Source organism: Necropsobacter rosorum, assembly GCF_964241405.1.
GTDB classification, from domain to species: Bacteria; Pseudomonadota; Gammaproteobacteria; order Enterobacterales; family Pasteurellaceae; genus Necropsobacter; species Necropsobacter rosorum.
On record NZ_CAXSXF010000002.1, the window covers coordinates 57,672 to 173,014 of the forward strand.

The following is a 115,343-nucleotide window of genomic DNA, read 5'->3' on the forward strand; positions in this document are numbered from 1 at the left end:
TACGCAGGGCGAGATCAAATCCTTCGGAGACTAAATCGACCATGCGGTCGTTAAATTCAATTTCCATATGCAGATTCGGATGCGCTTTGATAAATGACGGCAGATTCGGGGCGATAAAACGCAAACCGAAATCGCGCGGGATGGAAATGGTCAGATTGCCCTGCAAAGTGGTGGCTAGATTGCTGATACTGGCTTCCGCATCTTCCAGCTCGGCCAAAATGGGCTGACAGCGTCGGTAATACATCAGGCCGGCTTCTGTCGGTACGATTTTGCGGGTCGTGCGTTGCAGTAAACGGGTTTTGAGCTGTTCTTCCAGTTGGGAAACCAGTTTGCTCGCCATGGCGACGGACATATTTTGTTGCGCCGCGGCCTGGGTAAAACTTTGCATTTCAATCACTTTGCAGAATACGGAAATTGCATTCAGTTTGTCCATTTATATGCCTTTTATATGTCTTTTTTTAAAAAATGGTTGACCTAACCACAGATAGTCAGCAATATATCGGCAATTTTACACAAAATAAAACAAATTAGGTAAATAAAAGATGAGTAAATCCTTGGTTATTGTGGAGTCGCCGGCAAAGGCGAAAACCATTAATAAATATTTAGGGAGTGATTATGTAGTGAAATCCAGCGTCGGGCATATCCGCGATTTACCCACCGTCGGCAGCAGCAACGGCGAAAAAGCCAAACCGGTTTCTACCAAAGGATTAAGCGCGCAGGAAAAACAGAAAATCAAGCAGGAAAAAGAACGTAATGCGCTGGTCAAACGGATGGGCATCGACCCTTATCATGACTGGGCGGCGAATTATCAGATTCTCCCGGGCAAGGAAAAGGTGGTGTCCGAGTTAAAATCGCTGGCCAAAAAAGCGGATCATATTTATCTGGCGACCGATTTGGATAGAGAAGGGGAGGCGATTGCCTGGCATTTGCGTGAGGTTATCGGCGGTGATGAGGCGCGCTTTAGCCGCGTGGTATTTAATGAAATCACTAAAAATGCCATTAAACAGGCGTTTGACAAACCGGAACACCTGAATCTGGATCGGGTGAATGCGCAGCAGACGCGGCGTTTTCTCGATCGGGTTGTGGGATTTATGGTATCGCCGTTATTATGGAAAAAAGTGGCGCGCGGATTATCCGCCGGTCGTGTACAGTCGGTGGCGGTGAAACTGCTGGTGGAGCGGGAGCGTGAAATCAAAGCGTTTAAACCGCAGGAATACTGGGAAGTGGATGTGTTGGCCGACACCGCGCAGCAGGCGACGATTCGCCTTGATGTGACGGAGTTTGAAGGGAAGAAATTCGAACCGAAAAATGCGCAACAGGCGAAAAGTGCGGTGGATTTTTTACAACAATCCGCTTACCGGGTCACGGATCTGGACACCAAACCTACCGGTTCCAAACCGCGTGCGCCTTTTATTACCTCTACGCTACAGCAAACGGCCAGCACCCGGCTGGGTTTCGGGGTGAAGAAAACCATGATGCTGGCACAGCGGTTATATGAAGCGGGCTATATCACTTATATGCGTACCGACAGCACCAATTTGAGTCAGGATGCGTTAGGCATGGCGCGCGATTATATCGGCAAACATTTCGGTCAGCCGTATTTACCGGCAAAACCGAATTTTTATTCCAGCAAAGATAATGCACAGGAAGCGCACGAAGCCATTCGCCCGTCCGATGTCAATATCAACGCGGACGATCTGAACGGCATGGATAAAGACGCGGTGCGTTTGTATGATTTGATCTGGCGTCAGTTCGTCGCCTGCCAAATGCCGGCGGCGCAATATGACAGTACCACTCTGACGGTTTCGGCGGGCGATTATGTGCTGAAAGCCAAAGGGCGGATTCTGCGTTTTGACGGCTGGACCAAAGTGCTGCCGCAAATGGGTAAAAGCGCGGAAGATCAGGTACTGCCGGATGTGCGCGTGGGGGATACGCTGGCGTTAAACGAAGTGATTGCGCAGCAAAACTTTACCAAACCGCCGGCGCGTTTTACTGAAGCGGCATTGGTTAAAGAGCTGGAAAAACGCGGTATCGGCCGGCCTTCCACTTATGCGTCCATTATTTCCACCATTCAGGAGCGCGGTTATGTGCGTACGGAAAACCGTCGTTTTTATGCGGAAAAAATGGGGGAAATTGTCACCGACCGTCTGGATCAATCCTTTGCCGAGCTGATGAATTATGATTTTACCGCGAATATGGAAGATGTGCTGGATCAGATCGCGAAAGGAAAAAAAGAATGGAAAGCGGAGCTGAACCATTTCTTCCGCGATTTTTCGCAACAACTGAGCAAAGCGGAGCTGGACGAACAGGCGGGCGGCATGAAACCGAACAGCTTAGTGCTGACGGATATCGATTGTCCGACCTGCGGACGTAAAATGGCGATTCGCACCGCCAGCACCGGGGTATTTTTAGGTTGCTCGGGTTATGCGCTGCCGCCGAAAGAACGCTGTAAAACCACCATTAACCTGATTCCTGAAGCGGAATTGCTGAATGTGTTGGATGACGCCTCGGAAACCAAAGCATTAATGGAACGGAAGCGTTGTCCGAAATGCGGTACGGCGATGGACAGCTATCTTATCGACGCCCACCGCAAACTGCATATTTGCGGCAATAACCCGAATTGTGACGGCTATGTGGTGGAGCAGGGCGAATACAAAATTAAAGGCTATGACGGCCCGATTGTGGAATGCGACAAATGCGGCGCGGACATGCACTTAAAGCTCGGCCGTTTCGGCAAATATATGGCTTGCACCCAGTGTGACAACACCCGTAAAATTCTGAAAAACGGCGATGTCGCCCCGCCGAAAGAAGAGCCGGTACATTTCCCGGAACTGAAATGTGAAAAATCCGATGCTTATTTTGTTTTGCGCGACGGTGCAAGCGGCGTCTTTATGTCGGCGCATAATTTCCCGAAATCACGCGAAACCCGTCCGGCAAAAGTCGCCGAGCTGGCATTATATCGTGACCGTTTGCCGGAAAAACTGCGTTATCTGGCGGATGCGCCGCAACAGGACAGCGAAGGAAACGCCGCGATTATTCGCTACAGCCGTAAAGAAAAACGGCAATATGTCACCTCGGAAAAAAACGGCAAGGCGACGAAATGGCTGGTGGATTATATCGACGGTCAATGGATTGAACGGGCGAAATAGCCTATAGTAAACAAAAAAAGTGCGGTCAAAAATTTTTATTTTTTTGACCGCACTTTGTCTGTTTATCGCAGCGAATTCATTCTTTTTCGCTCGGTTTAATCGCCAGTAAGTTACAATTCAGCTTGCTGATCACATGTTCTGCGGTGTTGCCTAAAAAAGCGGCGGACAGACCGGTTCGTCCGATAGTGCCCAGCACCACCATTTCCGCGCCGATTTCTTTCGCTACGGCAGGAATGACATCTTCCGGGAAGCCCTCACGGACATGCGTGTGATCTTCATCAATGCCGAATTGCTGGCGCAGTGCTTTCATGTTGATCAGATGCTGACCGCGGATACTGTTGTTATATTCGGCGGTGTTGAATTCCGGCAAATCAATGGCCATATTAATCGGTGTCGGCGGGTAGGCGGTGACCAGATGTACGTTGCCGCGTTCTAAAATATCGGCCAGATCAATGCCTAAAGCGACTAATTCGTCATTGAAAATGCTGTGGTAGTCTTCATCGTCGGATACGTTGACCGCAACCAGAATACGGCGCTGATGTTTCCAGTCGCCGTCTTTAACAATCATAATCGGCGCCGGACATTTGCGCAGCAACTGCCAGTCCATCGGGGTGAAAATCAGGGAGGTAATGCTTTCTTCTTCCTGTGTGTATTTCACCACTAAATCATAATGTTGCCGCTCCACTTCTGCCGTGATGGCTTCCGCTTCGTTGCTGTTCCATACCACGGTGGAATGGAATTCGATCTCCGGATCGGCATATTTTTCCAGATAAGGCTGCACCGCTTTATGCCGTTGTTCAATAACGCCGCGGTGCATGCTTTCACGCTCTTCAGCGGACAACAGCGCGGACATTTCATAAGAAAGATCGTAAACCGCCATAAAGGTCGTAATTTTTACCTTTGTTTCGCTTTTTTGCTCTTTAACCAAACGCACCGCGCGGGCGAGTGCATATTGTTTTTCATTTTCAGGATTCAGTACGACAAGAATATTTGTAAACTTCATAACAACCTCCATGCTATGCTCTAGTGGCTATAGAATAGAAAAGATTCGTTGAAATAACAAGAAGAGTTTTTGAAAAAAGTGAGCCGACGCAACAAATAATATTGCATCGGCGCGGAGGGGAATTTTTCCGAATTAACTGATCATCTGAATGCGCGATTTGGTGGCGCCGGCCAGCTCGGAAAGTTCCGCCATATTGTTGATGGTGATATATTTTCCCTGCACCGATAACATCCCGATTTTCTGGAAGCGCCCGAGCAGGCGGCTGATGGTTTCAACGGTGAGTCCAAGGTAATTGCCGATATCGCCGCGGGTCATGGTTAAGCGGAATTCTCGGGCGGAAAACCCCCGGGCGGAGTAGCGGCGGGATAAATTATAAATAAATGCGGCAAGGCGTTCTTCGGCATTCATTTTAGACAGCAGCAGAATCATTTCCTGATCGCTTTTAATTTCATTGCTCATCAGTCGCATGATTTGCTGGCGTAATTTCGGCATTTTGCCGGACAGATCGTCTAAAATATCAAAAGGGATTTCGCAGACCATCGCGGTTTCCAGCGCCTGCGCAAAGCTGGGATGCTGCATATTGATAATGGCGTCAAAACCGACCAGATCGCCTGGAAGATGGAAAGAGGTGATTTGTTCTTCGCCGGTTTCGCTGATAGTGTAGGATTTAATTGTGCCGGAACGGATAGCATACAGGGAGGTTAATTCGTCACCGGCCTGAAATAACACTTGCGCTTTTTGGATCGGTTTTTTACGCTCGATAATATTATCAAGCTGATCCAATTCATGTTCGTTTAAGGTAAAAGGAATACAAAGCTGGCTGATACTGCAATCTTGACAGTGAATCGCGCAACCGCCGGATTGAACCCGGCGCCCGATTTTAGGTTCGCTGGCTAAAATTTTCATCTAATCCTCAATAACGTGATAAAGCAAAAAGGAAATCGTGGTAAAATTGATCTAACTCAATAAATAATAGCATTAAATCGAAAAATTAAGAAGATTTAAATAGTTAAAAATATGTTAAGGATGTAAGAAATGGCGGCGGAAAAACTGACCAAAAAGCGTGTGATGCAAATTTTGCTGATGTTGTGTATTTTGCTGGCGGCGTTTATTTATAAAACCTGTCATTACGAAAAACCGCCGCAAAGTGCGGTGGAAAATCAGCAGGTTTCCGATAACTAAAACGCCGGTAATTATTCCGGCGTTTGGGGTTATACCAAGCTGATTTCAGCGCAATTAACCGGCGGTCGCTAAACCGGCCAGATCTTTGTCTACCAAGAACAGGCCTTTTCCGTCATCGCCGAGTAGATTCAGTTTATCCAGAATGGCGCTGAATAATTTTTCTTCTTCATGCTGTTCCGCCACATACCATTGCAGGAAATTAAAGGCGGAAAAATCTTTTTCTTCAAAGGTTTTGCCCACCAGTTCATTAATTTTGCCGGTGATTAATTTCTCATGCTGATATGTCAGTTCCATCACCTGTTTCAGCGATGAAAAATCATGCGGCGGCGCTTTAATTTCGCCGATTACCGGCAGCGCGCCGGTTTCGTTCAGGTAAGTGAACAATTTACGCATATGCTGCATTTCTTCCGCCGCGTGCGCGGATAAAAACTGCGCCGCACCTTTAAAGCCTTGTTTTTCGCACCATGCGCTCATTTGCAAATATAAATTGGAAGAATAAAATTCCAGATTCATTTGATCGTTTAATAAGTTAATTACATTTTCCGATAACATTGTTTTTCTCCTAATTATAAAGTGGCTAAATCACGGTCAATATAGTAAAGGGAGCGACCGTCTTCGCCGACCAGGTTGAATTTATCGAGGATGCTGCTGAATAATTTCTCTTCTTCGTGCTGTTCCGCCACATACCATTGCAGAAAGTTAAAGGTGGAGTAGTCGTTATGCGCGAACGTGACTTCCACCAGTTCATTAATTTTGGCGGTCACGAATTTTTCATGTTGCAGAATAATTTCAAACACTTCTCTCAGCGATTGGTAATCATTTTTCGGCGCCTCGATTTTGCCTAGCAGCGGTAAACCGCCGGTTTCGCTGATATAAGTAAATAATTTTTGCATATGCGCCATTTCTTCATCGGCATGGCGCAATAAAAATGCCGCCGCACCTTCATAACCGTGAGCATCGCACCAGGCACTCATTTGTAAATAAATATTGGACGAATAAAATTCCAGATTAATTTGTTCGTTCAGTTTTTCGGTAATCGCATGGTTTAACATCACATACTCCTTTTTTGCTAAATTGATCACAGCGGGTTAAGTGTAACCGCTTTTTTACATATTGCAAGCGATATTTTTTAATAAGTTATTCATTTTAAAGGATATTTTTAATAATAATTATTATTATTTAACAAATAAAGATACGAATAATTAACAACATGTATTACGCCGGAAACGCCATTAAAACCCACCGCACTTCAGTTTGTTACGCGGCTTGCAAAAGTGCGGTCGGTTTTTTCGGTGTTTCATTGTGCCATGTTTTCTACGGTTTTCAGAAAGCCCTGTGCGGTGGCATAAACATCGGTTTTGCCCTGCGCGCGTAAAATCAGATCCGACATTTCCCGAAAGGCGCCTTTGCCGCCGTGGCGTTCAAGCACATGATCGGCACAATCCCGCACATAATCCATGGCATCGCCGACGGCAAAAGCCAGTCCACACACGGCAAAGGCGGGCAGATCCACGCTGTCGTCACCGATATAGGCGGTGTGTTCCGCTGCAACGCCCGCCTGTTTCATCAGTTCAAAACAGGCGCTTTCTTTTTCCAGTTTGCCGAGCAGAAAAAGGCGAATGCCGAGATCATTGAGGCGTTTGCGTAAAATCGCCGAATCGCGCCCGGACAGCACGGCGACCTGTACACCGTTTTCCATTAACATACGGATACCCAAACCATCGCGCACATGAAAACTTTTTAATGCCTCGCCGTTGGCGTCATAATGCAGTAATCCGTCGGTCAATACGCCGTCCACATCGGTAATCACCAGTTTGATTTTCTGTAATTTTTCATTGTTAATCATATCGTTAGCTCGAGAATTCAATTAAACCGACAACCTGATTATCATCATCCACCGCAACCAGTGAATGAATCTTATGCGCTTTCATAAACTGTTCCGCTTCCGCCAGATAAGTATTGTAGTTAATGATCTTCGGATTGGAGGTCATCAGGTTCTGTGCCGTTTTGTTGAGGGTCTGTGCACCGTTGGCGGTCAGGGCGCGGCGAATATCGCCGTCGGTGATAATGCCTTTCAGCACGTTATTTTCCATGACCAGCGCCACACCCATACGGCCTTCATTCATAATCGTCAGGCAATCGGTAAAGCCGGTTGCCGGCTGAACGATGGGCAAACGGGTCTGCATTTGATCTTTCACCCGGCATAATAGGCGACGCCCCAGACTGCCGCCCGGATGGAACTTCGCAAAATCGGCGGGACGAAAGTTGCGCGCGGTGATTAATGATACCGCCAGCGCATCGCCCAAGGCGAGAGTAATCAATGCGGAGGTGGTCGGGGCAAGGTTATTCGGACAGACTTCGCGTTCTACCGTAATATCCAGCGCATAATCTGCGTGGGAGGCCAGCGTGGAATGCTTATTACTGGTTAATGCAATGATTTTATTGCCGAAATTTTTCAGGCTTGGGATCAGTTTATTGACATCGTCGGTTTCGCCGCTGTAAGAAATCAGCATCACGATATCAATCGGCTTCAGCATACCTAAATCGCCGTGAAAGGCTTCCGTCGGGTGTAAAAAGAAACTCGGCGTGCCGGTGGAAGCGAAAGTGGCGACCATTTTTTTGCCGATTAAGCCGGATTTGCCGATTCCGCCGACGACCAAACGTCCTTTACAGTGCAAAATAAGCTCCACCACCTCATTAAAACTGCTGTCCAGATTGCGGCTTAGTTGAGCCAGCGCATGCTCTTCAACACGCAGCGTATCGCGTGCGATTTGTAAGTAATCCATAGTCTGATCCTTAATGAAAAAAGTGCGCTCATTTTAACCCATGTTAAGATTTAACTCTATATTTTCTATCGGATTTACGTTATACTGCGCGCCGAGTCGGTCAGACAATCGCTGGTTTATTGAAGCCCTTAACCGTTTGAAGTGAATACGGATAACGACCTAGCGGGACAAGTAAACGAGAGGAAAGTCCGGGCTACATAGGGCAGAGTGCCGGATAACGTCCGGGAGGCGCGAGCCTACGACCAGTGCAGCAGAGAGCAGACCGCCGATGGCTCGCAAGAGATCAGGTAAGGGTGAAAGGGTGCGGTAAGAGCGCACCGCGTGAATGGTAACATATCACGGCAGGGTAAACTCCACTCGTAGCAAGACCAAATAGGAACTCAATGAGTGTGCCCGCTCAGAGTTCGGGTAGGTCGCTTGAGCGTTTGTGTAAATAAACGCCTAGAGGAATGATTGTCCGCGACAGAACCCGGCTTACCGACCGACTCGGTTTATTCCTGACAAAGCCTTTCGACTGCTGGTCGAAAGGCTTTTTTATCGGCGGTTATGCCCAGTATTTTCGCTTAGAGGTTTGACCGATGCCCGGATTAAAACTATTGGTCGGATCCAGCGTTTGATAAAACTTGCGCAGCTCAGGCTTGGCCTGATACAAATGCCCCACATTATGTTCCGCCGGATATTGTGCGCCGCGGCGGTCCAGCAGCGCCAGCATTTCATGTTCCACCGCCGTGCAGTCATAGCCTTTTTTCACGATATAATCCTGATGAAAAACATGGCACATAAAATGGCCGTAATAGAGCTTATGGCTGAGTTTATGTTCGATTTCCGGCGGCAGCGTTTCGAACCAGTCCTGATCGTTACGACGTAACGCAACATCGAGCGCAACGATGTCTTCAACGGTTTTTTCATGTACGGCGCGATAGCGTACGGCCGCCGAGGCGACGGCGAAACGGTGCAGCATCGCCGCTTGCGTTTCTTGCGCGTCGCATTGAAAATAAGCGCCCTTTTGAGGATCGGAAAAATAGTGCTGCAAATAAGTTTTCGCTTCCTGCACACCGCTGCCGCCCATTTTGATAATCAAATGATGTTCATATTGATGACGGTATTGCCGTAACCGCTGCGGTAAATGTTGCGGCAACAATTTGGACAGCCCCTGCATCAGTTTATCGCTGAAATCGCGGGGCAGAAAACGCAGCTTTTTGGCGATACGATCCGTTTTGGCTTTCAGCGCAAAGAGTTTCGGTAAGCGGTGGGTACCGAATTTCTTGATCACCCAAAAGGTGTCTTTGCCGTATTTTGCCGCCATATCAAACGCATCGCGGTGAATATATTCACCGGAAATCGGCAGTTGTTCGAAATGAGCCAGCATATGACGGCGAATATCATTTAATACCTCGGTGTGATTGGTGCCGAGATAAAAAACTGCGGTGTTATTTTCCAGCGGAAAGGTATCCAGACGTACGGCGAAAACCGCCAGCTTTCCCGCACAGCCGGACGCTTCATAGTGTCGCGCCGGATCCGCATTAAAGCGCGCGGGCGTATCTTCATCAACCTGACGGACATGCTGGCAGTAAGCATGGTCGTGGCCTTTACCGCAATTTTGCATAATATCGGTGGGCTGATAGCGCTGATTTTCCAGATTGCGTAATATCTCTTCCGGTTCGTCGCCGAGCTCAATGCCTAAATGATTATGCAATTCCAGTTCGCCCTTATCGTTGAGTTGGGCATACAGCGCCATTTCCGTATAAGCCGGGCCGCGCTGAACCAGTGCGCCGCCGGAATTATTACAAATGCCGCCGATTACGGAGGCGCCGATACAGGAAGAGCCGATCACCGAGTGCGGTTCTCGCCCGTGGGATTTCAGCTGAATTTCCAGCTCATTTAATGTGGAACCGGGCAGGCAAACCGCCTGTTCGGCACTATTGATCAATTGAATGCCGTCAATCCGCATGGCGTTAATAATCACGATATCCCGTTCATAATCATTACCGTTGGGCGTTGAACCGCCGGTCAGCCCGGTATTGGCGGCCTGTGTAATGATGATCGCATCGGCGGCGACACAGGCTTTTAAGGTTTGCCAGAATTCCACCAGCGTGGCAGGGCGGACGACGGCGACGGCATTGCCCGTTCCGAAACGGTAACCGCTGCGATAAGGCTCGGTTTTAGCGGGGTCGGTAATGATATGTCGGGAACCGACAATCCGGGTAAGCGTGGTGATCAGTGGTTGTGTTGTCATTATTGATAATCCTTAATTTACAAATTTTAACAATATTATAACAACACAAACCCAAAGAGGGCGAAAAAGCCGGTAAAACTGTGAAGCAGTTAACAAAATTTTTATTTATTTGAGTAAATCTTTCAATCCCGCTTTCATGGCGGACATCTGATTTTCATACAGTGCTTTGCTTTCCCGCTCATCAATCATATAAGTAATGGTCTCCGATAAGGTCATTTTCATTTTGCGCGAATATTTTGATAATCTCAGCCAGACCGAATATTCCAGATCAATGGATTTTTTTCTGGTAGATTGTTTTTCCGCGTTGAAAAAGCGTTTGCGTCTGGCGCGGATTGCCTGATCCAGTTTGACGGTTAAATCGGGTGACAAATGGTTTTTTATCCATTGCTCGATTTGTGCGGGGTAATTTTGCGCGGCGGACAGCTGTGTGACGATATCATCGCGTAAACTGCGTTCTTCATAGCGGGTAATATTTTCCCCTTCGCGCTGTTTTTTCATAAGATACAGCCATTTCCAATGCGCTTCCTGATTTTCTAATTTCTGATATTTCATAATTTTTTATCCGTCGAAGTGACATTGTAACCTTGCCATAATATACGCGTTTCCCCCCGCTTTTGCCAGTAAATTTTAAGTCTATTTAGTTGTGCGGAAATGTGCGATAATGCGCGTTCCGATAATAACAACCAGAGAATAGCTGTGACTTTGTCTTCTTTATCTAATCAGCGTTTAGCCTGGCAGGCGCTGCGTCCCGAACTGAGCGTTGACCATATTGGTGACCGACCCGTTGATTTTTTTGCCTTGCAACCGCGTGCCGCATCGGCAATTGACCAATTCTTACAAAATTCCGACCGCACTTTACTGGTGCTGAAAGCCGATGATCAAAGCCATTATGCGCCGTTGCTGGAAGAGTACATTCGCGCCCGGCAACCGGCCGAGCTGCCGCTTTCCGGCGTGCGTTATACGGTGGAGCAGGGAGACAGCTTTTCTTTCCCGACCGTGCATGTGGAAGCGGCACAAAGCTGTCACGATAATTTTGCCGCCCGGCAATCGGTGGCAAGCGCGTTATATTTTGATCAAACCCGCCTGTTCGGCGCGGTACGGGTACATCCTGGTTCGCAGGATATTCAGCTTACTCCCGGATTAGTACATCAGCTAAATAACGGCGTGCTGATTTTAAGTCTGTCCGCCTTATTGGCGCAATTTGATGTATGGGCGCGCCTGAAACGGATGTTAACGGCAAAAACCTTCGACTGGTATGCGCTGCATCCGTATAAGCCCCTGCCGTGCGAGATTCCGGGTTGCCCTTTAAACCTGAAAGTGATTTTGCTGGGCGATCGCAGCGAGCTGGCCGCTTTGGATGAGCTGGATGAAAGTTTATATTCTCTGGCCGATTATGCGGAAATCGACAGTTATTTTTCGCTGCAATCGGCCGAGCAGCAGCAACAGTGGGCGGATTATGTCGTGCATTATGCGCGGCAAAATCGTTTGGCGCCACCGACTCTTGACGGCTTGCAAGCACTTTACCGGCTTTTGGTGCGGGACAGCGAAGACCGCTATTTAATCAATATTTCACCTTTAAGGTTAAAAAATATCCTGACCGACACCGCCGTATTAACGCAAAAAAATGAATTAAGTGCGGTGGATTTCGCGCAATATTTCAAGCAAAAATCCGAGCAGCAAGGCTTTTTGCGTGAACAGACCTATGCCGATATTCTGCATGAGCAGGTTTATGTGGCGACGGAGGGCGAAATTGTCGGCCAGATTAACGGCTTATCGGTGATCGAATATCCCGGCACGCCGTTATCTTTCGGCGAGCCGTCCCGTATCAGCTGTATCGTGCAGTTCGGCGACGGGGAAGTGGTGGACGTGGAACGCAAAAACGAACTGGCGGGCAATATTCACGGCAAAGGCATTATGATTGCGGAAGTCTGTCTGGCCAATATTCTGGATTTTCCGTCTCAGCTGCCGTTTTCCGCCTCCATTGTGTTTGAACAATCCTACAGCGAAATCGACGGCGACAGCGCTTCGCTTGCCAGTTTCTGCGTGCTGGTCAGCGCGCTGGCGAATCTGCCGTTGCCGCAGTCTATCGCCATTACCGGCGCCATTGATCAGTTTGGTCTGGTGCATTCCGTCGGCGGCGTGAACGATAAAATCGAGGTTTTTTTTACTCTCTGCCAACGCCGCGGGCTGACCGGCGGTCAGGGCGTGATTATTCCGTCCACAGTAGTCAATCAGCTCAGTTTATCGGCGCCGGTAATCAGTGCGGTCAAAAACGGCCGGTTTTCGGTCTGGATTGTGGATGATGTGTTTCAGGCCTGCGAGATTTTGTTTCAGCGTCATTTATCCGAACAAGCGGATTATCTCTACACCGAAGAAAATCTGCCGTTATCCCGCCTGATCAGTCAGCGGATAGAGCAGCGTGCGGAACAACAGCAACGCGCCCGCCTGTGGGATATATTATTCCGTAAACGGTAATCCATTTACATGAACAAAACGGCCGATATTAACGGCCGTTTTTTGTTGCCAACGATAAACCACCTTATATGCCGGTGGTTTTTTTATTGGTGCTGCAAAACGGGGATAACTGATCCGATAAGTTAAGCGAACATGTGTTAGCTGTTTTAAAATTCGAATAATCCTGTTACAATGCAGAAGTTATAATTAATATAGCGTTATCCATAATCAGGAGAATTAAAAATAATGAACAGTTGTACACCAAATAAGAAAAGCAGTTACAGCTATGAAGATCTGTTAGCCTCAGGGCGCGGAGAATTATTTGGCGCGGAAGGCCCTCAATTACCGGCACCGACAATGCTGATGATGGATCGCGTGGTTGAAATGAATGAAGACGGCGGGGCTTTCCATAAAGGCTATATTGAAGCGGAACTGGATATTCGTCCCGATTTGCCGTTTTTCGGTTGTCATTTTATCGGCGATCCGGTGATGCCGGGCTGTTTGGGGCTGGATGCCATGTGGCAGCTGGTCGGTTTTTTCCTCGGCTGGGTCGGCGGTAAAGGCAAAGGCCGGGCGCTCGGCGTCGGCGAAGTAAAATTTACCGGACAGATTTTGCCGACGGCGAAAAAAGTCGTTTACCGCATTAATATGAAACGGGTGATTAACCGTAAATTAGTGATGGGCATGGCCGACGGCGAAGTGGAAGTGGACGGCCGCGTTATTTATACCGCGACAGATTTAAAAGTCGGCCTGTTTCAGGATACTTCGGCATTCTGATGCCATTTTATTAATGACATCAAGACAAATTTTTGGCTCAAGCTTCGTTTTCCCTTTGTTGCTTGAGCCCTTTTTCGTGCGCGGCTTTTCAGTCAACAATATCCGCAAAGCCGGCATTCAGCAGCGCAGCCAAATCCTGCGGCGCCAACTCCACGCTTAACCCGCGTTTCCCGCCCGAAACATAAATGCGTTCAAACTCAAGTGCGGTCTGTTCTATCACTGTTTTTAACCGTTTCTTCTGGCCCAACGGGCTGATACCGCCGACCAGATAACCGGTAGTTTTCTGGGCGAATTCTTTATCCGCCATTTCCACTTTTTTTACGCCGACGGCTTTTGCCGCTTTTTTCAGATTAAGCATATTGGCGGTCGGTAATACAAAACAGGCCAGCTTTTTCTGATCGCCGTTTTCCGCCACCAATAAGGTTTTAAAGGATTGTGCCGGCGCAATACCCAGTTTTTCCGCCGCTTCATCACCGAAATGCGTGTTATTCGGATCATGTTCGTAACTATGTAATATAAAAGGAATTTTATGTTTTTTTAATAAATCGATTGCCGGTGTCATTTTCTTTTCTCACGATTATTCTGTAAAATACGCCGGTTATTTTACGCCGATTATCAATAGGATGGGAGAACAAATGTTAAATATTGCCATTGCGGCCGAATTTGAATTAAGTGAAAAAATCGCGCAGGCATTAGAACAAAGCGCGTTGGCGATCAGCCGTTTGGCGGTGATTGAGGTTTATCCGTTCAGCGAAGAGCAGGGCATTCGTTTTAATAATAAGGCGGTGGCGCAAATTGCTCCGCAGGAAGCGGATTGGGCCGCATTTCATTATGTCTTTTTTGCCGCTCGGATCGAACAGGCGGCAATCTTGGCCGAGGCGGCGCAGGCAGGTTGTATCGTGATTGATTTACTGGGCGTTTGCGCCTCCCTACCGGATGTGCCGCTTATCGTGCCGACCCTTAACGAAGCGCAATTGGTGGAGTTGCGACAACGTAACATTGTCGCTCTGCCGGATCCACAGGTTACTCAGGCCTCGCTGGCATTGGCGCCGTTGATGCAAACGGTGCTGTTAAAGCAGGTGACGATCAGCTCATTATTACCGGCCTCTTACCGGGATGCGGAAACCGTAAGCAAACTGGCCGGGCAGACCGCGCAGTTACTGAACGGTATTCCTCTTGATGAAGGACAGCCGCGTCTGGCATTCGATACCTTTCCGCTTGCCACCGCCGATTTATCGGCTCAGATGCAGCGCCTGTTTCCGCAAGCGGATAATGTAATTTTCCATTCCGTTCAGGTGCCGGTGTTTTACGGAATTGGCCAATATATCACCGCACTTTCCGATTACGAATTTGACCGCGCGCAATACATTTCGGACTGGCAGCAGGCGGAATTGTTGCAATATCACCCGGAAAATATCGTCACGCCAGTCATCAACGGCGAACACGAAAGCGGCGAAGACAACGTGCAATTGCATATCAGCGCGGTTGATCAGCTGGAAAACGGCGTTCGATTCTGGACGGTTGCCGACGAACAACGCTTTAATTTAGCCCGAATGGCGGTAAAACTGGCAGAGGCCATTTATCGCGAAGGTTATTAACGTTCACCTCGCTGACAGCGGCGGCCGGAGAGGCTGCCGTTGGGCGGATTTAGCGCGTTTAACAAAAACAGATCGCAGATTCGGCTTTCTTTTGCTAAAATCAGCAGGAAAAACACCCTTCTTCTAAGAATTGTTTTTCATCTTTTTTCTCAATCAGTCTGGATTATGGATTAAAAAATGGAAAATCAATCTTTTCTACATTTTCTACATACATTATTTAAATTAAATCAGCACAACACGACGACAAAAACCGAGATTATCGCGGGTATTACCACCTTTTTTACCATGGTTTATATCGTTTTCGTCAATCCGTCGGTGTTAGGGGATGCGGGAATGGATAAACAGGTTGTGTTTGTTACCACCTGCCTGATTGCCGCATTCGGCACCATTGCCATGGGGCTTTTCAGTAATCTGCCGATTGCGCTGGCGCCGGCAATGGGATTAAACGCGTTTTTTGCTTATGTGGTGGTCGGCAAGTTAGGTTATTCCTGGCAGGTCGGCATGGGCGCCATTTTCTGGGGCTCCGTCGGTTTGCTGTTACTGACCGTTTTTCAAATCCGGTATTGGTTAATGGCATCCATTCCGCTCAGCCTGCGGGTGGGAATCGGCGCGGGAATCGGTTTTTTTATTTCCCTGATCGGGTTTAAAAATATGGGGTTAGTGGTGGCGAATCCGGCCACCTTGGTGGCGCTGGGCGAGCTGCATAATCCGCAGGTTTTAATGGGTATTTTGGGCTTTTTTATTATTGTGGTGCTGGCGGCGCGCAATATTTATTCTGGCGTGCTGATTTCAATTGCGCTGGTCACGGTATTGGCATTGCTCTTTGATGACAGCGTAGTATTCAACGGGATTATTTCTATGCCGCCGAGTCTGGAGCCGGTAGTCGGGAAAGTGGATATTGCCGGCGCGCTGGATACGGCGTTGCTGGGGATTATTTTTTCTTTTCTTTTGGTGAATCTGTTTGATTCTTCCGGCACCTTGCTGGGCGTAACCGACAAAGCCGGCATCAGCGATGCGAAAGGACGTTTTCCGAAAATGAAACAGGCGCTGTATGTGGACAGTATCAGCGCAGTGACCGGCTCTTATATCGGTACCTCGGCAATCAGTACTTATATTGAAAGCGGCGCGGGCGTTTCCGTCGGCGGACGTACCGGTATGACCGCCGTGGTGGTCGGTTTGTTATTCCTGCTGACGATTTTCTTCTCGCCGCTGGCAAGTTTAGTGCCGCCTTATGCGACCGCCGGCGCTTTGGTTTATGTCGGTATTTTGATGGCATCCAGTTTAATCCGCGTGCAATGGGACGATCTGACGGAGGCCACACCGGCCTTTATTACTGCGGCGATGATGCCGTTTACCTATTCCATTACCGAAGGCATTGCATTCGGCTTTATCAGCTATTGCGTGATGAAGGTGGGCACCGGCCGCTGGAAAGAGGTCAATGCGCCGGTCTGGGTCGTTGCGCTGCTGTTTATTGCAAAATTCGTATGGGTCGGTTAAATTAACACGGACGGGTATTACAGCCCGTCTTTCTCTTTAATCAATATATAACTAGGGTAGTTTATATGCAAAAAATCGTATTTATCGTTCATGCCGCGCCGTACGGCAATGAACGTTTTTTCAGTACACTGCGTCTGGCGCTACAGATCCAGGAGCAGCACAAAAGTGCGGTGGAAATTAAGCTATTTTTAATGTCGGATGCGGTAACCGGCGGGTTAGCCGGACAGCAGCCGGCCGAAGGGTATCATTTGCAGCAAATGCTTGAAATTCTGACCGCACAGGGCGCGGCGGTGAAATTATGTAAAACCTGTACCAATGCCCGCGGCATTACCGAACTGCCGTTAGCGGCGGGGGTGGAAATCGGCACCTTGGCGGAGCTGGCCGACTGGACGGTGGCGGCCGATAAAGTGCTGAATTTTTAACTGGCGGGACGGGCGAGCGTCCCGTCCGTGAGCGAAAAACTTAACCTCTTGATATTATTGGTGAGCAGAGGCACCGACCCATTCCAATAGTGATAAATTATGAATCAATCCGAACCGCTGAATCCTGTTACCGTTCCGCTTAACCGCGTTAGCCTGATTGAAGCCTCCGCCGGCACCGGAAAAACTCATACTATGGCCTCGTTGTATCTGCGTTTGCTGCTGCAAGCGGGGGAGAATAATTTTGCCCGCCCGCTGAGTGTCGAACAGATTCTGGTGGTAACCTTTACCGACATGGCGACAGAGGAGTTGCGCGAGCGTATCCGAGCGCGGATTCATCAGGCCAGACAGCAGTTTATACGCTATCGGGAAACACAGGATAAAGGCATTTTCGACGATGATTTTTTATCGGATCTGATCGATCATATTGACGATATTGAGGCGGCAATTCACCGTCTGACACTGGCGGAACAGAATATGGATTTGGCGGCGGTTTATACCATTCACGGTTTTTGCCGCCGCATTTTAATGCAGTACGCATTCAATTCGGGGATTCATTTTAATCTGGACTTGGTTACCGATGAAAGCGAGCTGCTGCAGCGTATGGTCAATACATTCTGGCGCGAACAATTTTATCCGCAGCCGGTGAATATCACCGAATTTATCCGACAGCAATTCGGTTCACCGGATAATTTAATCAAAAAGATCCGCACTTATATGACCGGGGATGCACTGACGGCGGAAATCAGTCGGCCGGATTTACTGCAAATACCGTTGGCGACATTTTTCGCCGAACATTTAGCTCCGCAGCTGGCCGGTATCGAACAGTTTAAACGGCAATGGCTGGCGCAGGAGGAGACCGTCCGTCATTTGCTGGAAGACAATAAAGCGCGTATTAAAGGGTATCGGGACGATTATCTGCGTTCACGTTTGCGCGATATTCGCCGCTGGGCGGAAAATCCGGCGGAAATCGATTTGCCGGAAAAACTGACTAAATATTTTACCCAAGCGGTGATTGACGCTGGGCTGAAAAACGGCGGAACATTATCTCATCCGCTGTTTCAGCAGGTACAGCAACTTGCCGAACAGGCTATGCCTTGCGCCGCGCTGAACAGTGCGATTATTTTATATCATTGCCTGCGCGATGTGCGGCAAAAACTGATCGATTATAAACTGCATCATAACCAGAAAGGTTTTGACGATTTACTGCGGTTGGTGCGCGATGCGCTCTGCGTTCCGCAGGGCGGGGAACTGGCGCAGCTTGTCCGTTATCAGTATCCTTTTGCGATGATCGACGAATTTCAGGATACGGATGCGCAGCAATATCAAATCTTCTCCCGCGTCTATATTCAGGATCAGCCGCCGCATACCGGCTTTATTATGATTGGCGATCCCAAACAGTCCATTTATAAATTCCGCGGCGCCGATATTTTCACTTATTTGGCCGCCGCCCGGCAGGCGAACAGCCGTTTTACGTTGGAATATAACTGGCGTTCGGGACAGAATCTGATCGATTGTGTCAACGGCATATTCGATTTTTCAGCGGCACCACCGTTTTTATTTGACAATATTCGTTTTTTACCGGTGAAAGCGGGCAGGGCAACGGCGCCTTTTCAGTTAAACGGCGCCGTCGAACCGGCGTTAAGAGTGTATGTTACCCAGCACGGTGATCATGCGGCGCTTGCCCGCGCCTGTGCGGTGTCGGTCTGGCACTGGCTGCAAAGTGCGGTGCAAAATCAAGCCGTTATTGAAGATCGCCCGTTGCTGGCGAAAAATATCGCGGTGCTGGTGAAAAACCGCTATGAAGCGGAGCTGGTGAAAAATGCGTTACAGCAATTGGGCGTGGCGTCGGTGTATTTGTCCGATAAAAGCAATGTTTTCGACAGCCCGACGGCGCGGGATATGGCGTTGATTCTGACGGCCTGTTTAAATCCGTTAAACGAACGGGCGGTGTTAAACGCCGTCGCCACCGGGCTGTTCGGTTTAACCAGTGCTGAAATTTATCACCTCAGACAAGATGAAACCCAGTGGGAAAATACTGTGGAGCAGTTTGTGGCTTACCGGCAGATATGGCATAAACAGGGCGTGTTGGTGATGCTGCATAAAATCCTGCTTGACCGCCGCTTCAGCGAACGCTTATTGGCCAGTGCGGGCGGCGAGCGGATTGTGACGGATTTTCTGCATTTGGCGGAATTATTGCAGCAGGCAAGCCGTTTGAACGAGACCGAAGCGGCGTTGCTGCGTTGGTTTGAGAAACAGATTCAGGGCACGGAACGCTTGCAGGAGATTATTCGTCTGGAAAGCGAGCGAGAGTTGGTGAAAATCGTTACCATTCATAAATCCAAAGGGCTGGCCTATGATTTGGTCTGGTTGCCTTTTGTCGCCATGCCGGCAAAAGAAAGCACCAAAAGAGCCGACCCACAGGCTATCCACACTTATTATTGTCCATCACGGCAGCAGGTATTATGGGATTTGGAAGGCCGACATCGGGATGCGGTGATTAAAGAAAATCTGGCGGAAGAAATGCGCCTGCTGTATGTGGCGCTGACCCGCGCCAAATATCAGGTGGTAATGGCGCTGCCGGCCGATTTTGAAGGCAAATGGAACAGTTTGCTGTATGCCCTGAGCGAAGGCAAAATCGGTCAGCACTTAACCTTTAAAACACCGCAGTATCAGGCACAGGCGCTTATCGAACGGTTGCAGCAGAAAGTCGGCGCGCACAACATTTTGCTACAGGATGCCACAACGCTGGTCGCCGGCGATCCATTAACGCAGCCGGCGGAAAGCGAAGCGTTGTCAGCCGCCGAGTTTAGCGGACACATCGAATATAACTGGCAGGTAACCAGCTTCAGTGATATGGCGCAGAAACACGATTATCTCAGCACGCGGCGCGAGCAGGATAATACGATGCAAAGTGCGGTGGAAATTTTGCCGGTTTTTGATTCGGCCAGAGATTATGATTTTACGCCGCTTGTGCCGGAAGATACGATGGAAACGCTGCAACGCGAAGATCCGCCGCATATCGCGGACGATTATCCGCCGGGCTATTCGCCTTTTACCTTTCCGCACGGCGCTCGGGTGGGAACGGAGTTGCACCGTTATCTGGAAAATGCGGAGTTCAGCCAGCCGCCCGGTGATGAGCAGCTGGCTAAATTGTGCCGCAATTTACAACTGGATGAACCTTGGCTTGCACCGTTGCGGCAGTGGCTGAGCGCAATTGTGCATACGCCGTTGCCAATAGAGGGGCAGGCGCTAAATCTGGCGAAAATTGACCGCCGCGAGCGTGTAAAAGAAATGCCGTTTTATCTGAAATTAACGCATGATTTTAATGTCGGCGCCTTTAACCGGGCATTAAAGCAATATCACCATTTGCCTTATCAGCCGTTAATTTTCAATCGCATTAAAGGCATGCTGCGCGGTTTTATTGATCTGGTGTTCCGGCATGACGGCAAATATTATTTGATGGATTATAAATCAAACTGGCTGGGCGCCGGCGCGCAGTATTACGGCGCGGAAAATTTACAGCAGGCAATGCTGACCCATCATTACGACTGGCAGTATCTGCTTTACAGCGTGGCGCTACACCGTTATCTCGGACAACGCAAGGCGGATTATGATTACACGCGGCATTTCGGCGGGGTAATTTATACTTTTCTGCGCGGAATGAACGGTAAAGACGCCACCGGCGTATATTTCGATAAACCGGATCGGCGTTTAATCGAGGAATTGGAGACATTATTTTAATGCTGGCGCTTCTACACCAATTAAAACAGAAAGCCTTAATTAGTGCGGGCGATTATTATTTCGCCCGGTTCATTGCCGATAAACAGCAACCCTTTGCGTATCCGCCGGCGCTACAGAATCTGGCCGTGTTGCTGGCGGCGTTATGCAATTTCAATTATCAGCAGGGGCATACCTGTTTGCTGCTGGACGACAGCCTTAACCACAATCTGTTTTCCCTGCCTTACGGCGAGCGCCATTTTCTCGGTCAGATACGACAAAAAATCGATCAGCTGCCCGTCAGCCGCTGGCAGAATGCGTTGGCGGAACATATCGCATTCAGCCATCATCCGACAGAAAAACACGCGCCGCTGGTGTTTCAATATAACGCCTTATATTTTTACCGTATCTGGCAGGATGAATACCGTGTTGCGCAATATCTGGCAAGTGCGGTGAAAAATCGCGCTGAAAGGCCCTTCGACAGTTCGGAAATGACACGCATTTTAGCCCGCTATTTCCCGCCGGAAAAAGACGACACACCGAACTGGCAGAAAATTGCGGTTGCCGTTGCGCTGCGCCAGCCGTTTTGCCTGATTACCGGTGGCCCCGGCACCGGAAAAACCACCACGGTTTCGCGGATATTGCTGGCCTTACAGGAACTGAACCACTACCGGCTGCGCATTAAACTGGCCGCTCCGACAGGCAAAGCCGCCGCCCGCCTGACCGAGAGTATCGGGCAATCGCTGCGGCAGCTACCTCAATTTGTCTCCGTGACGCCCGAACCGGCATTGCTGGCATCCATACCGCAGCAGGCGGAAACCATACACCGCTTACTGGGCGTGCGTCCGTTCAGCGAGAAACCGCGTTACCATAGCCAGCATCCGTTGCCGATTGATGTATTAGTGGTGGATGAAGCGTCCATGATCGATTTATCCTTAATGGCGAAACTGCTGCAAGCGTTGACACCGCAAACCAGATTGATTTTACTCGGCGATAAGGATCAGCTGGCCTCGGTGGAGGCGGGCGCCATTCTGGGCGAATTGGGTAAATTTATCGGGCAGGGATACAGCGCGGCGCTGACGCAATATTTAGCGCAAACTGCCGGACAACATCTTAGCGCCGCCGGCGCAGGAAACCCGATTCGCGATTGTCTGTGCAATCTGGTCGTCAGTCGTCGTTTCGGCACTAAACCTTATATCAGCTATTTGGCCGAGGCCGTAAACCAAGCGCAGGCGGCGCGCAGCTGGGCGTTATTTGCTGAATATTGTGATGTTGTCACAAATACAGCGCGGCAAATTGAACTGATTGATTTCGATGATTTGTTAACAGAGCGTTCGCCGCAACGTCCTCTTGCCGCGTATTACAAAACCTGCACGGCGGAAATCGTACAAAGTGCGGTGCAAAATTATGCCGAATATTTACGCGAAATTAGACAGATGGCCTTAGAGTGGCAAACGCTGAGCGCCGAACGTTTGGCTTACATTTTCCGGCTGTTTAATAAAGTGCGTTATCTGACCGCACTTCGGGTCGGCGAATTCGGCAGCGAAATGCTAAATCACTATATTGCCGAGGGGCTGCGGCAAAAAGGCTGGCTGAGTTTTAATCACAGCCGGGAATGGTATGTGGGCAAACCGATTCTGATCACGCAGAATGATGCCAATGTGGGGCTGTTTAACGGCGATATCGGGTTATATCTGGTGACGCTGGATAAAAACGGCGAAGCCAAAGGGCGCTTTTGGTTTGAAAACGGCCACAGCGAACTGCCAAGCCGTGTTCCGGCACATGAGCCGGCATTTGTGATGACGGTGCATAAATCGCAGGGGTCGGAATTTGAGCATACCTTGTTGGTTTTGCCGCCGGAACCGAATCCGGTATTGTCCAAAGAGCTGGTGTATACCGGCATTACCCGCGCAAAAGAGAAAATTACCGTCTTTGCCAACCGGCTGAGCTGGGACTATGCCGTAAGCACCCAGACCAAACGGCAAAGCGGGTTAGGGCATGTGTTAGAGGCTATGTTGGGGGAAAATAATGATGAAACAGAGTAAAATTGTTATTCTGACCGGCGCGGGAATTTCCGCCGAGTCGGGTATCCGAACGTTTCGTGCATCAGACGGATTGTGGGAACAACATCGGATTGAAGATGTTGCGACGCCGGAGGGATTCCGGCGCGATCCGCAATTGGTTCAGCGTTTTTATAACGCCCGTCGCCGCGCATTGTTCGATCCCGCCGTGCAACCGAATCCCGCCCATATCGCCTTGGCCAAACTGGAAGAACAACTGGGCGACAATCTGTTATTGGTTACACAAAATGTGGATAACCTGCACGAACGGGCCGGTTCGAAAAATATTATCCACATGCACGGTGAATTGTTGAAAGTGCGTTGTACCCGCTCGGGACGAATTTATGACCGGCATAACGCGGTGACCGAGCAGGACCGCTGTATGTGCTGTCAACCGCCGCAGCCGTTACGCCCGCATATCGTGTGGTTCGGTGAAATGCCGTTGGAAATGGACAGCATTTACACCGCACTTGAAAAGGCGGATTATTTTATCGCCATCGGCACATCGGGTAACGTTTATCCTGCGGCGGGATTTGTGGATGCGGTGCCGCATCAATGCCAAACCGTCGAACTGAATCTGGAACCCAGTCTGGTCGGTTCGAAATTCAAACAAACACAATACGGCAGAGCCAGTGAAGTCGTGCCGAAGTTCGTGCAAAAACTGACGGAACATTTATCCCGTTCGTCAGGTTAATCACCGCGTTTCAGCCGGTGCGAGGGCGGCTTGAACTGACAGGCGGTTTCAGCGGCTACATCATATTCAATATTTTCAGGAGACAGTCATGACAAAATGGGACGAACGCTATCAAACCGAAGAATATATTTTCGGCACCCAGCCGAATGAATTTATTGCCCGCATCCGCCCTTATCTGCCGGCTTGCGGGCGGGCGCTGGATCTGGCGACGGGGGAGGGGCGCAACGGCATATTTCTGGCTCGACACGGACTGGAAACCGAAGGCGTGGATATGTCCGAGGTCGGCTTGGCAAAGGCACGAAAACTGGCGCAGCAGTATCATGTGCCTTTTACCACAAGATTGGCGGACATTGCCCAAATGCCGATGCCCAAGCAGCATTATGCGGTGATAAGTTTGGTCTTTTGTCATTTTATGGAACCCGAGCGCACCCGCATTATGCAGCGCATCGTAAACGCATTGCAGCCGGGCGGTTTATTTGCCGGGGTGTTTTATCACCCGGAGCAGATCCGTTTCGGCACCGGCGGGCCGAGTAATGTCGAGATGCTGGGTACATTGCCGGCAATGCAGCAGGCGTTATCCGGTTTGGATTGGCTGATCGCCGAGCACTGTCAGCGCGAGATGAACGAAGGAAACCGTCATATCGGGCCAAGCTCGGTCATCTGTCTGCTGGGACGTAAACCCTGAGTCGGCTGTCGAAAATCAACAAGTGCGGTCGAAATTTGTCTTGTTTTATAGATAAATTATTGGCTTTCGGTGTAAATTTTTGTATAATCGCCCGACCCTGTGAATGTGGCGGATTCCCACCGCGCATTATTTTATCGAGATCGCACTCGAAGGGGTGAAGATTGAGATTCATGGTTGTGTCTTTTTGACACTGGGTATTAATATTTTTAATTGGTAATTAAATTAATGAAAACTTTTGTAGCAAAACCGGAAACGGTTAAACGCGACTGGTATGTAGTGGATGCGACAGGTAAAACGTTAGGTCGTTTAGCCACCGAATTAGCACGTCGTCTTCGTGGTAAACATAAAGCCGAATATACGCCGCATGTTGATACCGGTGATTACATCATCGTGATTAATGCGGACAAAGTTGCCGTCACCGGTAAAAAAGAAAGCGATAAAATTTACTACTGGCACACAGGCTATGTCGGCGGTATCAAACAAGCGACTTTCGCAGAAATGATCCAACGCCGTCCTGAAGCAGTGATTGAGATTGCGGTTAAAGGTATGTTGCCGAAAGGCCCATTAGGTCGTGCAATGTTCCGTAAATTGAAAGTGTATGCGGGGGCAGAACACCAACACGCAGCACAGCAACCACAAGTTTTAGATATTTAATCACGGGGTTAGGAAAATGGCAGAGAATCAAAACTACGGCACAGGTCGCCGCAAAAGCTCTTCAGCTCGTGTATTTATCAAACCGGGCAGTGGTAAAATCACTATCAACCAACGTGAATTAGATGTATATTTCGGCCGTGAAACTTCACGCATGATTGTACGTCAGCCGTTAGAATTGGTTGAATTGACAGATAAATTAGACCTCTACATCACTGTAAAAGGTGGCGGTATTTCAGGTCAAGCGGGTGCAATCCGCCACGGTATCACTCGTGCATTAATCGAATATGATGAAACGTTACGTCCGGCATTACGCGCAGCAGGTTTCGTGACCCGCGATGCTCGTCGTGTTGAACGTAAAAAAGTGGGTTTACACAAAGCGCGTCGTCGCCCGCAGTATTCCAAACGTTAATTTTTTCGTTTCTATTCGCAAGTTGCAAGTCCTTTTGGGGCTTGCAATTTTTTTTGCCGAAAGAAAATTTTTGGGGGATTTCTTGGAAATCCCTATTCGGTTTGTGGTAAAATGGACGCCCTTTTTATGAATTACCCAAGGTCGTCGGAGGAATAGATGACAAGCGCTGCAAATAAACGTTCAATAATGACTCTTTTTTCTGATAAAACAGATATTTACTGCCATCAGGTGCGTATCGTACTGGCAGAGAAAGGAGTTGCTTATGACACGGAAATTGTAGATCCGCAGGCATTATCGGAAGACTTAATGGAATTAAATCCTTATGGCACACTACCGACGTTGGTTGACCGTGATCTTGTTCTGTTTAATTCCCGTATTATTATGGAATATCTTGATGAGCGCTTTCCGCATCCGCCGTTAATGCCGGTATATCCCGTGGCGCGCGGTAAAAGCCGTTTGTTAATGATGCGTATCGAACAGGATTGGTATCCGGTATTAGTGAAAGCGGAAAACGGTTCCGATGCGGAACGTGCGACGGCATTAAAACAATTAAAAGAAGAAATTTTAGCCATTGCGCCGATTTTTAACCAAACCGCTTATTTTATGAGCGAGGAGTTCAGTCTGGTCGATTGCTATATTGCGCCGCTGTTATGGCGTATGCAGCAATTGGGCGTAGAATTCACCGGCGCCGGCAGCAAAGCGGTGAAAGCTTATATCGAACGGGTTTCTCAACGCGATTCGTTTTTGCAATCGGTCGGCGAATCCGCACCGAAAAATTTAATGGATGAGAAATAAAGACAGGTTAAGCAATGGAATATCAATCGTCGCCGAAACGTCCTTATTTATTGAGAGCCTATTATGACTGGCTGGTGGACAATGAATTTACGCCTTATTTGGTGGTGGATGCCACTTATTTCGGCGTCAAAGTGCCGGTCGAATATGTCAAAGACGGTCAAATCGTGTTGAATTTGTCGGCTAACGCCACCGGAAATTTACAGCTTACCAATGATTTTATTCAATTTAATGCGCGTTTTCGCGGCATTCCGCAGGATATTTATATTCCGATGGGCGCTGCGCTGGCCATTTATGCCCGTGAAAACGGTGACGGCGTCATGTTTGAGCCGGAAGCGGCTTATACTGAAGCGGATATTGCAGTGACGTCCGATCAACCTGCGGATTTTTCCGAAGCGGTGGATAAGCCCGATACCGCGGCAAAACCGAAAGCTGACAAGCAACGAGCCTCTCACCTGAGAATTGTTAAATAGAAATTCTTATTAAATTTGAACCGCACTTTGGCAGTGTCGTAAAGCGCGGATAACAGACAAAAAGCGGGCGGATATTTTCCGCCCGTGATATTTTTATCAGAAATTCGCGTTGCGCGGTGCGCGCGGGAATGGAATGACGTCACGGATATTCTGCAATCCGGTCACATAGACAATTAAGCGTTCGAAACCGAGACCAAAACCGGAATGCGGCACGGTGCCGTAACGGCGAAGATCGCGATACCACCAGTAATCTTGCGGATTGAGCCCCATTTCGGCCATACGTTTATCCAGCACGTCCAAACGCTCTTCACGTTGCGAACCGCCGATAATTTCGCCGATACCCGGCGCTAAAACGTCCATGGCGGCCACGGTTTTACCGTCATCATTTAAACGCATATAGAAGGCTTTAATATCTTTCGGATAATTTTTCACCACAACCGGCGATTTAAAATGTTCTTCCGCAAGATAGCGTTCATGTTCGGAGGAAAGATCAATGCCCCAAGCCACCGGAAATTCAAATTTTTTGCCCGATTTTAATAACACGTCAATGGCGTCGGTATAATCGATTTGTGCGAAATCGGCATGAATAAAGTTTTCCAAGCGGGAAATAACATTCTTATCCACATGTTTTTCGAAAAATTTCAGATCATCCTGACGTTCGTTCAGAACCGCGCGGAATACATATTTCAACATTGCTTCCGCTAATTTCGCATTATCATTCAAATCGGCAAATGCGACTTCCGGTTCAACCATCCAGAATTCCGCCAAATGGCGGGTAGTGTTTGAATTTTCTGCCCGGAAGGTCGGGCCGAAGGTATAGATTTTGCTTAATGCGCAGGCATAGGTTTCGCCATTAAGCTGTCCGGATACCGTCAGAAAGGATTCTTTACCGAAAAAATCTTGCGAAAAATCCACCGCACCTTGGGCATTACGCGGTAAATTTTCTAAATCCAGTGTGGAAACACGGAACATTTCGCCGGCGCCTTCCGTATCGGATGCGGTGATTAACGGCGTGGCGACCCAGTAAAAGCCCTGTTCGTGGAAAAAACGGTGGATAGCCTGCGCCAGACAATGACGAACGCGGGCTACGGCGCCAATGATATTGGTGCGCGGACGCAGATGCGCCACTTCGCGCAAATATTCAATACTGTGGCGTTTTGCCGCCATCGGATAGGTTTCCGGATCATCGACCCAGCCGCAGACTTCGACATGTTCGGCTTGCAGTTCAACCGCCTGTCCCTGTGCCGGTGATGCCGCAACGGTGCCGGTAACAATCACGGAGCAACCGGTGGTTAAGCGCAGAATTTCACTGTCGTAATTGGCAATATCCTTGTTGACGATAACCTGAATCGGATCAAAGCAAGAACCGTCATAAACAGCCAGAAAAGAAAGCCCGGCTTTGGAATCGCGCCGGGTACGCACCCAACCGCGCACCGTTACACTGTCGCCAATGGCGACTTTTCCCTGCAATACATCAACAATTGATGCAATTTTTGTCATATCAACCTCAGATTAAATAATTTCGAATAAAAACGCGCTTAGTTTACCGCAAGTTAGTCAATTTACCAAAATGAATTCATTTTTTGTTTTTGTGACTTGGTACACATAATTGGAGTAAAAATCTTGTTTTTAAAAGCCTAACTGGTATAAATGAAATAATTTTATTATATGAATTAAATCGAGCATCCTATGACCAAGGTAAGAAGAGAAGATAAATTACCGTTAAAATTAAAACAACTTGGCAAAATTTACCGTTTAATTGAACAGTTTGAAGAAATTTCACGCATTGATTTATCGAAATTATCCCGTTTAGCCCCGGCCACGATTACGGCATTAACCCGTAAGCTGATAGAAGAAAAGTTAATCATCGAAAGAGCGGTGCGAAATACCGAAAGTCGGGGACGTCCGGCGGTGGGATTATGCGTTTCGCCGTTTTACTGGCAATCCTTATGCGCCATTTTGTTTGAAGATCATTTCAATATTCTTTTATACGGATTAGACGGTTCGTTACTGCAGCAAACGGATTATCCCCTGACCGACGCGGATTTAACCCGGCTGGATCAGGTATTGGTTTGCTGTCTGCAACAGTTTACGCAGCAAATTAAACCGCAATTAAATCACCCGATCACCTTTTCTATTGCCGTGGTCGGTGAACTGGATCGAAGCACCAATAAATTACGCCGACTGGGACAAACCAAACTGGAACTGGATTTAAAAGCCTTATTTGAACCGCACTTTAATATTCCGGTTCTGGTGACTGAATATTTTCAGGACTGGCTGTTGGCGGAAGGAACATTAGGCAGCGTAATCGGCTGTGATAACGTCCTGTTTCTGCAATTAGACGATGTCATTAATCTTAATGTTCTGTCGCAGGGGCGGATTTTGTATGATAAGTCGCGCATGAATATCGACCGAATGATTGTGCCGCCGCTGAGTAAGCTGCAGGATGAATTAAATCCGGATTTACCGGCGCTTGCTCGCTATCAGGCCTGCAACCAAATTACGCATCGTGCGATTTATCAATTGGTGGATCGGTTTTACCCTGAAAACGGTTTGCCTGACAATGCGGAAAAAATTCACTTTTTATGCCAAAAGGCGCAGCAGGGCGAGCAGCCGGCACGCGATATTTTAGCTCATATCGCCGATGCGCTGGCTTATTTGCTGATGAATCTGGTTAATCTGTTCGCGTCTAAAAAAATTATGCTCAGCACCAGTTTATTGGCGGCCAAAGAGATTTTTCTACCGCGTCTGAACGCACGTTTGGCCGATTATCTCAAACCTTACCAGCGCAAATCCGAAGTGATCGTCAGTCAATACGACTGGAAAAGCCCAATTGTGATTACCGCCGCCGTTAAACAAGGTATTTATGACGGCAGTCTGCTGGCGCATTTAATTAAAGATCAGCGATAAAATGCATTAAATCTTGTGTTAGCTCAATATCTGTAATTGAAAATTACTTTAGAATCCCTCCGAATAACATAACAAGAGGAAGGATAATGAGTAGCTTTTTTGTCACCGGTACTGATACCAACGTCGGTAAAACCATTTCCAGCCGTGCGATTATTCAGGCATTACAGCAGGAGGGTATTCAGATTGTCGGTTACAAACCTGTTGCCTGCGGTCAGGATGATCCGGTATATACGGAAATACAAAGCGTATCCGAAAGTGATTATGGCTCAGAAAACAATCCCGATGTGCTGACGCTGATGTCATCCACCCGCCAAGAGGTCGGTTATCGGGATATAAACAGTTACAGTTTTGAACATACCATGCCGATGTTATCGGCAGAAAGCGAACGAATTGATATCGCTAAGATTAACGCGGACTTGGATCGTCTGACCGGCACTTATCAGTCCGTTCTGGTTGAAGGTGCGTTTGGCTGGATGACGCCGATAAATAAAGATTACACCTTTGCCGATTGGGCCAAAAGCCGAAAGATGCCGGTTGTTTTGGTGGTCGGAATAAAAGAAGGCTGTATTAATCATTCGCTATTAACCGTACAATCGATACAGCAGTCAGGGCTGCCTCTGGTCGGCTGGATTGCCAATCGGATTAATCCGGGTTTAGGGCATTATGCCGAAATTATCGATATGCTGACGGCAAAAATCGATGCGCCGTTATTAGGAAAGATTCCCTATGTGCATAAGCCGGAAACTCAGGCATTAGGGCAATATATTACCGATATCGAACGGCTGACTTATATGCAAACCGAGTGGGTAAAATAGCCCGTTAACGCCATTGGTTTAACGGGCTTTTGTCGTCTGATTCTCTTTGTTTAAGCTATATTTCGGTTAAAAATCGAACATGTTTTCGTGGCGGTAAAGATTTACATAGTCTAACATTTTATTTACAGAAAAATTTATTCTTAATAGATTCAGTCAGTTAATCTCTGATTTTGCATTACTTTGCTGATGATGCCAGAGATTTTCAGCCGGAAAATGCAAAATAAAAGTTCCCTTTCAAAAAAAATTGTTACACAATAGCAACCAGCGCAAACCGAGTTTGTGCATTATGATGATTTAATCAATTATAGGAGTAATGATGAAAAAATCACTATTAGCAGCATTAGTATTAGGTGCGACATTAACAGTAACCGGTTGTTTCGACAAGAAAGATGACGCTTCTCAGCAGGTTGAACAAGCGAAAGAAAGCGTATCCGAAGCTAAAGAAGCCGTTTCTCAGGCTGCGGCAGATGTTAAAGACGCGACTGTAGCGAAAGCGGAAGAAGCTAAAGATGCGGTGATGGACAAAGCTGCCGAAATGAAAGATGCAATGTCGGATAAAGCCTCTGAAGTTAAAGACGCAATGTCAGATAAAGCGGAAGAAGTGAAAGACAGCGCACAAGAAATGAAAGATGCCGCCGCAGAAAAAGCGGAAGAAGTTAAAGACGCAGCTGACGAAAAAGCAGCTGAAGTTAAAGATGCAGTGAAATCCGAATAATTTTTATCCTTAACTGTGAAATAGCAAGCCGGAATCCGTATTTCCGGCTTTTTTCTTGAATCACACATTATTTATTTTGTATTTCATTCGATTTTTGTTAGAATTAAGCCGATTTTGGGGCTGATTCTGGATTCGACGGGATTAGCGAAGCCCAAGGTGCACGTCGAGGTGCGGTAGGCCTCGTAAATAAACCGCAAAAAAATAGTCGCAAACGACGAACAATACGCTTTAGCAGCTTAATAACCTGCTCATCGCCTTCTCTCCCCAGCTTCCGCTCGTAAGACGGGGATCAAGAGGAGTCAAATTCAAACGAGATCGCGTGGAAGCCGCAGCTATAGGATCGAAGCGCTAAATTGAAGATAGCTAGTTTATTCTTCGCGTGTCTGTCCGCAGGGGATAAATGAAATCAAAGACCAGACTAAACGTGTAGGACTGAAGGTAGAGTAATTTCGGACGGGGGTTCAACTCCCCCCAGCTCCACCAAATTGAAAACCAAAGCAATCCAATAAGAACCAATAAAGCCTTGAAAACACTTACTTCAAGGCTTTTTTATTGTCCAATACGAGCCAATGAGATATTACTAAATCCTTGAGTTTTAGTTATACTGCTCACCAATTAACAAATCACGTATAATTAAAAAAACTCACGAAGGCTTGATATTTAAGGCTTTGTTGCTGGTTAGATTTTTTTATTAGTTATACGCAGAAAAGGCGGTTATTTTGGCACGTATAACTAAACCTCTTACAAATACAGAGATCGACAAATCCAAGCCTAAAGATAAAGATTACACCCTGTCTGATGGATTGGGGCTTTATTTATTGATTAAATCAACCGGTGCGAAACTATGGCGATTTAATTACTATAAGCCGTTCACCAAAAATCGCACAGAAATTAGTTTAGGTTCATTCCCGACTATTCAATTAGCCGAGGCGCGGGCAATTCGTGAAGAATATCGTGCATTGGTAGCATTGGTAGCCAAAGGCGTCGATCCTAAAGCCCACCGAGAACAGCAACAACAAATACTTAGCGAGTTTATTTACACGTTAAATCTCGCTCAAATTCACTTGCAGACACTCTATTTAATCTTATGGCAACTTCTCACCATGACACGTCCAAATGAGGCCGCAACAGCGCGCTATGAAGATATTGACGAATCAACAAGAATATGGACGATTTACATTCAAAAAGGAATCAAAGAGAACGATAAAGGACGCGTGCATAAATTACCTTATCTCGTCAAGCCTCTTAGCCTTACTGCGTGAAATTAAGAAATTGAGTGGCGGTAAAGAATATTTATTTCCAAGCTTTAGTAATCCCAAAACACATACAAATACGCAAACAGCTAATGCGGCTATTAAAAGGATGGGGTATCACGGTAAATTGGTTGCTCATGGTTTACGTAGCATTGCGAGTACTTATTTAAACGAGCAAGGCTATGACAAAGATCTGATTGAAGTTGCTCTCTCTCATATCAATCAAGATAGGGTTTGAATGGCGTATAACCGAGCGGATTACATCAAACAGCGATTTGTGACTTTACAGGCTTGGGCAGATTTTATTGATGAATGTTCTCAGGGGGCTGTTCCACAATATCACCTAAAAGTAGTGAATGGTTAGGGATTAAAACAGTATTATTTTAGCGATAATTTTATATCGATATTTTTTCAACACTGCTCACGTTACTTGCAACGTTTTTGGAGCAAAATTTTGTCTAAAATCTTAGCATTGTTTACCACGTTCTATACTATGGTTTACGATGAAAACGAAATATGATTTATGTGTGGTGATGATAACAAGTAAGGAAAATACTATGGCTCTTAATATAAAATGTCTTACGATGAATTTAAGACTTTTATGACGGGATTAGCTACGCTTTATTCTGATGTAGATAGTAACTACAATTTTATTTCACTTTATAGCGATTTGAAGTCTATCGCTAAGCGAATTGATCGTCTGCCTCTAGACTTGTTTACTATTTTTGGTGCATATAAAATTGCAGATAATCAAGTCGTGCGTGCTGTTTTTAAAGTAAATTTAGAATACAAAGATGACGATTCATCTCCGCATATTTCAAAAACAGAAGTGAGTTTTTGAAGATACTATATATTTACGTTGTCCATTTAGTGCTAGAGATTTACTCTCCCAACCCGACTATGTTGCTAAAGCTGAGGAAGTTTATCCGAAAATTATGGAAGAATTGCTAAAAGAAAAAGAGAATGAAAGAAGAAAATCTAAAGTTAAATGGACAAAAGAACAAATAGAGGCAATAAATAAAATGATAGAGGATGATAATATTCCATTCTGAGGAGTTACGCATAAATTAAAAATATAATACTTAAAGCCATAGAGAAACCGCTTGATAACAGGTATTATCAAGCGGTTCGGTTAAAAAAAGAATACGATTTTATATCAAGTGCATAGTCAGTTGTTTGTCAAAGTAACGCTCAGATCATTACGATACTTTATTAAACATATAACGAGCAACCTTCCAACTGCCATCGACTTTTTCCAGTACGAAAAGCTCACGATTTTGTTCGGGCACTTTGCTGTTATTTGCCTTATCCGCAAATTTGTTTGCATTTGTTGCCTGATGATAACGTGGTGAATTTAATGGAAAACGCGGTAGATTGCTATTCGTACCGTAGCATTGCCGCCCGACAGCCCGTTAATCGCTCGCCTTTTAACCGTTTGGCAACTCGGCATTTATGCCTCACCCGATTATTTGCAGCAAAACCCGATTAGTCAGCTAACGGATTTAGCACAAGCAAAATGGTTCAAATTCAGTGAAACCTCATTTAACACCGCCTTTGACAGCTTGGCATTAGGCGATTTTGCTGCTGAAAAAGTGATTCAATGCAGTTCAATTTCATCCGCCCGAACGCTGGCATTATCAGGTTGCGGTTTAACCTTTCAACTGTCAGGCGAAGTGGCAAAATATGTCCAAAAAGGCGAGCTAATTCAACTGTTTCCAAACCCTCCAATTCCCCAATATCAGATTTATGCCGTCACCTCTCATCGCACGCAATCGGCTAAAATCAATGCGGTTTTAGCATTGCTCAAAACGGCTTTGGGGGAATAGGGCTGTCTGAAAAGTAGGGTGCGAGTAAATGCACCATTCACGACTTACGATAAAACGGTACGTTTGCAAACGCATCCTACAAGCGGTGGGATTTCCTGAATTTTTTGCAATCGTAAAATCTCGTGAAAATCTGGCCGCACTTTTTATCACCTACCTCAACAATCCCCGATAAATCTCTAAATCTACATCTTTAAACACATTAAACACCACTTTCATTTGTGGATTATCGGATAAAAAGGCTTTGACAGTTCTCACCGCAATTTCTGCCGCCTCTCGATTAGGGAAACGAAATTCACCCGTACTAATGCAACAAAAGGCGACACACTCAATGCCGTGCTGCCGGGCGAGCTCAAGGCAAGAGCGGTAGCAGCTGGCGAGTAGTTCGCAATCTTTTGCCAATAACGCACCGCTAATAATCGGTCCGACTGTGTGTAAAACGTAGGCAGACGGTAAGTTAAACGCAGGGGTGATTTTTGCTTGCCCTGTGGGTTCTAAATGCCCTTGTTTCGCCATCATTTTGACCAAAGCAAAAAGCTGTTGATACAAGGGCAATGCAGACGGCTCAAAACGGTTCGCCCAAATATGCTCCGCCCAATATGCCTATTTTTCTTCTTCCGTTTCAAAGGGATAGAACGCCGCCGAATACATATCTCGCATACCGTAACGCTGGATAAATGGCTGAAAACGTTGGGTAAACCGCTCGCCGCTGTACGTTAAACCTGCCGCCGCCGAAAAACCTGCCCCTGCACCAATTAAAATAAAATCCGCATTTTCAATACGTTGTTTGGCTTGTTGTAACATCTTAAACCTCCTGATAAGTGATGTCGGCGACTTGTTGTTCAAATTCTGCAATGGTCATTGGCGTTTCACTTTTGATTAGTCGAACATTATCTAAACAACGCACTAATTTCAGCGTGCAATCTTCAAATCGGACGACAATCACACTAAAATCAAAAAAATCATATTTACTTTCAAGCATTTTTCCACGTTCTAATAATTGTGGTGCAATTTTGAAATAACCGTGAACAGCTTTTTTACGATTTTCAAACGCAACTTCTTCAATATAAAAACGTTGTTGGTTGTGGGTAATTGTTTTAGCAAAACGGAATGTACCGAAATGCAGTAAGCGTGGTTTTTGGCGAATAGCGAAAATAAAAATTAAACTAAAAATAAATAATAAGATAAACAGCATTTTGTTTTACTTCCTAAAAGTAAGTGTTTTGAAAGTAGTATAGATGTTTAACTTATTTTATGGAAGTACTTACAAGAATGTAAGATTTGAAATCTTTCCGTAACCTATTGAATTTAAATGAAAATAAAATTTAAAATTTTTTGTATAGGGAGGCTAAAAGGCATTTGGTATATCTTAGTGCTAAAAAAATGGACATTACTTCTAAATAATTATGCTAAAATGAGACTGGCATTTTATTAACTTATCAAGGTTTGTTTATCAACAAGGTAAACAACCTCTAACATTTAAAGGTACAAATTATGATGAAATTTTTTACAGGGATTACCCTGATATATGGAATATATTATGATATTTTTTACAGATTTAATTTTAAAGCGAAATATAAATACTTTACTTGAACACACTTCTGCAACTATCCACGCTGGTCAAAAAGTCGGGCTTGTCGGCAAAAACGGTTGTGGAAAATCCTCTCTTTTTTCCTTATTAAAAGGCGAATTGCAAGCTGAAGGCGGCGAAGTTTCGCTTCCTAAAAGTTGGGCAATTTCTTGGGTTGATCAAGAAACGCCAGCATTAGACATTTCGGCAATAGATTACGTTATTCAAGGTGATCGTGAATACTCAGCACTAATGGCACAGCTAGATAAAGCCAATGCTGAAAACAATGGTAATTTAATTGCGACAATTTATGCTCAATTAGACACGATCGATGCTTGGACTATTCGAGCAAGAGCAGCCACCCTACTAAATGGTTTAAGCTTTTCAACTGAGCAACTTAATTTACCAGTCAAGTCTTTTTCTGGCGGTTGGCGTATGCGGTTAAATTTGGCGCAAGCCTTAATTTGCCGTTCGGATTTATTGCTGTTGGACGAACCAACAAACCACTTGGATTTGGATGCGGTTATTTGGTTAGAACGATGGCTAACAAATTATCGTGGAACTTTATTGCTTATTTCGCACGATAGAGATTTTTTAGAGCCAATCATTGATAGGGTTATCCATATTGAAAATCAAAAACTGTTTGAATATACGGGTAACTACACTTCATTTGAAATTCAACGTTCAATAAAAATTTCGCAACAAAATGCGGCTTATCAGCAACAACAGCGAAAAATTGCCCATTTACAGCGTTTTATTGATCGATTTAGAGTAAAAGCGACCAAAGCGAAACAAGCGCAAAGCCGTATTAAAGCCCTTGAAAAAATGGAATTGATTGCCCCAGCTCACGTTGATTCACCTTTTGAATTCGAGTTTAAACCACCTTTGGCTTTACCTAGTCCATTATTGATGACAGAAAAAGTGGATACAGGCTATGGAGAAAAAACGGTTTTAAAATCAGTTACACTCAGCTTAATGCCGGGATCTCGTATTGGGTTGTTAGGGCGAAATGGTGCAGGTAAATCGACCTTAATTAAGTTGCTTGCTGGCAAGTTGGCTGCACAAAGTGGACATATCCAATTAGCAAAAGATATACAAGTAGGCTATTTTGCCCAGCATCAAGTAGATACATTGCGCTTTGACGAAAGTCCATTGTGGCATTTGGCAAAATTAGCCCCTGAAAAAACGGAGCAAGAATTGCGAAATTACTTAGGTGGCTTTAATTTCAAGGGCGATAAAGTCAAACAAGACGTTGGTTCATTTTCAGGTGGAGAAAAAGCACGTTTAGTATTAGCGTTAATTGTGTGGCAACGTCCAAATCTACTCTTATTGGACGAACCTACTAACCATTTAGATTTAGATATGCGTCAAGCTTTAACAGATGCTTTAACTTATTATGAAGGAGCATTAGTACTCGTTTCGCACGATAGACATTTATTGCGTAGTACGGTCAATGAATTTTATTTAGTGCATAATAATCAAGTTGAAGAATTCAAAGGCGATTTAGATGATTATCAAAAATGGTTAAATGAGCAACATAGCCTTGATCTTGCAAAATCTATCGAAAATTCAACCGCTTGCGTGGCAGAAAAGCAAGATACTGCTCCAAATTATAAAGAGCAAAAACGTTTAGCCGCAGAGCTTCGCCAACAAACCTTCCCTTTACGCCAAAAAATGACCCAATTGGAAAAGGATTTAGAGAAAGCCTCAAGCCAATTGGCAGAGCTTGAAACCTTATTGGCTTCAAGTGAAATTTATAATGCAGAAAATAAAGGTGAATTAACAGAAGCATTAGCAAAACAAACGGAAGCTAAGCTGAAAGTTGAACAAATTGAATTGGCGTGGTTAGAAGCTCGAGAACAACTAGAAGCTATGACAAGCAATCAAGCGTAATTTTCTACTTTTATTAATAACTACGTAAAAATGGTGATGGCGGATTTTAGATCCGCCATACAAAATTACCGCACTTTTACTGAATACAAAAATGCCGCCTGTATGTTTCAAGATACAGACGGCATTTTTAAATTTTAATCCCTATTTTCGTTATTTGCTTGCCACAGTAAAGCGTTTAAACAAATGTGCCTGTTTTTCCGCATCATCTGCAATAGCAATCGCTAAGTCTGCTATGCTGATGCCTGCTGGGGCTTCGCCGTTCATCAACAACTCTTCGCTGCCTAAACGGTATTCGCCTGTACGCTCTTCACTATAACCACCAGTTACGCCTAATAAAGCTGGTGGCGAAATAAACGCCCAGTTTACATCACGGCGATCACGCAAGTCGTTGAGCAAATTACGCGCCGCATTAGCCCCTGCAAAAATCTCTTTCGGGAAAGCGTCTGTGTCAATCAATTGCACATTTGGTGCAACATACAAGCTACCTGCACCACCCACAATCAATAAATACGGCACTTGTGCTGCTTTTGCTGCTTCGGTAATCGCATTCGCCCCACGGGTAAAATCTTCGGCGATATTTGGATTTGTCCAACCTGGGTTAAATGCACTCACTACCGCATCAAAACCTTTTAACTGCTCGGCAAAATTTGCAGAATTCACATCAAAACTGACCGCTTGCACGTTGTCCGCTTTTGCTACTTTGTCGGTGTTACGAGCAAATGCGGTGACTTGATGACCACGGCTCGCTAACTCCGCCACTACTGCACTACCGACATAACCTGTTGCACCAATTACTGCGATTTTTTTCATTTTGTTTTCCTCTGATTAAGTTGATTAAATTTGCCAAACTGGCTGATGTGGCGTATTATAGATTATAACTTATTTTTGAGAAGTACTTACAAAAATGTTAGTTTGAAAATATTTTTTAACTTATTGAAATACAAGGAAATAAAAATGACAAAATTTTCAGATTCAATAGAACGGGGTTATGTTTTATCCGCTCAATGCCCTTCCCGTGAGATTTTGCAACATCTCACTAACCGTTGGGGGGTGTTGGTGATGATTGTGTTGATGAAAGGCACAAAGCGGTTTAGCGAAATCCGCCGTGAGATTGACGGTGTGAGCGAGCGTATGCTGACCCAAACACTACAACAGCTAGAACAAGATGGTATGCTCAATCGTAAATCTTACAATACCGTACCGCCACACGTGGAATATTCGCTGACCGACTACGGCAAAGAAGCGGGAACAAAACTGGCGGATTTAGTCGATTGGTTGGAAGAGAACTTGGCGGAGATTTTACGGAGTAAGGCGTAAGACAAGCGGTGGGATTTGATACATGAAAAATATAGCTAAGCAAATCAACTGCTTTATTGCCCAATGTGTGCCAATGAGATATTACTAAATCCTTGAGTTCTAGTAGTACGTTTAGTAGGATCTTACTACCAAGGTAAAAAAGCCGTACTACTTTATAAAAAAATTTGCACCCTAAAGTGCGGTTGATTTTTCGATCGATTTTAGGGTGCAATTTTATTCACCGGCAATTAAGCCTGGCTTCTGCGGTTAAATTCTGCCAGCGCCTGATCAAATTTTTCGGCAACCTGCGTATTCACCGGCGCAAAAACAGAGGAAGTAATGGTGATAAACGAACAGACTAAAAAGCCCGGGATAATTTCATATAATTTGGCTAAATCGTCCCAACCCCAATATTGCATTAGTGGGCTCCAGATGACAACTGTCAGCGCACCGGAAAGCATACCCCAAAGCGCCGCTTTGGAACTGATGTTACGGTTGAATAGCGATAAAATCACTACCGGGCCGAATGCCGCGCCGAAGCCCGCCCAGGCGTAAGAAACCAGACTCATTACTTTAGAATTCGGATCCTGTGCGATGCACATCGCGATAACGGCAATCACCAATACCATAAGCCGGCCGACCCAGACCAGCTCCAGACTGGATGCCGTTTTACGGAAAAAGCCTTTATAAAAATCTTCCGTAATCGCCGCGGAGCACATCAGCAACTGCGCGGAAAGGGTACTCATAATCGCCGCCAGAATCGCGGATAACACGATGCCAACAATCCACGGATTAAACATCTGTTTCGACAACTCAATAAAGACGGATTCCGCATTATCCAGCGCAATATTACCGGCGGTAAAGTAGGCGAGACCGAAATAGCCGACCGCAACGGCGCCGCCCAGACATAAAAACATCCAGCCGATACCGATTCGACGGGCTTTCACTAAAGACTGTACGGAATCGGCCGCCATAAAGCGCGCCAGAATATGCGGCTGACCGAAATATCCTAATCCCCAGGCTAATGCGGAAACAACGCCGATACCGGAAACGTTATGCAGCCAGTTGGAATAGGGGATCTGAGTCAGGGCGGATTTATTTTCCAGCGCCTGGCTGATTTCTTCCCAGCTCAGATTAAGCAACACCATGACCGGCGCGAGCAATAACGCGAAGATCATTAATGTTGCCTGAATGGTATCACTCCAGGAAACCGCTAAATAACCGCCGATAAAGGTATAAATAATGGTCGCCAGCGCACCGAACCAAAGTGCGGTGGAATAATCCAGCCCCAGCAGGCTTTGGAATAATTTGGCACCGGCAACCACACCGGATGCGCAATAAATGGTAAAGAAAAACAGGATAATGGCCGAAGAAATAATTTTCAGCGCTTTCTTTTGGCGCGGAAAACGTTGCGCGAAAAATTCCGGCAAGGTCAGCGCATTAGCATAATTTTCGGTGAATATGCGCAGCCGACCCGCAACCACGCGATAATTCATATATGCCCCGATAGTTAATCCAATGGCAATCCAAGCCTCCGACAAACCGGCAAGAAAAATCGCCCCCGGTAAGCCCATCAGCAACCAGCCTGACATATCCGACGCGCCCGCCGACATGGCGGTGACAAAACTGCCCATTTTTCGTCCGCCGAGAATGTAATCGTCAAAATTATTGGTTGAGCGATAGGCATAAATCCCGATCCCCAGAATAATAATCAGGTAAAGGCCGAAAGTGATATATATTTGATTATTCTGCATAAAATGCTCCTTAGTTCGTCTTATTGTTCCTGCGCTGCCATTAAGGAGGCATTTCCGCCCGCCGCCGTGGTGTTTTCACTGCGTGAAAATTCGTCATACAGCGGAATAATATCCTGAGTATCACGCCAGTCATAACATTTGAAAATCGCACGGCAATGTTGGGCATACCATAACCGCTGCTCTTTACTCAGTGCGGTTAAAAATACGCCTTTTTGGCAATCTTTAAAATCCGCAGAAACACGGATTCCGTTTAACGCGTCGCGTTTTGCCAACGGATGTTCCGGCTGTAACAAGACGGTAAAGCCGTGCGCAAGCAGTTTTTGCGCCGCTTTTTCAGCCTGCATTTCATCACCGTTTAAAATAGCCACCTCACAAGGTAAATAGGCCAGCGTATTTTCCTCACCGGTAATGCTGTCCAATACGGGGCTTGCGCTTAATAAGGTTTGCCCATCACCAAACCGGCTGTGATATTGCGTAGTTTTGGTTAAGCGTTGTAAATAAAACTCACCGCCGGCTTTCGGCCCGGTGCCGGATAAACCGTGGCCGCCAAAAGGCTGTACGCCAACCACCGCACCGACAATATTACGGTTAACATAGAAATTACCGCAGTTCAGGTGATTTTCCACAAAGTCGATTTGTTTGCGGATACGGCTGTGGCAGCCGCCGGTCAAGGCGTAACCTTTGGCGTTAACGGCGGCCAATGTGGCGCCTAATTCATCTTTACGATAGGTAATGATATGCAGAATCGGGCCGAATACTTCACGCGTTAACTGATCCAAATTATCCAACCAATATGCGGCGGGCGCTACATAATGTCCTGAGGCTGGCGTGTCCAGTTCAACATAACGGCGGGCAATCTGCCGCATTAAGGCTTTATGATTGTCCAGATTTTCTTTCGCTTCATTATCGATAACCGGGCCGACATCGGTCGCCAGTAATGCCGGATTGCCTACGGTCAGCTCTTGCATGGCTTCGGTAATCATCGTATAGAGTTTGTCCGCAACGTCTTCCTGCAATAACAAAATCCGTAATGCGGAGCAACGCTGGCCGGCGGAATCAAATGCCGAACTCAGTACATCGGCGGTGACTTGCTCGGATAACGCGGAAGAATCCACGACCAAAACATTTTGCCCGCCGGTTTCGGCAATCAGAACCGGATCGTGATCGGCTTGCGCCAGCTGTTGATTAATTGATTTAGCCACTTCCGTCGAACCGGTAAAGACCACCGCATCAAAAGGATGAGCAACCAATCCCGCACCGATATCGCCGGCGCCCAGCACCAGCTGTAGGGCAGAGCGGGACAGTCCGGCCTGATAAAACAGGTTGACCGCCGCAAAGGCGATTAATGAAGTTTGCTCCGCCGGTTTGGCCACCACCGCGTTGCCGGCCGCCAGTGAGGCGGCAATTTGCCCGGTAAAAATCGCCAGCGGGAAATTCCACGGCGAAATACAAAGTGCGGTTCCGCGCGGCGGGGCGGCTTGTTTGTCGTTTTCCAGCTGCTCGATTTGCTGACTGTAATAACGTAAAAAATCCACCGCTTCGCGCAATTCCGCGATGGCATTCGGTAAGGTTTTTCCGGCTTCCAGTACGGCTAATTTCATTAATAACGCGTAATTGGCCTCGTATAAATCCGCGGTTTTGCGCAAAATCGTCGCTTTTTCCACCGCACTTTTCTGTGGCCAGTCGCTGCTTTTCGCCATGGAAAAGACGGTTTCTAAATGCGCTTTATGAAAGAAGGAAACCTGTCCCACCTCGTGCTGTAAATCCGCCGGATTGATAACCGGGTGCGAGGTGGCGTGGCAATTCTCATCGGCAAACGCCACCAATGATTTGGCATCATGAATCTCCGCCTGATTAAATGCTTGTTCCAGTTGCTCCAACGTCAGCTCGTTGGTTAAATCAAAGCCGGCGGAATTTTGGCGGTCGTTAAATAATGCCAGCGGATGATGCACCGCTTTATTACTGTGGCCTTGTGATTCGGCATAGCGTTTCCATGGCGGCGTAACCAATTGTTCGGCAGGAATGGTTTCATCCACTAATTGATGAACGAAAGAGGAATTGGCACCGTTTTCCAATAAACGGCGAACTAAGTAGGCGAGTAGGGTTTCATGGGTACCTACTGGGGCATAAACGCGCACCAGACGATCAAAATTTTCTTTCCCCGTGATATTGTCATACAGCGTTTCGCCCATTCCATGTAAACATTGAAATTCATATTGTTTATCCTGACCGAGTTCATAAACCGTACACAGGGTTTGCACGTTATGCGTGGCGAATTGCGGATAAATCACATCCTGCGCTTCCAGCAGTTTTTTTGCGCAGGCAATATACGCAATATCGGAATGATTTTTTCTGGTATAGAGCGGGAAGCCGTCTAAACCGTCGGTCTGCGCCCATTTAATTTCACTGTCCCAATAAGCGCCTTTCACCAACCGAATCATCAGATACGCCTGTTTTTCTCTGGCCAACGCAATCAAGTAATCAATGACCTTCGGGCAGCGCTTGGAATAAGCCTGCACCACATATCCGATTCCGCGATAACCTTTCAGTTCCGGTTCGTCCAACAGTTTTTCGACCAAATCTAAAGAAAGTTCGAGGCGATTGGCCTCTTCGGCGTCAATATTGACGCTGATGTCGTATTCTTTCGCCGTAATAAAGAGTTGCTTCAACTTAGGATAAAGCTCGTCCATTACCCGATCATACTGCGCCCGGCTGTAACGCGGGTGAATAGCGGATAATTTTACCGACACACTGTTTGAACGATAAATATCGCGTTCTTTCGATTCATTGCCGACCACAGCGATTGCCTGCAGATAATCCTGAAAATAGCGTTGCGCATCGGCTTTTGTCATCGCAGCTTCGCCAAGCATATCAAAGGAGTAGGCATAACCTTTGGCGATACGTTTTTGCACCCGTTTCAACGCACTGCCGATATCCGTGCCGGTCACAAACTGTTCACCCAGAATTTTCATGGCGCGCACCATGGCAAGACGCATAACCGGTGCCGACAGGCGGGCAAAACTGCGGGTCAGTGCATTCGATAGGTCATTTTCATCAAACGTCTGGCTGACTTTTTTGCCGAGTAAAAGCCCATATCCCGCGGCATTAATAAAGAGGGAAGCGGACTTACCGATATGAGATTTCCAATCGCCTTCCTTCAGTTTGTCATGAATTAACTCATCACGCGTTTGATTATCCGGAATGCGCAGCAAAGCCTCGGCCAGACACATTAAGGCAATGCCTTCATCATCGCCCAATGAAAATTCCTGCATCAGGGCATCTACACCGTATTGATTTTTCTTGATTTTGCGCACTTTATTGATCAGCGTCACCGCATTGTTATGGATGCTCACCTCCTGTTCTGGTGTAAAATCAATGGTTTGCTGTAAGGCATCAACGGCGGTTTTTTCATCGAGACGATAGTAAGCGGTAATATCTCTACGGAGTTTGCTATATTGCTTTGACAGTTTAAATTTCATGGCATAGTCCTCAATGTAAAAGGGTTGTTAAAATTTAGCAATCAATATGTTGCAAGTAAATAACCAGCTTTTGCTTTTGTGATAATACTCACAATTTTCAAATGGACTCTCCGGGAGGAGATTAAGTGACAATGTCACTGGAATGTTATTGAAAAAGTGCGGTCAGAAAATTCACTATTTTTAACCGCACTTGAGATGCCATTTCGATCGGCGTTCCAAAACAAAAATACTTACCGGTTTACAATCATTTCTCCAATCAATGAGAATTTAATCTAAAGAAAAAAATACGCTTAATCCATGTCAGATTTTACGCCGCATTATTAAATTAATATCGCCAATCCGGAAAATTCTAACTACATATCACTCCCATAATGATTTACATAACCTTTACATTATCATTAATCATTGCATAAACCATAAAATAACCGCGTGACGGTGCGTCTTTGAATGTGATTTTGTCTAGCTTAACCAGTAAAAGTGACCTGTGCATAACCTTGTGATTTTCTTAACCCGTAGTTTTTGCTCACCTTATCACTAATTTCGCATAATGTATATTATGTTAAATAAAATATATGATAATGTCACATGGATAAATGGATTTTCTAAGCCTACCCTAAAACGGCATTGATACTGAAAAATAATGATTTTGTTATGTTGATTTCTGTGCGGTTTTTTATTTCATTTAATCTGAATTTTTAGAAAACATAATTGATGCACAAAAGCTAAAATTGGGAAATGGCAATTTAATGCCGGTCATGCGGGTTTATTTTTGGCAACGCTACGTAAAATCTGATAATTAACCAAGCAATTAAATCGCCGGATTTTAAATTTGAAACATATTCTCGGCATGACTTTAATCACCTATACTTGTGACGATGTCACAATATCTGAATAGGAACCCTCCTATCCGTAATCATGAACCCAATAAGATCGAAGTCTTATCATCGAAAAGAATAAAAATTTTAATAACTTTATGTTATAATGCCGCGCTTTTTTCGAAATTATATCTGTAATTTCTTTCCATTCATCCATCATGGATGCTCAATCATACTAAGATAAGGTATTTGCATTAATATCATATCTTATTGATTATTAAGTTTTTCTTTTAAGATAAATTGTTGTGCCGACTTCGCGTTGCAAGTCCTGCGCTACATAATGATTCCGGCATAATGATTATCGATAAATATAGGAGTATGAACGTTTTGTTTTTTTCAAAACTTATTCAGCAAAAATCGTCATTTAATCCGTTTGTCATCAGTATTACGGTAATGCTCGTCGTTTTACTGGTGCTGGCGACATTACTGTTACCGCAGCAAACCGCATGGCTATTAGACTGGGCAAAATCAGGTATCTTTACTAATTTCAGCTGGTTTTACATTCTGGTTTTTTCGGTGTTTCTTTGTTTTTTGCTGATCCTGTCTATCAGTAGCCTCGGCAATATTAAATTAGGCGCTGACGAAGAAGAACCCGAATTTTCATTTCCCTCCTGGGTGGCGATGTTGTTTGCCGCCGGCATGGGGGTCGGTTTGATGTTTTTCGGCGTTGCCGAACCGTTGATTCATTCCTTCTCTTCAATTACAACCGGTGATATGGAACATAAACAGCAGGAAGCCCTTTTGCACACCTTCTTTCACTGGGGTATGCACGCCTGGGCGGTGTATGCCGTGATTGCGTTATCACTCGCCTATTTCGGTTTCCGCTATAAACTGCCCTTAGCATTGCGCTCATGCTTTTATCCGTTGTTAAAAGAACGGATTAACGGCAAAATCGGCGATGTGATTGATATTATGGCGCTTATCGCCACCCTGTTCGGGATTATCACCACGCTGGGGTTCGGCGCAACACAGCTAGGCGCCGGGTTGGAACAGCTCGGTTGGTTAAATCACAGTGATTTTTCGATTCAGGTAGGCATTATTCTTGTGGTTATGACGCTGGCCATCATGTCGGCTATTTCCGGCGTGGGCAAAGGGGTTAAAATGTTAAGCGAAATCAATCTGACCTTGGCTATCGGTCTGATGCTGTTCGTTTTATTTACCGGCCCGACGCTGCATTTATTTGCCACATTCAGTGACAATTTAGGCACTTATTTGAGCAATCTGATTGAACTTAGCTTTAAAACCTATGCTTACGAGTCAGAAAACACCGGTTGGTTTACCGGCTGGACGATTTTATATTGGGCATGGTGGTGTTCATGGGCGCCGTTTGTCGGCTTGTTTATCGCCCGAATTTCACGCGGACGGACTATCCGCGAGTTTATTTTCGGCGTACTGGCGGTACCCAGTTTATTCTGTGTGTTGTGGTTCACGATTTTTGGTAACAGCGCGCTGTGGCTGGACATCAACGTGGCCGACGGTATGTTACATGAAATGACCTCCACGCCGGAAAAATTATTATTCAAGTTTCTGGAATTCTTACCATTACCGACGCTGACCGGCATTGTTGCGCTGCTGGTTATCTCGCTGTTTTTTATTACCTCGGCGGATTCGGGGATTTATGTCTTAAATAATATGGCTTCCCGCGATAAAAGTTTGGTTGCGCCGCGCTGGCAGGCCGCAAGCTGGGGCATCCTGATCGCCATTGTTGCGATCGTCTTGCTGAAAGCCGGCGGTTTGGCCACGCTGCAAACAATGACGCTGATTGTGGCACTGCCCTTTGCGGTTTTAATGCTGATTATGTGTTTCAGTTTATGGAAGGGGTTGTCGATTGATAAGAAATATTTTGAAACTCAGATCACACCGACCAGCATCTTCTGGAACAGCGATACCTGGAAAGCCCGTTTAGGTCAAATGCTGAATCAGACGCAGGAAAAAGACATTTTAAAATTCCTCAAACACATTGCCTTACCGGCTATGCGTGAGCTGCGTCAGGAGTTGATCGGCGTGCATAATCTGAATGTTGATGTCGTTCCCTATCTTGAGGCGGAAGAACCTTGCGTTGAAATTATCATCAAAAAAGAATCAATGCGGGATTTTATGTACGGCATTAAATCCGTGGGTCATGAAGTCTCCGAACAATTGATTGATGATGATCATCTGCCACATATTCGGCACACGATGACCTATCAGCCGATCACTTATTTCTTTGACGGCAGAACCGGTTACGATGTGCAGTATATGACCCGCAACGAACTGATCGCCGATATTCTGACCCAATACGAACGTTATCTCAGTCTGCTGGATGATGTGGGACAGGAATTAATGGCGCACGAACAAACCGAATTAGCCGAATAACCAATAACGAAACGGTGGATACGATATTCACCGTTTTTTTATACTTTGCTTTATGTCACGGCGGTGTAGCGCGTAAAAAAACGTCGCGTTTTTATACCGCACTTTTTGCGGTGGCCTGTTTAACCCAGCAATCTGACGCCATAGTCATAAACTTGCTGCAACAATGCCAGTTTTTCGGGCTGATCGGCATGCTCCTCTGCCAAACGCTGCAAACTTTGCTGAAATTCCACCGCACTTTTTTCCAGTTTCTGACGGCGATATTTATCCCATTTCACCTGCTCTGCCCGGGTTAAGGTTTTATAAAAATGTCTGGCGCGGTAATGGAACAGCAATTCGCCGATGCGCGGATCCTGAAAGGTGAGACCGCAGTCGGCTAATTTTTCCGGCGGCAGATCGCGCAAAATCGCCATATTATTTTTATCGTTATAGTTAAAAAAACCGTTATAAAGCGCCGTTTCTACGTTATCGCTCGGTTCGAATGCGCGCTCATCGCTAAAAATCGCCATCACTTTTTCGCGAATGGTGGTTGAAGCGCGCAGTTTTTTCAGGTTCTCCAGACAATGTTCCCGATCGATACCTAAACGGGCAGCGGTTTGCGGCAGCAGTGTTTTGGCCGGCGCGATAATCGGGCATTTATTGATATGCACGAGTTTTAACGGTACCGGCGGCACGCCGCGTGCTTCCAGTTCACTTTTCTTGGTGTATAAATTTTGCTGTAATTCGACCGCACTTTTACTCAGCAGATCGTCAATGTTACTGTCCAAATCGCAGACAATCACCGCATTCTGATTGGTCGGGTGCCATGCCAGCGGAGCGATCCAAGTGGTGTTGCCGCGATAATTGCCCAGCATGCCGGACACATGCACCAACGGCGTCATTTCTGCGGTATTAATCAGCGCTTCAATGGCTTTCTTGCCGCGATTTTCAAAAAAATACTGATAAAGTTTCGGCTGTTTCTGCTTGATAAGTTTCGCCATTTCAATCGTGGCGTACACATCTGCCATCGCATCGTGCGCGTTGCTGTGTTCAATGCCGTTGGCGCGGGTTAAATTTTCCAGCCGAAAAGACGGCATGCCATCCTCATCCGCTGGCCAGTTAATGCCCTCCGGACGCAGCGCATAACAGGCGCGCACCACATCCAGCAAATCCCAGCGGGAATTGCCGTTTTTCCAGCTGTATTCATAGGGATCGATAAAATTGCGATAAAACGTATAACGGGTCATTTCATCGTCATAGCGAATATTATTGAACCCCATCACGCAGGTATTCGGCCGGCTGAATTCCTGCGCAATCCGCGCGGCAAACTCCGGTTCCGACAGCCCCTTTTCATTGCATTGCTGCGGAGTAATGCCGGTAACCAGCACCGCTTCCGGCGCCGGCAGATAATCATTGGTTTGTTTACAATACAACATCACCGGCTCGCCGATAATATTAAACTCAATATCGGTGCGAATACCGGCAAACTGTGCCGGACGATCGGTGGCCGGGTTTATACCGAAACTCTCGTAGTCGTAAATAAAAAATGAGAAATCATTGTGTGTCATGACAATTCGCCCTAAGCCAGAATAGCATCCAAATAGAATAAGCAGATAATTGACGAAACGCCCAGAATAAGCCCTACTCCATTGATTTTGCTGATTTTCTCTTTAAATACGAACGCGCCGACCAAGGTTCCCAGACAGATCACACCGACATTCATCCCGGCAAAAACCAGCGTCGGATTTTGATTAAAACTCTGATGCGCCTTAATATAAAACAGAATATTCATGAAATTTAACCCGCCCAGCACCACTCCGCCGATCAGGCTTGGGGTTGTCCAGTGCGTTCGTTTCAGCAGTAAATAAATAAACATCACGCAGGCCGCAAGCACAAAGGCGATAAATAATGTGGTCGGAAACGCGCCGCCCATTTTCGCCGTTTGTTTAAACAGAATATCAATCACGCCATAGCCCAACCAGACCAGAATCAGGCTGATAACGCCCTTTGCCGTGCTGCCGGACATGGTTTGCGTCGGTTTGGAAATCAGGCAAAACAGCGCAGAAAACGCCAGCACAACACCGATTAAGCGCGCTTGGCTGAGCTGCTCACCAAAAATCAAAAAGGCCGCCAGAATCGGCAGAAATAAAGATAATCGCTGCGCGGCGTCGGAACGGACAATGCCGGCAAACTCCACCGCTTTCGACATAATAATGAATACCGACGGCAGCAAAATTCCCAGCGCGAGAAAAATCGGCGCATGTTCGCTCCGTATAATAAATTGACTTAATCCCATGCCGTTGAAATCAGGCCGCAGCAGATAATACGCCAATGCAAGCGCCACAATATAATTAAACGCAATTGCCTGTTCGATCACAATATTTGTTTTACGCGCCACTTTTAACAACACGGACACCGCAACACTGCAAAGCACCGCAAAAATGAGATAGTGCATGAATAATCCTTTTTATAAGACGTTATCTATTTCACAAGCCATTACCATAACGGCCGCACTTTTATATTATGGTTGTGAAATATATAGCAATGCACTATCTCACTGCAAGATCAATAAGAAAGAAAAACCATGCGATGAGCGCCAAAACATAACCAAGCAGACTGCTTAAGGCCTTTTTTACGGAGACGGCAACGCCGAACGGGTATGCGCTGCACGTTATTTCCTTTATAATAATCCGAATTTTCATCGCCCAATCAGGAGAATAAAGATGAGCCAAATCACCAAACAGCAAGTGCTGGACGGCTTTCATTTCCGTGCCGCAACCCGTAAATATGATCCGCATAAAAAAGTCAGTAAAGACGATTTTCAATATATTCTGGAACTTGCTCGTTTATCGCCGAGTTCCGTCGGCTCCGAACCTTGGAAATTTCTGGTAGTGCAAAATCCGGCAATTCGCGCCAAAATCAAAGAAGTTGGCTGGGGTATTGCAACCCAAATTGATGATGCCAGCTATTTAGTCGTGATTTTAGCCAAGAAAAACGCGCGTTATGATTCCGCCTATTTCCGTAACGCGCTGGAAAAACGCGGCCTGACTGAAGAACAGATCAGCAAAGCCGTTTCACGTTATCAGTCTTTTCAGACCGATGATATGAAACTGCTGGAAAGCGAGCGCGCCCTCTTTGACTGGACATCCAAACAAACCTATATCGCACTGGCGAATATGATGACCGGCGCCGCGCTTATCGGCATCGACAGCTGCCCGGTAGAGGGTTTTAATTATGCGGAAGTCAACCGCATTCTGGCTGAAGCCGGCGCTTTCGACCCGGCTGAATGGGGCGTTTCCGTGATGGTAACCTTCGGTTATCGCGCCAAAGAAATCAAAGCCAAATACCGCAAACCGATTGACGAAATCGTCGAATGGATTGAATAAGCGGTGAGCATTGGATTTTACTCGGTAGCACGATCGGAATCGGATTAATTATCGCCGGCGTGCTGGTGATCAACCTGTTTTCCGCCGGTTCTCATTAAGTTAAACAAAAAGTGCGGTGTTTTTTCTGAAAATTTTTCATTTTCCCACCGCACTTTTGTATATTGCTTAGGCGCTTGCCCCAAACCCACGCAATCCGACCACATGAACGTGTTCCTGGTTGCCGGCGATTTTGCGCACCAGTTTATAAGTGGTGCCTTTTTCCGGGCTGATATTTTCCGGCGCGGCGATCAGCAGCTGCATATCTAGCCGTTCGCATAATTCAAACAGCGTTGAAATGGATTTGGCGTCCAAACGGGCGGCTTCGTCGAGGAATAACAAGCGGCAAGGAACAATGTCTTTACCGCGAATACGACGGCTTTCTTCTTCCCAGCTTTGCACCACCATTAAGAGAATCGACATCCCCGTACCGATGGCTTCACCGGTGGATAACGCGCCGCTTTCCGCGCGCAGCCAGCCATCGGCGCCGCGATAAACTTCCACTTCAAGATCCAGATAATTACGGTAATCCAGCAATTCTTCGCCGATTGTCTGCGCGGTACGCTGTCCCATATCGATATGCGGATTTAAACGCTGATATAATTTCGCAATCGCTTCCGAGAAGGTGATGCGGTTGTCGCTGAACAAATCCTGATAATCGTCCTGATTGCCGGAAAGCGCATCCAGCAGCATGGCGTGCGTATCGCGGATATTGACCACCAGACGCACGGATTTCACCTGCCCGAAGGAAATATTCTGCAATCCCTGATTTAGCATGCGAATGCGGTTTTGTTCGCGCTGAATGGTTTTGCGCATAATATTTGCTACGCTCTCGGCGCTGATCGCCAGTTTTTTCTCGCGCCCGGTCAACTCATCCGTTAAGCGGGAAAGCTCAATTTCCATTTGCTCAATCGCATCAATCGGATCGTCGGTTTTGATAATATCCTGACGAATACGCTCACGCAGATGCTGATATACCGCAATAAAGAACCGCACTTTATTTTCCGGCTTGCGGCTGTCTTCGGAAAGCCGCAGCGCATCGCGCAGATATTCGTTGTCCGCCACCGCCGTGCGCAGCGCACCCAGCGCTTTATCCGACATGGAACGCAGATCGTCCGCCGATAAATAAGCCAGTTCGCGGCGGTTTAAGCGTTTTTCCACATCGCTGTTGCGAGACAGGCGCAACACCACGCACCAGCTGACTTTGGCGGCTACCACCAGTTCGCGCTGGGTTTTGTAATCCCGTTCGGCTTTACGAATGCGGCGGCTGAGGTTTTCGCTGTCGCTTTCGATTAACGTCAATTGTTTTTCAATATAGGTGCGGCGCTGACGGCTGGCGGACAGTTGCTGATATAATTCGTCGCGGCGCGCTCGGGCGCGTTCTTCCGCGCCGTCGTCCGCCCGCACGCCCAGCTGGCTGATTTCATCGATCAGCTCATTTAACATTTTATTTTTTTCTTCATAGGCGCTGCGCAGTTCAATATACACCTGATTATATTGAGCAAAACGCACCTGCTTCTGACGCACCTGTTCCCGCTGCTGTTCCCGTTGTTGCTGAACCTGTTCCAACCGCGCACGTAATTGTTCGTTCAGTTCGGAGGTTTCCGATTTCACCGTTTCCTCGTAGCTGAAATGGTTTTTACGCTGTGCGACGTCCGCCAGCGCGAAAACCCGTTGCTGCATTTGTTTTTGTCGGCTGATTGCCTGTTGGTAATCCGCTTTCAGGCGCTCATAATTTTCCGGATCGCTTTGCAGCGTATTGGCGATCGGTTCCAGTTGTGACAACGTCGCGCCGTGACGGCGAATAAAAATTTCATCCTGTTCCGCTGCATCCAGCTGCTCGCGGCATTCTTCAATGCGGTCAAGCAAATCGTCGTCCGCCAGTAAACTTAACTGCGGAACCAGTTTATTCAGCAGCTGAATTTGCTCTTTCGCCTCATCAAGACGAAGGCGGATTTGCTGTTCGCTGCCGGAAAGCTGGTTCAATTCCCGCTCGATCTCAGTTCGTTCACGGTTGATTTCCGCCATTCGCTGTTCCGGATTCGGCTGGAACGCCAAGGCTAAATGCAGCCCGACGAACTGGCTGAAATGCTCATGTAAACGCTGGCATTTCTGCACATCGAACGCCCGTTGCGCATAATGTTCCGCCACCTCTTCACGCTGCAACTGTAACGCTTCCAACCGTTTTTCCCGCGCGGCGCGGCCGAACAACGGAATTTCCGGGAATTTAGAATAACGCAATTCGCGATCGGAGACCTGAACCACCACGCCGTGTTCCAGCTCCTGCGCCGATAATACGCTGTCGTCAAAGGCGCTCGGATCGCCTTCGATTAAATATAAATCATCCGGGCAATCCTCCAGCTGTGCCAACTGCCCTTTCACGGCATTCAGATCACGCACCACAATGGCATGACGCGCCGGGCCGTATAAGGCGGAAAAATACGGCGCGTCTTCAAAAGGCACATCGTCATACAGCTCCGACAGCAATACCCCGCCGAAGCGTTCCGCCAGCATATTCAGCCGGGCGTCTTCCGAACCGTCGGGCTGACTCAGACGTGAAATCTGTTCATCCAGCTGCTGACGCTGGTGTTCCAGTTGATCGCGCTGAATGGTCAGCTCTCGTTCTTTCACCAGCTGTTGCTGCATGAAGTTCATCACATCCTGACTGTCGGCAAAATGCTGCCCGCTCTGCTCCTGCAGGCGTTCCAATGCGGCCTGCGCGGTCAGCCACGCCGGCGCTTTATTGGCATTTTCGTTATAAAGTGCGGTCAATTGCTCGCGTTTTTGCCGCAGGGTCGAACGGCTTTCCACCTGTTCCGATAATTCGGCCTCGAGTTCTTCCAGCCGGCTTTCCTGCTCCGCATGATAGTCTTCCAGTTCATCTGCGCTTTGCAGGGCTAAATCGGCACGCTGATTAAATTCGTTTAATAAACGCACCGCACTTTGCTGCCGACCGTAGCGTTGTTCCAGTTCATGCAGCTTTGCCCGCAGCTGCGGGGTTTGTTGTGCCTGCAGCCGTTGTGTCGGGTATTCGCGCAATAATGCTTTCGCACTTTCCCACGCGCCGGCGCGCGGCATTTCGCCGGCGATGCTGCACACCAGCCGATAGGCTTTGTCGAACTGCGATTTTGCCGCTTCCGATAGCGACATTTTCTGCTCTAAATCCAGCACATTGTTGGTAATATCTTCCGCCTGTGCGGCGAATTCGGCATAATAATCATCCACGTTTTTCACGGCCAAATCCGCCAGCCCGCACAACTGCTTGGCTTTTTCCAGCGCCTGTATCGCCTGCTGGTATTGCAGCGCTCGGGTTTGTTGGGCATCCAGCGCCTGTTGATAGTCCGCCAGCTGGCCGCGCAGTTGATCCACTTCCTGCTCGGTTTGCTCGAAACGCGCCTGACTTTCCGCCTGCTGCTCATTGGCCTCTTCTACGGCGGCTTTCTGTTCTTCCAGCTTTTCCCGCAGCGCGGCGACATCTTCATGATAACGGGAGATTTTTTCCTGATGGCGCAAGGCATTCAGCACTAAATTCAGGTGATCCGCCGCGCTTTGGTGATCCACTTCCAGCACCTGTTCGCGTTCCGCCAGTTCCGCCGCCTCACGGCTTAAATCCACCAGACGGTGCTGCGCCAAATCCTGCTCGGCTTTGCCGCTATACCAGTCTTTACGGAACGTCAGCGCCGTTTCGATATTGCCGCGCCGCTCATTGGCATTGCGCATATAATCGGAGGCCACATAATTGGTGGTTTCCGTGATCAGGTGTTTAAACAGATCGCGGTCGGCCTGCGTGACTTTAATCGCCTCCAGGGTCATGCGGTTTTCGCGCAGCGCGCTTTCCATATCCTGAAAGGCTTTGCGCACGCCTAAATTTTCCGGCAATAAATAATCGCGCAGCGAACGGGTGATGGCGCTGGAGATCCCGCCGTAGAGCGAGGCTTCGATTAATTTATAGAATTTGCTGCGATCGGAAGACGAACGCAGGCGTTTCGGAATAATGCCCAGATCAAACATCATCGAATGGTAATCGCCGATGGAATGATATTGTTTGAATTGAGCGCCGAGGGTTTCGATTTTATCTTTTAACTCGTTCAGGTTCAGCACCCGCGCCTGACGTTCCCCGACCGATTCGGTAAACACGGTGGTCGGGTTTAAGGACAATTCCAGCCCCTGAACGGAAAAGGTTTTAATATCCACTTTTTTATCGCGGCCGGCCACCTGCTGCAAGCGCACCCCGACTAAAACCCGCTGACGACGGGAATTGACCGTATCCAACACCGCATAACATACGCCCGGACGCAGTTTGCCGTGCAACCCTTTATCGCGCGAACCGCCGGTAGAGCCGGCTTCCGTGGTGTTACGGAAGTGCAGTAAGGTCAGATCCGGAATCAGCGCGGTAACAAAGCCCGCCATGGTGGTGGATTTCCCCGCCCCATTACCGCCGGAAAGCGTGGTGACCAGTTCATCCAGATCAAAAGTGCGGGCGAAAAAGCCGTTCCAGTTGATCAGGGTTAAAGAGCGGAATTTGCCGCGTTCAACAGAATTCGCCGACGGTGAGGCGTCGTCGAATGGCTGTGAGATCGCTTCATTCTCAGGGTGTTGCGTATTATGTTCCAGTTCCAGCATATCAGACATTATTCTTCTTCCCCATCATCTTGCACTTGCTCATCGGATTCTTCGGTTTTTTCCACCGCACTTTTTTCCAGTTGCAGCGAGGCCGGTGTAGCCGCTTCCCCGTCGCGAATCAGACGCAGCTGCGCCTCACGCGGGTCATCGCCGGCACGCACTTCCGCTCCGAAACGGAACACCGCTTCGGAAATCGTGAATTTCCCGCTGTTTTGTTCGCCGACGGTATAAATCATGCCCATACGACGCAGGCGGTTTAAGGCGGCGCGTACTTTTTCCGCCAGTTTTTGTTTATCCAGATCCGAACCTGACGAACGCTGATTCACCGCTTTCAGCAATTTGCCTTCATCGGCCAGATTCAGCAGTTCGTCATACACTTCCTGCGTGCTGAAAATCCCCTGCTGCGCCAGACGCTCCGGGCTTAAATACAAATAACACAGCACTTTGCCGACCAGCATTTCCAGCTCGCTTAACACGGAACGGGCGATAAGCGTGGTGGCTTTCGGACGCAAATAGAAAAATCCCTCCGGCGCGCGGATAAGTTCCACATTATAACGGCGGTAAAATTGATCCAGTTCGGTTTGAAAATCCATTAAAAACGCATGATGATCCAACTGTTCGGTGCCGATATGTCTGCCGGCGCGCAGCTGGCTGTCCACGTCGGGAAATAACGGATTGGCAAGCGCCTGCGCCTGTTTAATCGAAATGATATCTTGAAGATTGTCTGTCATTGGTTGATCTCTTGTTATTTGTACTCATCGATACTGTGCGCCTGCACTTGCGCACCATAGCGATTGATGTCTTCCCACTGCGGGTAAACGGCGGCCAAATCCGCACTCGCCATACCTAAACGCACCGCCTGATCCACAATAATCCGCGCCACATCAAAATGACGGGCCAGCGGATATTGCTCCAGTTGCGCTTTCAGCACTAAACTTAGGTTAATCGGGCGGCCGTGCTCGCGGTAATCAATCAATAAGTCCTGCATATGTTCCACGATTTGTTCATGCACATCCGCCAGACTTTCATATTGCAACGCATCCGGCAATTCGCCCAGCGCATCTTCCTCCCGCAGCACCAGCTCTTCGTCGCGCAGATCGATTAAACGCTCCGCCTGCGCGGCCCATAAATACCAAGGGTTATCAAAATACTGATGAATGGAATGGCGCAGACGCTGCGAAAAGACGCGGTTTTTATCCATATCAATGGCGGTGCGGATAAATTTATGCACATGACGGTCGTAGCCGATCCACAAGTCGATGGTTTGCTGTCCCCAGCTGATGATTCGGTCAAGTTTGGCCTGCAGATCCGTAATCAGCTGATCAATAAAATACAGCTCGCCGCGGCCGATAACGCAATCCTGAATGCGCAGCAATTGCGCTTGCAGCTTGTCGCCGGCGGCATTTAAGGTATCCTGCAACTCGCGCAGATTACCGGAGGTTTCGTCCAGTAACTTTTCGCAGCTGGCAATGGCTGCCTGCCAGTCTTTGGTTAATAATTCGGCGATTTCGTCTTTAATGGTTTGTTGATTTTCATCCATCACCCGCTGCGAAAAATCAATGCTGTCGAAAATTTCCGCCACCGAATATTTCAGCGGCGCAAACACATTCCGCCGCCAGTGATGTTCGTCGCCGTCTTCTTCCGCCGCCTCCGAGGCGCGCTGAATTTCATCCGCCACGATCGACAGCTGCACAGACAAACGCAGCGCGGAAAACTCGCGCTGACGGATATAATAATCGGAAACCCCGACACCGAGCGGGGTTAAGCGGTAAATCGCCAGGCCTTCGGTAAACTCGCTGCTGAAACGGTTTAAAAACCGCTGTTTAACCAGCTCGTTGATGGCGTTATTGGCACGGGTCGCAATGGTTTCCTGTGATTGGTCGAAAGCGGCGGAAATATGACGGAAGATATCAATCAGATCGGTTTCCAGCATTTCGCCGTCCAGACGTTCATTATTGTAAATGGCGATAGCAAGTAAAAAAGACAGGCGTTCTGTCGGTAAATTCAACGAGAACTCGCGCTCCCTCGCCCAGGACACTAATTCCGGGATGGTTTGTGAAGTTTCGAGCATTTCGTTTCTCTCACAACTAGATAAAAATACAGATAAAATTGCGCTCAATTATACAGGATTTTTAAGGGATCTAATAGCGCGAATTTATGGCGCAAAAATCCCCCGAAAACCACCGCACTTTTGCCCGCCGCGAAATATTTTTATTGGAAAAAAGCCCGTTACCCCTTACTATACGCAGGTTTTTATTTTAACCCTGACACAGATGACTATGATCGAATCTATCAACGCACAACAGCAAAAAGACAAAAAACAAAGCTACAATCTGAATAAATTACAAAAACGGTTACGCCGTAATGTGGGCAACGCCATTGCCGATTTCACCATGATCGAAGACGGCGATAAAGTGATGGTGTGCCTGTCCGGCGGCAAAGACAGCTACACGCTGCTGGATATTCTGCTCAATTTGCGCCTCAATGCGCCGATTCACTTTGATCTCGTGGCGGTGAATCTGGATCAGAAGCAGCCGGGCTTTCCGGAGCATGTGCTGCCGCAATATCTGACGGAAATCGGCGTGGACTATCATATCGTGCAGGAAAATACCTACGGCATCGTGAAAGAAAAAATTCCAGAAGGCAAAACCACCTGTTCCCTGTGCTCCCGTCTGCGGCGCGGTATTTTATACCGCACGGCAAGCGAACTCGGCGCCACCAAAATCGCCCTCGGCCATCACCGCGACGATATGCTGGAAACGTTGTTGTTAAATATGTTTTACGGCGGAAAACTGAAATCCATGCCACCTAAACTTATCAGCGACGACGGCAAACATGTCGTTATCCGCCCGCTGGCGTATTGCAAAGAAAAGGATATTGCAAAATACGCGGCGGCGAAACAATTTCCGATTATCCCCTGCAATCTGTGCGGTTCGCAGCCGAATCTACAGCGTCAGGTGGTGAAAGAAATGCTGCAAACATGGGATCGCCAATATCCGGGACGGATCGAAACCATGTTCAGCGCCTTACAGAATATCGTGCCGTCTCACCTTTGCGATACGGCGTTGTTTGATTTCAACGCAATCCGCCACGGTCAGCCGCTGGATGGCATAGAAGGCGATATCGCCTTTGACAAGCCCGATCTTCCGACCGCTCCGCTGTTTGCCGATAACGATGAAGACGAACGCACCGATTTTGCCGCAGGCAATATGATCGGAATTAAAGAAGTGAATTAATCGTTGTTTGAGAAAAGAAAAGTGCGGTAAAAAAACGTGGAATTTTTCACCGCACTTTTGCGTTTCAACCGACACGCCGGTTAAATCCGTCTGGTTTGCCAGTAGGCCTTTTGCCAATAAGGGCTGTTCATGGAAGAATAAATCACTCCGCCTTTGGTTGAGGCGTGCAGGAATTTATCGTCTTTCACATAAATCCCCACATGATAACCGTTCGGGCCGCGGCCGGTTTTAAAAAACACTAAATCACCGGTCTGAATCTCGCTCTTGCTGATTTTGGTGCCGTAATTCGCCTGTTCTCTGGTCGAACGCGGTAGGCGGATGCCGAAACGGTCGAGAAAAGTGGTTTGCACAAAACCGGAACAATCCACGCCGCGGCGGCTTTGTCCGCCCAGCATGTAAGGCGTTCCCGCCCATTCGTACTGCTGCTCGCTTAATAGTGCGATCACCATAATCGGATCATCCAGCTGACCTTGATAATCAATGGACGAATAACGGGGAGCGGAGCCAGAACACGCGGCTAAAAAGGCAATGCAGCCTGTTATGAAAAGAGATTTAACTAAACGCATTGAGTTTCCCTGCCAACGATATAATGAAAAGCTATCCGCACATTACGGATAGCTTATGAAAGGAGATTAGTTTTTCGGTTTGGTTTTTTCTACTCTGTTGCGCAGTTTCTGACCGGGTTTGAACACGACGACCCGGCGTGCGGAAACTGGCACACTTTCCCCGGTTTTCGGATTACGCCCGGGACGTGAGGATTTATCTCTCAGCTCAAAATTACCGAAACCGGATAATTTGACATCCCGTCCGCTTTCCAATGCCACACGGATTTCCTCAAAAAAACTTTCAACCAATTCTTTGGCATCGCGTTTGTTTAAATTGAGTTTCTCAATTAAGCTGTCTGCGAGTTCTACTTTGGTCAGTGTCATAATCTAATCTCTCAAGTAAGCGTTAAAGCGTTGTTTCAGTTCGGATAATACAACAGAAATTACAGCATTGATATCCTTTTCTTCCAGCGTTCTTTCCGTATCCTGAATTGTCAGACTGATGGCCAGACTTTTCTTTCCTTCGGGTAAATTCGCCCCTTGATAAACATCGAATAAACCGACGTTCATCAATTGTTTTCCGCCAGCGTTACGGCACGCATCCAGAATATCGCCGGCCGGGATATGGCTATCCAGCACTACGGCAATATCGCGTTTATTGGCAGGGAAACGGGAAATTTCTTTTGCATTCGGAACATTACGTTCCGCAATCGCCGCCCATTCGATTTCAAACACAATCGGTTTACCGGATAATCCCAGTTGCTGTACGATTTTCGGATGAACCGTTCCGATAAAGCCGATTTCCTTATCGTCCAGCATAATTGCCGCCGATTGCCCCGGATGAAGCGCCGGATATGATTTTGCAACAAAACGCAGACGATTTCCAGCCTTTGTTAAGGATAAAATTCGCTCTAAATCCCCTTTCAGATCAAAGAAATCTGCATTTTCACCTTTATGTTCCCAATGTACGGGACGTTTATCCCCGACAATCGCCGCACCGAGCATAAATTCCTGACGAACGCCGCACGGCGCATCCGCATCGGGCATAAAGCGCAATCCGCCCTCAAAAATCCGAATCCGGCTCTGCTGGCGGTTCTGATTATAAGCCACGGTAGTCAGTAAGCCCGGCAACAGGGACACCCGCATGGCGGACATTTCGCGTGAAATCGGATTCGGCAGCATTAACGCCTCCTGCTCCGGATAAAGCAATTGCTGAACATCGGGATCAACAAAGCTGTAAGACACGATTTCCTGATAATCACTGTCCACAAACGCGGTACGCACACGAATCAGCTCCAGCAGATGTTCCGGAATCATCTTCATCTGCAAATGCGCCAGCGGCGCATGATTCGGAATGCTGTTATAGCCGTAAATACGCGCCACTTCTTCGATCAAATCCTCTTCGATTTCAATATCGAAGCGCCAGCTGGCCGAGGTGACTGTCCAAACTTCCGCGGCATAATTCACCTCAAATCCCAAACGCCGGAAAATATCGGTCACGGTTTCGGTTTCAATATGATGACCGAGTAACGCATCTAATTTGTGACGACGTAACCGAACCTGTTTAACTTTCGGTAAATGCTCATCGCTGGTGGCTTCGCAGATTTCGCCCGCTTCACCGCCGCAAATTTGCAGCACAAGTGCGGTCGCTCTTTCCAGCGCTTTGCGCGGTAAATCAAAATCCACACCGCGTTCAAAACGGTGGGACGAATCCGTATGCAGGCCGTATTGTCTGGCCCGGCCGGTAATAGCCAGCGGTGCGAAAAATGCGGCTTCAAGAATAATATCGCGGGTATCGCCGTTTACCCCGCTGCCTTCGCCGCCGAAAATGCCCGCCATAGCAAGCGGCCCGTTCTGATCGGCGATAACCAGTGTATTGGGTTGCAGTTTTGCCGTGCTACCGTCTAGCAGCACCAGTTCTTCGCCCTCTTTCGCCATACGCACTTGAATCGGCTGAGCGACGCGAGCGGCATCAAAGGCGTGCATCGGCTGACCCAGTTCCAGCAAAATATAATTCGTAATATCCACGATCGGATCGATAGAACGAATGTCGCAGCGCCGCAGTTTCTCCGTCATCCAGACCGGCGTTTGCGCATGGACATCGACATTTTTAATCACCCGCAACAAATAACGCGGGCAGGCCTGTGGCGCAGAAACCTCGATCAGCGCCTTATCCGCAATGGTCGCGTTAACCGGTTCAATGGTCGGTGTCGTCACCGGCATACGGTTTACCACGCCGATTTCCCGCGCAATCCCCGCAATACTCAGACAATCGGCACGATTCGGGGTGAGGCTGATTTCAATCGCATTATCATTCAGTTGCAGATAATCGCGTAAGTCCGTGCCGATCGGCGCATCGGCGGGTAATTCAATGATACCGCTGTGATCATCGGCAATGCCCAATTCACGATAAGAACACAGCATGCCTTCGGACGGCTGACCGCGTAATTTCGTTTTTTTGATTTTAAAATCGCCCGGTAACAACGCACCGTCAACCGCGCAGGCGACTTTTAACCCCTGCCGGCAATTCGGCGCACCGCAGACGATATCCAATAATGCCGCCCCGCCGACATTGACTTTGGTGACGCGTAATTTATCCGCATCCGGATGCGGCGCGCATTCCACCACTTCACCGACAACTACGCCGCTAAAATCGCCGGCCACTTTCTCTACGCCGTCAACTTCCAGCCCCAGCATGGTGATTTGTTCGCATAACTGCGCGGTGTCGATAGCCGGATTGACCCACTCACGCACCCATAATTCGCTAAATTTCATAATATTTCTCTGTCTGATTCGTTTACATTACCAAGGCGCATATTCCGCCTGTCGTTTCATTATTTAAACTGTTTTAAAAAACGCAGATCGTTTTCAAAGAACGAACGTAAATCCGTGACGTTATAACGCAGCATGGTTAAACGCTCCACCCCCATACCGACGGCAAAGCCGGCATACTGTTCCGGATCAATGCCGACATTACGCAGCACGTTCGGATGCACCATGCCGCAACCCAGCACTTCCAGCCATTTGCCGTTTTTACCTTTCACATCCACTTCGGCGGACGGCTCGGTGAACGGAAAATAGGACGGACGGAAACGCACTTCCAAATCCTCCTCAAAAAAGGCGCGCAGAAAATCATGCAACAACCCTTTTAATTCGGTAAAGTTGGCGTGTTCATCCACATAAAGCAGTTCGATTTGGTGAAACATCGGCGTATGGGTTTGGTCGTAATCGTTACGATATACCCGCCCCGGCGCCATAATGCGGATCGGCGGCCGTTGTTTTTCCATGGTGCGGATTTGCACGCCGGAGGTTTGCGTTCTTAACAGGCGCTGCGCATCGAACCAGAAAGTATCGTGATCGGCGCGCGCCGGGTGATGGGCGGGAATATTCAGCGCATCAAAATTATAATAATCGGTTTCCACTTCCGGGCCGATTTCGACGGTAAAGCCCAGATTGGCAAAGAATTTCACCACCCGTTCAATGGTGATCGACACCGGGTGCAAACCGCCCAGCTCGGTTTTGCGCCCCGGCAGGCTGACGTCAATCCGCTCCTGCGCCAACTGGGCGTTCAAGGCTTCCTGCTCCCATTCGGCTTTTTTCGCATTAAATGCGTCCAGCACTTTTTGTTTCGCTTCGTTAATTTTGGCGCCGATGGCCGGACGTTCTTCCGCCGCCACATCGCGAAGCCCCTGCATTAACTGGGTAAAATGTCCTTTTTTACCGAAATATTCCACGCGAATGGCGTCCAGCGCGTCCAGACTTTTATCGTGCAGCCCGTCAATCGCCTTTTTGGCCTGTTCGGTAAGTTCTTTAAGGTTTTGCATACCTGTCCTCTGTTACGTTAAATAATTCAAAAAATGCTATCAATGATAATACTAACATGTTAAAAAATCACGCCTTTAATGCGTAGTTTGGGCGATTATTTCGCTTTTTGCGCCCTTATCGCCGCCATCACGGAAATTCGGTTAAAAAAAGCACCGCACTTCGGCATCAGACGCAGTGAAACGGGCTGTCCCTGATAGGTGAAATCCAGTCCGTAAGCATGCAGATAAGTGCGGTCGGATTTTGCTCCATTTCCGCCGTACAGCGTATCGCCCAGAATCGGACTGCCGAGGCTTTTCATGGCGACCCGCAACTGATGGGTTTTGCCGGTTCGCGGCGATAACACGAACAGGCGCAAATTCGGCTCGCAGCTCACCGAATAAAAGCGCGTCAGCGCGGGATTTTCGCCGCGCGGGGTTAATTTCCATGCACCGCCCCGCGCCTTTACCATATCACCGCGGATTACGCCCTGTTTTTTCTTCGGTTTATGCACGGATAAGGCAAGATAGGTTTTTTGAATGGCATGTTGGGCGAATAGATGGGATAATTGCGCGGCGGAGCGGCTGTTTAAAGCCAGTATCAATAGCCCCGATGTGACTTTATCCAGACGGTGTACCAGCCACACCTGCGGCACATTAAGCTGCCGGGCAACCACTGTGGTTAGACCGATGTCACCGTCGTCTTTATGTACACTGATGCCACAGGGCTTATTAATGATGATAAAATCCGGATGGGTGTAAACTATTTCGATAGGTTGCATATGTGATTAAATAAAAGTGCGGTTAAAAAATAATGCGTTTTTCCATTGAACAGATTATACCATACATCATCCCCGCCATAATTTGGATTCTGAGCATTTCCATTACGCTGCGGTTGATTATTAAAAAACAATCGGTCTCCGCCACGTTATCCTGGCTGATGCTGATCTATCTGGTGCCGATCGTCGGCATTATCGCCTATCTGATTTTCGGCGAAATCAATCTCGGTACCCGGCGGGCAAAGGCGTTTCGCAGCCTGCTGCCTAAATTTAACCGATGGTTCGATAAGTTTGCCCAATGTCATAATCTGATCAATACGCATAATAATCTGCTGTACCGCCCGCTGTTCGATCTGGCGCACAAACGCCTGCATATTCCCTGTGTGCTGGGCAATGAACTGCATATTCTGGATACGCCGGACAGCATTATCAACAGTATTATTCAGGATATTAACGCCGCGACCCACAGCATCAATATGGTGTTTTATATTTGGTCTGACGGCGGCTTGATCAATCAGGTGCAAACGGCGCTGATTCAGGCTCGGCACCGCGGCGTGGCAATCCGGATTCTGCTCGACAGCGTAGGCAGCCGCAGTTTTCTGAAAAGCCCGGCCTGCCGCACCCTGCGCGAACAGGGGATTGAAATCACCGAAACCCTGCATGTGAATTTACTGCGTATGTTTTTCAGCCGGATTGATTTGCGCCAGCACCGCAAAATTATCGTGATCGATAATCAATTATCCTACACCGGCAGCATGAATATGGTGGATCCGAAATATTTCAAACAAGACAGCCATGTGGGCGAATGGATCGATATTATGGTACGCATCAACGGGCCGGTTTCGCCTGTGCTGAACAGCCTGCACGCCTGGGATTGGGAAATTGAAACCGAACGCGAATTACCGCTGGCGCTGCCGGATTGCCCGTTGCTGCCGATAGACAGCGACAATTCCCATGCCGTGCAGATTCTGGCCACCGGCCCGGGCTTTCCCGATGATTTGATGGCGCAATCCCTATCCCTTGCCATTTTCTCGGCGCGTAAAAGTATCACCATCACCTCGCCTTACTTCGTTCCCAGCCATAGCATCGCCGAGGCGTTGCAGATTGCCGCCTTGCGCGGCGTGGAAGTGACGCTGATTCTGCCGGAAAAAAACGATTCGGTCATGGTCGGCTGGGCAAGCCGCACATTTTTTGAAGATTTAATGGCGGCCGGCGTGAAAATTTATAAATTCAGAACAGGCCTGCTGCATACGAAAAGCATACTGATCGATAATCGGCTGGCATTAGTCGGTACCGTAAATATGGATATGCGCAGTTTTCTGTTGAATTTTGAAGTCACCATGGTGGTGGAAGATCTGGCCTTTGCCAATGAAATCACCGTATTGCATGAAAATTATCTGCGCAATTCGGTGGCGCTGGATTATGCCGCCTGGAAAACCCGCCCGGTTTATCACCGCATTATTGAGCGCCTGTTTTTCCTGTTCAGCCCGTTGCTGTAACGGCGTTAAAAAACGGGCGATCTCCTAAGACCGCCCGTCATGGTTACCGCATCGCCAAAAATGCCCCGACGGTATGAAAAGAGCCGAATATCAGCACGGTATCTTTCGGCTGCGCATGTTCCAGCGCACGTTTCACCCCTTGCGCCACACTGTCGGCGCTTTCTCCCGCAACAGGTTGCTGCTGTGACTGCGCGGTCTGTTGCAACGTCACAAATAATGCCTCGCCGCGTTGTCCTCGTTCGCCGTCCAAACTCACACAATACCAATAATCGATCAGCGACAACAACGGCGCCACGACGCCGGCGGCATCTTTATCTTTCAGAATGCCGCACACCGCAATGATTCTGCCGTCTGTTTCGGCGTGAAGTGCGGTCAGTTTTTGCGCTAAATAACGTGCGGCATGGGGATTGTGCCCGACATCGATAATCACACGCGGTAATGCGGCCGGCGGTTTCGCGACGCTTTTTGCCAACATCTGCCGGTTTTCCGCCGCTAGCGTCTGAAAGCGTCCGGTTAATTCCACCTGCGATAAGGCCTGCCGAATATGCGCCGGCGAAATCGCAAAAGGCAAATGCCCTATCGCCGCCAGCGCCGTTGCCGCATTAGCCACAGGAATCTGCGGAAACGGCAGATTTTCCCACCGCACTTTTTTATCCTGCCAGCACCAGCTTTCACCTTGCAGCGTAAAGCGCCAGTCCTGATCGCGGCAGGACAGCGGACAGCCCAGTCGATGCGCCTGTTCAAGCATGGAGGCCGGAATATCCGGTTCACCGATAATCACCGGTTTGCCGGCCCGGAAAATACCGGCTTTTTCAAAACCGATTTGTTCGCGCGTCGAACCGAGGAAATCCGTGTGATCAATATCGATACTGGTAATCAGCGCGATATTGCTGTCAACGATATTGGTGGCATCCAGCCGACCGCCCAGCCCCACTTCCAGAATCACGACATCAAGCGCCGCCTGCTTAAACAAATGCAGCGCGGATAAGGTGCTGAACTCGAAATAAGTTAAGGATTCGGTTTTATGCCGTTCGATAAAAGCAAAGGAACGGCAATGCGCCGCATCGTCCAGTTCGCGGTTTTGAATCCGCACCCGTTCATTGTAACGGATTAAATGCGGCGACGAATAAACGCCGACGCGATACCCGGCATTCAGCAGCACGGTTTCCAGCAAACGGCAGGTGGTGCCTTTACCGTTGGTGCCGCCGACGGTAATCACGAAAGGTGCGGGATGCAATAAATCCAGCGCCCGGGCAACCGCCGTAATGCGCGCAAGTCCCAGATCAATGGTTTTAAAATGACTGTGTTCTAAATAAGAAAGCCACTCCTGAAGGGGCGAAATGGCGGTTAATCGGCTATTGGGATTATTCATGTTCGGCAACAAGAGGCTGTTCCACTAATTCCGCTTCCACGAAAGGCGACGGTTTATTGCTCAGTTTGCTTAATAAACTGGCCAGCGTTTCGCGCATATCGGCACGCTTGACGATCATATCAATGGCGCCTTTTTCCAGCAAAAACTCTGAACGCTGGAAGCCTTCCGGCAATTTTTCCCGCACGGTCTGCTCAATCACACGCGGGCCGGCAAACCCGATTAAGGCTTTCGGCTCCGCGATATTGATATCGCCCAGCATGGCAAAACTGGCGGATACGCCGCCCAGCGTCGGATCGGTTAACACGGAAATAAACGGCACGCCTTTTTCGCGCATTTTCGCCAGCACGGCGCTGGTTTTCGCCATCTGCATTAACGAGATCAGCGCTTCCTGCATCCGCGCTCCGCCGCTGGCGGAAAAACAAATGAAGGGGCAATTTTCCGCCATGGCTTTTTCTGCCGCTTTGACGAATTTGGCGCCGACCACCGATCCCATAGAACCGCCCATAAAACTGAAATTCGACGCCGCCGCCACAACCGGCATGCCGTATAAGGTGCCGAATACCGAAATCAGCGCGTCTTTTTCGCCGGTTTCTTTTTGCGCGGCGGAAAGGCGGTCTTTATATTTTTTCAAATCTTTGAATTTCAGCACATCTTTCGGTTCCAGTTCGGCGGCAAGTTCCTGTACGCTGTCTTTATCCAGTAGCGCCAGAAGACGCTCGCGCGCATCGATTCGCATATGATGTCCACATTTCGGGCAGACTTCCAGATTGCGCTTTAATTCGTCACGGTATAACACCTGCTCACATGCCGTGCATTTTGTCCACACCCCCTCCGGCACATTCGCTCTGCGCGATGAAGACGAGGTGTTTTTGCTAAAAATTCTATCAATCCAGCTCATGTTTAACCTTTTTTATCCGAGGAAAATTGCGGCTATTACACCATAATTCGACCGAATATGCCAGCGCTAAAGGTCTGACATGACTACCAAAGTTCATCTTCCAGATACAGCGGCCCTAAGCGTGTCCGCGGCAAGGCGAAACGCTCGGGATAACGCACGTTGACCAAATATAATCCCGCCGCTTTTGCGGTCGGTGCGGCTAAAGTGCGGTCTTTTTCGGCCAATAATTCGGCCATCCAGCTCACCGGTCGGTTCTGACAGCCGATTTCAAGCAAACTGCCGACAATATTACGCACCATATGATGCACGAACGCATTGGCTTGAATATCAATCACAATATATTCGGCGCGGCGAACCACATGCAAATGATGCACATTGCGCCACGGAGTATGCGACTGACATTGTGCCGCGCGAAATGCGGAAAAGTCATGCTCGCCCAGTAAAGCCTGCCCGGCTTCGTGCATCAGGCGATGATCCAGCGGCGCCGGGTAATGGGTAACGCCGTCGGGCAAAATGGCGCTGCGCAATTTATGGTTATAAATCAGATAACGATAACGGCGTGCCGTAGCACTGAAACGCGCGTGAAAATCGTCGTCCACCCGCTTTGCCCATGTCACGGCAATATCGTCGGGCAAATTGGCGTTGACACCGAAACACCAGGCTTTTTCCGGCCGCTCGGCGCCGGTTTCGAAATGAATCACCTGTCCGCTGGCATGCACGCCGGAATCGGTACGCCCGGCGCAGAAAACCGCGCATTCTTCATTGGCGACAAACGCAATGGCTTTTTCCAGTTCGGCCTGCACGCTGGCGACCTTTTCCTGCCGCTGCCAGCCGAAATAATGTTTGCCGTTATAGGCGATGCCGAGCGCAATTTTCATATTCTATGTCCTGTCCGTTGATCGAATCGCGCTATTATAGGGTAAATTTCCGATTTATAGAATGAAGCCGGGATGATATTATGACCGGCATTCATTAACTGCATAAAAGGTGAACGGATGAAAATCGGTTTGGTTCTGGAAGGCGGCGGAATGCGCGGCATGTTTACCGCCGGCGTGCTGGATGTCTTGATGGATGAAAATATCCGGGTTGACGGTATCGTTAGTGTGTCCGCCGGTGCGCTGTTCGGCGCCAATTATCCCTCCTGCCAGCGCGGGCGGGCGATTCGTTATAATCTGAAATATCTCAATGACAAGCGTTACCTCGGATTGCACAGCCTGCTGACGACCGGCAATATCATTAATAAAGAATTCGCCTTTTATCAGGTGCCGATGACGCTGGATCCCTTTGATAACGCGGCGTTCAAAGCCTCTGCGACGGATTTTTATGTCACCCTGACCAATGTGGAAAGCGGACAGGCGGAATATGTTCGGATCACCGATGTGTTTGCTCAAATGGAGCTGCTGCGCGCCACTTCCGCCATGCCGTTCGTCTCGAAAATGATCGAGATTGACGGCAAAAAATATCTGGACGGCGGCATTGCCGACAGTATCCCGTTGCAAAAATGCCTTGATCTGGGCTATGAGAAAATCCTTGTGGTACTGACCCGCCCGCTCGATTACCGTAAAACGGCGGTCAACCCTTATCTGATTAAAGCGTACTATCGCCGTTATCCGAATCTGGTCGAAACCTTAATCCGCCGGCATCAGAATTATAATCGTCAGGTGGAGGAAATTATCCGTTTGCAGCAGCAAAACCGGATTTTTGTTATCCGCCCGTCTCAGGCGCTGTCCATCGGCCGCATTGAAAGAAATCCCGACAAAATTCAGGCGATGTATGATCTGGGCATCTCTGATGCAACGCGAGAGCTGGAAAACCTGAAACGCTATGTAAATCAGCCGGTTTAGTTCTGTCCGACAAGCATAAAGTGCGGTCGTTTTGCGGCCGGTTTTTTAACATCGGAAAACGGTTGATTATGCACCGCACTTTATTCTTTCCGTTTACGCGCCGAACCGCATTGATTCCGCCGTTATCATTGTTGTCCGACACAACATTGAATCGATCAAAAAAACATTCTTCTTTTTGGGGTTTTGTGTTAAATTTTTGTTAAGTTTAAACCCAATACTTTTATTACGCAGGATGTGATACGCTTATTGACTTAACCACGAGGAGGACGATATGTCACCGACCCCAACCACACGGACATTTTTCGGGCATCCGTTTCAACTGGGCAAGCTGTTTCAGATTGAATTATGGGAACGCTTTTCTTTTTACGGCATGCAAGCCATCTTAATGATGTACCTTTACTATCAAACCACAAGCGGCGGTCTGAACATTGATAAAACCGTGGCCGGCGGCATTGTCGGCGCCTATGGCGGCAGCATTTATTTAGCCACGATTCTGGGCGGTTGGCTATCGGATCGTTTAATCGGCGCGGAACGCACCTTGTTTTGGTCGGGCGTGGTGGTAATGTCCGGTCATATTGCGCTGGCGCTGCTGCCCGATTTCGTCGGCTTAATTGCCGGTTTGGTGTTGATCGCTTTCGGCAGCGGCGGGGTAAAAGCCTCGGCAAGCTCTATGGTCGGACAGCTTTATGAAAGCCGGGAGACTCGCCACCTGCGCGATGCCGGTTTTTCCATTTTTTATATCGCCATTAATATCGGTGCGCTGCTGGGGCCGTTGCTGACGGGTCTGCTGCAAAGCAATATCGGTTTCCATTATGGTTTCGGTGCCGCCGCGGTGGGCATGGCGTTCGGTTTATGGCAATACAGCCGCGGCCGAAAATTCCTGCCGAAAACCCCTGCTCCCTTCCCTTTGCAATCCCATGAAAAACCGACTATCTTCCGCTTCACCTTGCTGGGGTTGGTCGTGTTCGCCTTAGCGATAGCCCTTGGCTGGCTGCATTTCGGTAATTTTAAATCCGTACTCTTGGCGGTGGTTATCCTGCTTTCCGTGTATTACTTTACCCGTCTGCTGACAGGCAAACACAGCACCGCTACGCAGAAAAAATATATTCAGGCGTATCTGCCGCTGTTTTTAACCTCCTGCATTTTCTGGGCATTATGGTTTCAGTTTTATACCGTGATCACCATTTATATTGATGAAACGGCAAAGGCACAGCGTATGCTCGGCAGCTTTGAAATTCCGGTGGCATGGTTTAGTTCTTTGCAGGGTTTTTGGGTGATTATATTCTCCGGTTTACTGGCGAGTTTATGGATGAAAATGGGTAAACAGCAGCCGAAAACGCCGGATAAATTCGCTTACGGCTTAATTATTGTCGGCGTATTTTATCTGCTGTATATGCCGTTTTTGGGCGACAGCGTGATGCCGTTGATCGTTATCGCGCTGTCGATCATTGTGCTCACCCTTGCCGAACTGCTGATTTCGCCGATTTCCCTATCATTTGCCACCAAAATCGCCCCGCCGCATTTTAAAACCCAAATGGTTGCCTTGAATTTTCTGTCGCTGTCTATCGGCTTCACATTAGGCGGTCTGATTTTCGAGTGGTTTTATCACGCCGACAAACTGTTGCATTTTTATGGTTTGCTCGGCGCTATCGGCATCGGCTGCGGCGTATTGCTGCTTGTGTTCACCAATAACTTAAACCGCATGCTCAGCGGTATCGACTGATTCGGAGGAATTATGACAAATCAACATTCACCGCTTGCCCGATTGCGGCAAGCCATGCAGCAACAGCAACTTGACGGTTGGATCGCACCGTCCGCCGACCCGCATCTTTCGGAATATCTGCCCGAACACTGGCAGGCTCGCCGCTGGCTATCCGGTTTTACCGGCTCGGTCGGCACGCTGGCGGTCACGGCTACACAGGCCAGTTTATGGGTGGACAGCCGCTACTGGGAACAGGCGGCACAACAACTGAACGGCAGCGGCATTACCCTCGGCAAACTGGGTACGGGGCAAACCCATATCGATTGGCTGACACAAGCGCTTCCCGCCAATGCCGTGGTAGGTATCGCCGCCGACGGGCTGTCGTTATCCGCCCGACGCCAGCTTGAACAGGCTTTTGCCGCCAGATCAATCAGATTGTGTACCTCACGGGATCTTATCGCCGACATCTGGCAGGATCGCCCGCCGCTGCCCACCAACTCGGTTTATCCTCATGCCGCCGAGTTTGTGGTGCAATCCGGCGCGGAAAAGCTGGCGCGAATCCGCGCGGTGATGCAGGAAAAAGGGGCAAACGCACATTTAATTTCAAGCCTTGACGATATTGCCTGGCTGACCAATCTACGCGGCAGCGACGTACCTTATAACCCGGTTTTTCTGGCTCATCTGCTGATTGAAGAACACAACGCCACGCTGTTTATTGATCAACGCAAACTGAACGAGCCATGTTCGGCGCTGCTGGATGACGCCGGCATTCAGGTGGCGGATTATCACGCCGTTACCGACAGCCTCGCGCAGCTACACGGCGCGTTATTGCTTGACCCGAACAAAGTGGCAATCAGCACGCTGGCGACACTGCCCGCGCACGTTAAGCTGATTGAAGCGATTAACCCCAGCACTTGTTTCAAAGCAATGAAATCCGCACAGGAAATCGCCTTTATCCGTCAGGCTATGCTTGAGGACGGTGTGGCGCTGGCGGGCTTTTTTGCTGAATTCGAACACATAATGGCACAACACCACGCGCTGACGGAGCTGGATATCAGCGAAATGCTGATTAAACACCGCTCACAGCGACCGCACTATATTTCACCGAGTTTCAACACCATCGCCGGTTTTAACGCCAACGCGGCGCAGCCCCACTATTCCGCCACGCCTGAACATGCCAGCAAAATCGAAGGCAACGGCGTATTGCTGATCGATTCCGGCGCGCAGTATCACTGCGGCACGACCGACATCACCCGCGTGGTTGCCGTCGGTGAAGTCAGCGATGCACAGAAACGGGATTTCACTTATGTACTGAAAGCCCATATTGCGCTGGCGCAGGCGGTATTTCCCGACGGTATTTTAGCGCCGATGCTGGATGCCATCTGCCGCCAACCGTTATGGCAGGCGCAGCGCGAATACGGTCACGGCACCGGACACGGCGTCGGCTATTGCCTGAACGTTCATGAAGGTCCGCAGGTTATCTCCTATCACGCCGCACCGCAGCCGCAACACGCCATGCGGGCAGGAATGCTTACCTCCAACGAACCGGGCTTATACCGCCCGAACCGCTGGGGCATCCGCATCGAAAATCTGGTGGTCAATCAACCGGTCGCCCACGCACAGGAAAGCGAGTTCGGCCAATTTCTTTGTTTTGAAACCGTCACGCTGTGCCCAATTGACACCCGATTAATCGATAAATCGCTGTTAAATCAAAATGAAATCGACTGGCTGAATAATTATCACCGCACCGTACGCGACAAACTCGCCGCGCACTGTGAAGGTGAGGCAAAAGACTGGCTGTTAAAAAATACCGCGCCACTTTGAACCATCAGGCAGTCAGGCTAAACCGCATACATCCGGCCTTTGCGCCGGAAAAAGAATAAAAGTGCGGTCGGAATTCAGTGTATTTTCCAGTTGAAAAACATGCCGAAATCCGACCGCACTTTTTACTTTGCCTAAGAGGCGGGTTAATAATTTTCCGCTTGTTTTTTATCCACAACTACGGGTTCCACATAAACCACCGGTTCAATCGGTTGCTTATTAATTTGTTTTAATGCGGCGTCAATGGCCAGCGCGACCTGTTTTTTCGGCAGTTGATCGATCGTATTTTGCATTTTGCCTTGTTTTACATAGTCAATCGCAAGCGGAATACCGTCATAGCCGGTCACTAATACTTTGCCGGCCAATCCGGCATTTTCGACCGCCGTAACCGCACCAATCGCCATATTATCGTTGGCGGCAAAAATGCCCTGAATATCCGGATTGGCAGTCAAAATATTACTTGCCACATTAAGTGCCTGTTCGGTTTCCCAGTTGGCGGATTGTGACGCCACAATGTTAATTTGCGGATATTCGCCGAACGCTTTTAACGCCCCGGCTTTACGCTGTTCGCCGTTATCTACGCCGGCAATCCCTTCCAGCATGGCTACCTTACCTTTGCCGCCCAGCGCTTCGGATAAATTTTTCGCCGCCAGATAACCGCCGTGGAAATTATCCACACCGACGTAATTAAAGCTCAAACCGGCTTTTTTAGCCGCATCGGCATCAAGCCGCACATCCAAATCAATAATCGGAATACCGGCTTTTTCGGCTTTCTGAAAAGCCGGAATGAAGGCGATCGAATCATTCGGGGTCACGATGATCGCATCTACTTTTTTGGCGATCATATTCTCAACCAGCCCCACCAGCTGTTCAGTCGAATCTTCTTTTTCCGCAACTTGCACGATCAAATCGATATTTTTCTGTTTCGCCGTTTCCTCCGCGCCCTGCTGCATTGAAATAAAATATTCATTGCTCAGGGTTTTCATTAATAAGGCAATTTGCGGTTTTTCCGCCGCATTGGCCATACCGGAAACGGATAAAGCCAGCAAGCTGGATAATAAGGTTTTACGCCACAGATTAAGTTTCATAGTTTCATTCCCCTCACGCTATTGATTGATGAACTTACAACAGTTTTGCTGTAATTCGTGTTAGTTTATTCTCAAAGTTTAAAATTTATTGTGATAACTATCACAAAATAAAGATCGTTTTGTGAAGGTTATTTCATTTTTGCGAGAGAGATCGCATTTTATCCCGACATTATGGCGTAATCTAAAAACCGGTTTTTCAAACTGGATGGAACACAATATGACAGAACCTATTTTGCAGCTCCGGAATATCAGCAAGCATTTTTTCGGGGTAAACATTCTCAATAATATTGATTTGGCGATTTATCCCAGTGAAGTGCATTGCTTAATCGGAGAAAACGGCGCGGGAAAATCCACGCTGTGTAAAATTATTGCCGGCATTTATCATGCGGATCAGGGCGATATGATCTTTCAAAAGCAGCCTTATTTACCGCTGACGGTGAAGCAGGCGCAGCTGGCGGGGATCGGTTTTATTCATCAGGAATTAATGCTGGTGCCGCAATTAACGGTTTTGGAAAATATTTTTCTAGGCAATGAGCAATCGCACTGTCTGGGGAAAATGGATTGGGCGGCAATGCGCGCCCGGACGCAGGACATTATTAATCGGCTGGAATTAAACATTCGGCCCGATGATCGGGTGGCGGACTTATCCATTGCGCAGCAACAAATGGTTGAAATCGCCAAGGCCGTATTCAGTCAGTATAAAGTCATTATTTTTGATGAACCCACCGCCTCCATTTCGCGTAAAAATACCGAAACGCTGTTTAACATTATTCACCAGCTGAAAGCCGAAAATGTGGCGATGATTTATATTTCTCATCGTCTGGAAGAATTCAATCATATCGCCGATAAAGTCACCGTATTGAAAGACGGTATCGTGACCGGCACCATGCCGTTTGCTAACACCAGTGCCGATGAAATCGTACGTTTAATGGTAGGACGGGATGTGGATTTCACTCGTTACCAGCGCAACGCGCTGTTTTCGCAAGAAATTTTACGCGTAAAAGAGTTACACAATGACAAGTTGCACCCGATTTCGTTTCATTTAAATCAAGGTGAAATTTTGGGGTTCGCCGGTTTGGTGGGGGCAGGACGTACCGAATTATTACGCGCGATTTACGGTGCGGATGAAGCGCAGGGCGAAATTTACCTGAACGGCGAACAAGTCGCCATTGCCAGCCCGGAACAAGCGGTCAAACATCATATCGGTTTTATTACGGAAGATCGCAAATCTCAGGGATTGGTACTGGGGCTGAATATCCGTGAAAATATTACGCTGCCGGTGTTATCCCGTTTCTGGCGGCATTGGCGACTGGATAAAAAACAGGAGCGCGCGGTGGCGGAAGAAAACAAAAATAAATTACGGATCATGTGTAAAAATCAGGATCAGATAACCCGCACCCTGTCCGGCGGCAACCAGCAAAAAGTGATTATCGCCCGTTGGCTGGAAAGCGGCGCGAAAATTCTGTTTTTTGACGAACCGACCCGCGGGATCGATGTCGGCGCCAAATCGGAAATTTACGATTTAATGCGCAAATTCACCGACAGCGGCGGCAGTATCATCATGGTGTCCTCGGATTTACCCGAACTGCTGACCATGTCGGACAGAATTATGGTGATGAAAGCGGGAAAAATCGTCGCGGAAATCAGCGCGCGCAGCGATATGAACGAAGAAAATCTGATGCACGCGATGATGGGATTGGATAAACATGCAGGAGTTTCACAATGAATGTCAGTAAAATCATTTCAAAATTGGGTATCGGTTTAGTGCTGGTTTTTATGGTTATCGCCATGTCCTTTGCCTCGAACAGTTTTTTATCCACACACAATATATTAAATATTTTGTTGCAGGTTTCTGTGATTTGCATTATCGCCGTGGGCATGACCTATGTCATTTTAACCGGCGGTATTGATTTATCCGTCGGTTCTATTGTGGCGCTAAGTGCGGTCTGCTTAGGGTTGTTCGTCCATAAAGGCATGGACTGGCTGGGCGAAAATCCGTCCGAAAGTGCGGTCGTTTTTGTCGTGATTTTATCTGTTTTCGGCGCGTTACTGGTCGGTGCGCTGTGCGGCTATGTCAACGGTTTTATCATTGTCTATTGCAAAGTAACCTCTTTTATCACCACCCTTGGCATGATGGGCATTGCCCGCGGTCTGGCGCTGACACTGTCCGACGGCAAGACCATTTATAATTTTCCGGATGCGCTACGTTTTTTCGGCAACGGCAAAATTGCGCTAGCGGATAATTTCAGTATTCCCATTCCGGTGATTATCGCGCTGATTGTGGTGATCGTCAGTTATTATATTCTCACCCAAACGGTTTTCGGCCGGCAGGTTTATGCCTTAGGCGGAAATCGTGAAGCGGTGAGATTATCCGGTATTAATGTGAATAAACTGGAAGTGAAAACCTATGCGATTAACGGGTTGCTGGCGGCACTGGGTGCTGTGATTTTAGTCGGTCGTCTGAATGCCGCCCAACCGATCGCCGGAACCGGCTATGAGCTGGATGCCATCGCTGCAACGGTTATCGGCGGTACAAGTCTGATCGGCGGTGTCGGTTCGGTGTTAAGCACCGCTATCGGCGCGTTAATCATGGGCGTGCTGCAAAACGGTTTAACGCTGTTGAATGTCACCTCTTACCTGCAACGTTTAATTATCGGGCTGGTTATCATTTTGGCGGTATTTATGGATCAAATCCGGCGGGGCGAAGTATCGAAACAAAGTTTTAAACAGCTGATTTTCAGAAAATTCTAAGGAAAAGTGCGGTATGTTTTATTTAGGTATTGATTGCGGCGGCACCTTTATTAAAGCGGCATTATTCGATAAACAAGGTAAAATGTATGCCTGCGAGCGGAAAAATGTCGAGATTATCAGTGAACGGGAAGGCTATGCCGAGCGGGATATGCAACGGCTTTGGCAAGTTTGCGCGGAGGTTATCCGACTGACCGTGCAGAAAAGTCGCATCGCGCCGGCGTTGATTGAAAGTGTGGGAATTTCGGCTCAGGGCAAAGGGGCTTTTTTGCTGGATAAACACAATCAGCCTCTGGGACGGGCGATTTTATCCTCCGATCAGCGTGCCGCCGCTATCGTAAAACGCTGGCAGCAACTGGCGCTTCCCGAGGTGATTTACCCTATCACTTCGCAGGCGTTATGGAGCGGTCATCCGGTATCGATTTTACGCTGGTTAAAAGAGCATGAGGGGCAACGCTATGCGAAAATCGACAAAATTCTGATGTCGCATGATTATCTGCGTTTCTGCTTAACCGGCGAATTATATTGCGAAGAAACCAATATTTCCGAATCCAATTTATATAATATGAATACGGGGCAATATGATCCTAAATTAACCGAACTGTTTGGCATTGAAGAAATCTTCGATAAACTGCCGCCGATCATCAAAGGCGATCAAATTGCCGGCGTGATTACCGCGCAGGCGGCGAAAAAAACCGGTTTGAAAGCCGGCACGAAAGTTGTCGGCGGCTTATTTGATGTGGTTTCCACCGCACTTTGCGCCAATCTGCAAAACGAACGAACGCTCAACGTCGTACTCGGCACCTGGACGATCGTCAGCGGTATCAGCACGCAATTTGATAAAACCTCCGGACTTATCTGCGGGCGCTATATTCAAGACGGTCGGTTTATCATCCATGATGACAGCCCGACGTCCGCCGGTAATCTCGATTGGTTTATCAATAAATGGGAAAATATTACCTATTCCGAAGTGAATGAAATCATCGCTGATTTACCGCCGGTCTCCAGTTCGATTTTATTCGTGCCTTTTTTGTACGGTTCCAACATTAAATTGGGCATGCAGGCCGGCTTTTACGGTTTACAGTCTTATCATACTCAGGCACATTTGTTGCGAAGGCATTCTGTTCAGTTTGATGTATCATCTGGAGCGGATGAAAGTGCGGTTCCCGAATACTGAAATTTTGCGCATTACCGGCGGCGTCACCAAATCACAAGTCTGGTTGCAGATGCTGGCCGATTTAACCGGTTTAACCCTGGAGATCCCGCAAATTGAAGAAACCGGCTGTTTTGGCGCCGCACTGATGGCGATGCAGGGCGTTCAGAAACAGGGAAAAGATGCTATGATAGCGCAGGTTGACATGCAAACCATTTTGCCGAGTAAACAGAACTTTGCTTTATACCAAGAAAAATATCAACGTTATCAGAAGCTTGTCAACGCATTATCGGTTATGGCTTAAATTCAGATGGATAAAAAAACGCAACTGCGGGTACAGAAACTGGAATTTCTGCTGACCCAAACGGATAAAATTCACTTACGCAATGCGGCGGAGTTGCTCAATGTCTCGGAAATGACCATTCGCCGCGACGTTAATGCCGAAAACAGCAATATGAGCCTGATCGGCGGCTATATTTTAAAGCAAAATCCGGATCAGCCGCAGCTTAGTCATTTACTCTCTCAGCGCCAGACCAAAAACGTGCTGGAAAAAGTGCATATCGGAAAACTTGCGGCCAATCTGATCGAAGACGGCGACACCGTTTTTTTTGACGGCGGATCAACCATTCCGTTTATCGCCTCGCAAATTCCCGATACCGTGCGCTTTACCGCGCTTTGTTGCTCTATCAATACCTTTTTAATTCTGCGGGAAAAGCCCAATTGCAAAATTTATTTGTGCGGCGGCTGTTATTCGCAAGATGATTTATTTATCAACCCGGTGCAAAATCCGAATTTACTGGACTTAATCTGCACCACGAAAGCCTTTATTTCGGCTTCCGGCGTCGATAAAAATCTCGGCTTAACCTGTTTCCGTCTGGATGAGGCGCAAATTAAACACAAAGCCATGGCAAAAACCGCACAAAAAATTCTGATCTTTGATCACTCTAAATTTAATCAGGTACAGCAAGCCTATTTCGGTGAATTAAACGATTTTGATGTGGTTATCTGCAATCAGCCTTTACCGGAAGAATTTTCCGTTGCATCGCAGTTGCAGGTTATGGTGTAACATAAAATCCCTGCACGGAATACAGGGATTTTATGCGCGAAGTTACTCCGCCAGATAGCGTTTAATCTGTTCGCCGCCCAAATGTCCCGGAATGGTTTTCGTGATATTCAGCGAGCCGTCCAGAATCAGATTGGTCGGGTAGCCGCGGACTTTGGCGCGTTTGATGACTTCGCCCTCTTCGTCCAGCAGCACGACAATATTCTTGTAATCCAATCCTTTGTACCATTCGATAAACTCGGCGCTCGGTTTTTCGCCTTTATGTCCCGGCGAGACGATGGTGATGATCGGCAAATCTTCACCGGCTTCAGCGCTGAGGGCATTAATTTCGGCTAAGCCCGCCAGACAAATCGGACACCAGGATGCCCACATTTTGACATAGGTTTTCTTACCCTGATAGGCATCCAGCGTTACGCTACGGTTATCAAGATCTTTAAATGTAATCCCTTTCAAATTCACTTCTCCTGCGGCAAATACATTAACACTGAACAGTAATACCATCAGAGCGACTATTTTTTTCATGTTTATTTCTCCTTTTATTACATTACGATGTGCAGATTATTGGTGATTAATAACACGCCCATCAGAATAATCAATATTCCGCCGATAATTTTAAATTTGGTCAGATGTTTATTCAGCGCTTTGGTTCTTTTCAATAAACTGTCGGAGAAGAACGAAAAGAGCATAAACGGTGTCGCCAATCCCAAAACATAAACCAGCATCATGCCTGCGCCGTATAAGGCCGAACCTTCATCACCGGATAAGGCCAGTACGGCGGCTAAAATCGGGCCAATACAAGGCGTCCAGCCCAGACTGAAGGTGAGCCCCAAAACAAACGCTTGTAGCGCCGCACTTTTATTATCCGTTTTGATCTCAACCAGCTTGGTTTGTTCCAGCACGCCGATTTTTAAAATCCCCAGCTGATGTACGCCGAGTATAATCACAATAATTCCCGCCACAATTCTGGCGGTATCATTAAATAAGAGATCACTTAAAAATCCGAAGCTGAATCCCAGCCCGATAAATGTCAGCGATAAACCCAGTATAAACAGTAAGGTGTTTAATATTTTCCGCCCGCCTTTGCTCAGAATACCGAAATAAATCGGGACGATCGGGAAAATACAGGGCGATAAAAACGATGCCAGCCCGGCTAAAAAAACGCTGCCGACTAATAAATTCTGATCGAACATCTTATTTTCCCTTCACCAGATTGATTAAATAACCGTAATTCTGCGCTTCCATATGATCCAGCGGAATAAATTTAATCGAAGCGCTGTTGATGCAATAACGCAATCCGCCTTTTTCTTTCGGGCCGTCGTTAAACACATGTCCCAGATGCGCTTTGCCGCTGCGGCTTAATACTTCGGTTCTCAGCATATTGAAGCTGGTGTCCTCGGCATAAGTCACCACCTCATCAACAATCGGTTTGGTAAAGCTCGGCCAGCCGCAGCCCGATTCGAACTTATCCGCCGAAGAAAACAGCGGTTCGCCGGTGGTAATATCCACATAAATGCCGGGCTCAAAATTATCCCAATAATCATTACTGAACGAATGTTCGGTATTTTTATGTTGCGTGACGCTGTATTGCAGCGGAGTAAGTTTGGCTTTTAACTCGGCATCGCTCGGTTTCGGATAATCCTGCGGGTCAATAATCACATGATTTGCCTGTTTGAGATCAATATGGCAGTAACCGTTCGGATTTTTCTTTAAATAATCCTGATGATAATCTTCCGCCAGAATATAATGTTTTAACGGCTCGACTTCGATCTGAACCTTATCTTTATATTTCGCCTGCAATGCGTTAATTGCGGCTGAAATCACCGCTTTATCCTGCTCGTTCTGATAATAAATGCCGGTGCGGTATTGTCTGCCGCGATCATTACCCTGCTTATTGACACTGGTCGGATCAATCACCTGAAAATAATATTTCAACAATTTGTCCAATGAGATTTTATTGGCATCATAGGTCACATGCACGGTTTCGGCATGATCGGTCTGACCGATAATCCGATATGCGGTTTGTGCCGTTTTACCGTTGGCATACCCGGATGTGGCGTCTTTTACCCCGTAGATTTTTTCCATATAGGCTTCAATGCCCCAGAAACAGCCGCCGGCTAAATAAATATCGCGGATATCTTCTTTTTGATTTTCGCTGGTTTTTGTCATCGTATTCACCCTGTCTGAATGCGTTTCATTTGCCATGGCCGGGGAATGCAACACCACGGCCGACACCAATAATAAAAACAGTTTATTGTATTTCATGATGTTCTCCTTTATTACAACGCCTATCGTTATGAACGGCGGCCCGGCTACGACCGCCGTTACGGTTAAAACTGCGAACAGTTATATATTATTTTGTTACATCTTTTTTCCGTTCATGTCCTCCTTTTTCATATCTCCTTTTTTCATTTCCTCCTTTTTCATCTCCTCTTTTTTCATGTCTCCTTTTTTCATCTTCATCTCATCTTCCTGCATGGAGGACTTTTTCATATGATCGGATTTCATTTCCGATTTCATCATGTTATCCTTTTCCATCTGTTGCGGCTGCATCATCGTATTTTCCGGCATATGCGCCTGCTTCATATCGGCGGCGTTCACGCTGACGGCGGCAACAGACAATAAACCGGCAAAACTTAAGACTTTTAAAGTGTGCATTAAAGATTTCATCATTTTTCCTTTTAATTTATGTTAATTGCGTTTTATGAAAGAATACCCTTCACATTATCATTAGTCGGAGAAGTCTTAAAATGCTGACAAAAAAAATGACAAATTTTTAAAAAAATTATAACTATATGATAATCAATGAAATTAATTCCGGTTTTTCGGCACAGCAACTCGCAGATATTCGAGATCAAATGTTAAAATTCACCCGGCTTCAGCTACGGGACAATAATCTGGCGGAAGATCTCGTCCAGGAAGCGTTACTCAGTGCGGTCAAAAATATTGATAAATTTAAACGTCAGGCCGCGTTAAAAACCTGGGTTTTCGCCATTCTGAAAAATAAAATTATGGATTATTTACGCCAAAAAGATCGGTTTGTAGTAGAAAGTGATCTGGATTTTAGCGAAGAAACCAATCATTTTTTTGATTATCACGGTCATTGGAAAGCGGAATACTGCCCGACGGACTGGCAGGAAAGCGAAATTTATTCGCAAGAATTCTGGCAGCTGTTTGAAGTCTGTCTGACCCACCTGCCGGCACGCCAGGGGCGCGTTTTTATGATGCGCGAGTATTTGGAGTTTTCCTCTGACGAAATTTGCCATACGGTCAATATCAGCAGGGAAAACCTACACACATTGCTTTATCGGGCGCGATTGCAGTTACAGCATTGCTTATCCGGAACACTTCGTCAGGGAGAATAATATGAATTGCCGGCAAGTCACTAAATTAATTTCCGATTCGAGAGAACGAACGCTTAATCTACAGGAAAAAATCGGGATGAAAACCCATCTGCTATTTTGTCCGCATTGCCGTAACTTCCAGCAACATTGCAAACAAATCAATAAGCTGATGAAACAGTTTGCGGATAAGTAAACGGAGGAACAAAAAAGCACTTCGGCATGCCGCGCGAAGTGCTTTTATCGCCTAAAACAAATTAAGCGCGTTTGAAGTCGATATGTACCAGTTTCGGTTTGAACGGATGACGCTGCATCGCCTGTACTTTCACTGCCACATCTTTACCGTCGATCACTAATGTGATGACTTCCGAGTAGAACGCATCGTGTTCTTGTGCGTTGTTTAATTCATCGTGGTTTAATACGATAGAAACCGGAGCTTCGGTTCCGCCATACACGATTGCCGGAATTTGACCGTTGTGACGCAGGCGGCGGCTCGCACCCTTACCTTGCGCCGTACGAACTTCAGCGTTAAATTTAAATGCCATAATAATGTTCTCTTAAAATAAAAAATTAATCTTAAAAAACCGCAGGCGACCCAGCGATTTTCCATATTCCGCCCAAAGAATCACTTTGAGGTCGCGTATTGTAATCAATTTGTTGCATTAAATCAAATAAAATCATTCATTTAATTCGTTTCAAGGGCAAATTTTTTATAGCCATTTGCATATAAAACAAGCTACAATGACAAACTTAATTTATAAGTTGTTCTGTTAATTAAAGATACGGGATTTACAATGGAATTTTTGATTAATTTTTTCACCGACTACGGTTATTTCGCTGTACTTTTTGTTTTGATTATCTGCGGTTTCGGCGCACCGATTCCGGAAGACATTACCTTGGTATCGGGCGGGGTGATTTCCGGGCTGGGCTATACCGATCCGCACATCATGGTATTGGTCAGTATGTTGGGGGTACTGATCGGCGACAGCACAATGTACTGGCTCGGCCGGATTTACGGCGTCAAAATTCTGCGTTTCCGCCCCGTGCGTAAAATCCTGACCCTGAAACGGTTAAAAATGGTTCGTACGCAATTCGATAAATACGGCAACCGCGTATTATTCACCGCCCGCTTTCTGCCGGGATTAAGAGCGCCGATTTATATGGTTTCCGGCATTACCCGGCGGGTAAGTTTTTTACGTTTTGTGCTGATTGATTTTTTTGCCGCCATTATTTCGGTACCGATCTGGGTGTATTTGGGGCATTTCGGCGCCAGCAATCTGGATTGGCTGCACGCTCAAATTAAAAAAGGACAAATCGCCATTTATATTATTATTGCCGCGTTGGTGCTGTTTTTATTCTGGAAATGGAAAAAAAGTAAAAAACAGAATACCACTTCCGATTAAGCCGTCGATGACATAACAAAGTGCGGTCAAAAATTGTTATTTTTTTGACCGCACTTTTTGTTTGTCGGATTAGGTTCACAAAAACGATATCGGATATTAATCGAATTCTAACGGTTTGATTTTCCAGATTTTCTCCGCATATTCCGCGATGGTTCGGTCAGAGGAGAAGAAACTCATATTCACGATATTTTGCAGCGCACTGTCAACCCATGTCGCCTGATCCCGATATTTTTCATCTACCGCTTGCTGCGCCTCGACATAACTGCGGAAATCCGCAAATGCCTGATAATAATCATAAGAACGCAATGAATTCAATAAATCGTGATAACGATGCGGTTCTTTGGCGGAAAAACGTCCAGCGTAAATCTGATCGATTACCGTGCGCAGCTGTTCGTCCTGCTGATAAACATCGAACGGGCTGTATCCGTTACGACGTAACGCTTCAACCTGCTCCACCGTATTTCCGAAAATAAAGATATTGTCTTTTCCTACATTAGCCAGAATTTCCACGTTTGCGCCGTCTAACGTGCCCAGCGTCAGCGCACCGTTTAAGGCGAATTTCATGTTGCTGGTTCCGGAGGCCTCCGTTCCCGCCAGGGAAATCTGTTCGGAAATATCCGCAGCCGGAATAATCAGTTGAGCAAGACTTACGCTGTAATTAGGAATAAACACGACTTTCAGGCGCCCTTGCAGACGTTCATCCCGGTTGATCACGTTCGCGACATCATTAATCAGGTGAATCGTCTGTTTTGCGGCATAATAAGCCGATGCGGCTTTACCCGCCAGAATAAACACCCGCGGCGTCCAGTCTTTTTCCGGATGGGCGAGCATGTCGTTATAGCGCGCCACAATATGCAGTACGTTTAAGATCTGGCGTTTATATTCGTGAATGCGTTTTACCTGTACGTCAAACAACGCATCCGGATTCAGCTCAATACCCAGTTTTTTCTTCACATAATCCGCCAGACGAACTTTATTGGCCCGTTTGATTTGAGGAATGGCGTTTTTCAGTTCCGGTTCATTAATATGCGCCTTTAAATTTTCCAGCTGGGATAAATCACGGCGCCATTGATTGCCGATATAGCGGTCGAACAGGGCGGATAAATCCGGATTCGCAACGGCAATCCAGCGACGTGGCGTAATGCCGTTGGTCACGTTGGTGAAACGTTCGGGATAAATCCGCGCAAAATCGGCAAAGGTTGAGGTGACCATTAAATCGGAATGAATCGCCGCTACGCCGTTGACTTTATGTGAGCCCACAACGGACAGCCAGCCCATGCGCACTTTGCGCCAATCCCCCTCTTCAATTAAGGATACGCGGCGAATAAAATCCTGATCGGTGGTGACATATGTTCTGACATATTCTAAGAAATAGTCGTTAATCTCAAAGATAATCTGTAAATGTCGCGGCAGAATTTTGGCCATCATTTCCACCGGCCAGGTTTCCAGCGCTTCCGACATTAACGTATGGCAGGTATAAGAGAAAATCCGGCGGCACATATCCCAAGCGGTCTGCCAGCCGTAGCCTTCCTGATCTACTAAGATGTACATCAATTCGGGAATCGCCAGTGCCGGATGAGTATCATTCAGATGAATCGCCACTTTATCGGCAAGATTTTCCACCGAGCCGTGGGTGCGTTTATGCCGTTTGATAATATCCTGCAATGAAGCGGAAACCAGAAAATATTCCTGACGCAGCCGTAATTCGCGGCCGGCCCAGGTGGAATCGTCCGGGTACAGCACGCGTGACACGTTTTCGATGGCGGAACGCTGTTCCACCGCGCCGAAATAATCGCCTTTATTGAAATTATCCAGACTGAAGGTGTCACCGGCATGGGCGCTCCACAAACGTAAGGTGGCCGCGCTGTTATTACCGTAGCCCGGGATCATTTGATCGTAAGCCAGTGCGGTCACTTCTTCGCTGCTATGCCAGATACATTTTTTACCTTCAAAATAAATGTGTCCGCCGAAACGGATTGGAAAGCGTTTGGACGGGCGGATAAATTCCCACGGCATGCCTTTTTCCAACCAAGTGTCCGGTTTTTCGATCTGGCGACCGTCTTCAATCTGTTGGCGGAACATGCCGTATTCATAGCGAATGCCATATCCGATGCCGGGAATGCCTAAGGTGGCGATGGAATCCATAAAACAGGCGGCTAAACGGCCTAAACCGCCGTTCCCCAGACCCGGATCCACTTCTTTTTCCAGCACATCTTCCAAAGAAACGTTCAATGCCGCCAGCGCCTCTTTAGCCAGCTCATACACGCCTTCTGCGATCAGGGCGTTAGACAGGGTTCGTCCCATCAGAAATTCCATGGATAAATAATATACCCGGCGGGTTTGCTCATGTCTGGACTGGCGAGCCGTTGAGATCCAGCCTTCGGTGACTAAATCGCGCACCGCATATAATGTTGCGTTTAACCAGTCGCGCTGGCTGGCTTCCTGAGGTGAACGGCCGATAGAAAAAATTAATTTATAGACAATCGCATGTTTAAGGGATTCGGTTGAATGCTGTGGTTGATCATAGAAAAATGGAAAATCAATATTATCGATTACCATAATGTAGATTGCTCCTAGTTGCTATTAATAAAAAATGGCGTATTTTTATCCATTACGAACAAAAATACAACAAAAATTACGCTTATTTACACAGATGATAATAATCAGGGCAGTCTGCGCTGCCCTGTTGTGCATTAATTTGATAAAAGAGACTGATATAAATCCCGGTAATGCGCCGCGGAACTGTGCCAGCTGAAATCCTGTTCCATGGCGACGGTTCTGACACTAAACCATAACCGTTGTTTTTGCCATAACGCAAAGGCATTACTGATCGCTTGGGATAACGCTGCGGTGTCCGCCTCCTGAAAAACAAAACCGGTAGCCCGCCGAGCTTTAATATTTTCTGCGGTGCTGTCAATGACCGTATCGGCTAAGCCGCCGGTTGCACGGACAAGCGGTAAAGTGCCGTATTTCAGCCCGTATAGCTGAGTTAAACCGCAAGGTTCAAACCGGCTCGGCACTAAAATGACATCACCGCCGGCGATAATCAAATGCGATAAGGCTTCATCATAACCGATTTTCACCGCAATATGCTGCGGATATTGCTGCGCCAACCGCTGAACGCCTTCTTCCAAGTGCGGTGCGCCCGAGCCGAGAATCACCAGCTGACCGCCCTGTTTAACGATCGTCTCGGCACTGTCAATCAACAGATCGACGCCTTTCTGTTCCGTTAAACGGGTAACCATCACGAAAAGCAGCGCATTCGGCTGCTGAGGCAAATTAAAGTAACTCTGTAACTTTGCTTTGTTTTTACGTTTTCCGGCCATGGATTTTAATTTGTAATGATCGTCAATATAATCATCACTGCTCGGGTGCCAGATGTGCGCATCGACGCCGTTCAGAATTCCGCTTAAACGCCCTTCGCGGTACAACGCGGCTAATAATCCCTGCAAACCGTAACCGAATTCCGGCGTAGTAATTTCTTTGGCATAAGTCGGGCTGACCGCCGTGACCGCATCAGAGTAGTACAGACCGGCTTTCAGATAGGAAATCTGACCGTACAGCTCCAAACCGTTTACATTAAACATGTCGGCCGGCAGCCCCAGCTCGAATAAATGATGATAGGCAAACTGTCCCTGATAAGCCAAATTATGAATGGTAAAAACGGATTTCGCCGGCCGTCCTTTATTAAACAAATAAGCGCTGGCCAATCCGGCATGCCAGTCATGAGCGTGCACGATTTCAGCCCGCCACCAGGCGTCAAGACCGCAGGCCAGTTCGGCGCCAATCCGCCCCAGTAAGGCAAAACGCTTATAATTATCGGCATAATCGTTATACCATTGATTATGATAGGGATTACCTGCGCGGGCATATAAGTGCGGTGCGTCAATTAAATAAATTCCAACGCCCTTATAATCGCCGTAACGCAAAATAACATGACCGGCGAACCCGTCATCAAATTCCGCCACCACCGCCGTATTTAAAATACCGGCCGAAATCGCCGGATACGCAGGAATCAAAATACGGCTGTCAATGCCGATATCCTGCTGCGCGAAGGGCAACGCCCCCATAACATCCGCCAGTCCGCCGGTTTTCAGTAACGGATACAACTCTGAACAAACGTGTAATACTCTCATTTAATTTCATCTTCCTTAAAACAATCATCATACGGTGCGAAATCACACCGTATTCGATAAATCGGTGGTTAGTCCAAATGCGACTCCGACGCCACGGCTTCACCGTTCAGTTTTTTCAGCATGGATTCCGTTACCAATACGACGCCCCCTTTGCTGACGCGAAAGCGTCTGCTGTCTTCCTCCGGATCCACGCCGATTTGCATACCGTCCGGAATGACCACATGACGGTCAATAATACAGCGTTTTAATATGCAGTTTTTGCCAACTGTCACCTGCGGCAGCACGACGCTATGATCAACGACGGAACCTTCATTGACTTTTACGCGATCAAACAGTACGGAATTACTGATTGAGGCATCGATAATCACACAACCGCCGGAAATCAACGAATTATCCACCGGTTTGACATTGGCGTTTTTATAGAAAAACTTCGATGGATAGGTTTGCACCGGATTGCCGCGGATCGGCCAGCTTTGATCATAAATATCCAATTGCGGATTTTCCGAGACCAGATCAATATTAGATTGCCAGAAACTGTCCAGCGTGCCGACATCGCGCCAGTAAATTTCCCCCTCGGTATTGCGTCCCATACAGGAGCGACTGAACGGATGGGCATACAACACACCGTCTTCTAATGCTTTCGGTATAATATCCTTGCCGAAATCATGAGACGTATAAGGCGTATGCACCTCACGCTCCAGAACATCATATAAATAATCGGCATCGAATACATAAATCCCCATCGAAGCCAACGAGGTGTTCGGCTTGCCGACCATCGCCGGCGGATCTTTCGGTTTTTCCACAAAGGATTTCACTTTCAGGTTTTCGTTTACCGCCATTACGCCGAATTCCGTCGCTTTTTCGCGTTCCACTTCAATGCACCCTACGGTACATTTCGCACCGCTTGATACATGGTCGAGCAACATCTGACTGTAATCCTGCTTATAAATATGATCGCCGGCCAGAATCAGCACATATTTCGGACAATAGTGGTTACGGATAATCGCCATGTTCTGATACACCGCATCGGCTGTACCGCGATACCAGGTGGAATCATCAATTTGCTGGCGAGCCGGCAGCATATCAATAAATTCCCCTCGTTCCTGCGGTAAAAAAGACCAGCCGGTCTGTAAATGGCGCAGCAACGAATGCGCCGCATATTGCGTCACTACGCCGATACGGTTCAGACCGGAATTAATGCAGTTGGATAGTGCAAAGTCGATAATACGGCGATTACCGCCGAAATACAGCGCAGGCTTCGCACGCTTATCCGTCAATTCATAAAGACGAGATCCCCGCCCGCCGGCAAGAATAAGGACTAAGGTATCCTTAACGACCTCATATTTACTCGGTAATTTAGAAATGCTGCTCATAATGTTTACCTCCGCATTAATTTAACTGACAACAATATCGACTTTATCGACAACTCACATCCTGCAATATACAAAACGCCAGCTCATCGACATCCAGCTGATTTTCCCGGATTGTCGCCGCTGCCGCGCTGTATATCACCTTCCATTCACCTTCCGGCAAGCGAAATGTCTGTAATCCCGCTTTCGCGTTAATCAATAATAACCACTGTTGATCCAACCGTATTTGTAACGCTTTGCTCTCACGGTTGTGCCAATCGACAATCGGCATTAAGGCGCCCTGAGGGTTCAGCCATTGCACATTACTATCATTCCACCAACCGTCGCGGCGCAAACTGTGTATCCGCTTTCTTAAGGCAATCGTTTGCTTCACCGCGTGAAATAAGTCCGCTTTGAACCAGCTCCATTTCAGCCAGGTCGTTTCGTTATCCTGACAGTACGCGTTATTGTTACCGAACTGGGTATTTCCGAATTCATCTCCGGCCAGCAACATCGGCGTTCCGTTCGCCAGCAGCAAAGCGGTCAACATCCCGCAGCTGGTTAAAAAGCGTTCTAAATCCACGGTTCGCGCCGCATTCATTGACCCTTCAAAACCATGATTGTAGCTGTAATTCTTATTGCTGCCGTCGCGGTTATCCTCACCATTGGCTAAATTATGCTTATCGTTATAACTGACTAAATCCCGCAAGGTAAAGCCGTCATGGGAGCTAATATAATTCACGGAATGGTGCGGCAGGCGTTCCGCCTGTTTAAAAATATCGCCGGAGCCGGCAAAGCGCTCGGCAAACCGATCCAACTCCCCGCTTTTCCATAACCAGAAACGGCGCATATCGTCACGGAATCGATCATTCCATTCCGCAAAATACGGCGGGAAATGCCCTAGTTGATAGCCGTTTTCGCCCACATCCCAAGGTTCGGCAATAAACTTGCAGTGACGTAAACTCGGAGTCTGGGCAATTTCCCGAAACAGCAACGCCTGCTGATTGTAAGCAGGGCTATCCCGCCCCAGCACGGTGGCCAGATCAAAGCGAAAACCGTCCACATGGCATTTTTCCACCCAGTAGCGCAAACAATCAATCACCCAGTGACGACTGATGCGGTGCGACAAATTCAGCGTGTTGCCGCAACCGCTCCAGTTTAAATAATCACCGGCTTGGTTCTGCCAATAATAGGTTTTATCGTCAATACCGCGTTGGCTGAAGGTCGGAAAATGTTTCTCCGCCTCCGCCGAATGATTAAATACCACATCCAGAATGACTTCGATACCCGCTTTATGCAGGGCTTTAACCATGCTCTTAAATTCCGTCAGCGGCGTGGTGTGCGGCTGCTGCGCCCAATATTTCGGCTCTACCGCAAACATCGCCAATGGGTTGTATCCCCAATAATTATGCAGCCCTTTTTCCTGTAAGTGCGGTTCATCCAGATGATAATTTACCGGCAGCAGTTCAACCGCGGTAATGCCCAGTTCTTGCAGATAGGCGATCATCGTCGGGTGCGCCAATCCGGCATAAGTGCCGCGGATATGCTGCGGTAAATCCTCACGCAAGCGGGTAAACCCTTTGACATGAACTTCATAAATCACCGTTTCCGCCCAAGGGGTTTGCGGCGCCTTGTCTCCGCTCCAGTTAAACCGTTCATTCGTGATCACCGCTTTAGGCGCTAAATGAGCATTATCGCGCTTGTCATCAAGCAAAAACCACGCCCGGCTTTCCGCCGAGCTTAAATCGGGTTTGCCCTGCACGGTTCTGGCGTAAGGGTCAAGCATCAGCTTGTGTGGGTTACACAAGGTTTCGCCGTCTTTACCGTATAACCGAAAGCCGTATTTCATCCCGTAATACACATCAACCAGCCAAATATGCCACACATCATGGGTGCAGTGCATCGGCAGGCGAACTTCCTGTACATCGTTTTTATCATCAAAAAGACATAGCTCGACAGCCGTCGCCTGTGATGAATAAAGCGCAAAATTAAATCCGGTGATCCCTTTGTTAATCTGTTGAGTACAACCCAAGGGATAAGGTTTGCCTACGTTGATTCTTGTCATTATTCCGTTATCCAAATCCTTTATTGTTTACCGCTTATCGAAACATCACCTCCGCATCATTTGTCGAGCGCATGTATCGCCTAAGCGGTAAAAATTCCGTTTATCGCAAAATTACCCGTTCTTTAAAGCTAAATAAATCGTCGCCAGCGGCGGTAGCGTCAAGCTGATTGACTGCGGCTTACCGTGACTTGCAACCCCTTCGGAGATGACTTCTCCCTGATTGCCCGTATCCGAACCCTGGTAATAACCCGAATCGGAATTTAAAATTTCCTGATATGCGCCGCCCACATTAACCCCGATCCGATAATCGTAACGCGGCACCGGCGTGAAGTTGCTGATCACAATCACACGCTCGCCCTGACGGCTGCGGCGCTCAAAGGCAAATACGGAATTCTGATAATCATCCACCACCAGCCATTCGAATCCTTGCGGGTCGCAATCCAGCTCATACAGTGCCGCATAGGCTTTATAAGTGCGGTTCAAATCTTTCACGAAATGCTGCACGCCTTTATGCCAGCCGCCGCCAATCGCCTCATCCAGTAGGAACCAGTCCAGACTTTCTTCATAATTCCATTCGCGTCCCTGCGCAAATTCATTGCCCATAAACAATAATTTTTTGCCCGGATAGCCCCACATATAACCGTAATAAGCGCGCAGGTTGGCGAATTTCTGCCAGGCATCGCCCGGCATTTTGTCCAGCAAAGATAATTTCCCGTGCACCACTTCATCATGCGAAAGCGGCAACACGAAATTTTCACTGTATTGATAGATCATCCCGAAGGTCATCTGATTATGATGATACTGGCGATAAACCGGATCTTTTTGCATATAGGAAAGCGTATCGTTCATCCAGCCCATGTTCCATTTAAAATGGAATCCCAAGCCGCCGTCCTGCGGCGGTCGGGTTACGCCGGCAAAAGAGGTCGATTCTTCGGCAATGGAAATTGCGCCCGGCGCTTCCGTACCGATAATACGGTTGGTGTGCTGCAGAAATTCGATGGCTTCCAGATTTTCCCGTCCGCCGTACTGATTCGGAATCCATTGCCCTTCTGCACGGCTGTAATCACGATAGAGCATCGACGCCACCGCATCGACGCGGATACCGTCCAGTGCAAAACGCTCCAGCCAATACAACGCATTGCCGGCTAAGAAGTTTTTCACTTCGTTGCGTCCGTAATTATAAATCAGTGTATTCCAATCCTGATGATAGCCCTCGCGCGGATCGGCATATTCATATAATGCGGTGCCGTCAAAAGCCGCTAAACCATGGGTATCGCTCGGAAAATGGCCCGGCACCCAGTCCAGAATCACATTGATCCCGGCCTCATGGGCTTTATCTACCAAACGGCGGAAACCGTCCGGCGTACCAAAACGGCTGGTCGGGGAATACAGCCCAATCGGCTGATAGCCCCATGAACCGTCAAACGGATATTCGGATAACGGTAAAAATTCAATATGGGTAAACCCCATCTCTTTCACATAAGGAATCAATTCGGCGGCAATCTCATCATAATCCAGCCAGAAATTATTCGCCAGATTGCGCCGCCACGAGCCCAAATGCACTTCATAAATGGCGATCGGCTGATCCGCACGATTGGCCTTTTGCCGCTGTGCCGTTACTTCGCTAATTTCCGGCAGCGCACTGATTTGTGACGCCGTATCGGGACGCAGCTGGGAGCAGAAAGCGTAAGGATCGGCTTTCAGACGTAACTGGCCATGACAATCAATCAGTTCGAATTTATACAATTGTCCTAATGAAGCCTTCGGCAGAAAGAGCTCCCAGATACCGCTCGCCGGATGAAAACGCATCGGATGGCGGCGTCCGTCCCAATAGTTAAAATCCCCCACCACGGAAACACGCTGCGCGTTAGGCGCCCACAAGCGGAAATTCACCCCGGATACGCCGTCGCATTCCATAAAATGCGCCCCTAACACCTCATAAGGACGTAAGTGCGATCCCTCCGCCAGCAGCCAGTTATCCAGCTCACCCAGCATAGGACGGAAACGGTAAGGATCTTCAATAATCTGCGGTTCGTTACCCCAATAAACCTGTAATTGATAAGCGAAGAAGCTGCGGGTATCCGGAATTACGCCGCTAAAAAATCCCCGCTCGTCCACATAATCCAGCTCGGCCACCGCAGTATGGGTTTCCTTATTTAATACCGTGACCCGGTTTGCGTCCGGCAATAACACCCGGATTTCAATGCCGTTATCCGTTTCGTGCATGCCCAGCACGGCGAAAGGATCGGCATGATTGCCGTCAAAAAACGCATTAATTACATCTTGTGAAACTAATCTTGTCATAATAACCCCTTACTGCCTCTCTATATTGGTTGATCCGTTTTCGTCGCGCAACGGCTGTTGATTATGCCGCACCACAGGCTGCCCTATGCGGCTTGTCAGGTTATTCCGACGCTAGCGCAAGGTATTCCGGCAAATGAAAAATCCATTTCCCTTCGACAGCGCCCGTCACCCTGCTTCCCGGTCTCCCGACCGTCACGATGTGATTTATCCCGCAGTGAATGAGCCGCATATAAACAAGCGGGAAAGGCAGTTTGCCGCACCGCGTCAGTGTTTAAGGCGTCATTGTGGAAAGAAAGAAAAGGAAACGAAAAAAAATGAGGAAAAGGCAATGTGTATTCGGCTGCGATGCGGCCCGCTTTATCGGGTAACAAACCGTTTGAAACACCGTCATCGGGTACACCCAAACGGTCGGCACAATGGGTGATTGTAGTTACCCGTTCGCGCGCCTGTCGCGGCATAACATTGTCAGGCCGCAGTCGGAACCGGGTCGCCTCCCCCGGAGGTTGTAAACGCACAGAAATGGGAATGTTCATCTTTGTTTCCAACAACTATACAAACTGGAGAATGAATTCTATTCTATAGCAGCAGGTTACAAATACAACGCTTTTAGTTTGATTTAGTGATCTTCGTCAACAATATCGTTAACAATAAATTCACACCAGTCGATCACCTCCCGCTCATGCACGCCGTCGGCAATAAAAATGCCCGCCGCTTTGACCGTAGCCGGATCGCCCGAAATAAGCGGATGCCAGTCATATAACGGTTTATTTTCATATAACAGGCGATAAGCGCAGGTGCGCGGCAACCAGCCGAAATCGGGCAGATTTTTTTTCGTCAGTTTGGTGCAGTCCGGTTCGAGCTGAAAACGGCGTTGATAATGACCGCACTTTCCGCTGTCCAGATCCAATAAATTACAGGCGATTCGGGTGAAATACAGGCGCTGACGTTTTCCGCGTCCCTCAATAAATTTACGGTAACAACATTTACCGCAGCCGTCGCAAAGCGCTTCCCACTCCGCGTCGTTCATGTCTTGCAGGGATTTGGTTTCCCAGTATTTCGGCGCTAACTGCATAATATGATTCTTGTATAGATAAAAGTGCGGTTTAATTTCAACGAGAATTTACACCGCACTTTGAGAAACGACTTAATTTGTCCGACGGGAAACTAAAACCCTTCTTTCAGGCTCACCGTCAGATTAAACACCAGATGTTCCGGCCGGCTGTCTTTGCTGTCGGCGCAGTAATAGCCTTCACGTTCGAACTGATAGGCTTTTTCGGCTTCGGCATTTGCCAGATTGCGTTCCACAAACCCGTGTTTTACCACTAAGGAATGCAGGTTTAACACATCGTTGATATCGTCCGCCGCACTTGGATTCGGCACCGTAAACAGCCGATCGTAAAGGCGGAATTCCGCCGGCAGATTATCCGTCGCCGACACCCAGTGAATCACCCCTTTTACTTTACGCCCGTCCTGCGGATTGGCGCCCAGCGTCTGCGCATCATAGCTGCAATACACTGTGGTGATATTGCCCTCGGCGTCCTTTTCCACCCGCTCCGCTTTAATAATATAGGCGTTGCGCAAACGCACTTCTTTGCCCAATACCAAGCGTTTATAGTGTTTGTTGGCTTCCTCGCGGAAATCCGCCTGATCAATATAAATCTCACGGGTCAACGGAATCTGACGCGTGCCCAGCTCTTCCCGGTTCGGGTGATTCGGCACGGTCAGCATCTCTTTTTTATCCGCATCAAAATTTTCAATCACTACCCGCAGCGGATTTAATACCGCCATAGCACGCGGCGCATTCACATTCAAATCATCGCGGATACAGCTTTCCAGCGCGCTGTATTCCACCACGTTATCCTGTTTGGTCACGCCGATACGGCGACAGAATTCACGAATGGACGCCGGCGTATAACCGCGGCGGCGCAGCCCGGAAATGGTCGGCATGCGCGGATCGTTCCAGCCGTCCACCACGCCTTCTTCCACCAGTTTCAGCAATTTCCGTTTGGAGGTTAGGGTATATTCCAGATTCAGGCGTGAAAATTCATATTGATGCGGCAGCGGGCGCGCAATGGAAATGTTTTCCAGCACCCAATCGTATAACCGGCGGTTATCCTGAAATTCCAGCGTACACAACGAATGCGTAATGCGTTCCAGCGCATCGGAAATACAATGGGTGAAATCGTACATCGGATAAATGCACCATTTATCGCCGGTTTGATGGTGGCTGGCGAATTTAATCCGGTACAGCACCGGATCGCGCATCACCATAAACGGCGAGGCCATATCGATTTTGGCACGCAGACTTGCCGTGCCTTCGGCAAATTCCCCGCGGCGCATTTTGTCGAATAACGCCAGATTTTCTTGCACCGAACGATCACGATAAGGGCTGTTTTTACCCGGCTCGGTTAAGGTGCCGCGGTATTTGCGCATCTGTTCCGGCGACAGTTCGTCCACATAAGCCAATCCTTTTTCGATCAGTTCGACGGCATATCCATGCAATTGATCGAAATAATCGGAGGCATAACGCGCTTCACCCTGCCACTGAAAACCCAGCCATTTGACATCCTGCTTGATGGAATCCACATATTCCACATCTTCCTTCACCGGGTTGGTGTCGTCAAAACGTAGATTGCACAAGCCCTGATAATCCTGCGCGATACCGAAATTCAGGCAAATGGACTTGGCATGCCCGATATGCAGATAACCGTTGGGTTCGGGCGGGAAACGGGTATAAACATTATTCAATCGCCCGCTGGCAAGATCCTCATCAATAATCTGGCGGATAAAATTCGTCGGGCGATGCTCGCTCTGTGCTGTATCAATATGGCTCATTCTGACCTCAATTAACTTAATCTTTTTTCATTCAAAAATTGGCGCTTATTCTACCCTGTTTGCAATCAGAATACAAAAGTGCGGTTGCTTTTCAGCAAATTAATGGTAAAATCCGCAACGCAAAAAATGAACGAACGTTCATTCAGTGAGAGATAAAAGGGAAAATTGTCGGTTTTCATTTCTTAAGTTTTTCTTAAGATACTTTTTTTATCATTGCGACCCAAATTAATCTTGTATATTCCCGGAGCGAATTCCATGACAAAAAAACATATTCTCTCATTTATCCTACTGGCCGCAATCGGCATCGGCGCGTACAGTTATTTCGGCCGTTCAAATAACAATAACACAACTTATCTGACCGAAACCGTGCAGCGCAGCGACGTGCAGAAATCCGTTATTACCAGCGGTACCGTGCGTGCCTATAACCGGGTCGAAGTCGGTGCGCAGGTCTCGGGCAAAATCGAAAAAATTCACGTTACGCTGGGTCAGGAAATCAAACAAGGCGATTTAATCGCGGAAATCGATTCCAAAACCCAAGTCAATAATTTAAACACCGCGCAGGCTTCCCTCGCCTCTTATCAGGCACAGCTGAAAGCGAAAAAGGTGGCTTACGAGGTGGCGAAATCGGCCTATAACCGCATGTCGGGCTTGTATGCCAAAAAATCCGTCAGTCTGGATGATTTGGATACGGCGAAAAACACCTTTGCCGCCGCAGAAGCCGCGATTGAGGAAATCGAAGCGTCCATTAAAACCGCTGAAATCGACGTCAGCACCGCACAAACCAATTTGAGCTACACCAAAATTCTGTCGCCGATTAACGGCACGGTGATTTCCATTCCGGTATCCGAAGGGCAAACCGTGAACGCCAATCAAACCACGCCGACCATCGTACAGGTGGCGGATTTAAGCAAAATTCTGATTAAACCGGAAATTTCCGAAGGCGATGTGACCAAAGTGAAAGCCGGTATGCCGGTGGCGTTTACTACGTTGTCGGAACCGGATACCGTCTATAAATCCACCATTGCCTCCGTCGATCCGGCCATGACCACGCTGACCGACAACGAATATTCCGAAAGCGTGTCCGATACCGATGCGGTGTATTATTACGCCAATGTGGTGGTGGATAATCAGGATAACAAACTGCGGATCGGCATGACCATTCAGAACACCATTACCATCGCCGATGTCAAAAACGCGCTGGTGGTGCCGACCTTGACCCTGCATAAACAGGGCGATAAAACCTATGTCAATGTACTGAACGAGAATCATCAGACGGAACAGCGCGAAGTCACCACAGGCTTAAGCGACGATGTGAACACGCAGATTCTGTCCGGCCTGCAGGAAGGCGAAAAAGTGATTTCCTCTCAGGTTGCCAGCGGCGAAACCGTGGGCAATTCCAATCGTGGCCCGAGAATGTTCTAAAAAGTGCGGTTAGTTTTATGAATATTATTGAAATTAAAGCGATTAATAAATATTTCGGCACCGGTGAAAACCGCACTCAGGTATTAAAAGAGATTAATCTTGAAATTGAAAAAGGCGACTTCATCGCGATTATCGGTCAATCGGGTTCCGGTAAATCCACGTTAATGAATATTATCGGTTGTCTGGATACCGCTACTTCCGGCTCGTATAACATCGACGGCACGGAAGTCAGCCGCTTAAGCCGCGATGAACTGTCCGATTTACGCCAGAAGAAATTCGGCTTTATCTTCCAACGTTATAATCTGCTGTCCACCTTAAGTGCGGTGGAAAATGTGGCGCTGCCGGCCATTTATGCCGGTGTGGATCAGCAAACCCGTCTGACGCGCGCCGCACAATTACTGGAAAAACTGGGGCTGTCCGATCGGCTGGAAAATAAACCGAATCAGCTTTCCGGCGGTCAGCAACAACGGGTCAGTATCGCCCGTGCGCTGATGAACGGCGGCGATATTATCCTGGCGGATGAGCCGACCGGCGCGCTGGACAGTAAAAGCGGCGAAACCGTAATGGAAATTCTGACTCAGCTGCATAGCGAAGGTCATACCATTATTCTGGTTACGCACGATAAAAATGTCGCCGCCTTTGCCAACCGGATTATTGAAATCAAAGACGGGCGCATCATTGAAGATACGCGGAAATCGGATCTTATCGTGCAGAAAACCGACAATCCGCCAATCCATAAAAGCCGTTTCAGCTTCTATAAAGATCAGTTTATGGAATCGTTTAAAATGTCGGTCAATGCCATTATTGCCCATAAACTGCGTTCGCTTTTGACCATGCTGGGAATTATTATCGGGATCACCTCCGTGGTTTGCGTGGTGGCGCTGGGTAACGGATCGCAGCAGAAAATTCTCGCCAATATCAACGCCATGGGGACCAATACCATGGATATTTATAACGGGACGGGATTCGGTGATCGCCGAGCGGAGAAAAATCAGAATCTGACCGTCAGCGATTCCGATATTCTGGCCAAACAAAGCTATATCGTCAGCTCAACGCCGAACAGCGCGGTGAGCGGTACCCTGACTTACGGCAGCGAAAGCTTTACCGCACAGGTCAAAGGAGTCGGCGAGCAGTATTTTAATGTGAAAGGGTTAAACCTGAAACAGGGCGAGCTGTTCAGCGCGCAGGATGTCAAACATAACGAACAGGTCGCCGTGATTGATGAAAATACCCTGAAAGATGTGTTCGGCGGACAAAATCCGATCGGTAAAATTCTGATGATGAACAAAAAACCGCTGAAAGTCATCGGTGTCGCCGCGACATCTAATAATATGGGGATGAATTCCACCACGCTGAATATTTATATTCCCTACACCACGGCGATGAATAAAATCTCCGGTAATCAGAAAATCGATTCCATCACGGTCAAAGTGCGCGATGATATCAATTCAACGGTGGCGGAAAAAGATCTGACCCATTTGCTGACCGTTCGGCACGGTAAAAAAGACTTTTTCGTGATGAATACCGATACCATTAAACAAACCATTGAAAGCACCACCAACACGATGAAATTACTTATTTCCTGTATCGCCGTGATCTCATTGATTGTCGGCGGCATCGGGGTAATGAATATCATGCTGGTTTCCGTTACCGAACGCACCAAAGAGATTGGCGTGCGGATGGCCATCGGTGCCAAACAATTTAATATATTGCAGCAGTTTTTAATTGAAGCGGTGCTGATTTGTTTAATCGGCGGAATTACCGGCATCGTGCTGTCAATTCTGCTGGGTACGCTGTTTAACCTGTTGATGACCGATTTCACCATGATCTTCTCCACATTTTCCATTGTGGCGGCGGTGCTCTGCTCGACCTTAATCGGCGTGGTGTTCGGTTATATGCCGGCGAAAAACGCCTCGCAGTTAAACCCGATTACAGCGTTAGCACAGGAATAGATTTTTTGATACAATTTCGTTCACTCAAAAGTGCGGTAAAAATCACCGCACTTTCATTATTTCAAGGAAAATACCATGCTAAAACTTTCAAAAGTCGCCTTTGCCGTTACTCTGTCAACGGTATTAATCGGTTGTGCGAATATCGATGATTCTTATAAAGCGTCTCAATTAGATTTCCAACAATACGAAGAACTGACCAAACAATATAATATTCAGGAAAACTGGTGGACGCTGTACCGTGATCCGCAGCTCAACCGTTTGGTGGAACAGGCGCTGGCGAATAATAAAGATTTAGCCAAAGCGGCAATTTCCGTCAACTCGGCGTTGTATAACGCCAATCTGGTCGGCGCGGATCTGGTGCCGGCATTCAGCGGTTCGACCACATCAAGTGCGCAGAAAAACATCAAAACCGGCGGCAATTCGACCATCGTCCATAAAGGCGCGCTGGAAGTGAGCTATACGCTGGATTTATGGCGCCGTCTGGCCGATGCCGCCTCTGCTGCGGAATGGACTTATGCGGCCACCGCGCAGGATTTGGAAAATACCCGGGTTTCGTTAATCAACTCGGTGATCGTCACTTATTATCAGCTTGCGTATCTGAATGACGCCATTGCCGTCACCAATCAGACGATCGATTATTACGCGCAAATCAACCGCATTATGCAGAATAAATTAACCCAAGGCGTAGCGGACAGCGCCAGTACCGATCAGGCGCAGCAATCGGTGCTCACCGCGCGCAATACCTTAATCAGCTATCAGACACAGAAAAAAACCGCCGAACAGACATTGCGCAATTTGCTGAATTTAAAACCGAACGATGTGTTACAGGTTAATTATCCGCATATTATGGAGGTGAAAAATGTCGGCGTGAATTTAAACGTGCCGCTTTCCACCATTGCCAACCGCCCGGATGTGAAAGGCTATCAATACCGTCTGAACAGCGCATTTAAAGATGCCAAAGCGATGCAGAAGAGCTGGTTCCCGACCGTGACGCTGGGCGGCAGCTTAGGTTCCAGCGGGGATAAAGTCAACAACGCGTTCAATACTCCGCTTGCTGGCGGAACATTAGGCATCAGTCTGCCGTTTTTAAGCTGGAATACGGTGAAATGGAATGTGAAAATCTCCGAGGCCGCCTATGAAACCGCCTTGGTGAATTTTGAACAAAGCATTACCAGCGCACTGAACGATGTTGACACCAACTATTTTGCCTATAATCAGGCGCGCCAGAATCTGTCCAATCTGCAACAGACCCATGACTATAACGTGCGTATCACCCAATATTACAGAAACCGTTATAATGCCGGTATTTCCGAATTAAAAGACTGGCTGAATGCGGCCAATACGGAAAAAAGCTCACAGCTTTCGATCCTGAATGCGAAATACAGCCTGATTCAGAGCGAAAATGCCGTGTACAGTTCAATGGGCGGATATTATTCGGTGAAATAAACGGCCGGGCGATGGCGTTTGCTTGCGCTGAAACCAATATTGCCAAGTTCAAATATTGCGCAGTTAAAGGAAAGTCTGCAGGCTTTCCTTTTTTTATCCAATGAAAAAAGACAAGGCGACTAACCTTGTCTTAAAAGAGATTGACTAAATAAAGGAAAATATAATTATTATTCTACAATAGGCACAATTTTGGTCGCGTGAGAACCTTTGTCTCCGTGTACGGCTTCGAAATTCACTTTCTGACCGGCTTTCAATGAACGATAACCGTCCATTTCAATCACCGAATAGTGCGCAAAAATATCCGCATCGTTGCCTTCTGCGGAAATAAAACCGAATCCCTTCGCATTATTAAACCATTTAACAACACCAACTTCCATAACATTGACCTCTAATATGGATTTAACGTCCTGAATAGACTATTTTATTACCTAATAAAGCAGGTCTGCTTTATCACCCGAATTTCCGAGCAGATATTCAATGAATTTCAGCTATTTGGCAATAAAAAATAGTTTAAAATCAAACAGAGATCACAAAATTTCTTTATATATTCATTGCTTATACAATTCAGCAGTTAATTCGTGCAGAAAAATCACTGCCCATTTTGCTGTGCCGCATGTTGTTCCCGCAATGCCTTCGCCACCATCGCAATCGCCTCGCCGCTGCTCAGTCCCTGCTGCATGAGTTGCTGAATTTTTTCTACCGCGCGCTGCTGCTGTTCGTGAGTCAGGCCGAGTAATGGGTTGTCCGACATATTTTTACCTTTATCAACATCAAAGAAACCAGTAATATACCAACAAAATCACGAAACACAATATAACAGGAGTAACACAATGCCTTTTAACTTAAAAAACCGCCATTTACTGAGTCTGGCCAATCATAGCCCGCGTGAAATCCGTTTTTTGCTCGATCTCGCCCGCGATCTTAAACGGGCCAAATATGCCGGAACCGAACAGCCGCGGTTAAAAGGCAAAAATATTGCGCTGATTTTTGAAAAAACCTCTACCCGCACCCGCTGCGCCTTTGAGGTGGCCGCTTATGATCAGGGCGCGAACGTCACTTACATTGATGCCGCCTCATCCCAAATCGGCCACAAAGAAAGCATGAAAGATACCGCGCGCGTACTGGGACGCATGTATGACGCCATTGAATACCGCGGTTTCAAACAAGCCGTGGTTAATGAACTGGCGCATTATGCCGGCGTACCGGTGTTTAACGGGCTGACCGATGAATTTCACCCTACTCAGATGCTGGCCGATGCGCTGACCATGATCGAGCATTCGACCAAACCGCTCAATGAAATCAGCTATGTGTATATCGGCGATGCGCGCAATAATATGGGCAATTCCCTGCTGCTGCTCGGTGCCAAACTCGGTATGGACGTCCGCATCTGCGCGCCGCAAGCTCTGTTGCCGGAAAACCAACTGGTAGAACGGTGTCGGCAGATTGCCGCCCAAACCGGCGCCCGCATTTTAGTCAGTGAGGATATTGATGCCGCGCTGAAAGGCGTCGATTTCGTTCATACGGATGTCTGGGTTTCCATGGGCGAACCGCTGGAAACCTGGGGTGAGCGCATTAAACTGCTGTTGCCCTATCAGGTCACGCCGCAACTGATGCAGCGAAGCGGTAATCCGAATGTGAAATTTATGCATTGTCTGCCAGCGTTCCATAACTGCGAAACCGAAGTCGGGCGCCAAATCGCCGCGCAATATCCGCAGCTGGCCGACGGCATTGAAGTGACGGAAGCGGTATTCGAATCGCCGATGAACATCGCCTTTGAACAGGCGGAAAACCGCATGCACACCATTAAAGCGGTGATGGTCGCCGCACTGGCGTAATCTTTCATTTCCGGCGACGGGCGGGAAACTCCTGCCCGTCTTCCGGTATTTTCCTGTATTTTTATGCAAAACAGCTGAAATTTGCACCGCACTTTTTGCCCATGATTTGCTCGCTACTTGTCCGCTACCCCGGCGGATATTGCCAGCCGAAGCGCTCAAACAGCAACCGCCATTGCGAATCTAACGGCGCGCAAATTTCAATACTGGCATTTGTGACAGGGTGACTGAAAATCAGTTTATGCGCATGCAGCATCAAACGATTTACCCCGATATTTGCCGTTAACGCACGATTCTGGTGCAAGTCCCCATATTGCGTATCGCCTAAAATCGGATGAAAAAGATGCTTTAAGTGACGACGTAACTGATGTTTACGGCCGGTATGCGGAATTAACCGGAGTAAAGAATAACGACTGGTCTGATAACGCCCGGCCGGATAAGCCATTTCCACCCTGTCTAAGCCGTAATAATCCGTCACCGCCTGCTGCGGCGGTTTATCTCGCTGCGCGAATTTATCGGCGATTTTATCTTCCCGCACGCTCAACGGATAATCCACGCGCCCCTGCCCCGATAAATAACCACGCACCACCGCCAGATAATGTTTTTCCACCTGTTTTTGCTCAAACTGCTGACACAGCAGGTTGGCCATACGGCGGTTTAAAGCAAACAGCAGCACGCCGGAAGTCGGGCGGTCCAGACGATGCACCGGAAACACATGGCGGCCTATTTGATCTCGCAGGGTTTGCATCACAAATTGCGTTTCATGCCGATCAAGCCAGCTGCGATGAACCAGCATGCCCGCCGGTTTATTCACCGCCAGCATGTCATCATCGTGATAAAGAATATCCAGCGGCATTATGATTGCTTCTGACACAGGCGCTCAATTTCGCTGATCGGGGTTAATAATTCGTCCAGCCCCGCCAGCTCTTTTAACGCCTCTTCCACATAAGGCACCACTGCAATCTGCTGCGGCAGCGGCTGGCCGCTTTCCAGCAACGCATACATGCGCGGAATAAAAACCCATTGCAGCCATTCGTGCGCCGCCATGGTATCCAGCGCAAACGGCTGGCTGCTTAAAAAGGCGCTGTCTTGCGGCGGCATGGTTTGCCAAAGGCCGAGCTTTTGCATGGCCTGTTGTAAATTGTGCAGATGAATTCGGGTCTGGGCTCGCATCATTTATCCTTAAAACCGGTTGTTTTTACCGTTGCGTATTTTATGCAATTTGTCTATCTTAATCCATCAGCAAGACCGCAATACCAACTTAAAAGTGAAAAAATATGTATCTTATTGAAGCCTTTTTTACCCCGCGCAGCCGGGCGCGTCAGCATATTGCCGATTTAAGCTATCTGGTCAATCAGATTATTGAACAATGGCGTTATAACGGGCAGATTATCGGGCGGGAAATTCCGCTGTTCAGCGCCGAACTGGCGGGCGAAACAGGGCTGGCGGTACGCGTGGTTTGTCCCGAACAGCAAAGCCTGCTGGCCGAATACAATAACACCGAAGTGGATAGCGCGCTGGAAACGGCGGAAAGTGCGGGGCTTTTTTTCGACGGATTTCAGATTATCGCCGACGATCTGAATTCCGACACCACCCATAGCGGCACCGCGCCGAGCTGGCAGATACTCTATACTACTTATCTGCAATCCTGCTCGCCGTTACACAGCGGGGACGATTTCCTGCCGATTCCGCTGTATAAACAGCTGAAAAACGTACCGCACTTGAGCATGGATATTATCAAATGGCAGGAAAACTGGCAGGCCTGCGATCAGCTGCAAATGAACGGTGCCGTGCTGGAGCAACAGGCGCTGCGGGAAATAGCGGATACCGACAGCAACCTGTTTAAGCACGGTTATTATCTGGCGCGTGATATTGAGCGCATCAGCGGCATTGCGACCTATTATTATCTGTACCGCCTCGGCGGTGATAATTTAGCCGGCGAACAGCAGCGCCGTTGCCCTTTATGCGGACAACCATGGGCGCTGCCCCGCCCGTTATTTGACTTGTTTTATTTTAAATGTGATCATTGCCGCATCGTATCCAATTTATCCTGGCACTGGCAATAGCCATAACATTAAGGACAATCATCATGCATTATCATGACGCCAGCCTGAGCGCACTCAAACTTGGGCGGCAAACGGAATATGCCGCCGATTATGACCGCACTTTGCTGCAAAGCGTGCCGCGCAGTCTTAACCGCGACGGCTTGGGCATCACCGCACGGCAGCCTTTTACCCTCGGGGCGGATCTCTGGACCGCTTATGAAATTTCCTGGCTGAACCCGAAAGGGCTGCCGCAGGTTGCCATTGCCGAGGTGGACATTGATTTCCGCAGTCAGAATCTGATCGAATCGAAAAGCTTCAAACTGTATCTCAACAGTTTTAACCAAAGCAAATTTCCTGATATCACCGCCGTCGAACAAATTATCCGGCAGGATTTAGCCCGCTGCGCCGACGGCGAAGTCAACGTGCGGTTAAACACACTGGCGGATTATACGGACAAACCGATTGCCGCCTTGTACGGCGACTGTATCGATCAACAGGATATCGAAATTACGGATTATGCCTTTAATCCCGAACTACTATCCGGTTGCCGCGGGGATGTGATCACTGAAGAAACGCTGGTCAGCCACCTGCTGAAATCCAATTGTCTGATCACCCGACAGCCGGACTGGGGCAGCGTTCAGATCCATTATCTCGGCGCAAAAATCGACCGGGAAAAACTGCTGCGCTATCTGGTTTCTTTCCGTCAGCACAACGAATTTCATGAGCAATGCGTGGAGCGCATTTTCTGTGATCTGATGCGCTTTGCACAACCGCAGAAACTTAGCGTATATGCCCGTTATACCCGACGCGGCGGGCTGGATATTAATCCGTTTCGCTCGAATTTTGAACCCGTTCCGGCAAATTGCCGTTTAGCCAGACAATAAAAGGAGTTTGTATGACTGATATTCATTACGTCAATCCCAGAGGCAGTATGGATCAGCTTTCCCATCTGGAAGTGGAGCTATTGACTAAACAGGCGCAGAGCGAACTTTATACCCTGTATCGCAACTGTTCGCTGGCGGTGCTGAATTCCGGCGCCGTCACCGATGACAGCCGGGCGTTGCTGAACCGCTACCCCGATTTCGATATTAACCTGATTGCCAAAGAACGCGGCATTTCCCTTGAACTGCATAACCCGCCGCCCGGTGCTTTTGTGGATGATCGCATTATCCGCAATATTCAATACCATCTGTTTGCGGTATTGCGCGATATTGTGTTTGTGAATGTGCTCAGTCAGCGGATTAATCCCTGCGACATTCAGGACAGCGTGCACATTACCAATCAGGTGTTCGCCATTTTGCGCAACGCCAAAGCGCTGATCGTCGGCGAATTACCGAATCTGGTGGTCTGTTGGGGCGGACATTCCATTAATCAGACCGAATATCAGTACTGCCGCGCCGTCGGGCTGGAACTCGGCCACCGCGAGCTGAACATCGTTACCGGCTGCGGGCCGGGCGTGATGGAAGCGCCGATGAAAGGGGCGGCCATCGGACATTCCGATCAGCGCTATAAAAACAGCCGTTTTATCGGCATTACCGAACCGTCCATTATCGCCTCCGAACCGCCGAATCCGATCGTTAACGAACTGATCATTATGCCGGATATCGAAAAGCGTCTGGAAGCCTTTGTGCGGATGGGACACGGCATTATCATTTTCCCGGGCGGGCCGGGAACGCTGGAAGAATTTTTATATATTCTCGGCATTAAGCTGAACCCGGAAAATAAAGGGCAGAAATTACCGTTAATTCTGACCGGCCCGCAGGAAAGCGCCGACTATTTTGCCGCCATTGACCGTTTTATCGGCGAAACGCTGGGGCCGGAGGCGCAATCCTTGTATGAAATCATTATCAATGATCCGGTTGCCGTCGCCCGTCATATGAATATCGCCATGCAGGAAGTCCGGGATTTCCGCTATCGGCAAAACGATTCCTACGGGTTTAACTGGACATTAAAAATCGAAGCGGAATTTCAGACGCCGTTTATTCCGACCCATGAAAATATGGCTAATCTGGATCTGCATCTGAATCAGTCCAAAGTGTCCCTTGCCGCTAACCTGCGCCGGGTTTTCTCCGGTATCGTTGCCGGCAATATCAAACCGGATACGCAGGATAAAATTGCCGAGCTGGGCAAATTCCGCCTGCACGGTGATCCGGCATTAATGCACAAAGTCGATGAATTGTTGCAGAATTTCATTGAGCAGGATCGCATGAAACTGCCGGGCGGCGACGCTTACGAACCTTGTTATGAAATCGTCAGATAAAACGGCGAGAACCGCTGTGTTACCGGGTGCGGCACACAATGCCACGAAAGCATGCTCTGCCCGCCCGGTTGTGGTTTTACCGATGCTATTTTACCTGCGTTCTTACCGACCAATAAATGCCGGCGACCAAACCGCCTGAGATTAACATCACCGCCGCGGTGGCATAAAAAATGTTACCGATGCCCACCAACGGGGAAACCAGCGCGCCTAAAAAGAACGGGAAAAAGCCCAACAATGCCGAGGCACTGCCCGCATAGCGGCGCTCGCTTTCCATCGCCAGCGAGGATACGGTCGGCAAGGTGATGCCGGTAAATAACAACAGCATAAAAAATCCCGCTTCAACCAGCCAGACATGAATCCGGCATACCAGCGCAACAGCCACATACAGCACCAAAATAAAAATCCCGCCGGCTCCCAGCCGCAGCGCCCTGCTGGTTGCCAGTTTCCCGCCGATATTCGAGCCGATAACCAATGCCGCGCCGTTAGCGGCAAAGCATAAGCTGAAGGCGAAGGCGCTCAGGGCATAAAAATTCTGAAAAATAAAGGGGGATGCCGCAATATAGGCGAACATGCTTGCCAGTGCAAACGACTGCATCGCAACATACCTCATAAAGCGCCGATTGCAGAGGATCGGCACAAACACCTTGAAACTGACGAACAGCGTGCTTTGTAAGCGCGCTTCCGGCTTTAAGGATTCAGCTAAACGCAGACAGACAAGTGACAATGTCACCCCAAGTGCGGTCAGAAAAATAAAAATTCCGCGCCAGCTCATATATTCCAGCAATAAACTGCCCAATACCGGCGAGATAATCGGCGCAATCCCGTTGACCGTCATCAGCAGGCCGAAAAAGCGCGTCATTTCCCGCCCGCGATATAAATCGGTGGCCACTGCGCGGGCGATCACCACACTGCCCGCTGCAGCCAATCCCTGCACCGTGCGCAACAGAATAAAGGCCTCAATCGTCGGTGCGAAAATCAGCGCGGCGGTACTGAAAATATATACCGCAAGCGATATCATCAACGGCTTTTTGCGCCCGTATTTATCACTCAGCGGCCCTAAAAACAATTGTCCGACCGCCAGCCCGACCATCGCGCTGGTCAGGCTGAGTTGGGTCATCGACGCATTGGTACGGAAAAACGCCGCCAGCTGCGGCAACGCCGGTAAATAAAGGTCGATGACAAAAGGCCCGAAGGCAGATAATACGCCCAATAACAGCACCAGAAATAATTTACTGTTGGTTTTGCTTCCCATTACACATCCTAACAACAATAAAAAGACACCGCGCGGTGCCTTTATATCATCAAACACAAATTAATCAAAACGCATAAAAATCAGACCGCACTTTCAATCGCCGCCAGCACCCGCTTGTCCGACACCGGATATTTGGTGCCCAATTGCTGCGCGAACAGACTGACGCGCAGCTCTTCGATCATATAGCGGATTTCCGCCGTTTGCGGCGACATCGGTTTGGATTTCGGCAGTTTACTCAACAGCCGCGCATAAGCAGCCGCGACCTGTTCGACACGCAGCATAGCGGCGCGGTCACGGTTAATATCCTGCGCCAGTTTGTCGATCCGCTTATCAATCGCCTGTAAATAACGCTGAAGATCCGGCAGGCGGGAATAACCGGTTTTTTCCACAAAACCGGGATAAATCAGCCCCGCCAGTTGAGATTTAATATCCGACAGCGCAAAGGCCATGGTGAAATCCATTTTGCCTTTCAGGCGTTTGTTGATCTCAAAGGTGAGGGTCAGCAGCGTTTCCACTTGCTGCGCCACCTGCACGGTAATCGGATTCAGATTTTCGCGGACAAAATCCCGCAGTTTGTCAAATTCCGCCTGTCGCCAGACCACGCCGCCGAAATCCGCTATCAGTTTATCCGTGGCACAGGCGATGCAATCGTCAATCAGCGCCGTCACATTGCCGAAGGGCGCAAAGTATAACCCGAGCTTGGATTTATTCGGCAGTTTTTCATGCAGATATTTAATCGGTGACGGCACGTTCAGCAGCAACAGACGGCGTAATCCCTGCCCCATCGCCACCGCCTGTTCGTATTCGGTTTCGAACAGGCGAATGCCTACCGCATCCCGCTCATCGACGATCGCCGGAAAGGCTTTCAGGGTAAAACCCTGTTTTTTCTGCTCGTAACTTTGCGGCAGAGTATCGAAATTCCACACATGAATGCCGCTTTGCTCGATGCCGTCGTCCGCCACCGCGGCAAGGCTTTCCTGCACCTGATCTTTGAGGTTGAATTTCAACTCGTCCAAATCCATGCTTTCGGCAATTTTCTTGCCTTTATCGTCAATCACCCGAAAGGTCATTTTTAAGTGCGGTGCGATTTGCGCAAGATTCCATTGTTCGCGCGCCACCGTCACGCCGGTCATACGGCGCAGCTCATGGCTCAGCGTTTCCAGCAGCGGTTTATGTATATCCGTTGCACGGCCTAAAAACGCGTCGGCATAATTGGGTGCCGGTACAAAATTGCGCCGCAAGGCCTTCGGCAGCGATTTGATCAGCGCCACAATCAATTCATGGCGCAAACCGGGAATCTGCCAGTCAAACCCGCTCATTTCCACCTGATTGAGTAACGGCAGCGGAATATGCACCGTCACGCCGTCCGCCTCCGTGCCGGGTTCAAACTGATAACTCAGTTTCAGCTTCAGATTGCCCTGCTGCCACCAGTTAGGGAAATCCAGCTGACTAACCCGCTCCGCCTCCTCATTGATCAGGAAGGATTTTTCAAAATTCAGCCGTTCCGGATCTTGTTGTCGTGCACGCTTCCACCATTGGTCAAAGTGTTTCTGCGAGACCACTTCGGCACCAATCCGCTGATCGTAAAAATCGAACAGCGCACGTTCATCCACCAGAATATCGCGCCGGCGGCTTTTATGCTCCAGCTCCTCCACTTCACGGATCAGTTTCCGGTTGGCAAAAAAGAATTGATGTTTTGTATGCCAGTTGCCTTCCACCAAAGCGGACTGAATAAAAATCTCACGGCTGACCACCGGATCAATCGCGCCGTAATTCACTGCGCGCGCCGCCACAATCGGCACGCCGTACAAACTGACTTTTTCATCGGCCAGCACCGCGCCTTGCGATTTCGACCAGCGCGGTTCGGCATAGGATTTTTTCACCAAATGCGCCGCCAGCGGTTCAATCCATTCGGGATTGATTTCCGCCACCATGCGTCCCCATAATTTTGAAGTTTCCACCAGTTCCGCCGCCATGCACCATTTCGGCTGCGGCTTAAACAACACGGAATTGGGGAAAATGGCGAAGTGCGCATTTCTGGCGCCGAGATACTGGTGTTTTTCCGCCTCTTTCATGCCGATATGCGACAGCAGCCCGCTTAACAGTGCGGTATGAATCTGGCTATATTCTGCCGGCGTCGAATTAATCGGCAGCCCCATTTCCCGCACGGTCTGGCGGATTTGCTGATAAATATCCTGCCATTCGCGCACGCGCAGATAATTCAGATAGTCTTTCTGACACAAACGGCGGAACTGATTTTTAGTCAGGCTTTTTTGCTGTTCCTGAAGATAACGCCACAAATTGAGAAAAGCGAGAAAATCGGATTTCTTATCGGCGAAACGGCGGTGTTTTTCATCGGCGGCCTGCTGTTTGTCCTGCGGTCGTTCGCGCGGATCCTGAATCGACAACGCGGCGGTAATCACCATCACTTCCCGAACACAGGCGAAATCCACCGCACTTAACAGCATTTTCGCCAGACGGGGATCGAGCGGCAACTGTGCAAGGCGACGCCCGACAAGCGTCAATTGACGCTGTTGTTTGTGCCGAATGGTACGGTATTCGAACGCGCCCAGCTCTTCCAGCAGTTTAATTCCGTCCTGAATATGCCGTTTGTCCGGCGCATCCACAAACGGAAAGGCTTCAATATCATCCAAGCCCAGCGCGGTCATCTGCAAAATGACCGAAGCCAGATTGGTACGCAAAATTTCCGGATCGGTAAACGGCGGACGATTATTGAAATCCTCTTCCGAATACAGACGAATACAAATCCCTTCACTCACCCGCCCGCAGCGCCCTTTACGCTGATTGGCGGACGCCTGCGAAATCGGTTCAATCGGCAAGCGCTGCACTTTGGTGCGGTAACTGTAACGGGAAATCCGCGCCGTTCCGGGGTCGATCACATATTTTATGCCCGGCACGGTCAGCGACGTTTCCGCCACGTTGGTGGCCAGCACAATGCGGTTTAAACCGCCCGGATGGAAAATTTTATTCTGTTCCTGCGCCGACAGACGGGCAAACAGCGGCAGAATTTCGGTATGCCGCAACTGCTGTTTTTCTAAGGCTTCGGCGGTATCGCGGATCTCACGCTCACCGTTGAGAAAAATCAGAATATCGCCGCGCCCCTGTGCCTGTAGTTCGTCCACCGCATTCAGAATGCCCTGTAGCTGATCCTGCTCCTCATCTTCCGCAATCGGACGATAACGCACCTCCACCGGGAACGTGCGCCCCGACACTTCGATAATCGGCGCATTGTTGAAATGACGGGAAAACCGCGCCACATCAATGGTGGCCGAGGTAATGATCACTTTCAGATCAGGGCGGCGCGGCAACAGTTGTTTCAGATAACCGAGAATAAAATCATTGTTCAGGCTGCGTTCGTGCGCTTCATCAATAATCAGCGTGTCATACTGATTCAGATAACGATCGGTCTGAATTTCCGCCAGCAGAATACCGTCGGTCATCAGCTTAATCTGAGTCTGTTCGCCGATTTGATCATGAAAACGCACTTTATAGCCCACCAGCGAGCCGAGTTCGCATTTCAGCTCTTCGGCAATCCGCGCCGCCACCGAACGGGCGGCAATCCGGCGCGGCTGAGTATGTCCGATCAGCCCCTTTTGTCCTAATCCCAGTTCCAGACACATTTTCGGCAGCTGAGTGGTTTTGCCCGATCCGGTTTCACCGGCGACGATCACCACCTGATGATGGGCAATTAAACGCTGAATTTCCACTTTGCGCTGACTGACCGGCAGATTGTCGGCAAAAACCGGCGGATTTTGCACCGCACTTTTGCGCCGTGCCAAACGGGCCTGCGCCGCGTCAATCTGCGGTAAAATTTCCGCGGCCGCCGCCTCCCGCGCCGCATCGTCTTTTATCCGGCTAAGCCCTTTAATCCGCGCGCTTAAACGGCGCTGATCGATGATCATCATCTCGTTTAACCGGGCAAAAAGACGCTGTTGTAAGGGGGTAAACGGGTTATGTTTTACTGCATGTTTCATCATATTGATTGATTAGATCTGAGACTTCCGTAAGCCAGCAGCAGCCAGCCGATTAAAAACAGCGTGCCGCCGAGCGGTGTCAGCCAGACCATAAACCGGCCGGCACCGAGGGCTAAGGCGTAGAGACTGCCGCTGAACAAAATAATACCGAGCATCCAGGCAAGGGCGCTAAAACGAATTACGCGGCGGGCGGCAAAATCGGCCGGCAAACAGGCCACGACCAGTATCGCCAGACTGTGAAACATTTGATATTGCAGCCCGGTATCGATCCACCCCAATGCGTCGGGCGATAAAGTGCGGGCTAATCCGTGGGCGGCAAAAGCGCCGAACGCAACGCAAAAAAAGCCGTTCAACGCGGCAATCAACAGCCAATAATGTCGCATGTTACGCCTTCCCCACCAGCAGAGATAAAATCCCCGCCGCAATAAGCGGCCCGACCGGCACCCCGCCGAAAAACGCCACGCCTAAAATGGTGCCGACCAAAAGCCCGGTCAGCAACACGGGATTTACGCCCATAAAACTGACGCCGCGTCCGCTCAGCCAGGCCACCAGAATACCGACCGCCACCGCCAGAAACATTTTCCAGTTGATAAATGAAATCCAGCTCGGCAGCGGGATCTTACCGGAAATAATCGGGCTTAATACCCCGATGGTCAGAATAATAATCCCGATATTCAACCCGTTTTTTTCCATAAACGGAATATATTTCACCAGAAAGGTCTGCTGCATCAGCAGCAATACGGTTGCGGAAATCGTGATGGAATTATTATTGCCCAGCACACCGAGCAAAATCAGCACCACCAGTAATAAGGCGATGGAATTAAATTGTAATGACATGAAACGAATACCTTAGATTCTGTGAAAAAACCGACCGCACTTTTTATTAAAGCACATAAAAGTGCGATCTGAAATCTGCAAAATTATAACAATTTTTGCCCGCCTCTGCGGTTTTATTTTCATTTTCGGGCAAAAAAGTATAGTATGAATTCAATTCCGGTAAGCCATTAACTTTTTTATGGAAATTGCACTACTTCTGGCGACCAAAATCACCGAACTGACATTAGCGGTATTGATGGGTTATGCGCTGGTCAAATCCAAAGTCCTTAGCTCGAAAGACAGCTATCCGCTGTCGGTGGTCGGTTTATATCTCATCAGCCCCGCGGTGATGATCAACGCGTTCCAAATCACCTATACCCCCGCCATTTTAAACGGTCTGCTGCTTTCGCTCGGCATGGCGGCAGTGTTGCATTTTATCCTGATCATCCTCGGCAGACTGTTCAAACGCTTGTTTAAGCTGGATCCGCTGGAGCAGGCGGCGGCCATTTATTCCAATTCCGGCAATCTGATTATTCCTCTGGTGGCGGCTTTGTTCGGGCCGGAATGGGTGATTTACGCCAGCTGTTTTATTGTGGTGCAGACTTTTTTATTCTGGACCCATTGCCGCATATTGCTGTGCGGAAAATCCAATTTAACCTTCAAGACCATATTTAAAAACGTAAATATTCTGTCTATTCTGGTCGGCGTCACGCTGTTTGCCTTTCAGATTAAGCTGCCGGGCATTATCACCGGCACCTTATCCGCCGTCGGGGCGATGATCGGGCCGAATGCGATGATTATCGCCGGCATGCTGATTGCCGCCATTCCGTTACGCACGATTTTTTCCTCGAAACGGATTTATCTGGTGACGTTTTTGCGTCTGATACTGGTACCGCTTTGCCTAATGCTGTTGATTAAACTGACCGGCGTCTCGCGCTGGGTGGAAAACGGCGAAACCATTGCGATGATAAGTTTTCTCGCCACCACCAGCCCGGCGGCGGCCACCGTTACGCAGATGGCGCTGATTTTTAATAAAAACGCCGCCAAGGCCAGCGCCATTTACGGTGTCACCACACTGCTGTGCGTCGTCACCATGCCGCTGATTATCGCACTTTATCAGCTTATATAAAAAAAGACGAAACGGGCTTTCGTCTTTTTGGTTTGGCAATCTCCTTGAGCGATTATCCGTTTAATCATCAACCTTAAATTTCAGCAGACGATTCGCATTGCTCGCCACGGTAATGGAAGAAAACGCCATAGCGGCACCGCCTACCATCGGGTTGAGCAAAATACCTGCGATCGGATATAACACGCCGGCGGCGATCGGAATTCCCAGTGCGTTATACACAAAGGCACCGAACAGATTTTGTTTCATATTGCGCAAAATGCCTTTGGACAAAATCAAACCGTCTGCCACCGCACTGATACTGTGCCGCATTAAGGTCAGTTCCGCCGTTTCGATGGCAATATCGCTGCCGCTGCCCATGGCAATGCTGACATCCGCCTGCGCCAAGGCGGGGGCATCGTTAATCCCGTCGCCCACCATGACTACGTTATAACCCTGCCGCTGCAAATCCTTAATCGCCTGTGCCTTACCTTCCGGCAATACGCCGGCAATCACCTGATCAATACCGGCTTCCTTGGCAATGGCCTGTGCGGTTTTTTCCTGATCGCCGGTCAGCATAATCAAGCGATAACCCTGCTTATGCAGACGCTGCAAGGCGTGAATACTGTCTTCCCGCAGCGGATCGCGGATCACGAAAATCCCGGCCAGACGCTGCTCCACCGCAAAATACACCACGGTGGCGCCCTGCGCGCTTTCACGTTCCGCCGTTTCAGCCGCGGCGGCAATATCAACCTGTTGCTGCGACATTAAAGTGCGGTTGCCCAGCAATAAGTTTTTACCGTCGATTACCCCGCTCACGCCCAGCCCTTTTAAGGTATTGAAACGGCTTGGGTTTTGTAACGCCAGTTGTTTTTCCTGCGCCAGCGTCAATA

94 protein-coding genes, 2 other RNA genes and 4 pseudogenes (2 of these 100 cut by a window edge) are annotated in these 115,343 nt (G+C 48.1%); 47 read left to right on the forward strand and 53 right to left on the reverse strand.

The window, feature by feature from the left end; genetic code table 11:
- Window positions 1-433: the 5' end (the start) of a LysR family transcriptional regulator gene (locus ACESOH_RS04305; RefSeq protein WP_032092644.1), read on the reverse strand. It extends 461 nt beyond the left edge of the window; the window shows 433 of its 894 coding nt (coding positions 1-433); its start codon is at window positions 431-433; its stop codon lies beyond the left edge, outside the window.
- Window positions 434-542: 109 nt separating this feature from the next.
- Between ACESOH_RS04305 and topA the strand changes: the two genes are divergently transcribed.
- Window positions 543-3,149: a type I DNA topoisomerase gene (topA, locus tag ACESOH_RS04310; protein WP_373099949.1), complete on the forward strand. Its 2,607-nt coding sequence runs from the start codon at window positions 543-545 to the stop codon at window positions 3,147-3,149.
- A 76-nt stretch (window positions 3,150-3,225) separates the two neighbouring features.
- Here topA and uspE read toward each other — a convergent pair whose 3' ends face one another.
- Both uspE and fnr read right to left on the reverse strand, forming a co-directional pair.
- A complete protein-coding gene (gene uspE, locus ACESOH_RS04315) occupies window positions 3,226-4,152 on the reverse strand; it encodes a universal stress protein UspE (RefSeq protein WP_032092646.1) in 927 nt (308 codons plus the stop codon).
- 132 nt (window positions 4,153-4,284) lie between these two features.
- Complete coding sequence (gene fnr, locus ACESOH_RS04320) at window positions 4,285-5,058, reverse strand: fumarate/nitrate reduction transcriptional regulator Fnr (protein ID WP_032092647.1); 774 nt, start codon at window positions 5,056-5,058, stop codon at window positions 4,285-4,287.
- Window positions 5,059-5,187: 129 nt separating this feature from the next.
- Here fnr and ACESOH_RS04325 point away from each other — a divergent pair, with 129 nt between their 5' ends.
- Complete coding sequence (locus ACESOH_RS04325; RefSeq protein ID WP_373099951.1) at window positions 5,188-5,334, forward strand: hypothetical protein; 147 nt, start codon at window positions 5,188-5,190, stop codon at window positions 5,332-5,334.
- 54 nt (window positions 5,335-5,388) lie between these two features.
- On the opposite strand, the gene ftnA (ACESOH_RS04330) is transcribed toward ACESOH_RS04325, so the two are convergent.
- The 4 genes from ftnA (ACESOH_RS04330) to ACESOH_RS04345 all read right to left on the reverse strand — a co-directional run bounded on the left by ftnA (ACESOH_RS04330) (window position 5,389) and on the right by ACESOH_RS04345 (window position 8,120).
- Window positions 5,389-5,886 (reverse strand): non-heme ferritin, encoded by a 498-nt coding sequence (gene ftnA / locus ACESOH_RS04330; RefSeq protein WP_032092648.1) that lies wholly within the window; start codon window positions 5,884-5,886, stop codon window positions 5,389-5,391.
- A 14-nt stretch (window positions 5,887-5,900) separates the two neighbouring features.
- Complete coding sequence (gene ftnA, locus ACESOH_RS04335; RefSeq protein ID WP_032092649.1) at window positions 5,901-6,386, reverse strand: non-heme ferritin; 486 nt, start codon at window positions 6,384-6,386, stop codon at window positions 5,901-5,903.
- Window positions 6,387-6,631: 245 nt separating this feature from the next.
- On the reverse strand, window positions 6,632-7,180 hold the full coding sequence (locus ACESOH_RS04340; protein ID WP_032092650.1) for a KdsC family phosphatase: 549 nt from the start codon (window positions 7,178-7,180) through the stop codon (window positions 6,632-6,634).
- A 4-nt stretch (window positions 7,181-7,184) separates the two neighbouring features.
- Window positions 7,185-8,120, reverse strand: coding sequence for a KpsF/GutQ family sugar isomerase (locus tag ACESOH_RS04345; protein WP_373099953.1), 936 nt, complete (start codon window positions 8,118-8,120; stop codon window positions 7,185-7,187).
- A 92-nt stretch (window positions 8,121-8,212) separates the two neighbouring features.
- On the opposite strand from ACESOH_RS04345, the gene rnpB reads away from it, so the two are divergent.
- An RNA gene (gene rnpB, locus ACESOH_RS04350) (RNase P RNA component class A) lies at window positions 8,213-8,613 on the forward strand.
- 51 nt (window positions 8,614-8,664) lie between these two features.
- Here the strand turns inward: rnpB and dld are convergent.
- Both dld and matP read right to left on the reverse strand, forming a co-directional pair.
- Window positions 8,665-10,356 (reverse strand): D-lactate dehydrogenase, encoded by a 1,692-nt coding sequence (gene dld / locus ACESOH_RS04355; protein WP_373099955.1) that lies wholly within the window; start codon window positions 10,354-10,356, stop codon window positions 8,665-8,667.
- A 105-nt stretch (window positions 10,357-10,461) separates the two neighbouring features.
- Window positions 10,462-10,908, reverse strand: a complete 447-nt coding sequence (matP, locus tag ACESOH_RS04360; protein WP_373099956.1) for a macrodomain Ter protein MatP — start codon at window positions 10,906-10,908, stop codon at window positions 10,462-10,464.
- Between the two features lie 144 nt (window positions 10,909-11,052).
- Here matP and ACESOH_RS04365 point away from each other — a divergent pair, with 144 nt between their 5' ends.
- Both ACESOH_RS04365 and fabA read left to right on the forward strand, forming a co-directional pair.
- Window positions 11,053-12,831, forward strand: coding sequence for an AAA family ATPase (locus tag ACESOH_RS04365; RefSeq protein WP_373099958.1), 1,779 nt, complete (start codon window positions 11,053-11,055; stop codon window positions 12,829-12,831).
- A 225-nt stretch (window positions 12,832-13,056) separates the two neighbouring features.
- Window positions 13,057-13,587, forward strand: coding sequence for a 3-hydroxyacyl-[acyl-carrier-protein] dehydratase FabA (gene fabA, locus ACESOH_RS04370; protein ID WP_032092654.1), 531 nt, complete (start codon window positions 13,057-13,059; stop codon window positions 13,585-13,587).
- Between the two features lie 88 nt (window positions 13,588-13,675).
- Here fabA and ybaK read toward each other — a convergent pair whose 3' ends face one another.
- Complete coding sequence (gene ybaK, locus ACESOH_RS04375; RefSeq protein ID WP_373099961.1) at window positions 13,676-14,149, reverse strand: Cys-tRNA(Pro) deacylase; 474 nt, start codon at window positions 14,147-14,149, stop codon at window positions 13,676-13,678.
- A 61-nt stretch (window positions 14,150-14,210) separates the two neighbouring features.
- Here ybaK and ACESOH_RS04380 point away from each other — a divergent pair, with 61 nt between their 5' ends.
- From ACESOH_RS04380 to ACESOH_RS04430, 11 genes are all read left to right on the forward strand, one after another.
- A complete protein-coding gene (locus ACESOH_RS04380) occupies window positions 14,211-15,185 on the forward strand; it encodes an oxidoreductase (protein WP_373099963.1) in 975 nt (324 codons plus the stop codon).
- Between the two features lie 177 nt (window positions 15,186-15,362).
- Window positions 15,363-16,682 (forward strand): NCS2 family permease, encoded by a 1,320-nt coding sequence (locus tag ACESOH_RS04385; protein WP_373099965.1) that lies wholly within the window; start codon window positions 15,363-15,365, stop codon window positions 16,680-16,682.
- A gap of 65 nt (window positions 16,683-16,747) precedes the next feature.
- Window positions 16,748-17,104, forward strand: coding sequence for a DsrE/DsrF/TusD sulfur relay family protein (locus tag ACESOH_RS04390; RefSeq protein WP_373099967.1), 357 nt, complete (start codon window positions 16,748-16,750; stop codon window positions 17,102-17,104).
- 99 nt (window positions 17,105-17,203) lie between these two features.
- A complete protein-coding gene (gene recB, locus ACESOH_RS04395) occupies window positions 17,204-20,845 on the forward strand; it encodes an exodeoxyribonuclease V subunit beta (protein ID WP_373099969.1) in 3,642 nt (1,213 codons plus the stop codon).
- The gene (gene recD / locus ACESOH_RS04400) at window positions 20,845-22,866 is read left to right on the forward strand and encodes an exodeoxyribonuclease V subunit alpha (RefSeq protein WP_373099971.1); all 2,022 of its coding nucleotides are present in this window, start codon (window positions 20,845-20,847) and stop codon (window positions 22,864-22,866) included. Before recB ends, recD begins: the two co-directional genes overlap by 1 nt.
- On the forward strand, window positions 22,850-23,575 hold the full coding sequence (cobB, locus tag ACESOH_RS04405) for a Sir2 family NAD+-dependent deacetylase (RefSeq protein WP_373099973.1): 726 nt from the start codon (window positions 22,850-22,852) through the stop codon (window positions 23,573-23,575). Before recD ends, cobB begins: the two co-directional genes overlap by 17 nt.
- Before the next feature lie 88 nt (window positions 23,576-23,663).
- Window positions 23,664-24,260 (forward strand): class I SAM-dependent methyltransferase, encoded by a 597-nt coding sequence (locus ACESOH_RS04410; protein WP_373099975.1) that lies wholly within the window; start codon window positions 23,664-23,666, stop codon window positions 24,258-24,260.
- A gap of 225 nt (window positions 24,261-24,485) precedes the next feature.
- Entirely contained in the window at window positions 24,486-24,914 is a 429-nt protein-coding gene (rplM, locus tag ACESOH_RS04415; protein ID WP_032092663.1) for a 50S ribosomal protein L13, read from the forward strand.
- Between the two features lie 16 nt (window positions 24,915-24,930).
- Window positions 24,931-25,323 (forward strand): 30S ribosomal protein S9, encoded by a 393-nt coding sequence (gene rpsI, locus ACESOH_RS04420; protein ID WP_017806615.1) that lies wholly within the window; start codon window positions 24,931-24,933, stop codon window positions 25,321-25,323.
- 156 nt (window positions 25,324-25,479) lie between these two features.
- Complete coding sequence (gene sspA / locus ACESOH_RS04425) at window positions 25,480-26,118, forward strand: stringent starvation protein SspA (RefSeq protein ID WP_032092664.1); 639 nt, start codon at window positions 25,480-25,482, stop codon at window positions 26,116-26,118.
- Between the two features lie 14 nt (window positions 26,119-26,132).
- Window positions 26,133-26,588: a ClpXP protease specificity-enhancing factor gene (locus ACESOH_RS04430; RefSeq protein WP_032092665.1), complete on the forward strand. Its 456-nt coding sequence runs from the start codon at window positions 26,133-26,135 to the stop codon at window positions 26,586-26,588.
- 96 nt (window positions 26,589-26,684) lie between these two features.
- On the opposite strand, the gene asnS is transcribed toward ACESOH_RS04430, so the two are convergent.
- Window positions 26,685-28,088: an asparagine--tRNA ligase gene (gene asnS, locus ACESOH_RS04435; protein ID WP_373099977.1), complete on the reverse strand. Its 1,404-nt coding sequence runs from the start codon at window positions 28,086-28,088 to the stop codon at window positions 26,685-26,687.
- Between the two features lie 189 nt (window positions 28,089-28,277).
- Here asnS and ACESOH_RS04440 point away from each other — a divergent pair, with 189 nt between their 5' ends.
- The 7 genes and pseudogenes from ACESOH_RS04440 to ACESOH_RS04470 all read left to right on the forward strand — a co-directional run bounded on the left by ACESOH_RS04440 (window position 28,278) and on the right by ACESOH_RS04470 (window position 34,107).
- Window positions 28,278-29,498 carry an ROK family protein gene (locus tag ACESOH_RS04440; protein WP_373099979.1) on the forward strand — a complete coding sequence of 407 codons (1,221 nt, stop codon included), beginning with the start codon at window positions 28,278-28,280 and terminating at the stop codon, window positions 29,496-29,498.
- Window positions 29,499-29,584: 86 nt separating this feature from the next.
- Window positions 29,585-30,313, forward strand: a complete 729-nt coding sequence (bioD, locus tag ACESOH_RS04445) for a dethiobiotin synthase (RefSeq protein WP_032092668.1) — start codon at window positions 29,585-29,587, stop codon at window positions 30,311-30,313.
- A gap of 316 nt (window positions 30,314-30,629) precedes the next feature.
- The gene (locus tag ACESOH_RS04450) at window positions 30,630-31,028 is read left to right on the forward strand and encodes a hypothetical protein (RefSeq protein WP_032092669.1); all 399 of its coding nucleotides are present in this window, start codon (window positions 30,630-30,632) and stop codon (window positions 31,026-31,028) included.
- Between the two features lie 116 nt (window positions 31,029-31,144).
- Window positions 31,145-31,511: a transfer-messenger RNA gene (ssrA, locus tag ACESOH_RS04455) on the forward strand.
- A gap of 236 nt (window positions 31,512-31,747) precedes the next feature.
- Window positions 31,748-32,645 (forward strand): annotated as a pseudogene (locus tag ACESOH_RS04460) (integrase arm-type DNA-binding domain-containing protein).
- Window positions 32,646-32,855: 210 nt separating this feature from the next.
- Window positions 32,856-33,122, forward strand: coding sequence for a hypothetical protein (locus ACESOH_RS04465; RefSeq protein ID WP_373099981.1), 267 nt, complete (start codon window positions 32,856-32,858; stop codon window positions 33,120-33,122).
- A 538-nt stretch (window positions 33,123-33,660) separates the two neighbouring features.
- Entirely contained in the window at window positions 33,661-34,107 is a 447-nt protein-coding gene (locus tag ACESOH_RS04470) for a LysR substrate-binding domain-containing protein (RefSeq protein ID WP_373100419.1), read from the forward strand.
- Window positions 34,108-34,257: 150 nt separating this feature from the next.
- Here ACESOH_RS04470 and ACESOH_RS04475 read toward each other — a convergent pair whose 3' ends face one another.
- From ACESOH_RS04475 to ACESOH_RS04485, 3 genes are read right to left on the reverse strand one after another with little or no spacing between them, the layout of a single operon-like run.
- Entirely contained in the window at window positions 34,258-34,653 is a 396-nt protein-coding gene (locus ACESOH_RS04475) for a macro domain-containing protein (RefSeq protein ID WP_373099983.1), read from the reverse strand.
- Between the two features lie 54 nt (window positions 34,654-34,707).
- Complete coding sequence (locus ACESOH_RS04480; RefSeq protein WP_373099985.1) at window positions 34,708-34,908, reverse strand: hypothetical protein; 201 nt, start codon at window positions 34,906-34,908, stop codon at window positions 34,708-34,710.
- A gap of 1 nt (window position 34,909) precedes the next feature.
- The gene (locus ACESOH_RS04485) at window positions 34,910-35,299 is read right to left on the reverse strand and encodes a hypothetical protein (RefSeq protein WP_373099987.1); all 390 of its coding nucleotides are present in this window, start codon (window positions 35,297-35,299) and stop codon (window positions 34,910-34,912) included.
- 345 nt (window positions 35,300-35,644) lie between these two features.
- On the opposite strand from ACESOH_RS04485, the gene ACESOH_RS04490 reads away from it, so the two are divergent.
- Window positions 35,645-37,567: an ABC transporter ATP-binding protein gene (locus tag ACESOH_RS04490; RefSeq protein WP_373100420.1), complete on the forward strand. Its 1,923-nt coding sequence runs from the start codon at window positions 35,645-35,647 to the stop codon at window positions 37,565-37,567.
- A gap of 150 nt (window positions 37,568-37,717) precedes the next feature.
- Here ACESOH_RS04490 and ACESOH_RS04495 read toward each other — a convergent pair whose 3' ends face one another.
- A complete protein-coding gene (locus ACESOH_RS04495) occupies window positions 37,718-38,377 on the reverse strand; it encodes an NAD(P)-dependent oxidoreductase (protein WP_373099989.1) in 660 nt (219 codons plus the stop codon).
- A gap of 144 nt (window positions 38,378-38,521) precedes the next feature.
- On the opposite strand from ACESOH_RS04495, the gene ACESOH_RS04500 reads away from it, so the two are divergent.
- Window positions 38,522-38,884, forward strand: coding sequence for a winged helix-turn-helix transcriptional regulator (locus tag ACESOH_RS04500; RefSeq protein ID WP_373099991.1), 363 nt, complete (start codon window positions 38,522-38,524; stop codon window positions 38,882-38,884).
- Between the two features lie 227 nt (window positions 38,885-39,111).
- Here the strand turns inward: ACESOH_RS04500 and putP are convergent, their stop codons facing one another.
- The gene (gene putP, locus ACESOH_RS04505) at window positions 39,112-40,617 is read right to left on the reverse strand and encodes a sodium/proline symporter PutP (RefSeq protein ID WP_373099993.1); all 1,506 of its coding nucleotides are present in this window, start codon (window positions 40,615-40,617) and stop codon (window positions 39,112-39,114) included.
- Between the two features lie 20 nt (window positions 40,618-40,637).
- A complete protein-coding gene (gene putA / locus ACESOH_RS04510) occupies window positions 40,638-44,096 on the reverse strand; it encodes a bifunctional proline dehydrogenase/L-glutamate gamma-semialdehyde dehydrogenase PutA (RefSeq protein ID WP_373099995.1) in 3,459 nt (1,152 codons plus the stop codon).
- A gap of 1,193 nt (window positions 44,097-45,289) precedes the next feature.
- On the opposite strand from putA, the gene ACESOH_RS04515 reads away from it, so the two are divergent.
- Window positions 45,290-47,326 carry a BCCT family transporter gene (locus tag ACESOH_RS04515; protein WP_032092672.1) on the forward strand — a complete coding sequence of 679 codons (2,037 nt, stop codon included), beginning with the start codon at window positions 45,290-45,292 and terminating at the stop codon, window positions 47,324-47,326.
- A 119-nt stretch (window positions 47,327-47,445) separates the two neighbouring features.
- On the opposite strand, the gene sbcB is transcribed toward ACESOH_RS04515, so the two are convergent.
- Complete coding sequence (gene sbcB, locus ACESOH_RS04520) at window positions 47,446-48,870, reverse strand: exodeoxyribonuclease I (protein WP_373099997.1); 1,425 nt, start codon at window positions 48,868-48,870, stop codon at window positions 47,446-47,448.
- Between the two features lie 11 nt (window positions 48,871-48,881).
- Window positions 48,882-49,757, reverse strand: coding sequence for an EamA/RhaT family transporter (locus ACESOH_RS04525; RefSeq protein ID WP_373099999.1), 876 nt, complete (start codon window positions 49,755-49,757; stop codon window positions 48,882-48,884).
- Window positions 49,758-50,025: 268 nt separating this feature from the next.
- Between ACESOH_RS04525 and ACESOH_RS04530 the strand changes: the two genes are divergently transcribed.
- On the forward strand, window positions 50,026-50,688 hold the full coding sequence (locus ACESOH_RS04530) for an NAD(P)H-dependent oxidoreductase (protein ID WP_373100001.1): 663 nt from the start codon (window positions 50,026-50,028) through the stop codon (window positions 50,686-50,688).
- A gap of 165 nt (window positions 50,689-50,853) precedes the next feature.
- On the opposite strand, the pseudogene mukB reads toward ACESOH_RS04530, so the two are convergent.
- From mukB to mukF, 3 genes and pseudogenes are all read right to left on the reverse strand, one after another.
- Window positions 50,854-55,266: pseudogene (mukB, locus tag ACESOH_RS04535) on the reverse strand (chromosome partition protein MukB); the annotation flags it as partial.
- 89 nt (window positions 55,267-55,355) lie between these two features.
- Complete coding sequence (gene mukE, locus ACESOH_RS04540) at window positions 55,356-56,078, reverse strand: chromosome partition protein MukE (protein ID WP_032092681.1); 723 nt, start codon at window positions 56,076-56,078, stop codon at window positions 55,356-55,358.
- 14 nt (window positions 56,079-56,092) lie between these two features.
- Window positions 56,093-57,418 carry a chromosome partition protein MukF gene (gene mukF, locus ACESOH_RS04545; RefSeq protein ID WP_373100003.1) on the reverse strand — a complete coding sequence of 442 codons (1,326 nt, stop codon included), beginning with the start codon at window positions 57,416-57,418 and terminating at the stop codon, window positions 56,093-56,095.
- 208 nt (window positions 57,419-57,626) lie between these two features.
- Between mukF and ttcA the strand changes: the two genes are divergently transcribed.
- Entirely contained in the window at window positions 57,627-58,583 is a 957-nt protein-coding gene (gene ttcA / locus ACESOH_RS04550; protein WP_373100421.1) for a tRNA 2-thiocytidine(32) synthetase TtcA, read from the forward strand.
- An 80-nt stretch (window positions 58,584-58,663) separates the two neighbouring features.
- Here ttcA and ACESOH_RS04555 read toward each other — a convergent pair whose 3' ends face one another.
- The 5 genes from ACESOH_RS04555 to ACESOH_RS04575 all read right to left on the reverse strand — a co-directional run bounded on the left by ACESOH_RS04555 (window position 58,664) and on the right by ACESOH_RS04575 (window position 63,710).
- Window positions 58,664-59,149: an NlpC/P60 family protein gene (locus tag ACESOH_RS04555; protein WP_032092683.1), complete on the reverse strand. Its 486-nt coding sequence runs from the start codon at window positions 59,147-59,149 to the stop codon at window positions 58,664-58,666.
- Between the two features lie 66 nt (window positions 59,150-59,215).
- Window positions 59,216-59,512, reverse strand: a complete 297-nt coding sequence (locus tag ACESOH_RS04560) for an integration host factor subunit alpha (RefSeq protein WP_032092684.1) — start codon at window positions 59,510-59,512, stop codon at window positions 59,216-59,218.
- A gap of 3 nt (window positions 59,513-59,515) precedes the next feature.
- Entirely contained in the window at window positions 59,516-61,903 is a 2,388-nt protein-coding gene (pheT, locus tag ACESOH_RS04565) for a phenylalanine--tRNA ligase subunit beta (protein WP_373100006.1), read from the reverse strand.
- Between the two features lie 59 nt (window positions 61,904-61,962).
- The gene (pheS, locus tag ACESOH_RS04570) at window positions 61,963-62,952 is read right to left on the reverse strand and encodes a phenylalanine--tRNA ligase subunit alpha (protein WP_373100007.1); all 990 of its coding nucleotides are present in this window, start codon (window positions 62,950-62,952) and stop codon (window positions 61,963-61,965) included.
- A 95-nt stretch (window positions 62,953-63,047) separates the two neighbouring features.
- The gene (locus tag ACESOH_RS04575) at window positions 63,048-63,710 is read right to left on the reverse strand and encodes a TIGR01621 family pseudouridine synthase (protein WP_032092687.1); all 663 of its coding nucleotides are present in this window, start codon (window positions 63,708-63,710) and stop codon (window positions 63,048-63,050) included.
- Between the two features lie 32 nt (window positions 63,711-63,742).
- Here ACESOH_RS04575 and cls point away from each other — a divergent pair, with 32 nt between their 5' ends.
- Window positions 63,743-65,206, forward strand: coding sequence for a cardiolipin synthase (gene cls / locus ACESOH_RS04580; RefSeq protein ID WP_373100010.1), 1,464 nt, complete (start codon window positions 63,743-63,745; stop codon window positions 65,204-65,206).
- Between the two features lie 43 nt (window positions 65,207-65,249).
- Here the strand turns inward: cls and folC are convergent, their stop codons facing one another.
- The 3 genes from folC to truA form a co-directional block, all read right to left on the reverse strand.
- A complete protein-coding gene (gene folC, locus ACESOH_RS04585) occupies window positions 65,250-66,578 on the reverse strand; it encodes a bifunctional tetrahydrofolate synthase/dihydrofolate synthase (protein ID WP_373100011.1) in 1,329 nt (442 codons plus the stop codon).
- Window positions 66,571-67,476, reverse strand: coding sequence for an acetyl-CoA carboxylase, carboxyltransferase subunit beta (accD, locus tag ACESOH_RS04590; RefSeq protein WP_373100013.1), 906 nt, complete (start codon window positions 67,474-67,476; stop codon window positions 66,571-66,573). The genes folC and accD overlap by 8 nt, the downstream gene beginning before the upstream one ends.
- A gap of 83 nt (window positions 67,477-67,559) precedes the next feature.
- Entirely contained in the window at window positions 67,560-68,354 is a 795-nt protein-coding gene (gene truA, locus ACESOH_RS04600) for a tRNA pseudouridine(38-40) synthase TruA (RefSeq protein ID WP_032092691.1), read from the reverse strand.
- Window positions 68,355-68,471: 117 nt separating this feature from the next.
- Here truA and ACESOH_RS04605 point away from each other — a divergent pair, with 117 nt between their 5' ends.
- The 3 genes from ACESOH_RS04605 (at window position 68,472) to ACESOH_RS04615 (ending at window position 72,846) form a co-directional block, all read left to right on the forward strand.
- Window positions 68,472-69,320 (forward strand): patatin-like phospholipase family protein, encoded by an 849-nt coding sequence (locus ACESOH_RS04605; RefSeq protein ID WP_373100017.1) that lies wholly within the window; start codon window positions 68,472-68,474, stop codon window positions 69,318-69,320.
- A gap of 271 nt (window positions 69,321-69,591) precedes the next feature.
- On the forward strand, window positions 69,592-71,043 hold the full coding sequence (locus ACESOH_RS04610; protein WP_373100019.1) for a peptide MFS transporter: 1,452 nt from the start codon (window positions 69,592-69,594) through the stop codon (window positions 71,041-71,043).
- 12 nt (window positions 71,044-71,055) lie between these two features.
- The gene (locus ACESOH_RS04615) at window positions 71,056-72,846 is read left to right on the forward strand and encodes an aminopeptidase P family protein (protein WP_373100021.1); all 1,791 of its coding nucleotides are present in this window, start codon (window positions 71,056-71,058) and stop codon (window positions 72,844-72,846) included.
- A gap of 143 nt (window positions 72,847-72,989) precedes the next feature.
- Here ACESOH_RS04615 and ACESOH_RS04620 read toward each other — a convergent pair whose 3' ends face one another.
- Complete coding sequence (locus ACESOH_RS04620; protein WP_373100023.1) at window positions 72,990-73,931, reverse strand: sugar ABC transporter substrate-binding protein; 942 nt, start codon at window positions 73,929-73,931, stop codon at window positions 72,990-72,992.
- Between the two features lie 217 nt (window positions 73,932-74,148).
- Here ACESOH_RS04620 and ACESOH_RS04625 point away from each other — a divergent pair, with 217 nt between their 5' ends.
- The 4 genes and pseudogenes from ACESOH_RS04625 (at window position 74,149) to deoR (ending at window position 78,898) form a co-directional block, all read left to right on the forward strand.
- Window positions 74,149-75,657, forward strand: coding sequence for a sugar ABC transporter ATP-binding protein (locus ACESOH_RS04625; protein WP_373100025.1), 1,509 nt, complete (start codon window positions 74,149-74,151; stop codon window positions 75,655-75,657).
- The gene (locus ACESOH_RS04630; RefSeq protein WP_373100027.1) at window positions 75,654-76,682 is read left to right on the forward strand and encodes an ABC transporter permease; all 1,029 of its coding nucleotides are present in this window, start codon (window positions 75,654-75,656) and stop codon (window positions 76,680-76,682) included. Before ACESOH_RS04625 ends, ACESOH_RS04630 begins: the two co-directional genes overlap by 4 nt.
- A 13-nt stretch (window positions 76,683-76,695) precedes the next feature.
- A pseudogene (locus ACESOH_RS04635) lies at window positions 76,696-78,136 on the forward strand (FGGY-family carbohydrate kinase).
- A 6-nt stretch (window positions 78,137-78,142) separates the two neighbouring features.
- The gene (gene deoR, locus ACESOH_RS04640; RefSeq protein ID WP_373100029.1) at window positions 78,143-78,898 is read left to right on the forward strand and encodes a DNA-binding transcriptional repressor DeoR; all 756 of its coding nucleotides are present in this window, start codon (window positions 78,143-78,145) and stop codon (window positions 78,896-78,898) included.
- Window positions 78,899-78,940: 42 nt separating this feature from the next.
- On the opposite strand, the gene ACESOH_RS04645 is transcribed toward deoR, so the two are convergent.
- The 4 genes and pseudogenes from ACESOH_RS04645 to ACESOH_RS04660 form a co-directional block, all read right to left on the reverse strand.
- Window positions 78,941-79,417 (reverse strand): redoxin family protein, encoded by a 477-nt coding sequence (locus ACESOH_RS04645; RefSeq protein ID WP_373100030.1) that lies wholly within the window; start codon window positions 79,415-79,417, stop codon window positions 78,941-78,943.
- Between the two features lie 17 nt (window positions 79,418-79,434).
- Complete coding sequence (locus ACESOH_RS04650) at window positions 79,435-80,085, reverse strand: cytochrome c biogenesis protein CcdA (RefSeq protein ID WP_032092696.1); 651 nt, start codon at window positions 80,083-80,085, stop codon at window positions 79,435-79,437.
- Between the two features lies 1 nt (window position 80,086).
- A pseudogene (gene msrB, locus ACESOH_RS04655) lies at window positions 80,087-81,031 on the reverse strand (peptide-methionine (R)-S-oxide reductase MsrB); the annotation flags it as partial.
- A 222-nt stretch (window positions 81,032-81,253) separates the two neighbouring features.
- On the reverse strand, window positions 81,254-81,565 hold the full coding sequence (locus ACESOH_RS04660; protein WP_373100032.1) for a hypothetical protein: 312 nt from the start codon (window positions 81,563-81,565) through the stop codon (window positions 81,254-81,256).
- A gap of 122 nt (window positions 81,566-81,687) precedes the next feature.
- On the opposite strand from ACESOH_RS04660, the gene ACESOH_RS04665 reads away from it, so the two are divergent.
- A complete protein-coding gene (locus ACESOH_RS04665) occupies window positions 81,688-82,257 on the forward strand; it encodes a sigma-70 family RNA polymerase sigma factor (RefSeq protein ID WP_032092698.1) in 570 nt (189 codons plus the stop codon).
- Between the two features lies 1 nt (window position 82,258).
- Window positions 82,259-82,429, forward strand: a complete 171-nt coding sequence (locus tag ACESOH_RS04670) for a zf-HC2 domain-containing protein (protein ID WP_373100034.1) — start codon at window positions 82,259-82,261, stop codon at window positions 82,427-82,429.
- A 61-nt stretch (window positions 82,430-82,490) separates the two neighbouring features.
- Here the strand turns inward: ACESOH_RS04670 and rplY are convergent, their stop codons facing one another.
- Window positions 82,491-82,778: a 50S ribosomal protein L25 gene (rplY, locus tag ACESOH_RS04675; RefSeq protein WP_032092700.1), complete on the reverse strand. Its 288-nt coding sequence runs from the start codon at window positions 82,776-82,778 to the stop codon at window positions 82,491-82,493.
- A 249-nt stretch (window positions 82,779-83,027) separates the two neighbouring features.
- Between rplY and ACESOH_RS04680 the strand changes: the two genes are divergently transcribed.
- Complete coding sequence (locus ACESOH_RS04680; protein WP_373100036.1) at window positions 83,028-83,636, forward strand: DedA family protein; 609 nt, start codon at window positions 83,028-83,030, stop codon at window positions 83,634-83,636.
- 96 nt (window positions 83,637-83,732) lie between these two features.
- On the opposite strand, the gene ACESOH_RS04685 is transcribed toward ACESOH_RS04680, so the two are convergent.
- From ACESOH_RS04685 to glnS, 8 genes are all read right to left on the reverse strand, one after another.
- A complete protein-coding gene (locus tag ACESOH_RS04685; protein ID WP_373100038.1) occupies window positions 83,733-86,195 on the reverse strand; it encodes a glycogen/starch/alpha-glucan phosphorylase in 2,463 nt (820 codons plus the stop codon).
- Window positions 86,196-86,329: 134 nt separating this feature from the next.
- A complete protein-coding gene (gene glgA / locus ACESOH_RS04690; RefSeq protein ID WP_373100040.1) occupies window positions 86,330-87,772 on the reverse strand; it encodes a glycogen synthase GlgA in 1,443 nt (480 codons plus the stop codon).
- A gap of 68 nt (window positions 87,773-87,840) precedes the next feature.
- Window positions 87,841-89,148: a glucose-1-phosphate adenylyltransferase gene (gene glgC / locus ACESOH_RS04695; RefSeq protein WP_032092704.1), complete on the reverse strand. Its 1,308-nt coding sequence runs from the start codon at window positions 89,146-89,148 to the stop codon at window positions 87,841-87,843.
- Window positions 89,149-89,188: 40 nt separating this feature from the next.
- On the reverse strand, window positions 89,189-91,186 hold the full coding sequence (gene glgX / locus ACESOH_RS04700; RefSeq protein ID WP_373100041.1) for a glycogen debranching protein GlgX: 1,998 nt from the start codon (window positions 91,184-91,186) through the stop codon (window positions 89,189-89,191).
- A 111-nt stretch (window positions 91,187-91,297) separates the two neighbouring features.
- A complete protein-coding gene (gene glgB, locus ACESOH_RS04705) occupies window positions 91,298-93,490 on the reverse strand; it encodes a 1,4-alpha-glucan branching protein GlgB (protein WP_373100043.1) in 2,193 nt (730 codons plus the stop codon).
- Between the two features lie 95 nt (window positions 93,491-93,585).
- The gene (locus tag ACESOH_RS04710) at window positions 93,586-94,023 is read right to left on the reverse strand and encodes a hypothetical protein (RefSeq protein ID WP_373100045.1); all 438 of its coding nucleotides are present in this window, start codon (window positions 94,021-94,023) and stop codon (window positions 93,586-93,588) included.
- Window positions 94,024-94,106: 83 nt separating this feature from the next.
- Window positions 94,107-94,562, reverse strand: coding sequence for a YcgN family cysteine cluster protein (locus tag ACESOH_RS04715; RefSeq protein WP_373100046.1), 456 nt, complete (start codon window positions 94,560-94,562; stop codon window positions 94,107-94,109).
- A 92-nt stretch (window positions 94,563-94,654) separates the two neighbouring features.
- The gene (gene glnS / locus ACESOH_RS04720; RefSeq protein WP_373100048.1) at window positions 94,655-96,325 is read right to left on the reverse strand and encodes a glutamine--tRNA ligase; all 1,671 of its coding nucleotides are present in this window, start codon (window positions 96,323-96,325) and stop codon (window positions 94,655-94,657) included.
- A 255-nt stretch (window positions 96,326-96,580) separates the two neighbouring features.
- On the opposite strand from glnS, the gene ACESOH_RS04725 reads away from it, so the two are divergent.
- The 3 genes from ACESOH_RS04725 to tdeA all read left to right on the forward strand — a co-directional run bounded on the left by ACESOH_RS04725 (window position 96,581) and on the right by tdeA (window position 101,145).
- A complete protein-coding gene (locus tag ACESOH_RS04725) occupies window positions 96,581-97,747 on the forward strand; it encodes an efflux RND transporter periplasmic adaptor subunit (protein WP_032092710.1) in 1,167 nt (388 codons plus the stop codon).
- Between the two features lie 17 nt (window positions 97,748-97,764).
- Window positions 97,765-99,699 carry a MacB family efflux pump subunit gene (locus ACESOH_RS04730; protein ID WP_373100050.1) on the forward strand — a complete coding sequence of 645 codons (1,935 nt, stop codon included), beginning with the start codon at window positions 97,765-97,767 and terminating at the stop codon, window positions 99,697-99,699.
- Window positions 99,700-99,774: 75 nt separating this feature from the next.
- A complete protein-coding gene (gene tdeA, locus ACESOH_RS04735; protein WP_373100051.1) occupies window positions 99,775-101,145 on the forward strand; it encodes a toxin/drug exporter TdeA in 1,371 nt (456 codons plus the stop codon).
- A 167-nt stretch (window positions 101,146-101,312) separates the two neighbouring features.
- Here the strand turns inward: tdeA and cspD are convergent, their stop codons facing one another.
- On the reverse strand, window positions 101,313-101,522 hold the full coding sequence (cspD, locus tag ACESOH_RS04740; protein ID WP_032092713.1) for a cold shock domain-containing protein CspD: 210 nt from the start codon (window positions 101,520-101,522) through the stop codon (window positions 101,313-101,315).
- 212 nt (window positions 101,523-101,734) lie between these two features.
- Window positions 101,735-101,896 carry a YoaH family protein gene (locus ACESOH_RS04745; protein WP_032092714.1) on the reverse strand — a complete coding sequence of 54 codons (162 nt, stop codon included), beginning with the start codon at window positions 101,894-101,896 and terminating at the stop codon, window positions 101,735-101,737.
- Between the two features lie 79 nt (window positions 101,897-101,975).
- On the opposite strand from ACESOH_RS04745, the gene ACESOH_RS04750 reads away from it, so the two are divergent.
- Window positions 101,976-102,980, forward strand: coding sequence for an ornithine carbamoyltransferase (locus tag ACESOH_RS04750; RefSeq protein ID WP_032092715.1), 1,005 nt, complete (start codon window positions 101,976-101,978; stop codon window positions 102,978-102,980).
- 124 nt (window positions 102,981-103,104) lie between these two features.
- Here the strand turns inward: ACESOH_RS04750 and truC are convergent, their stop codons facing one another.
- Window positions 103,105-103,833 carry a tRNA pseudouridine(65) synthase TruC gene (truC, locus tag ACESOH_RS04755; RefSeq protein WP_373100422.1) on the reverse strand — a complete coding sequence of 243 codons (729 nt, stop codon included), beginning with the start codon at window positions 103,831-103,833 and terminating at the stop codon, window positions 103,105-103,107.
- Entirely contained in the window at window positions 103,833-104,150 is a 318-nt protein-coding gene (locus ACESOH_RS04760; protein WP_373100423.1) for a YqcC family protein, read from the reverse strand. Before ACESOH_RS04760 ends, truC begins: the two co-directional genes overlap by 1 nt.
- Window positions 104,151-104,254: 104 nt before the next feature.
- On the opposite strand from ACESOH_RS04760, the gene ACESOH_RS04765 reads away from it, so the two are divergent.
- Genes ACESOH_RS04765 through ppnN form a run of 3 tightly spaced genes read left to right on the forward strand, consistent with a single transcriptional unit; the run spans window position 104,255 to window position 107,282 of the window.
- A complete protein-coding gene (locus ACESOH_RS04765; protein ID WP_373100053.1) occupies window positions 104,255-105,043 on the forward strand; it encodes a Zn-ribbon-containing protein in 789 nt (262 codons plus the stop codon).
- A 23-nt stretch (window positions 105,044-105,066) separates the two neighbouring features.
- The gene (gene queF, locus ACESOH_RS04770) at window positions 105,067-105,906 is read left to right on the forward strand and encodes an NADPH-dependent 7-cyano-7-deazaguanine reductase QueF (protein ID WP_373100055.1); all 840 of its coding nucleotides are present in this window, start codon (window positions 105,067-105,069) and stop codon (window positions 105,904-105,906) included.
- An 11-nt stretch (window positions 105,907-105,917) separates the two neighbouring features.
- Complete coding sequence (gene ppnN, locus ACESOH_RS04775) at window positions 105,918-107,282, forward strand: nucleotide 5'-monophosphate nucleosidase PpnN (protein WP_373100057.1); 1,365 nt, start codon at window positions 105,918-105,920, stop codon at window positions 107,280-107,282.
- Window positions 107,283-107,367: 85 nt separating this feature from the next.
- Here ppnN and ACESOH_RS04780 read toward each other — a convergent pair whose 3' ends face one another.
- From ACESOH_RS04780 to ACESOH_RS04795, 4 genes are all read right to left on the reverse strand, one after another.
- On the reverse strand, window positions 107,368-108,534 hold the full coding sequence (locus tag ACESOH_RS04780; RefSeq protein WP_373100059.1) for a multidrug effflux MFS transporter: 1,167 nt from the start codon (window positions 108,532-108,534) through the stop codon (window positions 107,368-107,370).
- Window positions 108,535-108,614: 80 nt separating this feature from the next.
- Window positions 108,615-112,532 carry an ATP-dependent RNA helicase HrpA gene (gene hrpA, locus ACESOH_RS04785; RefSeq protein ID WP_373100061.1) on the reverse strand — a complete coding sequence of 1,306 codons (3,918 nt, stop codon included), beginning with the start codon at window positions 112,530-112,532 and terminating at the stop codon, window positions 108,615-108,617.
- A complete protein-coding gene (locus ACESOH_RS04790; protein WP_373100063.1) occupies window positions 112,529-112,912 on the reverse strand; it encodes a DUF423 domain-containing protein in 384 nt (127 codons plus the stop codon). Before ACESOH_RS04790 ends, hrpA begins: the two co-directional genes overlap by 4 nt.
- A gap of 1 nt (window position 112,913) precedes the next feature.
- On the reverse strand, window positions 112,914-113,366 hold the full coding sequence (locus ACESOH_RS04795; RefSeq protein ID WP_032092724.1) for a DUF441 domain-containing protein: 453 nt from the start codon (window positions 113,364-113,366) through the stop codon (window positions 112,914-112,916).
- A 178-nt stretch (window positions 113,367-113,544) separates the two neighbouring features.
- Between ACESOH_RS04795 and ACESOH_RS04800 the strand changes: the two genes are divergently transcribed.
- On the forward strand, window positions 113,545-114,474 hold the full coding sequence (locus ACESOH_RS04800; protein ID WP_032092725.1) for an AEC family transporter: 930 nt from the start codon (window positions 113,545-113,547) through the stop codon (window positions 114,472-114,474).
- Window positions 114,475-114,534: 60 nt separating this feature from the next.
- Here ACESOH_RS04800 and ACESOH_RS04805 read toward each other — a convergent pair whose 3' ends face one another.
- Window positions 114,535-115,343: the 3' portion of a copper-translocating P-type ATPase gene (locus ACESOH_RS04805; RefSeq protein ID WP_373100065.1), read on the reverse strand. 1,426 nt of this gene lie beyond the right edge of the window; only the last 809 of its 2,235 coding nucleotides appear in the window; the start codon falls outside the window, past its right edge — the gene reads right to left on this strand; its stop codon occupies window positions 114,535-114,537.

What these genes read in the sequence shown, in the direction of transcription:
- topA (WP_373099949.1), top strand. Translation starts at nt 543, where the DNA reads ATGAGTAAATCCTTGGTTATTGTGGAGTCGCCGGCAAAGGCGAAAACC.
- uspE (WP_032092646.1), bottom strand. Translation starts at nt 4,152, where the DNA reads ATGAAGTTTACAAATATTCTTGTCGTACTGAATCCTGAAAATGAAAAA.
- fnr (WP_032092647.1), bottom strand. Translation starts at nt 5,058, where the DNA reads ATGAAAATTTTAGCCAGCGAACCTAAAATCGGGCGCCGGGTTCAATCC.
- ACESOH_RS04325 (WP_373099951.1), top strand. Translation starts at nt 5,188, where the DNA reads ATGGCGGCGGAAAAACTGACCAAAAAGCGTGTGATGCAAATTTTGCTG.
- ftnA (WP_032092648.1), bottom strand. Translation starts at nt 5,886, where the DNA reads ATGTTATCGGAAAATGTAATTAACTTATTAAACGATCAAATGAATCTG.
- ftnA (WP_032092649.1), bottom strand. Translation starts at nt 6,386, where the DNA reads ATGTTAAACCATGCGATTACCGAAAAACTGAACGAACAAATTAATCTG.
- ACESOH_RS04340 (WP_032092650.1), bottom strand. Translation starts at nt 7,180, where the DNA reads ATGATTAACAATGAAAAATTACAGAAAATCAAACTGGTGATTACCGAT.
- ACESOH_RS04345 (WP_373099953.1), bottom strand. Translation starts at nt 8,120, where the DNA reads ATGGATTACTTACAAATCGCACGCGATACGCTGCGTGTTGAAGAGCAT.
- dld (WP_373099955.1), bottom strand. Translation starts at nt 10,356, where the DNA reads ATGACAACACAACCACTGATCACCACGCTTACCCGGATTGTCGGTTCC.
- matP (WP_373099956.1), bottom strand. Translation starts at nt 10,908, where the DNA reads ATGAAATATCAGAAATTAGAAAATCAGGAAGCGCATTGGAAATGGCTG.
- fabA (WP_032092654.1), top strand. Translation starts at nt 13,057, where the DNA reads ATGAACAGTTGTACACCAAATAAGAAAAGCAGTTACAGCTATGAAGAT.
- ybaK (WP_373099961.1), bottom strand. Translation starts at nt 14,149, where the DNA reads ATGACACCGGCAATCGATTTATTAAAAAAACATAAAATTCCTTTTATA.
- ACESOH_RS04380 (WP_373099963.1), top strand. Translation starts at nt 14,211, where the DNA reads ATGGGAGAACAAATGTTAAATATTGCCATTGCGGCCGAATTTGAATTA.
- ACESOH_RS04385 (WP_373099965.1), top strand. Translation starts at nt 15,363, where the DNA reads ATGGAAAATCAATCTTTTCTACATTTTCTACATACATTATTTAAATTA.
- ACESOH_RS04390 (WP_373099967.1), top strand. Translation starts at nt 16,748, where the DNA reads ATGCAAAAAATCGTATTTATCGTTCATGCCGCGCCGTACGGCAATGAA.
- recB (WP_373099969.1), top strand. Translation starts at nt 17,204, where the DNA reads ATGAATCAATCCGAACCGCTGAATCCTGTTACCGTTCCGCTTAACCGC.
- recD (WP_373099971.1), top strand. Translation starts at nt 20,845, where the DNA reads ATGCTGGCGCTTCTACACCAATTAAAACAGAAAGCCTTAATTAGTGCG.
- cobB (WP_373099973.1), top strand. Translation starts at nt 22,850, where the DNA reads ATGATGAAACAGAGTAAAATTGTTATTCTGACCGGCGCGGGAATTTCC.
- ACESOH_RS04410 (WP_373099975.1), top strand. Translation starts at nt 23,664, where the DNA reads ATGACAAAATGGGACGAACGCTATCAAACCGAAGAATATATTTTCGGC.
- rplM (WP_032092663.1), top strand. Translation starts at nt 24,486, where the DNA reads ATGAAAACTTTTGTAGCAAAACCGGAAACGGTTAAACGCGACTGGTAT.
- rpsI (WP_017806615.1), top strand. Translation starts at nt 24,931, where the DNA reads ATGGCAGAGAATCAAAACTACGGCACAGGTCGCCGCAAAAGCTCTTCA.
- sspA (WP_032092664.1), top strand. Translation starts at nt 25,480, where the DNA reads ATGACAAGCGCTGCAAATAAACGTTCAATAATGACTCTTTTTTCTGAT.
- ACESOH_RS04430 (WP_032092665.1), top strand. Translation starts at nt 26,133, where the DNA reads ATGGAATATCAATCGTCGCCGAAACGTCCTTATTTATTGAGAGCCTAT.
- asnS (WP_373099977.1), bottom strand. Translation starts at nt 28,088, where the DNA reads ATGACAAAAATTGCATCAATTGTTGATGTATTGCAGGGAAAAGTCGCC.
- ACESOH_RS04440 (WP_373099979.1), top strand. Translation starts at nt 28,278, where the DNA reads ATGACCAAGGTAAGAAGAGAAGATAAATTACCGTTAAAATTAAAACAA.
- bioD (WP_032092668.1), top strand. Translation starts at nt 29,585, where the DNA reads ATGAGTAGCTTTTTTGTCACCGGTACTGATACCAACGTCGGTAAAACC.
- ACESOH_RS04450 (WP_032092669.1), top strand. Translation starts at nt 30,630, where the DNA reads ATGAAAAAATCACTATTAGCAGCATTAGTATTAGGTGCGACATTAACA.
- ACESOH_RS04465 (WP_373099981.1), top strand. Translation starts at nt 32,856, where the DNA reads ATGTCTTACGATGAATTTAAGACTTTTATGACGGGATTAGCTACGCTT.
- ACESOH_RS04480 (WP_373099985.1), bottom strand. Translation starts at nt 34,908, where the DNA reads ATGTTACAACAAGCCAAACAACGTATTGAAAATGCGGATTTTATTTTA.
- ACESOH_RS04485 (WP_373099987.1), bottom strand. Translation starts at nt 35,299, where the DNA reads ATGCTGTTTATCTTATTATTTATTTTTAGTTTAATTTTTATTTTCGCT.
- ACESOH_RS04490 (WP_373100420.1), top strand. Translation starts at nt 35,645, where the DNA reads ATGATATTTTTTACAGATTTAATTTTAAAGCGAAATATAAATACTTTA.
- ACESOH_RS04495 (WP_373099989.1), bottom strand. Translation starts at nt 38,377, where the DNA reads ATGAAAAAAATCGCAGTAATTGGTGCAACAGGTTATGTCGGTAGTGCA.
- ACESOH_RS04500 (WP_373099991.1), top strand. Translation starts at nt 38,522, where the DNA reads ATGACAAAATTTTCAGATTCAATAGAACGGGGTTATGTTTTATCCGCT.
- putP (WP_373099993.1), bottom strand. Translation starts at nt 40,617, where the DNA reads ATGCAGAATAATCAAATATATATCACTTTCGGCCTTTACCTGATTATT.
- putA (WP_373099995.1), bottom strand. Translation starts at nt 44,096, where the DNA reads ATGAAATTTAAACTGTCAAAGCAATATAGCAAACTCCGTAGAGATATT.
- ACESOH_RS04515 (WP_032092672.1), top strand. Translation starts at nt 45,290, where the DNA reads ATGAACGTTTTGTTTTTTTCAAAACTTATTCAGCAAAAATCGTCATTT.
- sbcB (WP_373099997.1), bottom strand. Translation starts at nt 48,870, where the DNA reads ATGACACACAATGATTTCTCATTTTTTATTTACGACTACGAGAGTTTC.
- ACESOH_RS04525 (WP_373099999.1), bottom strand. Translation starts at nt 49,757, where the DNA reads ATGCACTATCTCATTTTTGCGGTGCTTTGCAGTGTTGCGGTGTCCGTG.
- ACESOH_RS04530 (WP_373100001.1), top strand. Translation starts at nt 50,026, where the DNA reads ATGAGCCAAATCACCAAACAGCAAGTGCTGGACGGCTTTCATTTCCGT.
- mukE (WP_032092681.1), bottom strand. Translation starts at nt 56,078, where the DNA reads ATGACAGACAATCTTCAAGATATCATTTCGATTAAACAGGCGCAGGCG.
- mukF (WP_373100003.1), bottom strand. Translation starts at nt 57,418, where the DNA reads ATGCTCGAAACTTCACAAACCATCCCGGAATTAGTGTCCTGGGCGAGG.
- ttcA (WP_373100421.1), top strand. Translation starts at nt 57,627, where the DNA reads ATGATCGAATCTATCAACGCACAACAGCAAAAAGACAAAAAACAAAGC.
- ACESOH_RS04555 (WP_032092683.1), bottom strand. Translation starts at nt 59,149, where the DNA reads ATGCGTTTAGTTAAATCTCTTTTCATAACAGGCTGCATTGCCTTTTTA.
- ACESOH_RS04560 (WP_032092684.1), bottom strand. Translation starts at nt 59,512, where the DNA reads ATGACACTGACCAAAGTAGAACTCGCAGACAGCTTAATTGAGAAACTC.
- pheT (WP_373100006.1), bottom strand. Translation starts at nt 61,903, where the DNA reads ATGAAATTTAGCGAATTATGGGTGCGTGAGTGGGTCAATCCGGCTATC.
- pheS (WP_373100007.1), bottom strand. Translation starts at nt 62,952, where the DNA reads ATGCAAAACCTTAAAGAACTTACCGAACAGGCCAAAAAGGCGATTGAC.
- ACESOH_RS04575 (WP_032092687.1), bottom strand. Translation starts at nt 63,710, where the DNA reads ATGCAACCTATCGAAATAGTTTACACCCATCCGGATTTTATCATCATT.
- cls (WP_373100010.1), top strand. Translation starts at nt 63,743, where the DNA reads ATGCGTTTTTCCATTGAACAGATTATACCATACATCATCCCCGCCATA.
- folC (WP_373100011.1), bottom strand. Translation starts at nt 66,578, where the DNA reads ATGAATAATCCCAATAGCCGATTAACCGCCATTTCGCCCCTTCAGGAG.
- accD (WP_373100013.1), bottom strand. Translation starts at nt 67,476, where the DNA reads ATGAGCTGGATTGATAGAATTTTTAGCAAAAACACCTCGTCTTCATCG.
- truA (WP_032092691.1), bottom strand. Translation starts at nt 68,354, where the DNA reads ATGAAAATTGCGCTCGGCATCGCCTATAACGGCAAACATTATTTCGGC.
- ACESOH_RS04605 (WP_373100017.1), top strand. Translation starts at nt 68,472, where the DNA reads ATGAAAATCGGTTTGGTTCTGGAAGGCGGCGGAATGCGCGGCATGTTT.
- ACESOH_RS04610 (WP_373100019.1), top strand. Translation starts at nt 69,592, where the DNA reads ATGTCACCGACCCCAACCACACGGACATTTTTCGGGCATCCGTTTCAA.
- ACESOH_RS04615 (WP_373100021.1), top strand. Translation starts at nt 71,056, where the DNA reads ATGACAAATCAACATTCACCGCTTGCCCGATTGCGGCAAGCCATGCAG.
- ACESOH_RS04620 (WP_373100023.1), bottom strand. Translation starts at nt 73,931, where the DNA reads ATGAAACTTAATCTGTGGCGTAAAACCTTATTATCCAGCTTGCTGGCT.
- ACESOH_RS04625 (WP_373100025.1), top strand. Translation starts at nt 74,149, where the DNA reads ATGACAGAACCTATTTTGCAGCTCCGGAATATCAGCAAGCATTTTTTC.
- ACESOH_RS04630 (WP_373100027.1), top strand. Translation starts at nt 75,654, where the DNA reads ATGAATGTCAGTAAAATCATTTCAAAATTGGGTATCGGTTTAGTGCTG.
- deoR (WP_373100029.1), top strand. Translation starts at nt 78,143, where the DNA reads ATGGATAAAAAAACGCAACTGCGGGTACAGAAACTGGAATTTCTGCTG.
- ACESOH_RS04645 (WP_373100030.1), bottom strand. Translation starts at nt 79,417, where the DNA reads ATGAAAAAAATAGTCGCTCTGATGGTATTACTGTTCAGTGTTAATGTA.
- ACESOH_RS04650 (WP_032092696.1), bottom strand. Translation starts at nt 80,085, where the DNA reads ATGTTCGATCAGAATTTATTAGTCGGCAGCGTTTTTTTAGCCGGGCTG.
- ACESOH_RS04660 (WP_373100032.1), bottom strand. Translation starts at nt 81,565, where the DNA reads ATGATGAAATCTTTAATGCACACTTTAAAAGTCTTAAGTTTTGCCGGT.
- ACESOH_RS04665 (WP_032092698.1), top strand. Translation starts at nt 81,688, where the DNA reads ATGATAATCAATGAAATTAATTCCGGTTTTTCGGCACAGCAACTCGCA.
- ACESOH_RS04670 (WP_373100034.1), top strand. Translation starts at nt 82,259, where the DNA reads ATGAATTGCCGGCAAGTCACTAAATTAATTTCCGATTCGAGAGAACGA.
- rplY (WP_032092700.1), bottom strand. Translation starts at nt 82,778, where the DNA reads ATGGCATTTAAATTTAACGCTGAAGTTCGTACGGCGCAAGGTAAGGGT.
- ACESOH_RS04680 (WP_373100036.1), top strand. Translation starts at nt 83,028, where the DNA reads ATGGAATTTTTGATTAATTTTTTCACCGACTACGGTTATTTCGCTGTA.
- ACESOH_RS04685 (WP_373100038.1), bottom strand. Translation starts at nt 86,195, where the DNA reads ATGGTAATCGATAATATTGATTTTCCATTTTTCTATGATCAACCACAG.
- glgA (WP_373100040.1), bottom strand. Translation starts at nt 87,772, where the DNA reads ATGAGAGTATTACACGTTTGTTCAGAGTTGTATCCGTTACTGAAAACC.
- glgX (WP_373100041.1), bottom strand. Translation starts at nt 91,186, where the DNA reads ATGACAAGAATCAACGTAGGCAAACCTTATCCCTTGGGTTGTACTCAA.
- glgB (WP_373100043.1), bottom strand. Translation starts at nt 93,490, where the DNA reads ATGACAAGATTAGTTTCACAAGATGTAATTAATGCGTTTTTTGACGGC.
- ACESOH_RS04710 (WP_373100045.1), bottom strand. Translation starts at nt 94,023, where the DNA reads ATGAACATTCCCATTTCTGTGCGTTTACAACCTCCGGGGGAGGCGACC.
- ACESOH_RS04715 (WP_373100046.1), bottom strand. Translation starts at nt 94,562, where the DNA reads ATGCAGTTAGCGCCGAAATACTGGGAAACCAAATCCCTGCAAGACATG.
- glnS (WP_373100048.1), bottom strand. Translation starts at nt 96,325, where the DNA reads ATGAGCCATATTGATACAGCACAGAGCGAGCATCGCCCGACGAATTTT.
- ACESOH_RS04725 (WP_032092710.1), top strand. Translation starts at nt 96,581, where the DNA reads ATGACAAAAAAACATATTCTCTCATTTATCCTACTGGCCGCAATCGGC.
- ACESOH_RS04730 (WP_373100050.1), top strand. Translation starts at nt 97,765, where the DNA reads ATGAATATTATTGAAATTAAAGCGATTAATAAATATTTCGGCACCGGT.
- tdeA (WP_373100051.1), top strand. Translation starts at nt 99,775, where the DNA reads ATGCTAAAACTTTCAAAAGTCGCCTTTGCCGTTACTCTGTCAACGGTA.
- cspD (WP_032092713.1), bottom strand. Translation starts at nt 101,522, where the DNA reads ATGGAAGTTGGTGTTGTTAAATGGTTTAATAATGCGAAGGGATTCGGT.
- ACESOH_RS04745 (WP_032092714.1), bottom strand. Translation starts at nt 101,896, where the DNA reads ATGTCGGACAACCCATTACTCGGCCTGACTCACGAACAGCAGCAGCGC.
- ACESOH_RS04750 (WP_032092715.1), top strand. Translation starts at nt 101,976, where the DNA reads ATGCCTTTTAACTTAAAAAACCGCCATTTACTGAGTCTGGCCAATCAT.
- truC (WP_373100422.1), bottom strand. Translation starts at nt 103,833, where the DNA reads ATGCCGCTGGATATTCTTTATCACGATGATGACATGCTGGCGGTGAAT.
- ACESOH_RS04760 (WP_373100423.1), bottom strand. Translation starts at nt 104,150, where the DNA reads ATGCGAGCCCAGACCCGAATTCATCTGCACAATTTACAACAGGCCATG.
- ACESOH_RS04765 (WP_373100053.1), top strand. Translation starts at nt 104,255, where the DNA reads ATGTATCTTATTGAAGCCTTTTTTACCCCGCGCAGCCGGGCGCGTCAG.
- queF (WP_373100055.1), top strand. Translation starts at nt 105,067, where the DNA reads ATGCATTATCATGACGCCAGCCTGAGCGCACTCAAACTTGGGCGGCAA.
- ppnN (WP_373100057.1), top strand. Translation starts at nt 105,918, where the DNA reads ATGACTGATATTCATTACGTCAATCCCAGAGGCAGTATGGATCAGCTT.
- ACESOH_RS04780 (WP_373100059.1), bottom strand. Translation starts at nt 108,534, where the DNA reads ATGGGAAGCAAAACCAACAGTAAATTATTTCTGGTGCTGTTATTGGGC.
- hrpA (WP_373100061.1), bottom strand. Translation starts at nt 112,532, where the DNA reads ATGATGAAACATGCAGTAAAACATAACCCGTTTACCCCCTTACAACAG.
- ACESOH_RS04790 (WP_373100063.1), bottom strand. Translation starts at nt 112,912, where the DNA reads ATGCGACATTATTGGCTGTTGATTGCCGCGTTGAACGGCTTTTTTTGC.
- ACESOH_RS04795 (WP_032092724.1), bottom strand. Translation starts at nt 113,366, where the DNA reads ATGTCATTACAATTTAATTCCATCGCCTTATTACTGGTGGTGCTGATT.
- ACESOH_RS04800 (WP_032092725.1), top strand. Translation starts at nt 113,545, where the DNA reads ATGGAAATTGCACTACTTCTGGCGACCAAAATCACCGAACTGACATTA.